The sequence below is a fragment of the Gibbsiella quercinecans genome (genome assembly GCF_002291425.1).
GTDB lineage: Bacteria > Pseudomonadota > Gammaproteobacteria > Enterobacterales > Enterobacteriaceae > Gibbsiella > Gibbsiella quercinecans.
This window is the reverse complement of sequence record NZ_CP014136.1, coordinates 5,349,978-5,465,320: the sequence shown is the minus strand read 5'-3', so window position 1 is coordinate 5,465,320 and position 115,343 is coordinate 5,349,978. Positions and strand designations below refer to the sequence as shown.

The window sequence follows — 115,343 nt, the reverse complement described above, 5'->3', positions numbered from 1 at the left end:
CTGTAGCGTTATTCACAATAACCACTTGCGCTTTCAGCGCGACAAAATTACCCCATGTGGTGATCCTTGCCACGGGTGGCACCATTGCCGGTTCTGCCGCCAGCAATACGCAGACCACTGGGTATAAAGCGGGGGCGATCGGCGTTGAGACGCTGATAAATGCAGTGCCTGAATTGAAAAATGTGGCGCAGGTTGATGGCGAGCAGATCGCCAATATTGGCAGTGAAAACATGACCAGCGACATCATCCTGAAACTGTCGCAGCGGGTCAATGAACTGCTGGCGCGTGACGATGTTGATGGCGTGGTGATTACCCACGGCACCGATACGTTAGATGAAACGCCGTATTTCCTTAACCTGACGGTAAAAAGCAATAAACCGGTGGTGTTCACGGCGGCAATGCGGCCGGCGACGGCCATCAGCGCTGACGGGCCGATGAACCTGTTGGAGGCGGTTACGGTAGCGGCGGATCCTGCGGCCAAAGGGCGTGGAGTCATGGTGGTGCTGAATGACCGCATTGCCGCGGCGCGCTTTGCGAGCAAAACCAATGCAACCACTCTCGATACCTTCAAGGCGCCGGAGCAAGGTTATTTAGGCGTGATTGTCGGTGGCAAACCACAGTTTGAAACCCGCGTTGATAAAATCCATACGCTGCGTTCGGTGTTTGATTCACGCAATATCAAAACATTGCCGAAGGTGGTGATTATCTATGGCTATCAGGACGATCCTGAATATATGTATGATGCCGCCATCGCGCATCATGCGGATGGCATCATCTATGTGGGCACCGGTGCCGGCTCGGTTTCTGTCAGAAGCAAGGCTGGGATTGAAAAGGCGCAAAAAGCCGGCATTATCGTGGTCAGGGCATCACGTACCGGCAGCGGTGTGGTGCCGCCGGATGACGGCCAGCCCGGCCTGGTTGCCGATTCCCTCAACCCCGCCAAAGCACGTATTCTGCTAATGACGGCGTTGACCCAAACCAAGGATCCCGCGCTGATCCAGCAGTATTTCCATACTTATTAAGTTAAGCCCGCTAATCACAAAAGGCCCGCAATGATGCGGGCCTTTTGCTATCGGCAACCCGGTGCGCGTTTGTTAATGCACGTTACGCGCTACGGCGGCGATCACCTCAAGCGCAACCTCAGTAACCGTGCCGTTAATATCCAGCGCGGGATCAAAAGAGGCGATCCCCAGCGCGGCCACTGCAGCGTGGGCAGAAAGCAACTCGGCGCACTGAATCAGCGTTTCTGGCCGCAGCCCGCCCGGCGGCGCGAATTCATTCCCCATGCCAAACGTCGGATCAAGAACATCGACATCAAGGTGGAAATAAATCTGGGTAATGCCTTGGCCGGTCAGGCGATGTATTGCCGCCATCAGCCTGTCGAGGATATCCGTATCGGGCGGGATCTGCTCAATGGCCGATTGGGAAAGAACGCGTTTGTCGCCCAGATCGGCTCCGTGGCCGCCCACCAGGACGACATTTTCATCGGGAAGCGGGCGGAAGCCGGCAACCGTGGTGACAAGCGCCTGCCAGCAACGGCCGGTGAGGGTGCTGATTCCCATCGCATCCAGAAAATCCCCGTTGAAGGTTGCCGGCGTATTACAATCGCCATGCCCATCAAACCAGATCACCCCCAGCAGTTTCTCTGGGCTGGCGCGTTGTATGCCGGCTACCGTGCCCAATGAACTGTTGCAGTTGCCGGATAATACGATAGGCCGTTTGCCTGCCATTAAGGCCGCTTCAACCGCCGATGCCCCCGCGCGATGCAGCGCAAAGGCGGTGCCAATTTCGGTCGGGAATCGGGGGGATATGTCGAGCGTTTGCAGCATAACCGAGCCGTACTGCTGCAGCCGCTCAACGGCCCCATATTTGGCAAGGTGCATGGGGCCCGCGCCCATCCGGGCATGAGGGTGCCCGGAGTCATAGGGAATACAAATTAACTGATGGATCATGGGTTGGCTCCTCGGTCGCAGAAATGAACGTATCCGGGTTTATGGCCGCAATGACGTGAACAAGTATATCTTTTCGGCTATGCCATTAATGCAAGCGAATGAACAGAATGTGAAGGCGGTCTGCAAGGCGGTAGCGACGGCAGGCAATAAGAAAAGGGCGCGCGGCGGCGCGCCCTTTGCGGTTTACTCGCTGGTGGATTTTTCCGCTTTTCCGGCCAGCATGCTGAGGAAATCGTATTTTTCCTGCAGCTCTTTTTCCGCGGCCTGGTACAGCGCGCTGGCGACGTCTGGCTGCTGCGCGTTGAGGCGGCGGAAACGCTGCTCCTTCAGCAACGTTTCGCTCAGGTTGCTGCTTGGTGGCCGTGAATCCAGCGCCAGCGCGACTTTTCCTTCCTGCGCACGGCGCGGATCAAAGCGGTACAGCGGCCAGAAGCCGGTGGCGGTCAGCTGTTTCATCTGATCGTGGCTGAGCGCCAGATCGTAGCCATGCTCTTCACACGGGCTGTAAGCGATGATCAGCGAAGGGCCTGGGTAGGCTTCGGCTTCCTGAATTGCTTTTACCGTTTGGTTAAGCTGCGCGCCTAGCGAGATCTGCGCCACGTACACGTGGCCATACATCATCATGCTGACGCCCAGATCCTTGCGCGCCTTGCGCTTGCCTTTCTCACCGAATTTGGTCACGGCCCCAAGCGGCGTGGCCTTCGACTGCTGCCCACCGGTGTTGGAATAGCACTGGGTATCCAGCACCAGCACATTGACGTTTTCCGTCAGGCTCAGCACGTGATCCAGGCCGCCGAAGCCAATGTCGTAGGCCCAGCCGTCGCCACCGATCAGCCAAATGGATTTATCCACCAGATAGTCGGCATCGGTCGCCAACTGACGCGCATCGTCGCTGTCGATGGCAATCAGTTGCGCTCGCAGCTCGGCAATTTGCTGGCGGCGCGGTTCCGGCGCGATATCCGGCATCTGCAGGCTGGCCACCAGTTGGGCCGGCAACTGCGGCGCCAGGGTTTCCAACAGCCGCAGCACGCGTTTGCGGTGCTGATCCACCGTCAGGCGGAAGCCCAGGCCAAATTCGGCGTTATCTTCAAACAGCGAGTTGGCCCACGCCGGGCCGCGGCCTTCGGCGTTGGTGGTGTAGGGCGTGGTCGGCAGGTTGCCGCCGTAAATCGACGAACAGCCGGTGGCGTTGGCAATCAGCAGGCGATCGCCATACAGCTGGGTCAGCAGCTTGATGTACGGGGTTTCGCCGCAGCCGGAGCAGGCGCCGGAGTATTCGAACAGCGGGGTGATCAACTGCGAAGTGCGGATATCGATACGCTCCAGTTGCGCAGGATCGATTTCCGGCAACTGCAGGAAGAAATCGTAATGCTGTTTTTCCTCCACCAGATTATCCAGGCGCGAAGCCATATTGATGGCTTTGATTTCCGGGTTCTGGCGGTCTTTCGCCGGGCAGACTTCAACGCACAGGTTACAGCCGGTGCAGTCTTCCGGAGCAACCTGCAGCACGTATTTCTGGCCGCGCATATCGCGGGCCTTCACGTCCAGCGATTGCAGCGAAGCCGGCGCGCCCTCCAGCGCGGCCGGTTGCACCACTTTCGCCCGGATCGCCGAGTGCGGGCAGGCGGCCACGCAGTGGTTGCACTGGGTGCATAAGTTCGGCTGCCAGATTGGGATCTCTTCGGCGATGTTGCGTTTTTCCCACTGGGTGGTGCCCACCGGCCAGGTGCCGTCCGGCGGGAAGGCAGAGACCGGCAGTGCGTCGCCCAATCCGGCCAGCATGGCGGCGGTCACGGTTTTGACGAAGTCCGGTGCGGCATCGGAAACTACCGGCGGGCGCATTGGGCTGCTATCGTCAACCGGCTGCAACGGAATTTCGATCAGCGCTTCGCGGGTGGCGCCCAGCGCTTGCCAGTTGCGCTCAACGATTTCCTGGCCTTTGCTGCTGTAGCTGCGGGCGATGGCGTCCTGCAACTGTTGCAGGGCGATGTCGCTGGGCAGAATTTGCGTCAGGTGGAAGAACGCCATCTGCATCACGGTGTTGATGCGCGCGCCCAGTTGGCATTCACGCGCCAGCTTGGCGGCGTTGATGATGTAAAAACGGGCCTGGCGTTGGTTCAGCACCGCCTGCACTTCGTTCGGCAAACGGCCCCATACCTCATCGGCGCTGTACGGCGTATTGAGCAGGAAAATCCCACCGGGTTTCAGCCGCTCCGCCATTTGATATTTATCGATAAACTGCAACTGGTGGCAGCCGACGAAATCGGCGTGGCTGACCAGATAGGCCGAGTTGATCGGCTGTTTGCTCACGCGCAGGTGCGAAACCGTCAGGCCGCCCGCCTTTTTGGAGTCGTAAACGAAGTAACCTTGGGCGAACAGCGGCGTGCTGTTGCCGATAATCTTGATGTTATTTTTGGTGGCGGAGACGGAACCGTCGCTGCCCAGCCCGTAAAACAGCGCTTCCAATGTGGCGCGCGAAGGCAGGGTTTCGTCACTGAGCGGCAGCGAAAGGCCGGTAACATCGTCAAAGATGCCGACGGTAAAGCGTGGGCGTGGCTTATCCTGCGCCAGCTCGTTGAACACCGCCAGCGCGCAGTCCGGGCCGAACTCTTTGGAAGAGAGGCCGTAACGGCCACCGATCACTAACGGCAGGGTATCGCGTTCGCCGCGGCTGAAGGCTTCCGCCAGCGCAGTGATCACGTCCAGATACAGCGGTTCAGCCTGGGCGCCCGGCTCTTTGGTGCGATCGAGCACGGCGATTTTCCTGACGCTTTGCGGCAGCACCGCCAGCAGGTGTTCGGCCGCAAAGGGGCGGAACAGGCGCACTTTCAGCACGCCGACCTTTTCGCCGCGGGTGAGCAGGGTATCGATGACCTCTTCGCAGGTGCCGATGGCGGAGCCCATCAGGATCACCACGCGTTCAGCCTGCGGGTGGCCATAATATTCGAAAGGTTGATAATGGCGACCGGTTAGCTGGCCGAATTGCGCCATGGCGTCTGCGACGTGCTGGTAGGTGTTGTTGTACCAGGGGTTAGTGGCTTCACGCGACTGGAAATAGGTGTCCGGGTTGGCGGACGTGCCGCGCACCACCGGATGATCCGGCGACAACGCGCGGCGGCGGTGTGCGGCGATGGCGTCTTGCGGCAGCATTTGCTGCAGCGTGTCATCGCTCAGCGGGACGATTTTATTGATTTCATGCGACGTGCGAAAACCGTCGAAAAAGTGAATAAACGGCAGGCGGCTGTTAAGGGTCGCCGTTTGTGAAATCAGGGCAAAATCTTGCGCTTCCTGGACGTTGCTGGCGCACAGCATCGCGCAGCCGGTTTGGCGCACGGCCATCACGTCGGAGTGATCGCCGAAAATTGACAGCGCGTGGGTCGCTACGGTGCGTGCTGCAACGTGCAGCACAAACGGCGTCAGTTCACCAGCCAGTTTGTACAGTGTGGGGATCATCAGCAGCAGGCCCTGCGATGAGGTAAACGAGGTTGATAATGCGCCCGTCTGCAACGCACCGTGCACCGTGGCGATAGCGCCGCCTTCGGATTGCATTTCCACCACTCGCGGTACGTCGCCCCAGATATTTTTACGGCCATCACCAGACCAGGCGTCCGCCTGTTCCGCCATGGTGGAACTGGGGGTAATCGGGTAAATGGCAATCACTTCATTGGTGCGATAGGCCACGGACGCTACTGCATTATTACCGTCTGTAGTAATCATTAATAGTACCTTTCATTGCTCGCAAAGCTGCAAAAGGATCTGTGCTTTTGCAGTAATGGGCGAAGTCTAGCAGAGTGGCGCATTGGCTCTCTATCGCATTTGTGTGGCCGAATGAATAGAATGGCGGGGGGAGTGGCACGGAATTTTTGCTGGCGCCACATTGCTTTAACGTCAGTTTAACTCGGCCCTAATATACTGGGCCAGTATTACGCTATTTCAGCCGGGTTTCGCCTAAAACGGTTGCGGTAGCGCAGAACCTTTTTTGTCAATATGACGACACATGGAAGAAGCCTATGTCTGGATTTATGTATTTAATCATGGCGATTATTGCGGAAGTTATTGCCACGACGATGCTTAAAGCATCGGAAGGTTTTACCCGGCTTTGGCCTTCGCTGCTGGTGGTTGCCGGTTACTCCGTGTCATTTTATGGGCTTTCCGTGGTGGTAAAAACCATGCCGCTTGGGATTGTGTATGCGCTCTGGTCGGGGCTGGGCATCGTATTGGTGACGATTGCCGCGATGTTTATTTATCAGCAAAAGCTCGACTGGCCGGCGGTGTTTGGCCTGGCGTTGATCATCGCCGGTGTTTTGGTGATTAATCTGTGGTCGAAGGCGTCTGTGCACTAGGCAGTTTTGTATATGTTGATACGAGCGGCATTATCTGCGTTTTAACCTATGCGGATTATTTTTTCTTTCGTGCCGAAATAAACGTGAAAGTCTATTTTCATTATTTATTTATCGGTCTAAATTAGACGCTGCACATCGTCAAACGCCAATGCCTGGCCAATTATCGGCTTGGTCAGTTTGTATCTGCACAAATTAGCTCCGTGGATTAGCGTGAAAAGTTAATTGGCGGGGATAGCGTAATATCGGTTCGGGAGTGGAAGAATGATCGTAGCGAGAGGGTTGTTTGCCAGTGCCGTGTTGCTGTTGGCTGCCTGTAGCAGCAACGGCAGTAATGATGAACCCGTTCAAAAGGCAACCAGCCTGAATATTAATACGTTACCGACCAGTGCGCTCTGTGCCCGCGCTGGCGGCGTCACCACCGTCGCCCATTCCTTGAATGGCGATGCGGTGAAAATGTGCCAGATGCCAAACGGCAAGCGTTGCGAAGAGTGGGCGCTGGGCCAGGGGGCATGCTCCGCGGCCGGCTGATTGCCGCGGCTAACGGGCAGGGCGTGAAGCGGGGTGCGGCAGGCACCCCGTCGGTTTTATTCGTTCAATAGATTGGGGCACGGTTCGCCGCGTGAAAGCTGCTCGATGTTTTTCAGCGTGGTCTGCCCGATGCTGGTTAACGCCTCTTCCGTCAGGAACGCCTGATGGCCGGTAAACAGCACGTTGTGGCAGGCGGAAAGGCGGCGGAATACATCGTCCTGAATCACATCGTTGGATTTGTCCTCAAAGAACAGATCCCGCTCATTTTCATAGACGTCCATGCCCAGCGCGCCGATTTTTTGCTGCTTAAGCGCCTCGATGGCGGCCGATGAATCAATCAGCCCGCCGCGGCTGGTGTTAACTATCATCACCCCTTTTTTCATCAGCGCAAAGGCTTCGGCATTCAGCAAGTGGTGGTTCTCCGGCGTCAGCGGGCAGTGCAGGGTAATCACGTCCGAACGTGCGTACAGCGTTTTCAGCGGCACGTATTCGGCACCCAGTTCCAGCGCCTGTTCGCTGGGATAGGGATCGTGAGCCAGCAGCGTCATACCGAAGCCCTTCAGGATACGCATCGCCGCCACGCCGATTTTACCGGTGCCGATAACGCCGGCGGTGCGGTTGTACATGTTGAAGCCAATCAGCCCTTCGAGCGAGAAGTTGGCATCGCGGGTGCGCTGATAGGCGCGGTGAATGCGGCGGTTAAGGCACATCATCATGCCGACGGCGTGTTCTGCCACCGCTTCTGGCGAATAGGCCGGCACGCGCACCACCTTAATCCCCAACTCGCTGGCGGCGGCCAGATCGACATTGTTAAAGCCGGCGCAGCGCAGCGCGAGGATCTTGATCCCCATCTGCGCCAACTCCTCCAACACCTTGCGGCTGCCATCGTCATTAACGAAAATACACACGGCATTACAGCCGGCGGCGGTTTTGGCGGTCCTTGGGCTGAGCATAAAATCGAAAAACTCCAGTTGATAGCCGAACTGCTGGTTTACCAACTCGAGGTATTTACGGTCATACTGTTTGGTGCTGTATATCGCCAATTTCATCGTGGTTTCTCCCACTGTGATCCTGCGGCCATCTTAATGAGTTTCACACCATCGGACAATGAATTTACAACCCTACAATTGATGTGTTAACTAATTGTTTTTATGCTTTTATTTCTACTTTTATGATTGTTAATCAATCAGGGTAAAAGATGTAAAACTCTCGCTGCGAATACCCCATCGAAGATTCAGGTTAACACGTTGACGATGGGCTAACTGCCTATATTAAGAAGAATGCTGAATTTGGCAGGTAACTTCATCCACCGGCTAATTCATGCCATCATAACGGCCAGAATAGGGACAGGCTCACTGCCGCCGTGGCCTACTATTATACTTTCGGCCATCGGGTACAGTGATGCCTTCAACAGGAATGAAGCAATTATTCAATGAATAAGCGCCTGAAAATTGTTATCGGGGTTGTTGCCGGGGGCACTATCCTGCTGGCCGCGCTGTGGCAAACCCTGCCGCGCTGGTTGCCCCGCCTGGCTGCGCAGTGGTTGCCGCCGGGCACGCAACTCACACTGGCCGGCCCATTGCGCTGGCACCAGGGGGCATTGCAGTTGCCGGGGCTTAGCCTACGCGCCCAGGGCTGCCCGCTGGCCACGGTGGGCGCGGCCAGCCTGGGCTATGTGGATGGGCGCTGGCAGTTGGCCAGTGAGCGCGTCAGTGTGGATACCGCCTGCCTGGCCAGGCTCCCGCCAGGGGATAGCGCTGGCGAACCGCTTTCTATCGACAAGCTTCAGCAACGGCTGCCGGCGCTGGATGTCACCGTGGCGCATTTCACTCTGCTGCCGTGGCAACAGTATGCCGGCAAGCTGCAGTTACATGCCGCCGGCGGCGGCCAGCAGTTGAGCTACCAGGGCGATAACCTCAGCCTGGCCGCATGGCTTGACGACAAACAGCAACTGACCCTGAACAACCTCACGATAATGCCGCCCGGCGGCACCCAGCCCTTGCACTTAAACGGCAAATTGACCGTGCCGCTCAGCCTGGATCGCCTGCCGGAACAGGGGGCGATCCAGGGGGAGATGCTGACGCCGTATCTGCAGCAACCGTTGCTGCTGAATCTACAGTGGCAGCAACAGCAAGGGGTGCTGGTGCTGCAGGAAAAAGGTGCCGGGCAGCAGCTGGCAACGCTGCCGTGGTCAGTCAGCGCACAGACGTTGAACATCAACCAGGGGCAGTGGCGCTGGCCGTACGCCGGCCAACCGCTGAGCGGCGGCATCAGCGCCGGGGTGGGCAACTGGGCCGAGGGGCTGGATGCGATGCAGATCAGCGCTCGCCTCAATGTGATCACCGCGGGGCATAACGGCAAAGGTAACGCCGTGTTGACGCTGGGGCCGGGCAAGCTGAGCCTGGTTGATAGCGATCTGGCCTTCCGCCTGACGGGCCAGGCCAACTTTGCGGATTTTTCCGCCACGGCGTCGATTCCCGGTGTGATCGGCGGCAGTGTTTTGAACCCCACGCTATCGCTGCAGCCGGGGTCGTTATTACGGGCCTGGGGCAATGTATCGCCAGAGATGAAGCTGGAAGAGATGCGTTTGCCGTTGGCCGGGGTTAACGTGACGCTGGCCGGGATCAGTGGGCGTTTACAGGCGATAATCCGGGCCAGCGACAGTTACTGGGGCAAGGTGCATGTGCATCTGGATGGCAAGGCGCAGAACTTCTGGCCGGACAGCGGCGATTGGCAGTGGCGCTATTGGGGCCGTGGCCGCCTTCCGCCGCTGCAGGCCAATTGGGATGTGGCGGGCAGCGGCCGTTGGCAGGGGCCGACGCTGGGGCTCGATCGTCTCTCCAGCGGTTTTGATCGCCTGCAGTATGGGTTGGTCACGGTAGCGGCGCCGCGCCTTAGCCTGCGTGAGCCGCTGGTGTGGCAGCGGGGTGATGAAGCCCCATCGCTCGGCGGCGCGTTGCAACTGGTGGCAGAGCAGATTGGTTTCGGCAACGGCGGGCGCCTGCCGGCACCGGTGCTGGATTTGCAACTTGCCGGGAGCGATCCTTTACACTTCCTACTGCGCGGGCAACTGCAGGCGCGGGATATCGGGCCGATTAAGCTGCGTGGCCGCTGGGACGGCGAACGTTTGCGCGGCGAGGGCTGGTGGCCGAAGCAGTCATTGACGGTATTCCAGCCATTGCTGGCTAAAGACGCCAACATCACGCTGAACAACGGCGAATTTTATGCCCAGGCGGCGTTTTCCGCTGCGCGTGAGCAAGGTTTTGAGGCCGGCGGGCACTGGGTGGTGAAAAACGGCGGTCTGTGGTTGCAAGACGGTGACGTGAGCGGGCTGGATTTTGTTTTGCCTTATCGGCTGAAGGATCACATCTGGCAACTGGGCACCAGGCAGCCGGTGGCGCTGCGGATAGCGGCGCTCAATAACCTGTTCCAGATGCAGAATATCACCGCCGATCTGCAAGGCAGCTACCCGTACAGTGAAGCGCGGCCGCTGACGCTCAGCAACGTGGGCGTCGATATGCTGAACGGGCATATCAGCCTGTCGGCGCTGCGGCTGCCGCAGCACGCCGCCGCGGTGCTGAAGCTGGAACGGATCGATCTCAGCGCGCTGTTTACCGCCCTCAAGCCCAAGCAGTTTGCCATGTCCGGCCGGGTGAACGGCGAACTGCCGCTGTATCTGAACGATCCGCAGTGGCTGGTGCGCAACGGCTGGATCGCCAATGCCGGTATGTTGACGCTGCGTTTGGATAAAGACATGGCCGATGCCATTGGCAGCAAAAATATGGTCAGCGGCATGGCCATCGACTGGCTGCGCTATATGGAAATTAACCGCACCCAGGCCCGGGTCGATCTCAATAACCTGGGCGAATTGGCGCTACGGGCGAAGATTGAGGGGCTAAACCCGCAGAAAAACGCCAAGCGCGAGGTTATTCTCAACTACAGCCATCAGGAAAACGTGTTCCAACTCTGGCGCAGTTTACGCTTTGGCGACAATTTACAAGAGTGGCTGGAGCAAGCCCTCTCAAAACCAGGGGATCAACAATGAAGACCGTGACCGGGCCGATGCTGGCTGCCGTACTCTCTGTTTGTGGCCTTGCGGGCTGTGTGCCGCGCATTGAAGTGGCCACGCCTAAAGACCCGATAACCATCAATATGAACGTCAAGATTGAGCATGAGATCCACATCAAAGTGGATAAAGACGTGGAAAATATGCTGAAAAACCGCAGCGATCTGTTCTAAGGGGCCGGGTATGAAAAAACGATATCTGTGGCTGTTGGCGGCCTGGTTGATGTGCGGCACGGCAATGGCGCTGACGCTGAACGAGGCCAAGCAGCAAGGGCGCGTGGGCGAAACGCTGAGCGGCTATGTGGCGCCGCTGAAGCAGGACGCGCAAACGCTGGCGCTGGTCGAGCGTATTAATGCCGGGCGCACCGAGCAATACCAGCAGGTGGCGGCCAGTAACAGCATCGCGCTTGATGAGGTGGCGCGGATGGCGGGGCAGAAATTGGTGGCGCGGGCGCCGGCCGGGGAGTATGTGCGCGGCATCAACGGCCAATGGTTGAAAAAGTAAAATAAAAAAAGCGCGCCTGATGGCGCGCAATAATGTAGACACTTTTGATTATTATGAGGATAGCGCAGGTGATAAACAGGCGGCGTTAGGCGCCGGCGATTTCTGCCAGTGCGGCCTTGGCTTCGGCCTGGGCTTTGGTCGCCATGTCCGGGCCATAGGCGATGCCTTCTTCGAAGACAAACTCTACGTCGGTGATGCCGATGAAGCTCAGGAACAGGCGCAGGTATGGTTCAACCAGATCGGTCGGGGTGCCTTTGTGGATGCCGCCGCGGCTGGTCAGGATGATAGCGCGTTTGCCTTTAACCAGGCCTTCCGGGCCATTTTCCGTGTAACGGAAGGTCACGCCGGCACGAGCGATCAGATCAAAATAGTTCTTCAACTGGGTGGAAATGTTGAAGTTGTACATCGGCGCTGCGATCACGATGATGTCGTTGGCCTGCAGTTCGGCGATAAGTTTGTCAGACAGCGCCAGGGCTTCTTGCTGGCGTGGGCTGAGCGGCGCATCGGAAGGGCGCAGAATGTTGACCAGTTCACCGTCCAGAACAGGAACCGGATCGGCAGCCAGATCGCGCACGGTGATGGTATCGCCGCTGTGCGTTGCAGACCACTGCTCAACAAAGAAATCAGCCAGTTGGTTAGACTGTGAATAGGTCGCCAGGATGCTTGACTTAAGAACCAGTACGTTGCTCATCAATAATTCCTTTCAGTTGTGACGGTGACATCAGGGCCAATGCCCGTTGCATGGGACACACTGTAAATAGGTTTCTTCAACAGAGATAGCGGAATATTTCGAGATCTTCGTTCGATTTTATTGAATGAGCATGGTTTGCGCTAACCAGATGGATTACGGGAAATTTTTGCGATGTGCTACCCTATGCGCCGCAGCTGAAAATTGCTAATCCCATTTTGAAAACGTTGCTCAATCCGCAATCCGGGCAGCGAAGAAACAAGGAATACCGACAGTGAAATCACCGCTCGCGGCATTATCAGGCCCGTTGAATGAACTGATGCTCCGTGATCAACAACGCCTGCGCCGCCGGCTGCACGGCAGTAAAAAAATAAAAGATCCTGCGGCGCAGCAGGCCGTCATCGGCGAAATAACCCAGGATATTGCCGCCGCACGCCTGAAAGTGCAGCAACGCCAGGCATCGTGCCCGAAAATCACCTATCCGGCCGGCCTGCCGGTCAGCCAGAAAAAAGACGATATTCTTAATGCGATCCGCGATCATCAGGTGGTGATCGTCGCCGGTGAAACCGGTTCGGGCAAAACCACGCAGTTGCCAAAAATCTGCCTGGAGCTGGGGCGCGGGGTGAAAGGCGTGATCGGCCATACCCAGCCACGGCGCCTGGCCGCGCGCACCGTCGCCAACCGCATCGCCGATGAGCTGGAAACCCCGCTGGGCGGCAGTGTGGGCTACAAGGTGCGCTTTAACGATCAGGTCGGCGACAACACGCTGGTCAAACTGATGACCGACGGTATCCTGCTGGCGGAAATCCAGCAGGATCGGCTGTTGATGCAATACGATACGCTGATCATCGATGAGGCCCACGAACGCAGCCTGAACATCGATTTTATCCTCGGCTACCTGCGCGAACTGTTGCCTAAACGCCCCGATCTGAAAGTGATTATTACCTCGGCGACCATTGATCCGCAGCGTTTCTCGCGCCACTTCAACAACGCGCCGATTATTGAGGTTTCCGGCCGGACTTACCCGGTTGAAGTGCGTTACCGCCCGGTGGTGGATGATGCCGACGACACCGAGCGCGATCAGCTACAGGCCATTTTTGACGCCGTGGACGAACTTGGCCGCGAAGGGCCGGGTGATATTCTGATCTTTATGAGCGGCGAGCGTGAAATCCGCGATACCGCCGATGCGTTGGCGCGGCTGAACCTGCCGCACACGGAAGTGTTGCCGCTGTATGCCCGCTTGTCGAACAGCGAACAGAACCGCGTTTTTCAATCGCACCACGGCCGCCGCATTGTGCTGGCGACTAACGTGGCGGAAACCTCGCTCACCGTGCCCGGCATCAAATACGTGATCGATCCGGGCACCGCACGCATTAGCCGTTACAGCTTCCGCACCAAGGTGCAACGTCTGCCGATCGAACCGGTTTCCCAGGCATCGGCCAACCAGCGTAAAGGGCGCTGCGGCCGCGTTTCGGAAGGCATCTGTATCCGGCTGTACTCCGAACAGGATTTTCTCTCCCGCCCGGAATTTACCGATCCGGAAATTCTGCGCACCAACCTGGCATCGGTTATTTTGCAGATGACGTCGCTGGGGCTGGGGGATATCGCCGCGTTCCCGTTTGTCGAAGCTCCGGATAAACGCAATATTCAGGACGGTGTGCACCTGCTTGAAGAGCTTGGCGCCATTAAAACCGCCGTCAGCGGGCATTACCAGCTCACGCCGCAGGGCCGGCAGTTGGCGCAGTTGCCGATCGATCCGCGCCTGGCGCGCATGGTGTTGGAAGCGCAAAAAACTGGCAGCGTGCGCGAAGTCATGATCATCACCGCAGCGCTCTCCATTCAGGATCCGCGTGAACGGCCGTTGGAAAAACAGCAGGCTTCGGATGAAAAACACCGCCGCTTTGCCGACAAAGACTCCGACTTCATGGCGTTCGTCAACCTGTGGGATTACCTGAAACAACAGCAGAAAGAACATTCATCGAACCAGTTCCGCCGGCTTTGCCGCAGTGAATTCCTGAACTACCTGCGGGTGCGCGAGTGGCAGGATATTTACACCCAACTGCGCCAGGTGGTGAAAGAGCTGGGGCTGCAGGTGAACAGCGTGCCTTCCGATTATCGCGCCGTTCACCTGGCGCTGCTCACCGGCCTGCTGTCGCACATCGGCCAGAAAGACGCGGATAAGCAGGAATACACCGGCGCGCGCAACGCCCGCTTTGCCGTTTTCCCTGGATCGGGGCTGTTCAAAAAGCCGCCGAAGTGGGTGATGGTAGCCGAGCTGGTGGAAACCAGCCGCCTGTGGGGGCGGATTGCCGCGCGTATTGAGCCGGAGTGGGTAGAACCGCTGGCGCAGCATCTGGTGAAGCACAGCTACAGTGAGCCGCATTGGTCAAAATCGCAGGGGGCGGTGATGGCCACGGAAAAGGTCACGCTGTTTGGCCTGCCGATTGTGGCGGCGCGCCTGGTGAATTACAGCAGTATCGATCCGCTGCTGTGCCGCGAGCTGTTTATCCGCCACGCGCTGGTGGAAGGGGATTGGCAGACGCGGCATGCGTTTTTTGGCGCCAACCTCAAGCTGCGGGCCGAAGTGGAAGAGCTGGAGCACAAGTCGCGCCGCCGCGATATTCTGGTAGACGATGAAACGTTGTTTAATTTTTACGATCGTCGTATCCCGAACGAGGTGGTTTCGGCACGCCACTTTGATCAATGGTGGAAAGCTACCGCCGCACAGCAGCCGGATTTGCTCAGTTTTGAAAAAGAGATGCTGATCAAAGACGGTGCCAATAAGGTGAGCGCGCTGGATTACCCGAACGCTTGGCACCAGGGCAACTTGAAACTGCGGTTGAGCTACCAGTTTGAGCCGGGCGCCGACGCTGATGGCGTCACGGTGCATATCCCGTTGCCGATCCTCAACCAGGTTGAAGAAGCCGGCTTCGAATGGCAGGTACCCGGCCTGCGGCGCGAACTGATTATCGCCCTGATTAAATCATTGCCGAAGCCGGTGCGCCGCAATTTCGTGCCGGCGCCCAACTATGCGGAAGCGTTTCTGGGGCGGGTGACCTCGCTGGACATGCCGCTGCTGGATGCGCTGGAGCGAGAACTGCGCCGCATGACGGGTGTTACGGTGTCACGTGATGACTGGCAATGGGATCAGGTGCCCGATCACCTGAAAGTGACCTTCCGCGTGGTGGGCGAAAAAAACAAACCGCTGCGTGAGGGCAAAGATTTGGCGGCGCTGAAACTTAGCCTGAAGGATAAGGTGCAGCAAACGCTTTCCGCCGTGGCTGATGACGGGCTGGAGCAGCGTGATCTGCACGTCTGGAGTTTTGGCAACCTGCCAGTGTTCTACGAACAAAAACGCGGCGGCTATGCAGTGAAGGCCTACCCGGCGCTGGTCGATGAAAAAGACAGCGTGGCGATCCGCCTGTTTGACAGCGAGCTGGAGCAGCAGCAAATGATGTGGCAAGGTACGCGCCGCCTGCTGCTGTTGAATATCCCATCGCCCATCAAATACCTGCATGAGAAATTGCCCAACAAAGCCAAACTGGGGCTGTATTTCAACCCGTACGGTAAAGTGTTGGATCTGATCGACGACTGCATCGCCTGCGGGGTGGATAAACTGGTTGCCGAACACGGTGGGCCGGTGTGGCAGGAAACACAGTTTGCCGCGTTGCAGGAGAAGGTGCGCGCCGAGCTAAATGAAACGGTGGTCGAGATCGCCAAGCAGGTGGAGCAAATCCTGACGACCGTATTCAACATCAATAAGCGTTTGAAAGGGCGCGTGGATATGTCGTTGGCGCTGGCGCTTTCCGACATCAAAACCCAGCTTGGCGGCCTGATCTATCGCGGTTTCGTCACCGCCAACGGCTGGAAGCGCCTGGTGGATACCCAGCGCTACCTGCACGGCATCGAGCGCCGTTTGGAGAAGCTCAGCATCGATCCGCACCGTGACCGCGCCCAGATGCTGCGGGTGGAGCAGGTGCAGCAGGCGTGGCAGCAGTGGCTCAACAAGCTGCCTGCCAAACGCCAGCAGGACGATGAGGTGAAAGAAGTGCGCTGGATGATTGAAGAGCTGCGCGTGAGCCTGTTTGCCCAGCAGTTGGGCACGCCGTACCCGATCTCCGACAAGCGTATCTTGCAAACCATCGATCAGCTATCGGCATAGGCGCAAGGCAGCCTGCAGCAAGCCGGCCGCGTTACTTTCTGGCCGCCAGCGCCTGCAGGGCATCGCTGATGGCGGTTACCGCCAGCGCCCGGTTATCGGCGCGGTAGCGGTCTTTTGCCGCCGGGGCGGAGCTTTGAATGGCGATCAGCCGCCAGCCTTCTGCGGTTTTCAGTAACAACGGGGAGCCGCTGTCGCCTGGCAAGGTATCGCACTGGTGTGACAGCACGCCCTGTTGCGCCCAGCCAGTAATTTTACAGTTTTGGTGGCTGTACAAATCGCCCAGGTGATCGGCCGGGTAACCGGCCTGGGTGATCAACCGCCCGGCCTCTTTCAGCGCCTGGGTCAGCGCTTTGCTGTCGCCTTGCCACAACGGCAGCGGGGTGATGGGCAACGGCTTGGGATCTTTCAAGCGGATCAGGGCAAAATCGTAGGCCGCCGCGGCCGGCGGCACAATCCAGCCCTCGCCATCCGGCTGCAGTTTTTTCCCCAGCTTTCTGTCCACCAGCGTTTCAATCTTCCCGGCCTGGTAACGCCAATGCTCGTTATTAACCACAAACCGCAGGGCAATCGCCTTATCCAGCTTGCCGGGCGGCGCCAACACGCAGTGCCCGGCGGTGAGCGCCAGGTGTGGGGAAATCAGCGTTGCGGTGCACAGATTACCGCTGGCCGTTTCAACCTGGCCGATGGCTTGCCAGGGCAAGGTGTTGGTTTCCGTTATTTTGACGCGGTCGTCCTTGCCGAAGAACAGCCGCGTTTGCTCAGTGAGCGATTCGTCAGCCTGGGCTGATAAGGATAATGAAAGCGGGAACGCACACAGCAACAGCAATAGGGGTTTATGCATAAGTCTCTTGCCTGACAACGACAGAACATCCATAAATTCATCGCGCTAACTTAACCCGCTCACGGGTGCCCGGCAATGGTTTTTCGACAATTCCGGCATTAAGCCAAACGGGGTTAAAGATAAAAAAAGAAGGCGATCAAGCCACAGGCGATCAAAATGACCAATATGATTTCGAACCGATAACGCTGCAGCATGGGTATGCCCCCCGATAATAAAACGCCCGGTGAACCGGGGGTTGATGCAATGGCCGCTGGCGGCAGCGGGTATTTCAGCCCGGCGCCAGAGTGGATATCATAAAGAACGGCCGCAATGCTTTCCGTAAACTATTGGTTTCGGTATGTAACCCAATGTACAACCTGGGTTTTACCGGCCGGGCCCGCTATGATGATTGTATTACTGGCCACCTTGGGCCGCCGATAACAGGAATGAACATGACTGATATAGCTATCCGCAGTGGGGTGACGGCCGGCGGCGCCGTACCGATAGCCTATGAGGATTGGGGCGATGAACATGCGCCGGCGTTATTGATGATCATGGGCATCGGCGCCCAGATGTTGCTGTGGCCGGATGATTTTTGCCGGGCGCTGGTTAAGCGTGGCCTGCGTGTTATTCGTTTTGATAACCGCGATGTGGGGCTGTCGGGCAAAACGCAGGGCCGGCGGCGCCTGCCGCTGTGGCGCTTGATCCTGCGTGCCCAGCTCGGCTGGCAGACGCCGGTACCGTATTCGCTGGCGGACATGGCGGCGGACGCTGTGCAGGTGCTGGATTATTTGCAGATTGCGCGCGCCCATGTGCTCGGTGGCTCTATGGGCGGCATGATCGCCCAAGTGTTGGCGGCCGAGTATCCGCAGCGCGTAAGCAGCCTGAGCATTCTATTCTCCAGCACCAATCAGCCACTATTGCCGCCGCCTGCGCCATCGTTGCTTTACCTGCTGTTGAAAAAGCCGGCGGTGGGCAGCGCGGAACAGCAACAGGCATACATCAAGGCGCACCTGCGCAAGATCGCCAGTAAAGCCTATCCCATGGATGAGCACGAGCTGGATGCCACGGTGGCACGCATCTGCGCGCGCGGCGTGGATAGCGAGGGGTTGCAACGCCAATTGTCGGCCCTGTTGGGCAGCGGCGATCTGCGCCGCTATAGCCGGCGTATTCAGGCGCCGACGCTGGTGATCCACGGCAGCGCCGATCGTCTGGTGCGCAAAGCCGGCGGGGTGGCAGTGGCGCGGGCGATACCTAACGCCAGGCTGCAAATTATCGCCGACATGGGGCATGATTTGCCGCAGCCGCTGCGGCCGCAGTTGGCCGAAATGATTGCTAAACACGCCCTAGCGGCGGGAGATTAAAGGGGGCATTGCCAACGGAAAGTGGCAATGCGGCAGTGATTTTAGTTACAACATACATATAGAAGCAGTACAACCAGCAGTCTGCAGCAGTAGTGCAAAGACGCAGCGATATAGCGCTATGTAACATCCATACGCCAACCGCCAGGGAGGTACGACGGCAGTTTCGGTGGGTGAACAACAAAGAGCGCCTTGGCCCGGGCATTAATCTGTGAGTCGGGTATTCTCCCGCTCGATGAACCCTTTTCCAGCCTCGATTATCCCGTCAGGATCCGACTGTGCTAGGCAATAAAAGAACATTCAGCGCATATTTTCCGTGATTATGCTTTTGCCTGGTGGCGAGGCCGGGATCACTCTTCATTATGTGGATGCGGTAAATCCGGGGTCACCCGGCACACAACGCCCAACAAAAGAAAATTTGTTGGGCGTTTCTGCGCGGTGCGCGTTTGTTTTACAGGTAACGGCTTTCCAGGTGTTGCCGGAAATAACGTGGATTTAATGGTTCGCCGGTGGCGTTGCCGATTAACTCGGCCGTCGGGTAGCGGCTGCCGTGTTGCCAGATATTTTGTTGCAGCCAATGGAACAGCGAAGTGAGGTTACCCTGGGCGATATCGCTATCCAGCGTTGGGATTGCCTGGCGTGCGGCATTGAACAACTGTGCCGCGTACATGGCGCCCAGCGTATAGGTCGGGAAGTAGCCGAAAGCGCCATCGGTCCAGTGAATATCCTGCATACAGCCGTTACGGTAGTTGCCAACGGTGTCCAGCCCCAGATAGCGCTGCATTTTCTCGTTCCACAACGCGGGGATATCCGCCACCTCGATATCGCCTTCAATCAGTGCCTTTTCTATTTCATAGCGCAGGATGATGTGCGCCGGGTAACTGACTTCGTCGGCGTTAACGCGAATTAAGCCCGGTTTTACCCGCTGGTTAAGGCGGATAAAGTTGTCTTCAGCCAACGCCGGCTGTTCGCCAAATTGTGCAACCACCAATGGGCGCAGGTGCTTGAGAAAACCTTCGGTGCGCGCCAACTGCATTTCAAACAGTAGGCTTTGTGATTCGTGAATGGCGGTGGAGCGGGCGGAGGAAATCGGTTGTCCCAGCCATTCGCGCGGCAGGTTCTGTTCATAACGGGCGTGGCCGGTTTCATGCACGATGCCCATCAAGGCCGTAAGAAATTCCGTTTCGTTATAGCGGGTGGTGATCCGAACGTCTTCCGGTACGCCGCCGCAGAATGGGTGTGCGCTAACGTCCACACGGCCGGCGTCAAAGTTGAAGCCGAGCAATTTCATCGCGCTAAGCCCTAATTGGCGCTGGCGCTCAATGTCGAATGGCCCCTGCGGCGTCAGAAGCGGTTCCTGCTGCTGCCTGGCGACCACCCGTTGCAGCAGATCCGGCAGCCAAGTGGTCAGATCGGCAAAAATACGATCCAGTTCACTGCTGCGCAGCCCGGGTTCAAACATAGCCAACAGGGCGTCATAGCGGCCGCAGCCTGCGGCCTGCGCACGGATCTGCGCTTCCTGGCGGCTGAGTTTCACCACCTCCTGCAGGTTTTCGGCAAAGCCTTGCCAGTCGTTGGCCGGGCGCTGTACACGCCAGGCATGTTCGCAGCGCGCGCCGGCCAGCCATTTGGCTTCCACCAGATCGGCCGGCACCACCACGGCATTGTCATACTGGCGCCGCATTTCCACCAGGTTGGCGCGCTCAATCTCGCTTAGCGTTTCCTGCCAGGCGCGATCGAGCAGGGCGCCGGTTGTCTGTGCCGACAAAAGCTGGTGCCGCAGCACGCTGAGTTCTGCTAAGGCCTCTGCCCGCGCTTTGCTGCCGCCGGGCGGCATCATGGTCTGCATATCCCAACCGGCGATGGCAGAAAGATGATCAAAGCGCGCCAGGCGCGTGAACAGAGTACAAAGTTCGCCATAGGCGGATGAAGATGTTGCAGCAGTCATAGTCAGCTCCCAAGTGCCTTCGGCCGGCCGGCGCTAAACCGGCTCGGTGGTTAAACCAAGAGGGTGTTTCACGGGCCAGCAGAAACGGAAACTGGCGCCGCCTAGCGGGCTACCCTCAACAAAAACCTGCCCCTGGTATGCCAGGGCAATGGAATGCACGATGGCCAGGCCCAGTCCGCAACCGCCGGTGGCGCGATCGCGGCTGGGATCAAGGCGAACAAAGGGTTCGAATACCCGTTCACGCTCTTCCAGCGGGATACCCGGCCCATCGTCCTCAACCTGCAGGCAGGCCAAATCGCCATCCAGCCACAGGCTAATGCGCAGCCGTTGCTGGCAGTAGCGCAGTGCATTGTTGACCAGATTATCCAGCACCCGTTCCATTAAGCGCACATCGGCGCCGCCGAAGTTGCCAGGATGCGGGATATCCAGCAGAATTTCGCGGTCAGGATGGATCAGGCGCACATCGGCGATTTTATCCTGAAGCCAAACGGGTAAATCAATCGGCCCGATATTCAGCGCCACCTGTGGGCGATCCAGGCGTGCGTAAGTCAGCAATTCATCGATCAGCGATTCCAACTGGCCGATATCGCGATTGAGCGCCTGCTGTTCGTCATCCGTCAGGTTATTACTCATCGCCAGGCGGTAGCGCAGGCGCACCAATGGTGTGCGCAACTCGTGCGCAATACCGTCAATCAACTGTTTCTTGCTGGCGATCAGGGTATTGATGTTATCGGCCATTTGGTTGAACGCCACGCCAAGCCGGCTGAGGCTGGAGGTGGGCTCGAAATGGGCACGCTCGTCCAGGTACCCGGCGCCCAGGCGCTGTGCGGCGTTTTCCAGCTTCATTAAATCGCGCCAGTGCGGGCGCATCCAGAGAAACACCGGCAGCGCCAGGGACATGCCGATTAACAGCAATACCGCCAGATCGAGCAAGCGCATCTGGTGCAGATAAAACAGATAAGGGATCGGGCCGACCACCAGAACGTAATGGCTGCGTGGTATGCGCTGCATAAAGGTATATTGATCGTCGAGCGCGACGATCTCGCCCTGCCGCAGGCGCTTTTTCAACTCGTCACTTAGCGCCTGTTTGCCCAGCGGCTCAATATGCAGTTTGAAAGACAGGTTCAGATCCAGCGTGGCGATGGTTTTATTCCAGTCTTTAAGTGGGATTTCCCGCAGCTCGCTGCGCATCAAATACAGCGAGCTTTTCATCAGATCGTCCATTGACTGCCGGCCGGCACGTTCGGCGGTAACCTTGTAGACTAAGCCAACCAGCATGGTCATCACCAGAAAACAGACAAAAAGCAGGAGAAAAAACTGGATGAAAAGTTTTTTCATTACTGCACCACATCCCAGGCATTCGGCGCGAACAGATAGCCTTTGTTGCGCACGGTTTTGATGCGAAAAGGTTCCAGCGCGTTATCGTAAAGCTTGCGGCGCAGCCGTGAGATCGCCACATCAATGCTGCGATCCTGCCCGTCATAGCTTACGCCACGCAGGTTTTGCAGCAGCGCTTCGCGATCCATGATTTGCCCAGCGTGGGTGGCAAGTTCCCACAGCAGATCAAAATCTGAGGTGGACAGGGTGATGTTCTCATCGCCGAGCGTCACCTGCCGGTTGGTCGGATCGATGCACAGCAGCCCAAAGTGCAGGGTGTTATGCGGGGTAATGGTTTGCGTCAGTGCTTCTTTCGGCTGGTTGCCGTGTTGGCGCAGATGCAGCCGCAGGCGGGCCAACAGCACGGCCGGCGGCGTGGTTTTCAAAATATAGTCATTGGCGCCCATCTCCAGCGACAAGATATGGTTCATATCGCTGTCGAGCGAAGTGAGCAGCACAATCGGGCCGGGGAATATCGGGCGCAGATCGCGGCACAGCGTCATACCGTCTTTGCCCGGCAGCATAATATCCAGCAACACCAAATCCGGCTGTTCTTGCTCAATACGCGCCTGGGCGGTATCACCGCGCGGTTCAATCAGCACATCGATATCATGTTTACCCAAATAGGCTGCGATCAGTTTGCCCACTTCCAGATCGTCTTCTACAAAAACAATTTTATGCATTATTTGTCGTTTCGTTAGGGACACCGTAAGCAGCATAACGCGCCGCTATGGCCTGCGCCATGCCTTTAGCGCAGCGGGCGGCCGCCGTCGACGCCATGGGTGCGCCCGGTAACGTAGCAACTGCCCAACAGATAATCGACCAGGTTGACCACCTCATTTTCGCCCGGCACGATTTTCATCAGCGATTTCTGCAGCGCCTGCTGGCGGTAGGCAGCATCATCGCCTGGGTTGAACAGGATCAGCGAAGGGGCGATGGCATTCACCTTCACCTCCGGCGCCAGCTTGCGGGCAAACGAGCGCGTCATGTTATCCAATGCGGCTTTGCTGGCGGCGTAGGCGATATGTTTATCGCTGCCTTTTTCCACCACGTAGTCGGTCAGGTGGATGATATCCGCGCCGGCCAGCCCCTGGCCGCGCAGGTTCTGCTCCAGTAACTGATTAAGCAGATAGGGCGTATAGACGTGGATTTGCAGCATCGCTGCCATAACCTGTTCCGGCGGCATATCGGGCGATTCCGCCAGCCAGGCGCTGGCATTATGGATAACCGCCCGCAGTTTGGGCGCGGCCTGCTGTACGCGCCCGGCAAAATGGTAGATGCCTTCGTGAGTGGAAAAATCACCCTGAATACAAATGGCGCCAAGCTGTTTTAATTCTGCCAGCGTGGGGTAATCGCTGCGGTAAGCGATGATCACCGGAATATCCCGTTGTAAAAATGACCTGGCAAGTGCAAGCCCAATCCTGCGGGCGCCGCCAGTAATCAGTATGGGGGCCGGGTGATGTGATTCCATTAATAAAGCTCCTGAGCAGGCTGGCAAACAGTAGGGGAATTATGCCATTATACGGCGGAAAATAGGTATACCTACATACTTCAAGTTACAGGTGTGTTGGCTGCGTTCTGTTACCCGAATCACTTACTTGCGTAAGGCCATCGGGTTTTGTTTGATTGCCGCCGGCCTGCAACGCTAATTATTTGGGGTAGGGTTTCGCGTTGAGTCCCCAATAGGGATGTATCCACTGGCCATGAGAGGAAGGAAGGGATGAGCAGCAGTCACCTTGCATCCGTCGAGCACAGTGAGAAAATCTGTTTTGATTACATGGATTTTCTGTCCGCATCGTGCAAAAAGCATTGGCGCTTTGTCGATGCCATTTATGGCGTGATGCCAATTTTTGGCATGGTTTTAAAATCGCGTGGCGCTGCGGCGGCGCAAACGCGTAACGAGCGCTTAAAAGAGCTGGCGTTGCAGGTAGTCTCGACGCAAGTCAGCGATGAAACCAATATTGTTCGCCTGATCGATCTGGCGGAGAAACAGGGGCTGTCGGCCTTTGATATTCAACTGCCTTACGCATTGGATGCCGGGCAATTAAAGGCCATTCAGCGCGAGTGCGCCGCGCATATCGTGATTGCTCAAGTGGGGGAACGTATCGTTATCACCCATTGCCAGGGTGGCTGACCGGGGCTTGCCCGGCCAGCTCCACTAATGCAGCAAGAACCAACCGGCGGGCACGGCAGCCAGCAGCAGCAGGCAAATTCCGCCTTTCTCCAATCGGTTTAGCAGTTCAGCGGCCTGATGGCTGCGGCGGGCAGCGGTAAAGACCAACAGCCCCGGCGCATACAACAGCACCGACATCAATAAGTGCATCATCCCCGAAGCGTACAACAACCATAAGCCATAGGCGCATGCTCCCACGGCCACCAGCAGCAGGCGGTTATCCCGGCGTTGCCGTGCGACTTTAAATAAGAACGCGCCCACCAGAAAATACGGCACCAAAATCATCTCGGAAGCGATGGTCAGCAAGGCGTTATAGTTGCTGCCGGTCAGCCAAATTAGCAAGAGTGCGGCCTGTACTGCGCCATTGGTCAGCCACAGCGAAGCGGCCGGGGCGTGGTGGCGGTTCTGCCAGCGGAAAATTTTGGGGAAAGCACCGTGTTGCGCCGCCAACAGCGGGACTTCCGCCGCCATAATGGTCCAGCTCAGGTAGGCGCCGCAGACCGATACCACCAACCCTGCGGCAATAATAATATCGCCCCATGGGCCGAGCAGCGTTACCATCAACCCGGCCATTGACGGGTTGCGCATTTGCGCCAGCTCATGCCGCGGCACCACGCCAAGCGAGAGCAGCGTGATCAGCAGATACACCGCCAGCGCCGCCAGCACGGCAAGCAGGGTGGCGCGGCCAACGTCTTTCTTCTGACGCGCCCTGGCGGAAACCACTACCGCGCCTTCCACGCCGATAAACACCCACAGCGTGATCAACATGGTGTTTTTGACCTGTTCCCAAACCGGTTTGCCCAGGGCCACGCCGTGGAAATCCAGGGTGAACACATCCAGCCTGAACGCGAAGATTGCCAGCACGGTAAACAGGCCAAGCGGCAACAGCTTCGCCAGCGTCGCCGCCAGGTTGATGCCGGCAGCGGTCTGTACGCCGCGCAGCACGAGCAAATGAACCATCCACAGCAGCAAGGATTCCCCCAGCAACGCCTGCCAGGTATTACCGTCGCCAAAAATCACCGCACCGTTGCGATCGGTAAACAGGCTCAGGGCAGCAAAGACAATCACCAGATAAGACACGTTGGCGATCACCGCGCACAGCCAGTAGCCCCAGGCAGAGAAAAAACCGACCAAATCGCCAAAACCTTCTTTGGCGTAGGTAAAAATGCCGCCGTCCAGATCGGGGCGCAGCCGGGTCAGCAACAGCATGGCGAACGCCAGGAACAGGATGCCCACGCCGGTGATCCCCCAGCCCAGCAGTAGTGCCGCCGGGCTGGCGATTGCGGCCATGTTCTGCGGCAGGCTGAACACCCCAGCGCCAAGCATGGAGCTGAGCACCAGTGCGGTTAATGCGGTAAGACCAAGTTTTTTTTCCAATGACAGACCTTGAATGCAGAATAATCAACTACGGGGCATTAAATGGTTGCAACAAAGTAATAACCATTCGTAATTAAAAAGAGGATTACCCTAATTTTTGCCGCAGATTTTACGGTGGGAGGCAACAGCATGCAATGATTGAATATGCGGAGTGGGTAAAAAGTTATTCATTATTCGGTTACGGAAAATAAATATCCTCCGGCATAGCCGGAGGTTTTTCTGATGCGCCTATAAGGCTCTGTTACCAGCCGCGCCCTAACAGGCGCATACGATCTGACATTTGCATCAGACCCCGTTACTTACGGCCCGTAAACGGGCTACCCGGGTAAGGGATCGATAACTGCTCGCCCATTTTATCCTCTTCAAGTTGGTGCTTTATGTATTCCTGTATCTTCGCGGTGTTCTTCCCCACCGTATCTACGTAGTACCCCCGGCACCAGAACTCCCTGTTTCTGTATTTGAATTTCAGATCTCCAAACTGCTCATAAAGCATCAGACTGCTTTTCCCTTTCAGATATCCCATAAAGCCAGATACGCTCATTTTGGGCGGGATTTCCACAAGCATATGGATATGATCTGCGCAGCATTCAGCTTCCAGGATCCGTACATTTTTCCACTCACATAGCTTTCTTAAGATACTGCCTATCGCCAGACGCTTCTCTCCGTAGAACGCTTGTCTTCGGTATTTTGGCGCAAAAACTATGTGATATTTACAGTTCCATCGGGTGTGCGCTAAGCTCTTTTCGTCCCCCATTGGGACCCCCTTTTGATTTCTTGTTGAACTTTTGCAGTTGCCAGACCGCAAGATGTTTTAACAAATCAAAAGGGGTTTTAATAACTGGCTTAAAGCTGAAAGCTTTCCGGAACCCCCAGCCTAGCTGGGGGTTTTCCATCGACAAAAAACGGGCAGGCCAACCGGCCTGCCCGCAGAAGAGGCTGACGACGCGGATTATTTGAAGAGATCGGCGTTGACGGTCAGGTTGCCGCCGCTCTTGTTTTGCCACTGGCGGGTAATGTGGTAGTACTTGGCGCCCTTGGCTGCGGCGCGTTTCGCCACCTCGGTGGAAACATCCGTCATGCTGTTGAAATGGCCGGTAAAGGTGACGGAATCAAACGGCTGCATTTGCGCCGCCGTGACGTTGTTCACTTCCTGAATTTTCGTGCCGTTCGGCAGGGTAACCGTATAGCGTTGACCGGTGGAAGACTGGGTCTCGAAGAAACGGCCTACGTTGCGGCTAGGAGAGCCGGAAGAGGCAACACCCGGGATCTCAACTTTGGCTGCGGCCGCGCCGCCGGCGGCCAGTGCTGCGCGGCCAGCGTCTGAATCGGCCGGGATGGCATCAGGGCTTTGCACAACGCGTTTTGGCGCATCGGCTTTGTAAATATAGGCGGTGATATATTGGTTGCCGCCCTGGTTGGCGTCAACCTGGCGCACGATAAAGAACGAATAAGCGCCTTTTTCTTTCGCTTTACGGGAGATGGCGTCATTGATGTCTGGCTGGCTGCGGTAAAAACCGCTCACGCTGACGGTATCGTAAGGCTCAAGCAGATAAGCTTCGTTTTTCGGCAGCTCTTTCACCCCATTAATTTCGCGATAGTTTTGTTCCTGGCCCACCGCAGGGGCATCTTTATGGTAGATGTCCGCAGTAACACGCCAGTTGCCGCCGTTGTTGCTGTTGTTGATGTCCTGAATGTAGAACGCGTCGGCACCCAGTTTATCTGCACGGCGGGATACGGCATCGGCGGCTTCATTGATGGCATTGAAGCGGCCGCTAATGGTGATGCGATCAAACGGCTTAATGGCCGCTGCTTTCTCTGGCGTTAATTCCTGTGCCGCATGAGCAGACAGAGCGGTAAGAGAGAGCAGGGCAGACGCGATGATCGTGGTCTTCAGCTTCATAAAAAATCCTTTCGCCTAGCGCATTAACATTGATAACGTGCTGAACTGTTGAGTGGTATTCAGCCGCCGATTATTACATGTACCTCTGTCACTGTCTCAGCATTTTGTTGCATATGCTGGACAAATCTGTTTGCGGTGTTTTCCTGCCATGATGCTTAAATTGTTATAAGTTTCAATAATAAACTGTTTGGCTCTATCAAGATTAGTTATCTACAGATTTCCAACTTTTACCTTTGACGTATACGTCTGCGGGGCCATAAGGTTATCGGTTTGATAGGGTTATCACGCAGAAAATTGGCGTGCGGCACAGGTTTTTTATCAGAAATTGCGATTCGTCATATCATTATGGGGTTTTTTATGTAAAAACTGACTTTAAGACGTAAGCAATTATGGATCATCAATCTTAATTTCAGTAGGTTATTGATGGCACGTGAATTCGCCGGCAAACAAGCATCGCCTGGGTGGTGCGTGCCGGTGTTATTGCTATGGGTAGGAAGATAATAAATATCATCAAATACAGGTGAGAAGGGAATATTATGCGAATTGGTGTACCAAAAGAGCGGTTGGCCAATGAAGCCCGCGTTGCAGCAACGCCGAAAACGGTGGAACAACTGCTGAAACTGGGCTTTACCGTCACGATAGAAAGTGGGGCGGGCAAGCTGGCAAGTTTTGAGGATAGCGCTTACGAAGCCGCGGGCGCGGCCATTGCCGATACCGCTGAGGTTTGGCAGGCGGATTTGATCCTGAAAGTGAATGCGCCGCAAGAAGATGAAATTGCATTAATGCGTGAGGGCGCAACCGTGGTCAGCTTTATCTGGCCAGCGCAAAACCCGGCATTGATGGAACAACTGGCCGCGCGCAAAGTCACTGCGCTGGCAATGGATGCGGTGCCGCGGATTTCCAGAGCGCAATCCATGGATGCCCTGAGCTCGATGGCCAATATCGCGGGCTATCGTGCGATCGTTGAAGCCGCCCATGAGTTTGGCCGCTTCTTTACCGGCCAGATTACCGCCGCAGGCAAAGTTCCGCCGGCTAAAGTCATGGTGATTGGTGCCGGTGTGGCCGGGCTGGCGGCGATTGGCGCGGCAGGTAGCCTGGGGGCTATCGTGCGTGCGTTCGATACCCGCCCAGAGGTTAAAGAACAGGTCAAAAGCATGGGGGCGGAATTCCTCGAGCTGGACTTTGAAGAAGAAGCCGGCAGTGGCGATGGCTACGCCAAGGTGATGTCCGAAGCCTTTATCAAGGCGGAAATGGCATTGTTCGCCGCGCAGGCGAAAGACGTGGACATCATTGTCACCACCGCGCTGATTCCAGGGAAACCGGCACCGACGTTGATCACCAAAGAGATGGTGGCTTCGATGAAGCCGGGCAGCGTGATTGTCGATCTGGCCGCGCAGACCGGCGGCAACTGTGAACTGACCGTGGCCGATAAAGTCACCGAGACGGAGCACGGGGTAAAAATCATCGGCTATACCGATTTGCCCAGCCGCCTGCCAACGCAATCTTCCCAACTGTATGGCACCAACCTGGTTAACCTGCTCAAACTGCTTTGCAAAGAGAAGAACGGTGAAGTTGACATCGATTTCGACGACACTGTGATCCGCGGCGTTACCGTGGTGCGTGCCGGCGAAGTCACCTGGCCGGCGCCGCCGATTCAGGTCTCTGCCCAGCCGAAACAACCACAGGCGGCAGCCGTTGATCCTGTGGCCAAAGAAGAGAAAAAACCGGTATCGCCGGCGCTGAAATATGGCCTGATCGCACTGGCGATCATCCTGTTTGGCTGGCTGGCCGATGCGGCGCCGAAAGAGTTCCTGTCGCACTTCACCGTCTTCGCGCTGGCCTGCGTGGTGGGTTACTACGTGGTGTGGAACGTCAGCCACGCGTTGCACACGCCGCTGATGTCGGTGACCAACGCCATCTCGGGGATCATCGTCGTCGGGGCGCTGTTGCAGATTGGCCATGGCGGCTGGGTGAGTTTCTTCTCCTTCATCGCCGTGCTGATCGCCAGTATCAATATTTTTGGTGGTTTCACCGTCACTCAGCGCATGCTGAAGATGTTTCGTAAGAACTAAGGGGTAACAAATGTCTGGAGGATTAGTTACAGCTGCATACATTGTTGCCGCTATTTTGTTTATTTTCAGCCTGGCTGGCCTGTCGCGCCATGAAACGTCCAAGCAGGGTAACCTGTTTGGCGTGGCCGGGATGGCGATCGCGCTGATTGCCACCATCCTTGGCCCGGATTCCGGCAATGTTGGTTGGATCATTCTGGCGATGATTATCGGCGGCTCCATCGGTATCTATCTGGCGAAGAAAGTCGAAATGACGGAAATGCCGGAGCTGGTTGCCGTGCTGCACAGCTTCGTCGGCCTGGCAGCGGTGCTGGTGGGCTTCAACAGCTACCTGGATCACGGCACCCTGGCCGATCCGGTGATGGAAAACATTCACCTGACCGAAGTGTTCCTCGGGATCTTCATCGGTGCCGTCACCTTCACCGGTTCCATCGTGGCATTCGGCAAACTGCGCGGCATTATTTCATCCAAACCGCTGATGCTGCCGGCTCGCCATAAGCTGAACCTGGCCGCACTGGTGGTTTCTTTCCTGCTGATGGTGATTTTTGTGCGCACCGACAGCGTGGGCCTGGAAGTGTTCGCTCTGTTGATCATGACCCTCATCGCGCTGGCATTTGGTTGGCACCTGGTGGCGTCAATCGGCGGTGCGGATATGCCGGTAGTGGTTTCAATGCTCAACTCTTATTCCGGTTGGGCCGCTGCTGCCGCGGGCTTTATGCTGAGCAACGATTTGCTGATCGTCACCGGCGCCTTGGTGGGTTCTTCCGGTGCGATCCTGTCTTACATCATGTGTAAGGCGATGAACCGATCGTTTTTCAGCGTGATCGCCGGGGGCTTCGGTACCGACGGTTCGTCAACCGGTGAAAGCGAAGAAATGGGCGAATACCGTGAAACCACGGCGGAAGAAGTGGCTGATCTGCTGAAAAACTCCAGCTCGGTGATCATCACCCCAGGCTACGGTATGGCGGTGGCGCAGGCACAGTATCCAGTGGCGGAAATCACCGAGAAGCTGCGTGCCCGTGGGATTAACGTGCGCTTCGGTATTCACCCGGTCGCTGGGCGTTTGCCGGGCCACATGAACGTGCTGCTGGCGGAAGCGAAAGTGCCTTACGACGTGGTGCTGGAAATGGACGAAATCAACGACGATTTCGCCGATACCGATACCGTGCTGGTGATTGGCGCCAACGATACGGTGAACCCGGCAGCGTTGGAAGATCCGCGCAGCCCGATCGCCGGGATGCCGGTGCTGGAAGTGTGGAAGGCGCAGAACGTGATCGTATTCAAACGTTCAATGAACACCGGCTATGCCGGCGTGCAGAACCCGCTGTTCTTTAAAGAGAACACCCAGATGCTGTTTGGCGATGCCAAACAGAGCGTGGAAGCCATCCTGCATGCTCTGAAGCAGTAATTTCACAGCCAGTGTTAACCGCAAATGCCAGCCTGGCTTCCCCGGCTGGCATTTTTCTTTGCGCCAAGCGGTATTTGCGCCGGTTTATCGCGCAAAATGGCGCAGAATTTGCGCAATCTAACACATCAGATCACAATAAAGGGGCGCAATGAGGTATCTTATGTCCCGATTTCATCCATTTAACGGATCCTAGACCCATTATGATTATCAAACCTAAGGTTCGCGGCTTTATCTGTACCACCACTCATCCGGTGGGTTGTGAAGCCAATGTTCGCCGCCAAATCGCCTACACCAAAGAGCATGGCGTTATCGCCAACGGCCCTAAGCGTGTGCTGGTGATAGGTGCATCTACCGGGTATGGTCTGGCCTCCCGCATTGCCACCGCATTTGGCAGCGGCGCCGCCACCATCGGTGTGTTCTTTGAAAAAGCCGGCACGGAAACCAAACCGGCCACTGCTGGCTGGTATAACTCAGCCGCCTTCGACAAGGCAGCGAAAGAGGCCGGCCTTTACGCCAAGAGCGTTAATGGCGATGCCTTCTCCAATGAATGTCGCGAAAAAGTGATTGAGCTGATTAAAGCCGACCTTGGCCAGATTGACCTGGTGGTTTATTCGCTGGCCTCACCGGTGCGCAAACTGCCGGATACCGGCGAAGTGGTGCGTTCTGCCTTGAAGCCGATCGGAGAGGTTTACACCACTACCGCGATTGATACCAACAAAGACCAGATCATCAGTGCAAGCGTTGAGCCGGCAACGGAAGAAGAGATCCAGAACACCATCACCGTGATGGGCGGGCAGGATTGGGAGCTGTGGATGAGCGCGCTGGAGCAAGCCGGTGTGCTGGCCGAAGGCGCTAAGTCCGTTGCTTATTCGTATATCGGCACCGATCTGACCTGGCCAATCTACTGGCACGGCACGCTGGGCCGCGCGAAAGAAGATCTCGATCGTGCTGCAACGGCCATCCGTGGCGATCTGTCGGCCAAAGGCGGCACGGCGCACGTTGCCGTGCTCAAGTCGGTGGTCACCCAGGCGTCTTCGGCGATCCCGGTCATGCCGCTCTATATCTCCATGGCTTTCAAGATCATGAAGGAAAAAGGTATCCACGAAGGCTGTATCGAACAGGTTGACCGCCTGATGCGCACCCGTTTGTACGGCAGCGATATGGCGCTGGACGACCATAACCGTATCCGCATGGACGACTGGGAGCTGCGTGATGATGTGCAGCTGGCGTGCCGCGATCTGTGGCCGTCCATCACCACTGAAAACCTCAGTGAACTGACGGATTACATCGGCTACAAGCAGGAGTTCCTGCGTCTGTTCGGCTTCGGCCTACCGGAAGTGGATTACGACGCGGACGTGAACCCAGACGTGCGTTTTGACGTGGTAGAACTGTAAGTTCCTGGCCACGGCGCTAATCCGACAGTAAAAAGCCAGTCAGTTAAACTGACTGGCTTTTTTTATCGCGCCGTTTGCTGGCGAAGAGCTTAGCGATTAATCCTCATCGTCATGTTCGTCGTCCTCGTCACTTTCAATCGGGCAGTTGAAATCATCCGGCTTGATCACTAACAGATCGCACTTGAGGTGGTCGATCACGTGTTCGGCGGTGTTGCCGATAAATGCGGCCGAAATACCGGTGCGGCCCAGCGTGCCAAGCACCACAATCCCGGCGCCCAGATGTTCAGCCAGATCGGGGATAACCTCTTCCGGCAGGCCTTTTTCCACGTGGGTGAACTCTTCCTTGATGTGGAATTTTTGCCGCAGCGCCTTCATGGCGATCAAATGCTGGCCGCGGATAGCGTCGTTATAGACGCTGGGATCAAAGTCAGGCAGTTCAATAGCGATGTTAATTGGGGTTACCGGGTAGGCGCCAACCAGATGCACTTCCGTTTGGTTGACGTTATTGGCCAGTTCAACGGTTTCCTGCACCAGCTTGATATTCAGCGGATCGTGATAAGGTTCTTCACTGGATAGGTTGACTGCCACCACGGCTTTACCGCCTTCCGGCCACGGCTGGTCTTTTACCATCCACACCGGTGAAGGGCATTTGCGCAGCAGGTGCCAGTCGGTTGGGGTAAAGATCACCGATTCCAGCCGATCGTGCTGGTGCGCCATTTTCAGCAGCAAATCGTGTTTGCCATTAATGACTTCCTGAATAATCGCTTCAAAGGGACGATTGTGCCAGACCACTTTGATTTCAATCGGAATGCCATCCTGCAGATAAAAGCGGCATTGCTCGTTGATCCAGGCGGCGCGCTGGCTGATGACGCCTTGCCGCATCGCGGTGCGTTCATCCGGGGAAAGCAGGGTGGTCATCTCATAAGAGAAATCATAGATGGGAAGAAAGGCCTTGATGCGCCCGCCATTCCGTTTCACCAGATATACCGCCCGGCGCAACGCCGGTTGGTCGTCCTGGTTGGGATCAATAGCCACCAGAAGGTTCTGATACTTCGCCATAGGGCCTCCTATACAGCTGAAATCAACAGTCTGTCAGTAACAGAGTAACCCAACATTGAAAAACAGAACAGCGGCAGTAACGTACCGGATCACTAATTGAGTGAAATTAGCGATCCGGCAGGCAATCAGGCGTTAACGCTCACGTTGATATGCTGTGAGCCGGCCAACAGGGAAAGGGCGTCGATATTTTCGATGGTGATGTATTTGCCTTTCACGCTAAGGATTTCGCTTTTCTGGAAGCGCCCCAGCAGGCGGCTGATGGTTTCAACCGTCAGGCCAAGATAGTTGCCGATATCGCCACGGGTCATCGTCAGGCGGAACTCACGCGGTGAAAAGCCACGCTGCGCGAAACGGCGCGACAGGTTATACACGAAAGCGGCCAGGCGCTCTTCGGCGTTTTTCTTCGACAACAGCAGGATCATATCCTGATCGCCTTTAATTTCACCGCTCATCAGGCGCATGATTTGCTGGCGCAGGTTCGGCATTTTGCCGGAAAGATCGTCCAGGGTTTCAAACGGTATTTCGCACACCATCGAGGTTTCCAGCGCTTGCGCGAAGCTGGGGTGCTTCAGGGCGCCGATGGCGTCAAAACCCACCAGATCGCCAGCCAGATGGAAACCGGTGATTTGCTCGTCGCCTTGTTCGGTAATGGTGTAGCTTTTGATGGTTCCGGAGCGGATAGCGTACAGCGATTTCAGCTCATCACCGGCTTTAAACAGGGTTTGGCCTTTTTGAATTGGCTTTTTCCTTTCGATAATGTTGTCGAGCTGATCCAGTTCGTGCGCATTAAGAGTGAAGGGAATGCACAGTTGGCTGATGCTGCAGTCCTGGCAGTGGATTGCACAACCACCCGACTGGATACGACGAATCACGCGTTTTTCCGGAATCATAGATTACGCTCATGCAATAATTGATATGCGTCAATTTTAACATCTTTTATTGCGGGTGATAAGGGTAGCAATAACAAGAACCGGGATATTATGTGCGTTTTTTGTACACGCTGGCAGTAGGGTTTTATTTAGCTTATTGATATCAAAGTGGTTGATTACATCACGCTGCTTGCACAATGCCCGGTTCAAGCGGGCAATAACAACACAATCATGCTGGGTGATGTAGCGTATTGAGGCACACTGAACAGCCAAACGGCCTGGTATTCAGGCCGTTTGGGCGACTACGGGTTGCTTTCCTTGGCGAGCGCCTTGTCGGGGATGGCATAGCCTGCGGCCGCCGTGCTGTGCCCCGGTTGTTCAACCTTGACGATCAACGTCAAGACCGCGGCAAACAGGTAGAGGCCGGTATATGCCCACACCACGCCGACGATATCAAAGAATGGCAAAATGATAGAAGCGATGGCCGGTGCGGCGAAGTTGCTCAGCCCGGCGGAGAGGTTGTAGATGGAAATAGCCGCCCCTTTATGGTTAGGTTCCAGCACTGGGAAAACGGCGGTCATCGGTACAAAGGCGGCAACGGTGATGCCGAGCATCACCGCAGGCACCAACGCCATCCAGAAGTTATGGCCGAAGTACACCGGCAGGTAGTAGAACGCCAGGCTGTAGATGGCGCAGCCAATGCAACCGAACCAGCGCACCTGGCGCATCCAGCCGATTTTCTCGCCCAAAATTCCCCACATAATGTTAGTAAAAATGGTGACGAAGAAGAACACCGCCCAGATCTGCAGCCATTCAGGCATGCTAAAACCCAGCCGGCCGACAAACAACATCGGCATGATCACCGCGAAGCCAAACAGCGACAGCGTATTGATAATACGGATCAGGCAGGACAGGAAAATATTGCGATTGGTAAACAGGATGGTCACCGCGCGCGAAAGCTCTTTCAGTTTATCTTTCGGCGGCAAATGGGCCTTGGTGCTGGCCTGGCCGACGTGGCGCAGCATCAGCATCGCCATCAGGCCGCCCACCAATACCCAGGCGATAGCGAACCACAGGGTGCCGGTTTCGCCGATCAGCGGGATGGTAAAGCTTGGCAAATAGCTGCCGATACAGCCGATACCGATCGAGTACATCGCCCAGAACCAGCCCATGGCGGACGAAAGCTGCTGCTTGGGAACATTCTGTACCACTAACATCACGAAAGAGTAGATAAACAGCGGGTAGGCTAAGCCGCGGATGCCGTAGAACAGAATGATCAACGGGTAGTTTTTCATCCCAAGCCCGAACAGCATAAACAGCGCGTGCATCACGACCCACAGGATAAAGCCGATGCGCATGGCTTTTTGCGGCGTAATAATCTCGGCCACCACGCCGGAGCTCCAGGCGGCCAGCGCGGCGGCCAGGCCATACACCGTGAACACCAGTGCGGACTGCGCCGGTGAAAACCCCATATCGGTGATATGTTTTGACAAGAAGGCCATCTCAAAGCCATCGCCGCTCATAAAAATGGCGATAGCGATATAGCCCCAGAACAGGTTCATCGGTAACCCGAACCAATGTTTGTGTTGTTGCATAGCAAACTCCTCCTCGGCCATAGCCGCTAGGGATGAAGGGCGGTTGTTATTGTTTTAAGCCGGGTGCCGCAGTGCGACCTGTTGTTGATATAACCGGCGATAGGTGGCCAGCCGCTCAGCCAGTAGCGGCTGGCGTGCGCGCTCAGGTGTAAACCGCCGGGCGAGCGGCGGCTTGCTACATACCTGTTGCAGATCGCCCCCTTGCGCCAGCCAGCCCAAACGGGCCGCGCCCAGAGCGCCGCCGGCATCGCCGCCCTGATGAGTGATGATGGGCAGATCAAGCACATCGGCCATCAGTTGCGCCCACGTCTCACTGCGGGCGCCGCCGCCGATCAGCGAGCATTGCGTCAGTTGGGTGCCCGCCTGGCGCAGAACCTCCAGCCCGTCGGCCATACCGAACGCCACGCCCTCCAGCACGGCGTAACCGAGCGCAGAGCGTGCATGGCTATGGGTCAGGCCATGGAAAGCCCCGCTGGCCTGCGGATCGTTATGTGGTGTCCGTTCACCGGAAAGATACGGCAGGAAGATCGGCGCCAGCCGTTGCTCGGCCTGGTTCATCTGGGCGATTTCCGCCAGCAGGGTGGTTTCATTACTGCCGACCAACTGGCAGAACCAGCGCAGCGCGCTGGCGGCAGTGAGCATCACGCTCATCTGGTGCCAGCGGTTTGGCAACGCATGGCAAAACGCATGCACTGCGGACAATGGGTTGGGGCGAAAACGGTCGTTCACGGCGAACAGCACTCCGGAAGTCCCCAGCGAAATAAACGCGTCACCGGCGTTGACGGCACCGATACCCACCGCACTGGCGGCATTATCACCGCCGCCACCGGCTATGGTGACGTTGTCACTTAGTCCCCAGGCGTTGGCGATATCCGTTTTCAACACCCCGGTGGGTTCACTGCCTTCAACCAGGCGCGGCATGTGATCGCGCGTCAGCCCACAGGCGGCCAACAGGCTGTCTGACCAGTCGCGTTTAGCCACATCCAGCCACAGCGTGCCTGCCGCGTCAGACATATCGGAGACTTTATCCCCGCTCATCATCCAACGCAGGTAGTCTTTAGGCAGCAGTACGCAGGCGGTTTGGGCAAAGATCTCCGGCTCATTGCGCGCCACCCACAGCAGTTTGGGGGCGGTAAAACCCGGCATGGCCAGGTTGCCGGCGATGCTGTGCAGCTCAGGCGCATTGGCCGTCAATGCCTCGCACTGAGCCGCGCTGCGTGTGTCGTTCCACAAAATGGCCGGGCGCAGCACATGATCCTCACGGTCCAACAGCACCGCGCCGTGCATCTGCCCGGAAAGGCCAATCGCCTGAATTTGCGCCCACTGCGCGGCCGGCATTTTGGCCCGCAGGCGCGCAACGGCTATCTGCGTGGCCTGCCACCAGGCGCTGGGGTGTTGCTCGGCCCAATGCGGATGCGGCCGCTGCACGTCCAGCGTTTCGCCGGCGCTGGCAACCAGGGCGCCGTTGTCGTTGATCACCACCGCCTTGATTTCAGAAGTGCCCAGATCGAGTCCCAAATACATGCGCAGCTCCTTTAGGCGGTCAGCCAATGGTTGATCCGGGCAATCGCCTGGCGCAGCAGTTGGGCGAAGCTTTCGCTGTGCGCCAACTCGCCAAACAGTTTTTCATCGGCGGCATAAATTGCTAGCGGATCTTCAGCCGCAAACATCCGGTGTACCGCTGGCGCATCGAGAATGCCATCCTGGTAGTCGTAAGGCAGGGTGCCTTCATGCCAACGTTGCATAAAGACGAAGAACAAGGCGGGTAGCAGCACGGTGGCGCGCGGTTGTTGCCCGCGTTGATAGCATTCAAGCAACGTCGGGGTAATGAAGCCGGGGATTTTCGAGAAGCCGTCGGCGGCGACGCGCTGGTTAGTATCGCGGATATAGGGGTTGGAAAACCGCTCCAGCACCACGTCGCGGTAGGCCGCCAGATCGAGCGGGTTGGGCGTCAGGGAAGGGATAACATCCTCGGTAACATAGTCATACGCCATTTGGCGAATGGCATCGGTATCGGTGCTTTCATGAATATAGCGCTGGCCAATCAGGGTGCCGGCCCAAGCGATACAGCTATGGCTGGCGTTCAGGATACGAATTTTGGCTTCTTCATACGGCAGCACCGAATTGACCATTTCGACACCGACATTCTCCAACGCCGGGCGGCCGGCAATGAAATCATCCTCGATGACCCATTGGATAAACGCTTCGCCCATTACCGCCGCACGATCGTGGAACCCAGTCGCCTGGGCGACGCGTTCGGCCACCTCGGGGGATGGGCGCGGCGTGATCCTGTCCACCATGGTGTTGGGGCAGCGGGTGTGGCTGTCAATCCAGGCGATGAGCGCATCCTGGCGGCGCAGGGTGAGAAACTGCTTCAGCCCGTGGCGGAAGCGGTCGCCATTGTGGCGCAGATTGTCGCAATTCAATAATGTGACAGGGTCACTATTTAGCCGCTGACGGTGCTGTAAAATCTGTGTGACAGCGCCGTAAATGGTGCTGCATCCGCCCTGCAAATCGGCTTGAACGTCAGCGTTAGACTGATCGAGGTTGAATTGATTATCCAGGTAATAGCCGCTTTCGGTTACGGTGAACGAGATGACCTTGGTTTCGGGTTTGGCGCCTTGCGCGGTCAGCGCCGCCAGTTCTTTATCCCACGGTATCACCTGTTGGATTGAGGTAATGGTTTCATACTGGCGCTCACCCTGCGGCGTGACGGTTTCCAGTACGTAACGGCCATCTTGCGCCGCCAGCGCATCTAACAAGGGGGCGGCATCGTCGCGAATGTTACCCAGGGCAATCGACCAGCGTTTATCACCGCTTACCATCAAGCGATGCAGATACCAGGCCTGATGGGCACGGTGGAAAGATCCTGCGCCGATATGCAGCCACACGGCCGGGGAAGCACTTGCTTTTTGATTCATATGCACTCCGTTAGTGATTTGGGCATTGGCCCCTTTGTTGGGCAATTGCTCTATTGCTGGCGTGTAGCTTAGATAAACTTTTGCCCATTTAGTGGGCTTTGGCTCACAAATGTGCAAATTGACCACATCGCATTGGCCGTTCGGCAGTAAAATGGCGCGCAGTGGCTTTACCTATGGGCTGGATAAATGACGAAACATGATAAGAAGCTGGATCAGGCTGCACGCGCCGCCTGGATGTATTACGTCGCCGGGCAAACGCAGCATGAGATTGCCGATGCGCTGGGCGTTTCACGGCAGGTGGCGCAGCGGCTGGTCGCCTGCGCAATAGACAACGGGTTGGTTAGCGTGACCATCTCGCATCCGGAGGGCCGCTGCATGGCGCTGGCCGCCCAATTGCGCGAGCGCTTCAGCCTGGGGTTATGTCAGGTGGTGCCGAGCCAGGGCATGGCGGCCGCGGGTATCAATCGCGCAGTGGCGGTAGCGGGCGCAGAGGTAATGGCGCAGTTTATCCGCAGTGAGCAACCGTTGATTATCGGCGTGGGATCGGGGCGGAGCCTTAAGGCGGCGATTGATGAACTGCCGGAATTCGAACGGCCGCAGCACAGCTGCGTGTCGCTGATCGGCGCGATAGCCTCCGACGGCTCTTGTACTCGTTACGATGTGCCGTTATGGATGGCGGAGAAAACCCAGGGGCGCTACTTTATTTTGCCGGCGCCGCTGTTTGCCGACGGTGAACAGGACCGGGCGCTATGGTGCAATCACCGGATTTACCGTACGGTCAGTGAAAAAGCCAATCAGGCGGATGTCACTTTCATCGGCATTGGTACTATTGGCCGCCAGTGCCCGCTGCACCAGGATGGTTTTATCTCCGCACAGCAGGTTGAGCGCCTGCAGGCGGACAATGCAGTGGCTGAAATGCTCGGCCACTTTATCGATCGCGAAGGCCGGCGGGTCGCCAGCGAACTGGATGGGCGTTTGACCAGCGTTAGCCTGCGCCAACGGCCGGAAAAACCCGTGATCGCTCTGGCCGGTGGCCGGGAAAAATACAGCGCCATCCGCGCGGCGTTGGCGGGCCAATGGATTAACGGCCTGGTAACTGATGAAGAAACCGCGGCCGGGCTATGGGCCGAAGGGGCTTAGCCTTAGCCCTGCGCCGGCAGAAAGCCTTCATGGCGCAGCAGCCAGGCTTTGCGATGTACGCCGCCGGCGTAACCCGTCAGCGCCCCCTGGGCACCAATCACCCGGTGGCAAGGCACGACGATACTGATCGGGTTGGCGCCGTTGGCCATGCCTACCGCGCGTGAAGCGGTAGGGCGGCCGATGCGCCGTGCCAATTCGCCATAGCTGATCACTTCTCCACATGGGATCAGGCGCAATTGCCGCCAGACGCTGTGCTGGAATTCCGTGCCGGCGGTGCATACCGCGACATCATTGATGGCCGCCAGATCGCCGGCAAAGTAACGCGTTAACGTCTCGGTCAGGCCCCCGGGGTTACTTTTTTCCTGCAGTTGGAAGGGGGCCGTGCGGTAATGCGTGTGCATCAGCGCCATCAGCCGTGCTTCATGGTCGCCCCAGTCCAGGCCTCGCAGTTGGCCCTGCGCATCGGCAATCAATAGCAACTCGCCCAGCGGGCTCGCCATTCGATCAATATAGAAGTTTTGCATCCTGGTCACTCCGTTATGTTGATGAACAGATTATCACATGCATTGGCATCCGGTGATGGCGGCTTCCGGACATGGATTTTTTGCGGTGCGGCGATGCCTGTGCGTGCGCACCGTCTGGCGCCGCCACTGCCACAGGCCATAGTCATGGCGAAATTTTGTAATATTTTGCTATACCTGAATGGAGGGATTTCATTTTTCTGTCATTAATATGACATGTTAAGGTCATGGCGCTAGCCTAAGTTTGCAAGCGACTAGGCCAGGAGATAACACCGATGTTTAACTTGGACACCTTGCTGCACGATGCCTTCCCAGACCGCAAGACTCCCCCTTGGCAGCGCCGCCTGCTAAAAGCGCTCCTCTTCGAAAAAGAATTCAAACAATTTGCTGCGGATTACCCGTATTTGCGCGGGTTGGATCTGATCGAGCAGGTGATGGACCATTTTAATATCCGCTGCGAGCTGGCCGAAGGTGACCTGGAGAATATCCCCGCCGAAGGGCCCGTGGTGTTGGTGGCGAATCATCCTATCGGTTCGCTTGACGGGCTGGCGCTGCTGCGTGCGGTTGCAGCCGTTCGGCCGGATGTCAAAGTGGTGGCCAACCAGATGCTGAATCATATTGAGCCGCTACGCAGCCTGTTCGTGCCGGTGGACAATATCGGCTACAAGACCAATCGCCAGCAGATCGAAGCGATGCAAGCGCAGTTGAATGCCCAGGGCGCGCTGATCCTGTTCCCCGCCGGGGAGGTTTCGCGCATGAGCATGAATGGCATCCGCGATGGGCATTGGCACACCGGTTTTCTGCGGCTGGCGGCCAAAGCCCGCGCGCCGATCGTGCCGGTGCATATCGCGGCGCGCAACAGCGGCCTGTTCTATTGCGTTTCCATGCTTTACCGGCCGCTTTCCACCCTGTTGCTGGTGCGAGAGATGTTTCAGCAGCAGGGAGGGGAAATCAAGTTCCGTATCGGCGGGCGCATTGCCTTTACCAACTGGTATGACGGCCACACCAGCGCCAAGGCGTTGGCTGAACGTTTCCGCCGCCACGTATACCGCCTGGGGCAAGGCAAACCAGGGCTGTTCGTGAGCGAAGCGCCCATCGCCTTGCAGGAAGACCGCATCGAGTTGAAAAAAGCGCTGGCCGCGTGTGAGCTATTGGGCACCACGCCGGACGGCAAAGTCATTTATCTGTATCGCCGCCGCGATGAAGCGCGCACGCCGATTCTGCGTGAGCTTGGCCGCCTGCGTGAAATCGCCTTCCGCGCCGTGGGGGAAGGTTCAGGCCGCCGGCGCGATCTGGACAATTTTGACGACGACTATTACCACCTGGTGCTGTGGGATGAAGACGAACTGGAGATCGTCGGCGCCTACCGCTTTATCCCCACGGCCGAGCAACTCAGGCTAAAAGGCCTGGTGGGTATTTACAGCAATAGCCTGTTCCATTACGGGGAAGATATGAATCCGATTCTGGAACAGGGGATTGAGCTTGGCCGCAGTTTTATTCAACCGGCCTATTGGGGCAAACGGGGGCTGGACTATCTGTGGCTGGGGATCGGCGCTTATCTGGCGAAGTACCCCCAATACCGCTATCTCTTTGGACCGGTGTCGATGTCCGGCACGATGCCGGTGGCGGCGCGCGATCTGCTGATCGCGTTTTACCGGCTCTATTTTGCGCCGGATCATTCACTGGCGCAGTCTCGCCAGCCTTATCCTGCCTCGTTGCCGCAGGTGTTGGCGCAGTTTGCCGGCGATAACTATCAGGAAGATCTGGTGCGGTTGAAAAGCCTGCTGAACAATATCGGCTGTTCGATCCCGACGCTGTATAAACAGTACACCGAGCTGTGCGAGCCGGGCGGGGTGCAGTTTATCGATTTCGGTACCGATCCGGCGTTTAATAACTGCATTGACGGGTTGGTTCTGGTTGATGTCTCGCGCCTGAAACCGGGGCGTTATCAGCGTTATATTGCGGTGCATCAGCAATAGGCGCATTGCTGCGCCACGGTGTGGATAGGCACAAGCTATGCCGCTTTGATCTAAACAAGGGCGTAGGCCCGGCGCGGGGGAAACGTTAAGATAACGTTTTTCTGCTGGAGTTATGATATGTCCACACCGTTCGTCCCGCCGCTGCTGTCGCCGGCGGATCTTGCCCCTGCCGTCATTGAAACGCCGCAGGGCGAGTCACCCTTTCTTTTGTTGTGCGATCACGCCGGGCAGGCCATCCCTGCTTGCCTGGGCGATCTTGGCCTGCCGCCGGGCGAAATTGACCGGCATATCGGCTGGGATATCGGGGCTTTGGCCGTTTCACGCCGCCTCAGCCAGGAGCTGGATGCCACCCTGATCCATCAGCACTATTCCCGCCTGGTGATTGATTGCAACCGCACTCCCGGTATTGCCAGCTCAATTCCCACGCTTTCTGAACTGACGCCGATCCCCGGCAACGTTGACATCGGTGCTGCCCAGGCGTTGGCGCGTGAGCAAGAGATCTTCCAGCCGTATCACCGCATGATCGACGAGGTGTTAACCACCCGGCAACTGCGGCAACGGCCAACGGTGATCATTGCCATGCATAGTTTTACGCCGGTGTTTAAGGGGGTATCGCGCCCATGGCAGGTGGGGCTGCTGTTCAACCGCCAGCCTGAATTCGCGTTATTGCTGGCCGAGTTGTTGCGTGAGGAAGGGGACCTGCAGGTTGGGCTTAATGAGCCTTATGCGATGACGGACGCCACGGATTATACGCTGCCGGTGCATGCCAGCGGCCGTCAGTTGCCGTATGTGGGGGTTGAGATCCGCCAGGATCTGCTGGCCAATAGCGCCGGCCAGCAGGCCTGGGCGGCACGTTTTGTGCGTTTGTTAACCCAAGCGTGGCAACGCTGGCAAAATTGATTTCCAAATTATTCCCAGTGATTATACTGTCAAGATATTGTAAGTCTGATAATGGATTCTCTGGGAGAAATGAATGGAGCATATCGATAACGGATTGTTTATCAAGGAAGATCGTTTTGAAGTGCTCGCAATTTTACGTGAAATCCATAAACAACGCATATCAATGCGTATAACAAACGAGCAACGAAGATTTCACGCCAGGCTCCTAAGCGTCGGGGCCGATAATATCGTATTTTGTTGTGATCAGGATCAGATGAACCGCCCCCCGGGGGAGCCGTTGAAATTCGAGATCGAAAGCCACGATGCCAAGATCGAATTTTCCGTCCAACAGGTGGAGCCGGTTCAGTTCTCGCAGCAATCTGCTTATATGGCTCAATTGCCGAAAGCACTGTTTTACATTCAACGCCGGCGCCAGTTCCGTATCATCACCCCGTCCTGGCGCGGTTTTTTATGCCATGCCGAGCATGGCGGCCGGCGCTACGTGTTCCCCATCCATAATCTGTCCGCCGGCGGCGTTGGCTTGCGTATTGATGGTGTGCTCCCCGCCTGTATAGCTAGCGGGCTGCAGTTAAAAAAAGCGAAGCTGGATCTGGAAGAGTACGGCAGTTTTACCGTCAACATGGAATTGGTCGGCGTCAGTGAAGATTGCGAACTTGACGACGACAACCGTGAGCATTGTTTCTGGCGTTTGTCCTGGCGTTTCGTTAATCAAAGCCTGGCGATGGAGCGCAAACTGCAAAGCGCGGTGTTTGCGCTGGAACTGGATTTTAATAAAAGGAAACGGCGCTGAACTGCGCCTCAGCCGAGGGCGCGCAGGCTGCCGATCTCTTCCCAGCCGTAACGTTCGGCTTCAGTTAAAACCTCGCAAACTTCACTGCTGGCCGCCAATATGGCTTCCCGCAGGCTGTTACCGTTCAGGAGATAGCTAATCAGCAACGCGGTGAACAGATCGCCGGTGCCTTTGACCGCCGATTGGCGTTTAGGATGGCAGAAACTTTGCACATCGTTATGGCTGACAAGCAGCAGGCCCACTTCATCAGCGCTTTTCGCGATGCCCGGCGCGCTGGTCACCAGCACCCATTCCGTTTTGCCGCTCAGCAATTCCTGCGCGGCCTGCAGGGTTTGTTCCTGGCTGTTTAGCTTGCGGCCGCACAGTTGCTCAAGTTCAAAGCCGTTCGGCGTCAGGCCGTTGGCGAGCTGCAGAAAAGGGGAGCGGTAGCAGTTTACGATACGTTCATCCACGTAGATCCCTTCACCGTAATCGCCCATTACCGGATCGATATAGATCTGAATTGCCGGGTTAACGCTGCGAACGCGCGGTAGCCAATTGGCCAGGATATGGCACTGCGAAACGTTCCCCAGATAACCGATAACGATGGCGCGCGCCCGTTGGACGACCCCACGGGTAAGTAAATCTTCCAGAAAACCGCTGAACCAATCGTCGGGGATCACACCGCCGCTGGGGGCGCCGTAGTAAGGTGGGCAACCAAACAACACGCTGGGCACCTGCAAGGCTTCCAGGCCTTTTTTGAGCAGGGCGCGATAGGCAATACCGTTACCAACGCTGCCATAAACCACCTGCGATTGGATGGTGATAACGTCAATCAGCGGCGGGCGCAGCGTGGGGTTCTGTTGCATGGTGTTTCCTCAGTTATGGCGGTCAGCCCCGACGGCCTGGGCGGAAAACATGATAAATGTTAGGCCGATCATCTTTTTATCTCGCCAGCTTTATTTGAGCGGCGAGAGGCTGCTATGCTTATTTGAACTAGTACAAAAATGGATATGTATGAATTCATTTTATGCAAAAGGCGGCAGCGCTGTCCAGATAGCCGAGCATATCAGCGCACAGATTAAAGCCGGTGAATTGAAGCCGGGCGAGGTGTTGGATCCGGTGCGGAAAATGGCGCAGGCGCTGGGCGTTAACCCCAATACGGTGGCCAGCGCGTACGGCAAGCTGCGTAATGCCGGGCTGGTGGCTACCCGCGGCCGCGCCGGGACGGTGGTGTTACAACCATTGGCGCCGGTAGCGCGCAGCCCTTTGCCGGTTCCACCGGGCATGCGGGATCTCGCCAGCGGCAAGCTGGATGCGGCGCTGCTGCCGCGCCTGGCGTTCACCGCCGCAGATATTTTCCCACAGCATAGCGGTTATGACGTTAGCGAAGATTTGCCGGCGCTGTGTACGCTGGGGAGTGAATGGCTGGCTGGGCAGGGCGTGGCGGCCGATGGCCTGGCGGTGTTTTCCGGCGCGCTGGACGCCATTGAAAAGGCGTTGCGCTGCCATGCGGTGCCCGGTTCCGCCATCTGGGTGGAAGATCCCTGCTGGCCACCGCTGCTCACCCTGCTGCGTCATCTGCGCCTGAAGGCGTTGCCGCTGCCGCTCGACGAACAGGGATGTTGCCTGCCGGAGAGCCATAGCGAGCGGGGCTGCGCGGTGATCCTTACCCCACGCGCGCAAAACCCGACCGGGTTGGCATTGAGCGCCGAACGGGCGCAGCGCTGGCGTGTGTTCTTGCGCCAAAATCCGGATTGCCTGGCGATCGCCGACGATTTCTGGGGCCCACTGTCCAGCCAGCCGCTGCACCTGCCGTTTGACGGTACACACGGCCTGTATGTGCTGTCGGTCAGTAAATTCCTGGGGCCGGATTTGCGCATTGCGCTGGCCTGCGGCAAGCCCGCAGTGTTGCAGGCGATGCGCGCCGATCAATCTATCCGCGAGCGCTGGGTCAGCCATATTTTGCAGCAGGCGACGGCAACCCTCTGGGCCGGAGCGGGCGAGGTGCTGGCGCAGGCGCGGCAGGTCTATCGCCAGCGGCGGCAGTTACTGGTAGAAAAACTGCAGCAGTTGGCCGGCATCTCTTTGCCGCCGGGGGAAGGGCTGTATCTTTGGCTGCCGGTGAGCTCGGAAACGGCCGCCTGCCAACTGATGGCGCAGCGTGGCTGGCTGGTGCAAAGCGGCGAACCGTTCCGGCTGAAAAGCGGCCCGGCGCTGCGCATTAGCCTGGCGAATGTGGCCGAGGAACAGTTAACCACGCTGGCGCAAGATCTTTGCGCCGCCATGCAGGCCAATGTGCAGGTGAATTAAGGCCGTGGCGCGCGCAGGATATATCCGCAAATATAGGCTGTGTCCCGTAATAGGTCGTGGTGCCGTCGTTGCGTCCAAAGCCCGTCATCAAGGCTTCGGGCGCAGGGCATAGTGGGCCTATGTTCAAGCCCGATAACGCAGAGGACGGGCTTTGGGGGCACGACCCTCCGGGCTGGGGCCATTGGGCCGCGCTCCTGCGTTGCTCGCCGTTTATTTGGGCCCGCCAAACCGCACGGCTTGCGCCTTGACGCGCAGCCCAATGACCACCAGCGGCACTCACGCACTATTGCGGGACACAGCCTAGTTTACAGTCGTGTTAAATTCAGTGCGCTATAGCTACATAGCGCCACGCGCTTTTGTGCGCTACTGCCTGATACGTGGCAATAGACGATGATAAACACCAGAAGGGGAACGCCATGCCAGAAACGAAAACCCTTGGCGCAGAACAACTCAGTGCGCCGCCTACCGCAACCCAGCTGTTTACCGGATTTCTAATGCTGGGGTTGATCGGTTTTGGCGGCGTGTTGCCGTTGGCGCGTAATATGTTGGTGGAAGAACGCCGTTGGTTGAGTGGCGAGCAATTCACCGAGCTGTTGGGCCTGTGCCAGTTTTTGCCCGGCGGCAATATCATCAACCTTTCCGTTGCCGTGGGGATGGAGTTTCGTGGGCTACGCGGGGCGCTGTGTGCTCTGCTGGGGTTGATCTGCGCGCCGACCGCCATCGTGATCGGGCTGGGGGTGGTGTACGCCCGCTATCAGAATGATCCTCATGTGCAGCACGTGTTTGCCGGCCTGGCTGCCGCCGCCGCAGGGTTACTGTTGTCTACCGCCTTAAAAATGCTGCTGCCGCTGCGCGGTAAATGGTTGTCGTTAACCCTTGTTGCCACATGCTTGATCGCTATCGCCTGGCTGCGTTTGCCCTTGTTGCCAACCATGTTGGTGTTGGCGCCGCTCAGTATTTTGCTGACATGGAAGATCCGCCAATGACGGGGGTATTGATCTCGCTGGCGCTGATCTTCACCGAGCTTTCGCTGATGGCCTTTGGCGGCGGTGTGTCGATCCTGCCGGAAATGCAGCGCCAGGTCGTCGAAGTGCATCACTGGATGAGCGCCCAGGAATTCAGCGCGCTGTTTGCCATGGCGCAGGCGGCACCGGGGCCGAATATGATGGTGGTGCCTTTGATCGGTTGGCATGTCGCAGGCTGGGCCGGGCTGTTGGTGTCATCCGTGGCCAAGTTCGGCCCTTCGTCGGTGGTGACGCTGCTGGTGATGAACGCCTGGAAGCGTTTCAAAGATAAACCGTGGCGGCGCATTGTGCAGGCTGGGCTGGTGCCGGTGACCGTTGGCCTGGTGGCGGCCAGCGGGCTTCTGATTGCTGAAGCCTCGGCTACCAATTGGCGGCTGGCGGTGTTGATCCTGTTCGCCACGGGGTTCGGCATGAGCAAACGCATTCACCCGCTGTGGGTGCTGGCCGGGGGCGCGCTGCTCGGTTTGTTGACGGCATGAAAAGTAGGGCCCGCGTGGGCCCCGGTGCGTTATACCCAGCCTTTGCCGCGGAATTGGTGCATGGTTTTCGCCACGAACGCCATCTCTTCCGGGGTGCCGAGTGAGACGCGGCACCAGTTATCGGCCGGCGGAAACGCCCTGCCAACCAGGATGCCGGCGCTTTTCATCTGCTGTTGGTAATCTTTCAGCGGCACGTTGAGCTGATGAAAAACAAAGTTTCCCTCTGAAGGCAGGTAAGGGATCGCCAACTGATCCAGCGCCTGCAGCAGGATTTGCCGCGCGGTGTCGTTGCTCTTTTTGCTGTAAGCGATAAAAGCGTGATCGTCCAGTGACGCCAGCGCCGCATCCACCCCGCAGAAGTTTATTTTCTCACCGGCGACATGGTTGCCAAGCCGCGCGATGAGCGCCGGTTGGGCAACCGCATAGCCAACCCGCATCCCCGCCATGGCAAAGATTTTCGAAAATGTTTTCAACAGAATGACATTATCGGCGCCGTTATGGATTAACGGGCCGACGGAGCGGAAGCGGCGATCGTTAACAAATTCGGCGTAGGCTTCGTCGACGATAAACAGTGTGTTGGCCGGTTTGCTGGCGATCCACGGCTCGATCAGATCCGCCGGCGTAATGGTTGACGTGGGGTTGTTGGGGTTCACCAAATACACCAGCGACGGGCCGGCGTAGCTTGCCACGGCATTTTTCAGGCCCTCGATATTGAACTGCCAGCCGTCGAGCATCGGCACCTTGGTAATTTTCATGCCGGCGATTTTGGCGAAGTGTTCGCCATCGCCATAGGTCAGTTCGGGGATCACCAACTGGGTATCCAGCGTGGCATAGGCCTCCACCGCGGCGCGAATGCCTTCGGAAGAGCCGGCGGTGAGCAGAATAGCGGTTTCCGGCACCTGATACTGGCTGGCCAACTTGCTGCGCAGGGCGATAATCTCTTCTTTGGCATAACGATTGGCTTTACTCACCGCCTCACGCGCAGCGGCCTGCGCCTTGGGTGACATACCCAGCGGGTTCTCATTGAAGTTTATGCGGATTGGGTGCTCTGCCGTCGGGGGTTGGAAATTGCTGACGCCGCTGGGGGCGGCGGCCAGCGCCTTGCGCTGCAATCCTGCCAGTGCGACACCGCCCATCAGTGCGCCTGAAAGTTTTAATAGTTGTCTGCGTTTGGCGTTTAATACGTTGTTTTCTGACATATCTACTTTCTCCTTGTAAAGATTCAAACTTCACTCAAGACAAAGCAGGATGCATGCCAATAGTTAATTAGCTGATTTATATGATTAATTAAATGAAGGTGCATTATAGTGCATCATGATGATGCATTATAATGCACCTTGTGATAGCCCGCTCTTTATAGCGTGATACAGCGTACCTCCAAATCGTTATTGAGAATGAGAATCGATTTCAATAATATCTGCGCTCCTTGTTATTTCTCTTTGTATCATTTTATGAAAATCAATCCTGTTATTTTGTCATCGACATTATTTTTCCCTTTGGGTTACGCACACGCAGAAAATAAATCCACGGTTAGTGAGGATACGGTCATTGTTTCAGCCGCGCGCGATGATGAACATATCATCACGGCGCAAGACATGGATAAATACAGAGGCAGTTCTAATTCGAATATTTTTTCATCAATAACGTCCGTGCAGGCAAATAATATGCGCAATGAGGCGGGCGCTATTGATATTGGCATCCGGGGCCTGCAGGGTGAAGGGCGGGTTCCGGTCTTTATTGATGGCAGCCTGCAATCTACGCATACTTCACGTGGTTATCAGGGGACCAGTGACAGAACCTATATCGACGCTGATTTGATCAGCCGCGTGGCGGTGCAAAAAGGGGCGGCGGTTAACGCTTCGCCATTTGCATCCGGGGCGATTGGTGGGGTGGTTAATATCAAAACCCTTACGGTGGATGATATTGTTAACCCCGGCGAACAAAGCGGTTTTTTGATCAAACTGCGCAGTTACAACAATAATCGCAAGCCCGATATTCCCGATGACTACGAACAACAAAATTATTATCAACTGACGCAAAAGCCGAGGTCTCGCCAGTTCAACAATGGCTCGGCGACGGCGGCTTTTGGTTTTCGTGATGATTTTTTCGATGCGGTAATCGCTTACAGCGAACGGGCTACGGGGAATTACTATGCCGGGAAGCACGGTTTTACCCGCTATCATGAACCGGTGGTAACTCCGAATCATGAGGTGGTCAACACCAGTTTCCAGAGCCAGTCTTTCCTGGCGAAAATGGGGCTGCATACCAATAATGGCCAGGATTTTGAATTCGCTTACCGTAACCATCGGCAACAAGCCGGTGAGGTTTTAGCGGCCTATTGGTATCAAAATAACAATGATATTGATTTCAACCCACTGCCGGAGGGCGTTGAATCCATGCCGCAATGGGCATTGGGCAGCGCTATCGTCAACAGCTACAGCGCCAGCTATGCCTATAAACCCTACGACAATGATTTAGTCAATTTGAACATTGGCCTATGGTTAACCGATGCCAATTTGCGGCAATACAACGGGTTGTGGGGCATCGGCGTCAATGCGCAACAGTATTTGCACGCCTACAGCAACGATCGAAAAGGGGTGAGCGTTTATAATGAAAGCGCTTTGCAACGGCTGCCGTTGGTTTTGCGCTATGGGGTGGCCTTGCAGGATGAACGGCTTAAACCCGAACAAGATGGCATCATTCGGTTTAGTGATATCGCGGTAACTTCGCGTAACGGTAAAAGAAGCGAGAAAAGTGCGTTTATTAACGGGGAGCTTGATCTCTCCCCCGTGACGGTGAATATCGGCTTTAACCTGCACGGTGCGAAAATAACCGATTTCCAGAGTAATGAATCGCTAAACTACCGCCCAAAACTGGATATGCTGTCTGAACTGAATTATCACCTGACGCCAGCAACGGCACTGTTTTTTAAAGCGTCAAGAACCTATCGTATGCCCAGCCTTTATGAAACCACGGTGTCAAATGAGGTGTTCAGCTACAATCCGTATAATCGTCTATCGCCAGAGATTTCATTGCAGCGTGAAATTGGGCTGAAAACTAAGCAGCAAGATCTTTTGTTGCCAGAGGACAAACTGGATCTTTCCCTGTCCTATTTCCGCAACAAGGTTAATGGTTTTATTTCCGGCGGTGTGTTGGATAAAACGCCAAACATAGCTGAATGGATGGATAATTATACCTTCATTAACTACGATAAGCTGGATCTTTCCGGGTTTGAGTTATCGGCTAATTATGATGCAGCACTGTTTTATACCCATGTTTCCGCGACTCTGTATACCGATACCCAGGTTTGCTCCCATTATCAGGCGCAGCGGGCCAACACCGATAACTGTAATAGCCTGGGATTTGCCTGGGGATTAACCCCCAGCCGCATTCCGGCCAAAAAGAATCTGGTGGTCAACGTGGGGAAAAAATTCATGGCGGGGGATCTGGATACCGGGGTGCGTTATAAATATCACTCAGCCAAAACAAACCCGTCGGATTGGCTGATCGGCACCGGAGCGTCGCCCATTATTGATATCCCCTCGGGTTATCAACTTGATTTATACGGGCAATACCGGGTTAATAAAAATGCGACGCTGTTCGCCGCGGTGAATAATCTCACTAACCGCTATGATATTCAGCCGGGATCGGTGATCAGCATGCCTGAACCGGGGCGCACCGTCACTCTGGGGATTGATGTCCGCTTTTAAGCTCGCTGTTACGTGCAATATGGGTTCGGCGGAGCACTTAGCTCCGCCGTTTTCTCTGGTGCCGCCGGTTCAGGCCAACTTGCGCCGCCACAGCCGGGTGAAATGTTCGGGTTTACTGAACATCACCAGATTGCCCAACAGGATCAGGCACAGACCGATCACGGCATTCAGGTGCCATTGATAGCCTTCATACAGGGTGGATATGGTCAATGCCACCAGCGGGAACAGCAGGGTGCTGTAGGCGGCGGCTCCGGCGCCAACACGGCCCAACAGGATAAAATAGGCGGCGAAGGCGATCACCGAGCCAAAGATGGCTAGATACAGCAGCGATCCGATATAGCGTGTACTGAAGGCGATCTGGAACGAAGCGCCTTGCGCCAGCGCGATGAGCGCCATCAGGATTGCGCCATAGCTCATGGCATAGGCATTGGTTGTTAACACGTCCAGCCCGTGGCGTTGGTGGCGGGCGCTGATCATGTTGCCCAGCGAGAATCCATAAGTCCCCAGCATACTCAGGCCAATGCCCTTCAACAGCTCCGGCGCCAACTGCGTGGCGCGCAGATCCTGCCAGAACAGGGCAACAATCCCGGTCAGCCCCAGGATCACCGCCGGCAATAGATTAGGCGTTGGGCGTTGGCGGAAGAAGATCATGCCGTTCAGCGCGTTGAACAGCACCGCCATGGAAAAGATCACCGATTCTAAGCCGCTGCTGATGTAGGCCGCGGCGTGATAGAAGCAGTAAAAGTTGAAGCCAAACACACAGCAGCCCTGGATCACACAAAACAGATGGTCACGCGGGCCGATCCGCCGCAGGCGGCGCAGTAGCAGCAACACCGCCAGCAGGGTGATTGCCGAGATCAGAAAGCGGTAGCTGATGGAAACCGGGATCGCCACCGTTCCCTGTTGTTGTAATGTTATCGCAATCCAGGTGGTGCCCCAAATCAGTACCACGGCAAGGTACAACAGCGCGTTCATTATTGACTCCGCAAACGAAAGAAAACAGAGCGCCAGTATCAACGCCTTGCCCGCGTGCCGCTTGCAGTTGGCTGCCTACAGTTGCATATTCTTGCGCTTTTTTTAGCACGGTGAACCGCAACGGCTGGTATCCGGGCGGGCGGCTCTTTACACTGAAGCGGTAGGGCAAGAAAAGGGGGAACCATGTCCAGCTATCAAGCATTCGAAACACTGAGTGAACACCGGGCCACGTTGCACAACAATGTGTTGCTGGCTTCCGGCGTGGAGCTGGCCGCCTGGTCCAATAGCCATGACCGCATTACGCAGGAAAGCGCCGATCACCACACCCTGAGCCTGTACATTGCCGACGGCTACGAGTGCTATCAAAAAACCGCCAACGGCTGGAAAAACGGTGGTGGGCCGGATCGCTTCTGTATTATGCCGCGCCAGTATGAGTCCACCTGGGACGTGCGCAGCGATCTTTCTTTTGTCCATCTGTACTGCACCGATCGCCACCTGCGCCAGTTGGTGGAGCAAACGTGGGATCGTAGCCCGGCCGCCATCCAGCTGGAACCGCGTTCGTTTGCCGAAGATCAGCAAATTACCTTGCTCTATCGCCAGTTCCTGCTCAACGTCGACTGGCAGGACCGCGCCAACCAGCTGGCGCTAAGTAGCGCATCGTCGATGCTGATGTCGCATCTGATACAGCATTATACCCATCTGCAATGGCGACTGCCGTCGGTGCGCGGCGGGCTGGCGCCGGTGGTATTAAAGCGGGTGTGCGATTATATCGTCGGCCATTTGGATCAGCCGTTGCTGCTGGCGGATCTGGCCGCACAGGCCGGGCTGAGCGAATTTCATTTCGCCCGGATGTTCAAACACAATACCGGGCTGGCGCCGCACCAGTATGTGATGCGCGCGCGGTTACAGCAGGCCAAACATCTGCTGTGCCATAGCTCACTGCCGTTGACGGAAATCGCGCTGGCCTGCGGTTTCAGTTCGGCCAGCCACTTCAGCAACCGTTTTAAAGCCGCGTATGGCCTGGCGCCGCTGCGTATGCGCCAGGCGCAGTAATTATCCGCAAAAATAGCAGGGGCCGTTGTAAACGGCCCCTGGCGCAAGATATTCATGGTTTTATGTGTCGGGCTACTTGTTATCCTGCTCTACCGCATCGTACAACTGCTCCAGAATATCCGGGAATGCCGACTGCACGCGGTTCCAACTGGGGACAAAGGGTTTATCCCCTGGGCTTTCGCTGAAGGCTTGCCCGGCATGAGAAATTACGTTGGAAAACAGCTCCACCGCGGATTCCTCGCTGTGGCGATCAAACTTCAGGCCGTTCATTTTGGCATCGTGCTCAAACGCATCAATCATATCCAGCGCCGTGCGGTAATAGGTGGCACGCAGCACGCGGAATGAATCACTGGTGATATTTACCCCCAGAATAGCCAGCTTGCGGTATAGCGCCTTGGTGATATCGACGGCCATACGTTGTAGCCCGGCCTGAGGATCGTTTTCCGACATCGGCTGGTGTTTGTGATCGTAGTTATCGGCAATATCCACCTGGCAGATGCGGCTGGTTGCGGTATTGCGGTGGATTTCCGACAGCACGCCAATCTCAAGCCCCCAGTCGCTGGGGATGCGCAGGTTATTGAGGATGTGGGTGCGCATGGCAAACTCACCGGAAAGCGGGTAGCGATAGCTGCGCAGGTAATCAAGAAAATCGGAATTACCGTACACTTTTTGCAGTGACTTCAGCAGCGGGAACACCAGCAGACGGCCCACGCGGCCATTCAGTTTGCCATCCGCCACGCGGGCGTAATAGCCTTTACAGAAGTCATAGTGGAAGTTGGGGTTCGCCACTGGGTACAGCAGGCGCGCCAACATGCGGCGATCGTAAGTGACAATGTCACAGTCGTGCAGCGCCACGCAGCTGCTACGGTGCGATGCCAGCGTATAGCCCACGCAGAACCACACGTTGCGGCCCTTGCCGGGTTCATCCGGCGCCAGCTTTTCCGCCTGTAGCCGATCGGCGATCGCTTTCAGGCGCGGGCCGTCGTTCCACAGAATGCGGTGGCGTTGCGGCAGGCGCGAGAAAAATTCTTTGGCGTGCTCAAACTGCTGCTGGTCGGCGCGATCCAACCCGATGATGATCTCTTCCAGATAGGGCACCTGCGCCAGAATTTCCACGATGCGATCCAGTGCCGGACCTTCAAGCTCGGAATACAACGAAGGCAGTATCAGCCCCATGGTATTGCGGCCGGAAAAGACCTGCAGTTCATACTCCAGCTCGGCCAAATCACGGTTGGCCAGGTTATGGAAATTGGTGATGATGCCGTCTTGGTAAAACTCGCTCATGGCTGCTTCTCCAGAAAATGGTCTAATCCTTCGCTCCAGCCCTGTGGCCCCGCTTGGTGCGTGCGGTACAGTTGGCCGGCAAAGTCGCTCGGAAAATCAATTGCAGTATCTTGCTGCCCCCGGATCGCGACGGCATAGTCCGCGGTGCTTAGCAGGGGGATATCGTTCGGGCCGTCGCCCAGGCAAAGCGTGATGACCGGCTGTTGCCGCCGGCGCTGGTAGTATTCGGTTAGCCAGCGGGCGGCATGGCCCTTGCTGACGTTTTCCCCCATGACGTGATAAAAACGGCCGCCCTGGGTCAAGGTTAGCCCGTGCTGCGCCAGTTGGCTGCTAAACACGGTTAACTGCGTATCATTCCCCAGCCAGCGGAGCGGCTCTGAGCCGGCACGTTGGCGCGCGCGCTGGGCATCCGCCAGCGGCAGGCCGGTCCAGGCGGCCACCGTAGCATCATCCACATCGGCGAAGCCTTCAAATGTGAATTGCCTACTGGCGCGTAGTTCGGCCAGGGTGGCGCGCAGGGTGGCGTAATCAGCGCTGAACACTTTATCGGTTTCCTGCCAATCGGCGGGGAATACGATTTGCGCGCCGTTCTCTGCAATAAATGGCAAATGCGTCAGCTTAAGCTGCTGTTGCAACAGGCCGACTTCCGCGGCCGTTTTACTGGTCGCGATAATCAAGGGAACCTGATGCTGTGCCAGGCGATCCAGCCACGGTTGCGCAGCATCCCAGCGATAGCTGTGATGATCCAGCAGCGAACCGTCAAGATCGCTAAACAGCAACAGATTGGGACTCAATTTCAGCATTTCCTCTCCATTCTCTCGTGAGTCATTCACCGGTCAATAAAGGGGATGTCTCGATGGTGGGCGGGCAGGAAGCCGTGTGACGAGCAGTGCGGTAAGGCGGGCGATTAGCGGTGGATAGGGCCTCCTGTAGCCAAAAAAGCGTGATTTAACTCACACTTAACCCTAGCGATAAATTGTCGATTGTGCAAGTTTGCGCCGATTGCCGAAAAACGCAGGCCGCAACGGTGGATTTAAAATCAGGGGGAGACAGACGGAGGGAGCGGGCAGGCAAAGGGGCGTTGCCTGCCGAAAGTATTTTAAGGCGTCGGCCACTGGGTTGGGGTTTGGCTCATCACATCGATAAACGCGTCTTTAACCACAGACCAGAAATACGTCATGCCTTCCTGGCTGTATTCCACACCCATCAGCCCCATCACGAACCAGATGCTGGTGAAGATCCCCAGGCTGCTGAACATGAATGCCATGCCGTGGCGGCTGGTTTTACGGCAAAGCACGTTTAACTGGCTGGCGAAAAACATCATCACTGCGCTCAGCAATTCCCAGCGCATCATGATAAAACCGGTAGCTATGGCACTCATCGAACCTTGGATCCTTTGTTGCTTGCAGCGCTCACCCGTCCAGCGTGCAGCGCTGAAGGAAACGGTGTGCATTGCGATAAAATAAAAAGGGTAGTAGGCATCAAAGTGTGATGCAGGTCACATTATAGCATTGGGATGATGGCGTGCTCAATACATGAGCACCTGCGGCCTGCAAGATAATTTACCGTTAAATCGCCTAACCGTTTGTCGCAGCCGGCAACACCAATCGCGTTTACTTTTACTTTTTTACAAACTGCAATCTTATAACCAAACCCGGCGGGGTAGACTGGCATTCTTAGATAAACCGAATAAAAACGTAGGGTTAAACGTGTTGCCGCCATCCCGCAAAAAGGTCAGTAATTATTCTTCCGCTCGCTTTGCCTGGCTTTGCGCCGGCATCCTGGTGTGCTTTTTCCTGCTGATGTTTCGGGTTGGCTATCTGCAACTGTTGGAAAACCAGCAGTTGGCCAGCCAGGCAGACCAGCGCTCGGTGCGTACCCAGGTGGTGCCCACCAACCGCGGCATGATTACCGATCGTAATAATGAAGCGCTGGCGGTCAGCGTCTCGTCCAAAGACATCGTGCTCGATCCCAAGCACATCCTGGATAGCGGTGTGGATTTGTACAATGAGCGTTGGCAAAGCCTGGCCAACGTGCTGAAGCTGCCGCTGCCGGTGATTCAGCAACTGATCCACAATAATGCGCGCAAGCGTTTCGTCTATCTGGCGCGCAAGGTAGAGGACGATAACGCCAACTACATCAATAAACTGCACCTGGTTGGGGTGAGCAGTGAACAGGATTTCAGCCGGTTCTATCCCATGGGGCAAGACACCGCCGGGCTTATCGGCATCGTTGGGCAGGATAACCAGGGGCTGGAGGGGATTGAACTGGGCTTTAATCACCTGTTGCAGGGCAAGAACGGCCTGCGGGTGTACCAGAAAGACGGCAATGGCGCGATCATCAACGTGCTGAAAAATGTGGATCCGGTACCGCCGCCTAACGTGACGCTGAGCATTGATAAATTTATCCAGTATGTGTTGTTTGCCCAAATCCGCGACGGCGTGATCGCAAACCAGGCGGATTCCGGCTGTGCGGTGTTGGTTAAGATCAGCACCGGTGAAATTCTGGGTATGGCAAGCTACCCGTCCTTCAACCCCAACAACTATGCCAATACGCCGGCAAAAGATATCCGCAACGTTTGCAGCAGCGACAGCTTCGAACCCGGTTCAACGGTGAAGCCGGTGGTGGTGATGGTTGGGCTGGATCGTAATCTGATCAGGCCAGATACGGTGTTGGATACCACGCCATACCGGGTTAACGGCCATCTGATCAAAGACGTGGGGCACTGGACCAAGCTGACGGTGACCGGCGTGCTGCAAAAATCCAGCGATATCGCGGTATCCCATATTGCCCTGGCGATGCCGGCAACGGTGCTGCCGGATGTCTACCAGCGTTTTGGCCTGGGCCGGCCGACCGAGCTTGGCATCGGCAACGAGAGCAGCGGCTACCTGCCATTGCACCGCAGCCGCTGGGCGGATATTGAACGCGCGACGTTTTCGTTCGGCTATGGTTTGCGCGTCACTCCGCTGCAAATGGTGCGTGAATATGCGGCTATCGGCGCGTTTGGCGTCTATCGCCCGCTGTCGATCACCAAAGTCACGCCACCGGTGATGGGGCAACGCATCATGCCGGAAAGCGTGGTCAGATCGGTGGTGCATATGATGGAAAGCGATGCCTTGCCGGGCGGGAGTGGGCTGAGCGCCGCAGTGCCTGGCTACCGGCTGGCGATCAAGACCGGTACCGCTGAAAAAATGGGCGCCAACGGCAAATACGACGGCGGCTATATCAACTATACCGCCGGCGTGGCTCCCGCCAGCGATCCGCAGGTTGCACTGGTGGTGATGGTCAACAACCCGAAAGCGGGCAAGCACTTCGGGGGTTCGGTTGCCGGGCCGGTATTTGGCAAAATCATGGGGCAGGTGCTGGAACACATGAACGTGTTGCCGGATGCGCAACCGTTGAATGTGATCAATACCGCCAGCCGTTATGCCGGTGGCACGGCAACGCAGCAGTAACGCAGCAGTAAAGACAACACAGGGCGTAACGCGAATATCAGTCGGTTAAAAAACTGACTGAACCCTCCGGCGGCGGAAGCCGCCTGGTTGGCAAATTGCCCACCGGTTCACACTTTACATCTGGCAATCCATGTTAGCTTGAATGCGGTGTTTTTTTACGCATTATCGGATTGTTATCGCTGGCTATCCCGCCAGTGAGCAAAACCTGAGTGGCTCATCTGCTATTGCAGCAGCATGAGGCGCTCAGGTTTTTTTTGTTTTTATTCCGCAAAACGTTAAACCAGGAAGGTGCAGAATGATGAAGAAAACCAGGCTTATCGCGAATGCTATTACGCTGTCGCTCTTTTCCCCGCTCGCGGCGCATGCGCTGGATCAACCGGTGTTAGGCGAACGGGGCGTGGCGGTTATTCAGCAAGACGGGCTCGCTTTCAAAGATTTGAATAAAGACGGCATGCTCACCCCTTACGAAGACTGGCGTTTATCGCCTCACCAGCGGGCCAGGGATCTGGTGGCCCGGATGACCCTGGAAGAAAAAGCCGGCGTGATGATGCACGGCTCGGCACCTGCGCCCGGCAGCAGCATTGGCCGCGGAGAGGTATACGACATTGCCGCGGCCGCCACGATGATCGTCGATGAAAAGGTGAATACGTTTATTACGCGCCTGACTACCACGCCCGCAGCAATGGCGGAGCAAAACAACCGCCTGCAGGCCATCGCCGAATCCACCCATTTAGGTATCCCCATCACGCTGAGCGCCGATCCCCGCAATGTCTATCAGTATTCAGCGCAGGTGCAAGCGAATGTCGATGGCTTTTCAAAATGGCCAGAAACGTTGGGTATCGCCGCGATTGGCGATGAAAATATTGCACAGCGCTATGCGGATATCACGCGTCAGGAATATCGGGTGTTGGGAATAACGCAGGCGCTCTCGCCAATGGCGGATATCGCCTCAGAGCCGCGTTGGTCACGAATTGCAGGGACCTTCGGCGACGATCCGCAGCTGACCAAGCGCATGGTGCGTGGGTATATCAAGGGGATGCAGCACGGTGGCGAGGGGCTGAATTCCGCCAGTGTCAGTGCGGTGGTCAAACACTGGGTGGGGTATGGCGCGGCCGAGCAGGGCTATGACAGCCATAACAGTTACGGAAAATACGCGGACTTTTCCGGCCGCAAACTTGATGCGCATATTCTGCCGTTTACCGGCGCCTTCGAGGCCCACGTTGCCGGAGTGATGCCGACCTACTCCGTGTTGAAAAACCTGCAGCATCAGGGGCGGAAGGTTGAACCGGTGGCGGCGGGCTTTAACCGTTATTTATTGCAGGATCTGTTGCGGCAGAAATACCATTTCAATGGCGTGATTATCAGCGACTGGCTGATTACCGATGACTGTAAAGAGAAGTGTATTCATGGGCACCCTGAGGGCGAAACGCCCGATCCAAGCAGTTTAGGGATGCCGTGGGGTGTGGAGACGCTTAGCAAAGTCGAACGTTTTGCGAAGGCCGTCAATGCCGGCATCGATCAGTTCGGCGGCGTCACGGACAGTGCGTTGCTGGTACAGGCGGTTAAAGAAAAGCGTATCAGCCAGAGCCGCCTCGATCAGTCGGTCACTCGTATCCTGGAACAGAAATTTGCCCTCGGTCTGTTTGAAAACCCCTATGTCGATCCCGTTACCGCCGGGAAAACTCTGCCGAATCGCGCCTGGCAGGCTGAAGCGGATAATGCACAGCGCGCTTCGCTGGTGTTGCTGGAGAATAAAACCAAGCTGCTGCCATTGCAAAAAGGGCAGAAAGTTTGGCTCTACGGTATTGATCCCGCGGTAGCGAAACAGGCCGGGCTGACGGTGGTGGATAAACCCGAAAACGCCGACCTTGCACTGGTGCGGGCCAGCGCGCCTTACGAACAACCGCATAAAAACTATTTCTTCGGGGCGCAGTACCATGAAGGTTCGCTGGCGTTCGCCGCCGACAACCCGGACTGGCAGGCGATTCAGGCGGCAAGCCAGGTGCCGACGATTGTCACGGTCTACCTGGACCGGCCGGCGATATTAACCCCGGTTAAAGAAAAGGCGTCGGTGCTGATCGGTAACTTTGGCGTGAGTGACACGGTGTTGTTGCGCGCGCTAACGGATGGCCACCCCTTCAGCGGTAAGCTGCCTTTTGAACTGCCATCGTCGATGGAAAGCGTGCGCAAGCAGCATTCTGCTGCGCCGCACGACAGTGACAAACCGCTTTATCCGACCGGGTTTGGGCTGCTTTAAGCCTGGGTTGGGTGATTGTCCGGTGGCGCGGGGCGCCACCGGGGTATAGCAGAAGGAGGGCATTGACAATATATAGCGGGCCACGGCGGAAAATAACGATTGTGGCCGCTGACATTCTCTGGTGCTTAACGGCTGGTCTGGTGGCCGATAATGCCGCCCAACGCCGCGCCGCCCAGCGTACCCAGTGCGCTGCCGTGGGTCAGAACGGCGCCACCGACGGCACCCACCCCGGCACCAATCGCCGTATTACGATCGCGGTTAGACATACTTCCACACGCAGTCACAGAAAGCGTTGCCAAAATCAAAACGGTTACGCCAGCAGCACGTTTAATGTTCATAAGTATTCCTTGGTAACAACTTTTGTTAATAAAAAAACCAAAGGTAACAATTTAAAGCATCGTTAAATGTTGGGATGAATGTATTCCGTCGCAGAGAGATAAAACAGGGAAATATTCTTAATTTAATGGCTTAAAATAAGAATGATAAAACGATGTGTCGGCTATCGGGATTTATGGCGTTATCTGAAGATAAATAAAAAACATGTGGCGTGGCTATTGCCCATAACCTGGCGATAGCCACGTGTTTTAGTAGCTTTCGCCAAAGCCGAAAGAGCCGTCCTGCAGGCAAATCTCTGCCGCGAACTGTGCGCCTTTTTGCAAACTTGCCGCAATGGCGTTGCTCTGGCAGAAAGCCAACAGGAAGGCGGTAATGAAGGCGTCGCCGGCGCCTAGCGTATCACGCGGCACCACTTGCAAGGCTGGTTGCTCAAATAACTTGGCGCCGTCAAACAGCCATGCGCCCTGTGCGCCGCGGGTGGCGATCGCATAGCGGCAGCCTGCGCCGACCGCGGCTTCCAGCAATTGCCGGCATGCTGCCGGTTCAAGATCGGCGCAGGAAAAGAAGGCGAAATCGAGCCACTGGCACAGCGGCAGCGCCGTCTCTGGGTTAAAGTCGTCCGAAAAATCATACGACAATAAGCCCGGCAGGGCGTGCAGCGCAGGTAACAGCGGGTCAATATAGCTGTAGCAACTGGTATGGATCAGGGAAAAACCGCGCAGATAGTCCGTATCGTCAAGCACGAAATCCATCGGGGTGGTTTTCCGGATGCCGCCCTGGTTGGAGCCGATGAAAATACGTTCCCCTTGTTCAACCGTCAGGCTTGCGCAGCCGTTTGGCCCGGCCACCTGGCGGCAACGCGAGATGTCCACATGATGTGCCGCCAACGCCCGTTGCACCTGCTGGCCTGCGGCGTCGTCGCCGAACACGCCGAGATAGGCCGCCTGCGTCTGCAGCAGCTTCGCGTAGACGCTGAAGTTAAGCGCATTGCCCCCGGGGTAGCGGATGCGCAGATGGGCGTATTGATCGACGACGTTATCGCCTATTCCTATCACTTTCATTACATAATCTCACGGGGTTATGCCACCGTGCAGACACGGCGGCAAGGCAGGTCAGTAAGGGACTTTGCCCATATAGCGGCGCGTTTCCAGCGGGTGTTGCCGAATCGCGGCCAGCGAGGCGCGGTATTCGCAGATAACGCGGTAAAACAGCACTGGGTTAAAGAATTCCTGCACGCTGGCAGGCAGTGCGTCCAGCCCCAGTTCTTGAGCATCAATGATCTCAACCTTTTCGGCATACTGCCCAAGAAAATCGCTAACCCGCTGATCCAACGCCCGGGTGCGGCCGGTGTTCATCAATAGAATATGCGGCGTTTGCACATCGGTCACTTCAAACGGGCCGTGGAAAAACTCACCGCTGTGAATGGCGGCGGCATGCAGGCGCTGCATTTCCATCAGCGAACAGATCGCCGCGCCATACGCCATGCCGAATGAGGCGCCGCTGGAGAGAATGTAAAACAGCGATTCACGTTGGTAACGCTCGGCAAAGGCCGCACAGCGCGGCTGCACCTGGCGGCAGGCGGCGGCAATCACCGGCTCCAACTGCGCAAGCGCCTGCTGGAAGTCTGCATAATGCGCATAGCCCTCCGTTTGCTGCAACAGCTCGACGCACAGCCCCAGCATCAGCGTCGCCGGGTTTTCCTGGGCGTCAGCGTGATCGCCCCACGTGTAGAGCATATTGTGATCGGCATGTTCGGCAAGCTGCGAATGCGGATTATGCGTCAGCGTGACGGTTTGCGCGCCGTGTTGTTGCGCCAGCGCGGCGGCGGCCACCGATTCCGGCGTATTGCCGCCGTGTGAGCACACGATCACCAGCGAATGGGCGCCCAGCGCTTTGGGTGGCACCTGCACGAATTCATTTGCCGTCATGATGCCGCTGTACAGCGTGGCCGATTCGCTGTCCAGGAAGTATTTGGCCGGGTACATGTCAACCAGCGAACCGCCGCAGGCAATCAGGTAAACGTGCTGTATTTTGCCCTGGCGTGCCTGTACCACGGATTCAATGATTTTTCTGGTGTTCATAACTTACCTTTGATTGTTCACAATAAAAAATGGCGGTATCAGTTGCCGTAAATATCAAAATTGAAATAGCGCTTGGCGATCTGGTCGTAGGTGCCGTCGCTGTGCAGCTTGGCGATCGCCTGGTTAAGGGCCGCCAGTAATTCCGGGTTGTCTTTGCGCAGGCCAATGCCGGTGCCGGGGCCAAAGATGTCCGGATCGTTCACACGCTGTTTCACCTGGATAAAGTCTTGGCCTTCGGGTTTGTCCAGCAATGAAAGCGCCTGCACCGTGGCGTCATCCAGTACGGCATCATTACGGCCGACGATCAGATCGGCATAGGCGGCGCTGGCGTCCGGGTAGGGAACAATATTCACCCCGTGCGCCTGCCAATATTTTTTCGCGTAGGTTTCAAACACCGAACCGCTTTGCACGCCGACGGTTTTACCGCGCAGGGCGTTAACATCCGGGGTCAGCCCGCTGTTTTTCTTCACGACGATATAAGCCGGCGTGTTGAACAGCTTGTCACTGAAAGCGATCGATTTTTTCCGCTCATCGGTAATCGACATCGAAGAAAGAATGGCGTCAAACTTGCGCGCCTGCAGCGCGGGAATTAGCCCGTCAAAACTGCTTTCCACCCAAACGCACTTCACCTTAAGCTCGGCGCAGATCGCGTTGCCGAGTTCGATATCAAAACCCGCCAGCTTGCCCTGCGGGGTTTTATATTCGAAAGGTGGGTAGGTTGCGTCGGTGCCGAAACGGATCTGCTGCAACGGCGGCGCGGCGAATGCGGCGTGGCTGGCGGCAAGCGCCAGTACCAGCGCCGCGGGTGACAGAAACCTCATCTTGCCCATACTTCCCCCTGGTGATGTTAAAAATACCAAAAAATAGACCACGAAATAAATCTAGCCTGATATTTGAACTTTTGGCAATGATTTTTGCGGATAATTAGACCAAAATGGTGATATAAGGATTGAACGTTTTCTTGTGGTCTGGTATTTGCAGCGCTTATGTTCGCCGGGTAAGACAACGAAGAGTAGATAAAAAGCCATGTTATGGTTTATTTTTGACAATATCACGATGGGTATTAACGGGTGAAATTAGACCATGAATGAATTAGCCGGCACGTCGCGCCGCCCGCGTAAATCCTACCTGGTGGCGAAAGAAGCCCTGAAGGGGATGTTACACTCGGCGGAATACAGCGCCGGCGATCAAATTCCGCCGGAGCGCGAGCTGGTGCAATTGTTGGGCGTCAGCCGTATGACGTTGCGGAAAATGATTGCCGAATTTGTTCAGGACGGTGTGTTGGAAAGGCGCGGTAACCAGGGCACTTACCTGGCGCACAGCGCGATCGAACGGCCGTTGACTCAGCCGATACAGCAGGGGATCAGCAAAATCGTCGAGCTGAATGCCGCCACGCCCAGCAGCCGCCTGATCCTGTTCCATGAGGCCAATGCCAGCCAGCGCATCGCCCAGCGTTTGCAGATCGCAGAGGGTGAACCGATCGTGATGATTAAGCGGTTGCGCCTGGCGGATGGCAAGCCGTTCTGCCTGGAAACCAGCTTTTTGCCTCGCAGCAAAGTGCCCACGCTGCAGGCTGGCGATCTTCAGCAGGGGGAATCGCTGTATCAGCTACTGCGCGAGCGCTATCAGCTCCACGGCGAGGCGGACGAAGGGCTGATCAGCGTGGCGGCGATGACGGAAGATGAGCAGCAACTGCTGGAAGCGCCGGCCGGTAGCGCGGCGCTGGTTTACCGCGGCGTGATTTTCGACGCAGGCCAGCGGCCGCTGGAATACCTGGTTTCGGTTAACCACCCGGATCGCGTTTCTTTCAAAATCGGCTATTCGATCAACCACGGTATGCGTTAGGCCGGCGGATGAAAACTCCTGTCGGTAGGTGGCAAAATGCCCTAAGATAATTGTGGATTGGGGCATTCCTCTGATAACAGATAAAAAGAGAGCCTAGCATTATGGAAATCAAGGACTACTACGCCATTCTGGGCGTTAAACCCGCGGATGACATCAAGGCGATCAAAACCGCTTACCGCAGGCTGGCAAGGAAATACCATCCCGATGTCAGCACCGAGCCCGATGCCGAGGCCCGGTTCAAGGAAATCGCTGAAGCCTATGAAGTGCTGAAAGACAGCGAACGCCGTGCCGAGTACGACGAAATCCTCAAACACCGCAACGATCCCAACTTTGGCCGCGCCGCCAACCATCAGCAGCAGGAACATGCCTACAGCGGCAACGCCGAAGACTTTTCCGACTTTTTCTCCTCCATGTTCGGCGGCCACGCCCGCAGTCAGCAGCATCGCCAGGCGCACGCGGTGCGTGGCCAAGATGTGGAGATGCCGGTGGCGATGTTCCTGGAGGAGACGCTCAGCGAACAACAGCGCACCATTCGCTATCAACTGCCGGTGTATAACGCCTTTGGCCTGGTCGAGCAGGAAACCACCAAAACCCTGAATGTGAAAATCCCGGCCGGCGTGGGCGACGGCGAACGTATCCGCCTTAAAGGGCAAGGCTCGCCCGGCATCGGCGGCGGGGCGAACGGCGATCTTTATCTGGTTATCCAAATCGCGCCGCACCCGCTGTTCGACGTGGTTGGGCATAATCTGGAAATCGTACTGCCGCTGGCGCCGTGGGAAGCGGCGCTGGGGAGCAAAGTCTCGGTGCCCACCCTGAAAGACAATATCCTGCTGACCATCCCTGCCGGTAGCCAGGCCGGGCAACGCCTGCGGGTGAAGGGCAAAGGGCTGGTCGGTAAAAATACCACCGGCGATTTGTTTGCGGTAATCAAAATTGTTATGCCGCCGAAGCCAGACGAGAAAAGCGCGGCGCTGTGGAAACAGCTGGCCGAAGAGCAGCAAGGCTTTGATCCGCGTAAAGAATGGAGTAAAGCATAATGACAACGCTACAAGTCACCTTTACCGTAAGTGAGTTTTGCCTGCATACCGGCGTGACGGAGGATGAGCTGACCGAAGTGGTCGGCCTGGGCGTGATTGAGCCCTGCAATAGTGAAGCGGATACGTGGTTGTTTGATGAACAGGCGCTGTTCTATTTCAACCGTGCCTCTCGCCTGCACCGGGAGCTGGCGATCGACTGGCCCGGCATTGCGGTTACGCTGGGGTTGTTGGACGATATCGCACAGTTGCGCAAAGAGAATGAACAGCTGCGCCGCCAGTTGGAAAGGTTCACCGGTGGTTTTTAAGCACCTTGTTCAGCATGTTGCCCTTGGCCCCATCAGGGGCCAAGGTGGCAAACCTCATGCATGGCCTTGTGCACGGTTCAAGGGCGGTGCGGCCGTTTTGGGCGTGATTTTGCAGTGGTAGTCGCAGTATTGCAGCAGTGTGTGCTGGTGGCTGATCACAATCACGATCGCCTCCGGCAAAGCACGTTTTATCATCTGCAACAGTTTCCCAGCGCTTTCTTCGTCCAGGTTGCTGGTGGCTTCATCCAGGCACAATAGCGCCGGTTGGTTCAGCAGCGCGCGGGCCAGCGACAGCCGCTGTTGTTCGCCGCCGGACAAAATATCCCCCCAGTTCTTTTTCTCCGCCAGCGCCGGGATCAAATAGGGCAACCCCACATCCTGCAGCGCCTGCTTAAGCTGCGCCTGGCTGAATGCGGCCACGCGCGGATAGCTTAGCACCAATGCCAGGGTGTCTTCCGGCAGGTAGGCCTTCTGCGGAATAAACAGCTGCCTGCCGCGTGGGAGTTGCCATGTGCCGGTGATCTCCTTTTGCAGGCCGGCCAGCCCCCGCTGCATTGACGATTTGCCAATGCCGCTGGCGCCGCTGATCATCAGCCAGTCGCCAGGGGAAAGGCATTGATTCACCGGGTTAAACAGCGGGGCGCCGATCTGGTTACAAGGGGAAAAGTGTTGGAAAAAAAACAGGCTGCCGTCGCGCGCATAGTTCACCGCCGTGGGCAGATTGCGCATACTCTGCTGGAAGCGCCACAGGCGATCCACGGTGGCGGACCAGGCGGCAAGCTGGCGGTAAGAATCGATAAACCAGCCAAACGCATCGAGCACATAGCTAAACGCGCCGCGCACCTGCATGATGGTCCCCAGCGTAATCTGCCGGCTGATATACAGCGGCAGCACGGCGAACAGCGGTAGCATCAGGCTCAGGCGAAAGTAGCTGGTGATGAAGCTTTCCAGTTTGAATTCGCGCAGCATCAGGTTCCGCCAGTTGCTGACGATCCCAGAGAAAAAACCATGCGCGCGCCGCAATTCGGCGCGTTCGCCGTGGTAAATCGCCACTTGTTCTGAATGTTCGCGAATGCGCAACAGGCTGGCGCGGTAGTCCGCTTCGGCTCGTTGTTTTTCACCGTTGAGATCGTGCAGCGGCCGGCCAATTCGGTGCGCCAGAAAACTGCTGATAAAGGCGTAAATCAGCGCGATCCACACCAGGTAGCCGTGAAGGACGATATCCATGCCCATGAAGGTAAAGCGCTGCTCGCCGGAGAGCTGCCACAGGATGAAGATAAAGGAAAATAGCCCGGTGACGTTTTTCAACAGTGAGAGGAACAGCTCCAGGCTTTGTTCGATCAGCAGACGAATATCTTCTGCAATACGCTGATCCGGGTTATCTGGCCCATTGGCGCGCCCAAGATGGTAGTGAGTATGCCGCCGCAGCCACTCGGTCTCATAGCGCAGCGTCATTTTTTGGCGCCAGTGGATAATCAGCGCCTTGCGGCACCAGTTGCTGCTGACCACCAGTAAAACAAACAGCAGCGTATAGCCGGCGTATTGATAGCCTAACTGCCAGGGGGAGGCATGTTGGAAATACTCCGCCAGTGCATCGTAAAACGCACGGCTCCAGTTGGTGTACTGAACGCTGACCCAGACAATCCCCAGCGTGGCGCTGACGGTGCCGGCCAGCAGTAGCCAGGAGTACCATTCGCGCGGGTGGTTCCAATAGGGCTTAATCAGAAGAAAAAAACGTTTGAGAATTAACATAATAAGTAGCCGCACCCACAGGGTGCGGCTTGAGTTCCTTTGCGCCCGATCAGTACGTCCACTTCACATTGAATACCACATTGCGTGGTTCGCCGTAGAAGTTGTAGCCATTGATGCTGCGGTTGTTCAACGTGAGGTAATAGGTCTTATCGGTCAAGTTATTGCCCGTCAGGCTCAAGCTGAGGTTTTTACTGTAGTGATACGTCACGTTGGCGTTGTACAACGTGTAGCCGCCCTGATGAATGTTATACACGGTGTCGGTATCGGTCTGCGCCGTCATCCCGGCGCCGATGGTCCACTGGTTCAGTTGGCCCGGCAGGGTGTAGCTGCTGTACAGCTTGAACATATGCTGCGGCGTGTAGGGGCTGTATTTTTCCCCCTTCGAACCGTTGGTATCGTCTTCCAGCCGTTTGGTATTGGTCAGCGTATAACCGGCGTAAAGTTGCCAGCCATCAGTCAGTTTGCCCGACATTTCCACTTCCACACCCTGGCTTTGTACTTTCCCTTGCGCACTGTAACAATCATCACTGGTCGGGCAGTCGGTGTCTGCAACCGGGCGGTTGGCCTGGATAATGCGGTACAGCGCCACCGAGGCATTCAGGTCGCCATCAAAAAAGGCGCCTTTGATCCCGGTTTCATAATTTTTCCCGGTAATCGCCGGCAATAAGGCGTTGTTGCGATCGAGGTAGTCCTGCGGTTTGTAGATATCGCTGTAGCTGAAATACCAGGTGTAATTATCGGCAAAGTCCCACAGCAGGCCGGCGTAAGGGATCAGCTTATCGCGCACTTTATAGCTGTTGGAATGGTTGGTGACGCCCGTAGCGCGATTGGTGTTGTACATGTCGTAGCTGTAGGCGCTGTAACGGCTGCCAAGGATCAGCTTCCAGTTATCGGCCAGCTCAAAACGGGTGGTGGCGAACAGCGCACGCTGATAGACACGGTACTGATAGCGGCTGGTGTAATCCGGCCAGTCAGGTTCGGCCAGCGCATTGGGCTGCCAGCCATAGATATCCACCGCGTCGCGGTTAGCCACGGTGCCAAACAGATTATCGAAGTTCTCTTTTTGGTAATCGCCGCCGAACACCAGCTCATGGCTGCGCCCCAGCCAGTCAAACGGGCCGCTCAAGGTCAGGTTATAGCCCCATTGGTCGGATTTGTTATCACGCTGGATAGCGTTGTTAAGCTTCGGCGTAGCGCTGCCATAAATCCCAATCGCCTTGCTAACCGCCGTGCCGCGCGTGTAGTTCAACGCGCTTTTTAGCGCCCAATCGTTGTCGAAGTTGTGTTCGAACTCAATGAAGGGATTAATCTTCTCAAACGTGATGCGGTTCCAACTGGCGCCCAGGAAGGTGGAGCGCGGCAGTTTGAGATCGCTATAGTCGCTGGCCATCGGCACGCCGTACAGATTGGGCACGGTGTGGGTTTTTTGCCAGTTCACGCCGGTGGTGACGGTGGTGTCCGGCGTAATGTCCCAGGCTAGCGTGCCGTACAGCACCTGGCGATCGCTGTCGACGTAGTCGACAAAACTCTGTTTATCCTGATAAACGCCAACGAAGCGGCCGCGCACTGTGGCATCGTCGTTCAATGGGCCGGAGACATCCACCGTGCTACGGTAGTTGTCCCAGCGGCCAGCGCTGACGTCGGCGGTGGCGCGGAAATCGTAGGTGGGTTTTTTGCGCACCAGGTTCACGGTGCCGCCGGGTTCGCCATTGCCCTGCGTCAGGCCAGAGGCGCCGCGCAGCACTTCCAGGTGATCGTAAATCGCCAGATCGGGCGATTCACTGGAGGATTCAGAGTAGCCCATGCCGGAGACGCTGTTCTGGAACGATGAGTTCACGCCATCTTCCTTGACGTTATCCATGCTGAACCCACGCGATTGGAACTTCACTTGATACGAGCTTTGGTTGACGACATTGATCCCGGTGGTTTGGCTCATGGCGTCATCAAGCGAAGTCATATTCTGATCGTTCATGCGTTGGCGGCTTACCACGCTGACCGACTGCGGCGTTTCACGCGGCGACAACGCCAGACCCGTCGCCGTAGACATCTGTTTAGAGGTGTAAGAGGCGGTGTCTTCGGTAGTGGCGCCGTAATCCGCCGCGGCCGTTACCAGCAAATTCTCTTCGCCGCCGGTGCGGGCCAAGAGATAACTACCATCGGGCTGGTGCAGGGCAGTAAGCCCTTTCCCGGCCAGCAGGGCCTGCAGGCCGGCTTCAACGCTGTATTGCCCCTCAAGCGCGGAACCATTAACGTCCTGGGCCTGGGTTGCGTCAGCCAGACGGATGCCGGCCTGGCGGGCAAACTGCACAAGCTGCACGGAAAGCGGCCCTGCCGGGATCTGATACTGTTTGGCCTGCGCCGTTTCGGCAGCATACACAGGCTGGATCCCTGACGTGACGGTACCGGTCAGCAGCAGTAAATGGATGGCGGTTGCCAGAGGCAGGCGGCGTAATGGGTGGGCATGCGGCGTTGTCGATTGTACTGACATAATTTTCCTGAGAACGAAGTATTGAAATCGCGTTGTTATTCACGCCTTACGCCGCACAACAGAGCACCGTCCGCGTGCAGTTACGGCAAAACCGGCCTTGGCGCCATCCCGGCGATCCAATATTGCGTGGGCATTCAGCAGGTGGCGGGCGAGGGCGACATCGTGGGTCAAATCCGCTGCATCAAACACGTAGCTGAACCGTTATAGCTAAATCGTTAGCTTCAGCCGTAATCGCTGATCTAAAACGATGTTAATATGCTGTTTAGCACTAAAAAATAATGGGGTTATGCCGCGCAAGCCTTTTTGGCGTGAGGTTTATCACAAAAAACTGTATGGAAGTGTATATTTACATGAGAATGGTTTTCATCTCAAACGAAATATTGTAGCGATATCCGCTGATACGTTCTTTTATCTCGAATGATTGACCCCTATTGCAGCGGTTAGGATGGAAAGCCGTTAATTATAACTTATTGTTTAATAATATATTTATAATTTCATTGGTTCAAGTAAAAAGCTAAACCGATACAGCTTATGTGCAGCACAAATTTTTTTATCAAAAAGTGCCAGAAGCAGAATTGAGAAGAAAAATGGTGGTGCAGCACGGACGCGATCAACAACGTCTTTACCGCCACGAAAATGCCCGTAATAACGCAGCGATAAACCACAGGTATTGTGTGGGCTGAATCCTTTCAGTAAAACGATTCAAAAAATCGCGCAAAGTTGCCGAAAACCGTGTAAAACTTGATGCAGATCATGATTCAATCGCGTGGGTTTTGCTTTGATAAACCTTGTTCGTTATGTGAGCAGAATCACATAAGGCGCTATCCAGTTTGAGTCTGGGAATTTCAATGTCGCGGTGCTGTTCGGCTACATCCTGTTGGGGGCGAGTTATGTCTATAGTGCGTACATGTTTAAGTCTTTTTGGCGGCGATACGGTGATCGTGCGCTGTTCTGATAGTTTCCGTATCTCGATGATTAATGAACCGCAAAACGACGGCATTAATAAACAGGCAAGCTCCGCGAACGTTATTAGCACCCGGGCGGACGGTGAGGTATATCTCAACGTGCCGTACACCGGCGTATGGAATTTTGTGATCGACGCAGAAAGCAGCGCGCCGGAGCACTCCATCCGTTACCTACCGGCCTAGGCCCTGTTTGCCGGCTTCCTACGAAGCCGGTTGCGCGGCGCCGCTTGCCATGCCCTGCATGGATCACTCCTCGCCTCAAGCGGTGCCGGCACAATCCCCGTTTTCCCCACGCACTGTTAAATCAAATTGTATCGTTTGTCATGCACCAGTTTCTCTGGCAGCGGGAAATCATCGTTCATCTCTTTCATATTGCGTTCAATGGTGTTGCAAATGGCATTGAGCGGCAAATCATTCGGCGCCGTGCCGAACGGATCTTCCAGCTCTTCGGCCAGTGCTTCCAGAGAAAGAAAGGTATAAGAGATAAATACCGAAACCAGCGGCGTCATGTAGTGCAAATCCTCGACCAGCGCAAAGGGCAGCAAGGTGCAAAACAGGTATACCGTGCGGTGCAGGATCAGGCTATAGGCAAACGGGATCGGCGTATTTGAGATGCGTTCACAGCCGCCCAATACCTTTGAAAGCGCGTTCAAATTGTGATCGATACCCGTGTACAGCATATCGGAGATGTTGCCCTGTTGGCGCTGCTCACCCAGCCAGATCCCCATGCACAGCAGCAGGCGGTTGGCGGGGAAAGGGCTGCGCAGCACCTCATCGGCAAAACGGGCGGGCACCAGCCGGGTTAAATCTGCCCGATCATCGGTATGGCGCAACTGATGGTTCAGGCTCCAACTGAATGCCGTCAGCAAAGCGGCGAAGGTTTCGGCCTCTTGCGGTTTGTGCAACAGCACGCTTTTGATCTGCCGCAACAGTGAACGTTGGGTGATCAGCAATCCCCCCCATAACTGGCGCGCTTCGATAAAGCGGGCGTAGCTGGCGCTATTGCGGAACCCCAGGAAGATGGCGATGGCCACCCCAAGCAGGCTGAATGGGGCGGTGGTCAGGCGGATGCCCAGTGTTTCATACCACTGGTAGCCGATAACGGCGAATACCGACATCAGCAGGTTAAGGCTAAGGCGAAAAAGGATTTTGGACAGCACGGAACCATACCAGTCGAACAAACGCAGAAACCAGTGCTGTGGGGGGCGAACAATCATGATGACCTGTACAAGCGATATGTTAAGAAAAGGTGTTTTTCAGGCGGGAGGTAAAGGGAATGTGTTGCCACGGGGTTACGTCTCGGTTGTTTTTATTATTGCAGGCGGCACAAGTATAACCCTAATGGCGCTGCGCGCAAGCCGTTGCACGGGGCATGCGGCAAGCCGCGAATGCCCCGTGGGTTGCCAGCGATCGTTTAGCGCAGGGCCATACAGGCGCGGGTGATGCGCTCGCACGCTTCCTGCAGGCGCGCGTCATCAATGGCGTAAGCGATACGCAGGTAGGGAGCGGCGCCAAACGCCGAGCCTTGTAACAGCGCCACATGCCCGGCGTGCAGCAAATAGTTGGCCACGTCCACATCGTTTTCAAGGATGGCGCCTTCCGGTGTGCGCTTGCCGAGCAAACCGGCGCAGTTGGCGAACAGATAAAATGCCCCGGGCGGCGGCGCCACGCTCAGGCCGGGAATGGCGTTAATGCAGGCCATGATTTTACTGCGGCGATCGGCCAGGATTTGCAGCCAGTCGGCGATGAACCCGCGTTCCTGGCGCAAGGCGGCCACGGCCGCCGCCTGTGAAACCGAACTGGGGTTGGAGGTGCTTTGTGATTGCAGCACCTGCATCGCTGAAATCAACCAGGCCGGGCCGCCGGCAAAGCCCAGCCGCCAGCCGGTCATCGAATAGCCTTTCGACATGCCGTTCACCGTCAGAATGCGTTCGCGCAAGCGCGGCTCAACCTGCGCCAGGGTGGTAAACGCCGCTGGCGCGTGGCAGATATGCTCATAAATATCGTCGGCGATGATCAGCACCTGTGGCGCATCAAGCAACACCGCCGCCAGCGCCTTCAGCTCTTGTGCGCTGTACACCGCGCCGGTGGGGTTGTTGGGCGAATTCAAAATCAGCCAGCGGGTTTGCGGGGTAATGGCTGCCGCCAGTGCGGCGGGTTGCAGCTTCCAACCGCTTTCTTCGCTGCAGGGGATGATATCGCTTTCGCCTTCCGCCAGCGCCACCATATCCGGGTAGGAAACCCAGTACGGGGCGGGGATCATCACCCGATCGCCGGCGGCCACCGTCGCCAACAGCGCATTATAAATAAGCTGTTTCGCACCGCTGCCGGCGATCACTTCCTGCGGTAGATAGCTAAGCTGGTTATCGCGTTTAAACTTATCGATGATCGCCTGCTTAAGCGCGGCCGTGCCGGAAACGGCGGTATATTTTGTTTCACCCTGTACGATAGCGGCGATGCCGGCCTGTTTGATATGCGCGGGCGTATCAAAATCCAGCTCGCCTTCGCCCAGGTTGATCACATCGACACCGGCGGCGCAGAGCTCGCGCACTTTGTCGGATATCGCGCCGGTTGGTGAAGGGCGCACGCGCCGTAGCCGCGGCGCAAGAAATTCAGCAGACATCTTTTCCCCTTTCTGATGCTTAATCTTGATTGTATTATATGATACATATAAACCAATTTTAAATTATCATAGCGATAATGCTTTTGCTCATGGTTTCTGCCATTGATGACGGCATCATTATCTGTCTACGCCGGCTATCGGCTGTTCTCATCCCCACGGGAGCGTTCCATGTCGTTGATTTTTGTTGCACATAACACGCCAGCGCCGGCGTTATACGGCGCCATGGCGGCGATCTTGTCCCACGCGCTGCGGTTACCGATGGCGCACCTGCCGGTAGCATGGAACCTGGCCCACTACGCGGACGCCTGCCAACATGTCACCGCCGGCGGCACGCTGGTCACCAGCGGGTTGGTATGGTACGAACGCCTGAGCGGGCAAACGCTGGCGGCGCCCACCACGTCGGCAACGTTGCTCGGCCAGCGGCAGGACGGGGTGGTGCCGCTCGGGCCCAGCCAGCTTGCGCATTTTCCTGCGTTGGCACAGCGGTTGCAGCGCGGCGGCGTGGATTATGAGCTGGTGCATATTGAGCAAGAAAATGGCCGCTTTGGTTTTAGCCGCCTGCTTGCGGGCCACTGGCGGCAAGACCGGTTCGGCCGTTGGCGGCAGGGCGACGATACCGGCGTGCCGGAGGCGGCGCTGCGGATCGCCCTGATCGGCCGGCGGCAGGATCAGCAGGATGCCTACCCGGCCACATTGGCCGCTTTGGGGGATGCGGCCGATGCCCTGGGTTTGGCGCTGGAGGTGGTTTGCCTCGCACCGCAGGAGATCGCCGATCAGGCCGGCGCGCAAGCGCGTTTGGCCGGGTTCAGCGGCGTGTTGTTGCCGGGCGGCGCCGCCATGGCCAACGTACCGGGGCAAATCCAGGCGGCACACTATACGCTGGCGCATGCCATCCCCACGCTGGGGCTGTGTCTGGGCATGCAAACCATGGCGACCGCGGTGGCGCAACAGATGTTGGGCAGCACCCAGGCCAATCTGGCGGAGGCCGATCCGGCGGCGGCCATCAAAACCTTCACGCCGCTGCATGACGCTGCCGGGCTACCGTTGCACCGCCTGGGCGCCCAACCCCTGTACTGCCGGCCCGGCAGCCTGATGCATGGGTTATTGGGCGAGTGTTACAGCGTGCGTTACAACCACCGTTATCAGTTGAACCCGCTCTTAAAGGCGGGCCTGGAACAACAGGGCCTGTGCATCAGCGCCACCGATGCCAGCGGCGCAGTGGCCGATGGCATTGAGTTTACCCGCCATCCGTTTTTCCTTGGCGTGCAGGGGCACCCGGAATTGTCGTCTCGCGTGGGGCAAGCACACCCACTGCTGATGGCGTTTTTACGGGCTGCCGCCCGCCAACGCTAAGCTGCTTGGGGTGCGCCGGATTAGCCACCGGCGCAAGAGGTTACCGTGACAATGTCACGCCGCTGCGTTGATCCGCGGCCAAACGTTGCAGTTCGGCCGCGGCTTGTTCAATCACCTCCGGCCCCAGATCCAGCAGTGGGGCACGCACGTGGTGGCCGTCAAAGCCGCGCAGATTCATCACCGCCTTCACCCACTGCGGCTGGCCGTGGCGGCGCGCCAACGCGCGGTACGGATACCACAGCGCATGCAGTTCACGGGCGGTGTTGGCATCGCCTTGTTCCAGCGCGCGGTAGCTGGCCAGAATCAACTCCGGCAGCGCACAGCTGTTGGTGGTGCTGATACCGTCAAAATTGCACATCATTGGCCCAAGGAAGGCCAGATCCGAAGCGCAGAACAGGCGCAGGCGCCCGGCCAGCCGGTTGGCGATTTGGTCGATGGCGGTAGGGTTCAAATCACCCTGTTTGATGCCCACCACGCCGCCGATATCCGCGAGCTGCTCCAGCACCACCGGCGGCAGCGTAATGCCGATGCCCGGCGCGTTATAGACCAGAATGCCGGTGCGGGACAGCGGCGCCATTTGTTTGAAAAAACTGACGATCTGCGCATCGGTCACTTCCGAGACGAACGGTGGCGTCACCATCGGCAGGCCGCCCAGTTCGCCGGCCAACTGCGTGAGATCGCGCACGGTGCGCGCGTCGGAACCGGCGCTGCACAGCATCACCGGCACCCGATCGCCGACCACATCCATCACCTTGCGGAACAGGATGGCGCGTTCATCGGCGGTCATCGCCGGGAACTCACCGTAGGTGCCGCCAATCAGAATACCGTCATAGCCCAATCCGATAACGCGTTCGATGTTGCGCGCCAGCCCGTCAAAATCAAACTCGCCGCTGGCGGTGAACGGCGTCACGGTGATGTTGAAAATACCGCGCAGGCGCGCTTTGCTTTCACTGATGTCTTTCATACAGCCATTTTCCTTAAAGAAAGATAAAAAGGGCGCGGGGGAGCCGGGTCACGTGGCCCGTACGCCTGGCTTCCCCCCGCTGCCGGGTTAACGCAGGTAAAGCGGGCGATCTACCGTCCCCAGAATGCGGTAGCCAGTTTCCGTCACCACAACGCTCTCGCTGACGCCCACGGTGAATTCGCCGTAGATCCGCAGCGCCGGCGGAATATGGAACGTCATACCTGGCTGCAGCTCGGTGGTGATGCCACTGTAGAGGCTAAGGATCGCGCCTTCGCCCCAGTCGGGCGCGAAAGACACGCCAATCGAGTAGCCCGTGCGCTTCTTGAAGTTATCGGTATAGCCGGCGCGGTCGATCACATGTTGGCAGGCAAGATGCGGATCTTCACAGGTGGCGCCGGGGCGAATGGCGTCAAGCGCCGCCTGTAGGGCTTCCTGGCAGACTTTTTCCATCTCCAGTGCGATGGCCGGCGGTTTGCCCAGCCAGGCGGAGCGCATCATCGCGGCGTGGTAGCGATCGTGAGCGGCGGCCATTTCCAGGAAAATCGGGTCGCCATCGAGCATCTTGCGGCGGCGCCAGGTGCCGTGTGGGACGCCGGTGCGCGGGCCGGAGGAAACCAGCGGCTCCATGCCCATGTATTCCGAACCGGCGGCGATCGCCGCACCCATCATGGCAGCCACCAGATCGTTTTCCGTGGCGCCAGCCCTGATGGCCTCACGCCCGGCCAGCATGCCGGCATCGACATAGCGCGCGGCATAGGCCAATTTTTCCAGCTCGGCGGGGGATTTCACCGCCCGCAGTTGTTCAACCACCCCGGCGCCATCGTGCAGCGTGCCCAGTTCAGCCTGCAAGGTTTCATAGACCGCAATCGGCAGGAACCAGCCGCGCTTGTCGATGCCGATGCGGCGATCGGCCCAGCCGCGCGCTTTGAGCACGTTGAGCAGAAAGCCCACCGGATTATCGCCATCGGTATAAATCGCCGCGTCGCGGATAAAGGTGTTGGCGCTGAAGTTGAAGTATTCCAACTGGCGGATCACAAACACCGGATCGCCCTCGACCGGCAGCACCAGCGCCTGGAACGTGTAATAGCCCGGCGTTTGCTGGCCGGTCAGGTAAAAAATGTTTTCCGGCCCGGTAATGATCATTACGTCCAGCTCGGCCTGGGTCAGCAACTGGCGCGCTTTCTGGACACGCGTTTGGTATTCGCCGGCGCTGAACGCAGATTCCGCCCCGCGGATAATGCGGCCCAAATCCGGTAGCGCGCTGTTTGGTACATCGGTGTGTGGGTTCATGAATTAAACTCCTGAATAAATTGTGCCTGAGCCGGGTCAAAGGCGATCCCCAGCCCGGCGCCGTTTGGGCTGCTGACCAGCCCCTGGGAATAGCGCAGGCCGCTGGCCGGATCGTCAGCGGCGCCGTCGGCGCCATACAGTTCTGCGTAGGCGGGCCGGCAGGCATGCGCCACGTGCAACGCGGCGGATGTGGCGGCGCCGCCCTCATTCATCTGGCCGATCATGAAAGGGATATTGGCCGCCTGCAGGCGCTGCGCAGCGCGCAACACCGGCGCGATGCCGCCCATTTTGACCAGTTTGAGGTGCGCCCAAACCTGCCCGCGCAGCGCGATAATCCGTTCCAGATCGTTTTCGTTGCTCATGCTTTCGTCGAGCATCAGCGGTATCGGGCTGGCGGCGGCCAGCGCGGCGTAGTGGTGCGCATCCTTGTCCGCCAGCGGTTGCTCCAGATAGCTAAGTGAAAAGGGTGCCAGCGCCTGCAGTTTCGCCAGCGCTTCATCCGGGCGCCATTGGCCATTGGCGTCTGCCGACAGGCTAATGTCATCGCCAAAGCGATCGCGCAGCGCGGCAATGCGCTTGAGATCGTGCGTGAAGCTGCCGACGGCGATACGCAGTTTCAACTGGGTAAAGCCGCGTTCCACATAGGCGCGGGCCTGCTGCAACATCTGTTCGTCCGGCGCCCAGAACAGCGTCTGGTTGGTGCTATAGCTGATGGGCAGCGGGTGTTGCGTGCCGATCAACTGCGCTACGCTCAGGCCCTGCTGGCGGGCGAACAGATCGTGCAGGGCGATATCAATCAGCATGCGCGTGGGCGCCAGACAGCCGGCCAACTGGGTTTCCAGCGTCAGCAGCAGGGTGCTGGCGCTTTGGCTGAGATCGAGCCGCCGCAGGGCGCGCATCACATCGCTCAGCACCTGCTCCGGGCTATAGCCATTGAGGTAGGCGATATTGACGCGCACTTCGCCCAGGCCGCAGACACCATCCGCCTCCAGCAGCAGGTAAAGTTCTTCGAGCGCCGTCACGCTGCCGGAGGCGGCGGTATACAGCTGCAGCGCCTGATAATGCACATTGGCGCGGTACAGAGTGGCTTTCACCGGCAACTCCTTAAGGGTTCAACATCGCCAGGGCGACATCGCGGTAGATTTTACTGGCGGCGATAAACTCGCTGACCGGAACGAATTCGTCCGGCTTATGGGCAACCGCCAGCGCGCCGGGGCCGATCACCACGCCCTTGGTTCCCAGGCTGCGGAAATGAACTAAATCGCAGCCGCCCTGGAAGCCGAATGGGCCGGGATCCGGCTGGCCGTGCTTGCGGCAGGCGGCCAGGCCAGCCTGCACGATAGCCTCGTCTGCCGGGGTTTCCGTGGCGCCGCCGGTGGTGGGTTTAAACGTGACTATGTCACTTTTAACGCCGAACTGTTCTTCAGCCAGCGCCAGCAGATCGCGCAGTTCCTGTTCCACCTGCTGTTGGTCTTCCCCCGGTACCAGGCGGCGATCGAGCAGCAGATCGCAACTGTCCGGCAGTACGTTGTCGGCATGGCCGCCGGCAATGCGGGTAACGGTCAGGCTGGCGGCGCCCACCAGCGGGTGGCAGCGGCAGCGCACCTGTTGGTTATGCGCCTGTTCGACCAGCCCCAGCAGTTGCGCAGCGCGAAAAATGGCGTTTTCCCCCAGTTCCGGCGTGCCGGAGTGGGCGGTAACGCCGTGCACCCGCACCAGTGGGCGCAGGCTGCCTTTATGCGCGGAGTAGGTGCTGTTCGAGGTCGGTTCGCCAATCACCGCGTAATCGATTTTCGCCGGCGCTTCGCGCACGTAGAACTTGGCGCCTTCGCTGGCGACTTCTTCATCGGCAACAAAAATGCCCATCAGCGTGCCGCGCCAGCTTTCCCTATTGGCAGCCAGCATCCGCATCGCTTCCAGCATGGCCACCAGCGGCCCTTTGGCGTCACAGGCGCCGCGACCATACAGCTTACCGTCGCGTTCGGTGAGGGTGAACGGATCCTGGCTCCAGCCGTTGCCGGCGGGCACCACGTCGATATGGGTGTTAAAGGCAAAGCACGGCCCGGCGCCGTTTTCCAACCGGGCGATCACATTGGTGCGGCCTGGCGCATATTCGCTGAGCGTCAAATCAAACCCGGCGGCTACCAGCCAGTTGTGAATACATTCTGCGGCTTCACGTTCGCGGCCGGGTGGGTTTTCGGTGTTGATCGCCACCAGGCTGGCGAGATCGCGTTTCATTCGGTCAATATCGGGCGATGGAAGACTCATCGTTAACTCCTGATTCCCTTGGTGTGGCTAAAAAAGATCAATGTAAAATCTGGCTGAGAAAGCGCTGCGCCCGCGGGCTGACATCGCCGCCAAAGAACCTGTCGCTGGGCGCGTTTTCTATAATTTCGCCGTTTTCCATAAACACGATTTGGTTGGCCGCGCGCTTGGCGAAGCCCATCTCGTGGGTGACGACGATGCTGGTCATCCCTTCGGCGCTCAGATCGGCCATCACATCGAGCACTTCGCGGATCATTTCCGGATCCAGCGCCGAAGTGGGTTCGTCAAACAGCATCAGCTTGGGTTTCATCGCCAGCGCGCGGGCGATAGCCACCCGCTGCTGCTGGCCGCCGGAAAGCTCATCCGGAAAGGCGTCGATCTTGTCGGGGATACGCACCTTGCCCAACAGTTCCTGGGCCTGGGCGCGGGCCTGTTCGCGGCTGACGCCCAGCACGGTCATCGGCGCCAACATGATGTTTTCGCCGGCGGTCAGGTGTGAGAACAGTTCGTAGTTCTGGAACACCATGCCGATCTCCTGGCGCAAACGGTGCGGTGAAACACCGGAGCGCACGATGTCCTGTTCGCGAAAGAAAATGCTGCCACCCTCAAAGGGTTCCAGCAGGTTGACGCAACGCAACAGCGTGGATTTGCCGGAGCCGGAAGGGCCGATCAGCACCACGGTTTCCCCCTGGGTAATGTCCAGCGAACAGTTCTTCAAGACGTGCTGGGCGCCAAAGTGCTTTTCGATGCCGATGATTTCGAGTAACGGTTTCTTGCGGGCCATGGGCATCTCCTCAATGTTGTGTGCTGCTGCGCAGCAGACGGTCGGTAAAAGACAACCGTGTTTTTTTGCGTTTTTTAGGATCTAACGCGCGCTCCAGCCAGGCCTGGCCCAGCATGAACAGCGAAGTCAGCGCCAGATAATAAATCCCGGCTGAACACAGGGCTTCGAAGTAACGGAAGTTGGCGCTGGCGGTTTGGTTGGCGATCAGCAGCAGTTCCTGCACCGCGATAACCGAGACCAGGGCACTGGATTTCAGCATGCTGATCATCTGGTTGCCCATCGGCGGCAGTACAATACGCGCCGCCTGCGGCAACACGATCTTGCGCATGATTTGCCCCTGGGTCATGCCCAGCGCCATACCCGCGGTGCGTTGGCCGCTGCGCACCGCCTGCAGGCCGGAGCGCAGGATTTCCGCCATATAGGCGCCTTCATTGAGCGACAGCGCCAGCACCGCGCAGGTGAAGGCCGAAAAACGCAGGCCGAAGGTGGGCAGCACGTTGTAAACGAAAATGATCTGGAACAGCACCGGCGTGCCGCGGAACACCCACAGGTAGAAAAAAGCCAGCAGCGGGCCCGCACGGAAGCGGGCTTCCTGCAACAGGGCCAGGATCAGCCCCATGATGATGCCGAAAAACAGTGAGCACACCGTGATCAACAAGGTCATTAATGCGCCCTGAAAGAACGCAGGCGAAATCAGGTATTGCCAAACAAGATCCAGAGACATGAGTTTTCCTCTCTTTTCAGGGCCGAGCGTTTAAACGGTGGGTCAGAAAATGGCGACGGAATCCGGGAATTGCCATTTCTCAATCAGCGTTTTGTAAGTGCCGTCGGCAACCAACGCCTGCAAGCCGTTTTCCAGCAAGGCTTTCATTTCGCCGTCGCCCTTGCGAATTGCAAAACCAATGTGGGTGCCGGCTTCAAACTCTTCGCCGACGGCTTCGAAGGTGTCGCCTTTCTCGTTAAGCAGGGCTACCGCGCCGGGGGTGGAAAGGTATTCCGCATCGGCCCGTTTTTGCGCCACCGCCACGGCGGAATCGGTGGCGGCCGGGAAGGTCATCACGTTGATCGCCGGCTTGCTGGCGGCCAGGCAGTTCTGGTTGTCTGCGCGTGCCTGGCTCTCTTCGATCCCGCCGAGGGTGACCGCGATGTTCTTACCGCACAGCGATAAATCGCGGCCGGTGATTTTTTCCGGGTTGCCTTTCACCACCACCACGCGGCTGCCGATTTTCAGATAGGGAACAAAATCCACCTGTTCCGCGCGGGTGGGGTTGATGTACATCGCCGAGTTGATGATATCCATGCGTTTGCCTTGCAGCGCTGGGATCAGGCCTTTGAACTCCATGGACAGCGGGGCTGGGGTGAGCGCCACTTTGGCCGCCAGGGCATTGATCAAATCAATATCAAACCCGTTCAGCTTGCCGTCTTTCATGTACTCAAACGGCATGAACGTGGCCGCCGTGCCGTAGGTCAGTTTGCCTTTGCTGACCAGCTGTGGTTCCGCCGCCTGTGCGTGGCCCAGGGCAAAGGCATTCAGGCAGAGCGCCGCCAACGAAGCGGTGGCATAACGGCGCAAAAACGCTTTTTTGGACATGTTGGGTTCCTCGTTCCGGTTATTAAAATTGCTCTTTATGCATCATTAAATACAATTAATGGCGTGCGTCAAGGCTCTTCTTTGGTGCATTAAATGCACGATATTGGGGCTTTATCTGGATTGTATTCACCCTGAAAATCACCTGTGCTATTGTACAATAATCACAATAAATACTTTTTCAGGCGCATTCTTCCATGACCCAGACAGCAACAGCCAGCGGACGGCGACTGGCGAACCAAATCCTTGACGTAATACGTGATGCAAAGTTTGAGCCAGGTCATCACCTGAGGGAGCAACAGCTTGCCGATTTGCTCGGCGTTTCACGCACGCCGGTGCGCTCGGCGCTGAAATTGCTGAGCGAGCTGGGCATTATCGAAGCCCGGCGCAATCAGGGGTTCTTCCTGGTTAAATCCTTTAATGAACTGCACCAGATCAATATTGATATTCCGGTCAGCAGCGATCAGGATTTGTATGAACAGCTGGTGCGCGATCGGATTGCCGGCAAGCTGCCGGATTCACTCACCCAGATTGAGATCGCCCAGCGCTATGATGTGGATCGCAGCGTGATGGCGCGCACGCTGCTGCGCCTGTCGGAAGATGGGCTGATCGCCCGTAACAAAGGGCAGGGTTGGTCATTTTTGCCGACGCTCAATACCGATGTGGCGCTGAGCAACGGCTACGGCTTTCGCCTGATGATTGAGCCGGCCGCGTTGCTTTCGCCGGCGTTTCGGGCGGAACGCAGTGCGCTCAAGCGCCTGCGTTTACAGCATATCTATTTGATTTCCCACCCGGACATTTTGGCCGTCGATGGCCGGCAGATCTTCGACACCGATGCCAGCTTCCATGAGATGCTGGCCGAGTTCAGCGGCAATATCTTTGTGTTGCAGGCGATCCAACAACAAAACCGCCTGCGGCGGTTGCTGGAGTTTGGCAGCTACACCAACAAGCAGCGGGTGCGCGAATGGTGCGAGGAGCATGTGGCCATCATCGACGCCGTGCTGGATAAACGGATGGATGCGGCGGCGGAAATGATGCGCAGCCATTTACAGTCTGCCTACCAGATGGTGTTGAATAAGGTGGGCAAGGCCAGTCAGTAAACGGCCCCGCCCAAATGCCGATCATTTGTCCGCCTGTTGCAGTGATTCTATCACCGCGCTGACTTTCTGAATCGCCAGCTGCGCGGCGCGCGATAGCTGCCGGCGCGGGGCGACGCACAGCGCCAGCGTTAACGGGCGAACCGGCGGCCCCTGTAGAGGGACAAACGCCAGTGCGCCGGTTTCCACTTCGGTGAACACGTCCAGCACGCTAAGCACCGCAATCCCCGCGCCGGCGCGGATCAGGGATTTCATCATGCGGATATCATTGCAGGTCATGCTGGCTGCCGGCGTCATATTGTGGCGTTTATACAGCAGCGCGGTGCGATCGTGCACGATCAGCGGCGCGGCCGGCATCAGGTGGCGGTATTCGCCCAGTTGGCCGATGGAAAGCCGCGGCTGGTCGACCAGCGGGTGCGCCGGCGGCATCACTACGCCGATCGGCATTTCAGAAAACGCGCGCACTTCCAGGCCGGTGCTTTCAATCGGATCGAGCAAAATACCGAAGTCAACGTCGGCATTGGCCACCTGCTCGCCGATCACCTGGCTGTCGTGGATGCCGATATCGAAGGTAAACCACGGGTATTCCCGGGCGATGGCCGCCAGGGCGTCAACCACCGGCCCCTCATTCAGCGCGGCGATCAGCCCAATGCTGACGTGGCCGCGCTTTAACCCTTGCAGTTCATCAAAGCGTTCCCGGGTGCGGCGGTACTCCTTGTTCCAGCGCAGAATATCATCGTAAAGCAGTTCGCCCGCGGTAGTCAGGCGCAGGCCGGAGGGCAGGCGTTCGAACAGCAGGGTTTCCATCATCTCTTCAGCCAGCAGGATCTGGCGGTTAATCGCCGAGGCGGAAACGTGCAGCACTTCCGCCGCTTTGCGCAAACTGCCGGTGCGAGCGACGGCCAAAAAATAGTGTGAAAAACGTGAAAATGGATCCATAGGTTAATGCCCTGTACTAATTTTTGCAGATGATAAGTAAAAAAACTGTTATGGACTGCAACACCTTCGATTATCCACAATGTAAGCACTGATAACAACAGCGCCGGGCATCGCCCAGGCCTGGATATGAAGACAGGTGAATGCAATGACGAAAATTACCCCTCCGCCGCAATGCAGCTTTGAACCCGATGACTGGTTGCGCCTGGCGCAATATTGGCACCCGATCGCCATTTCTTCTGAAGTGACCAACGCACCGCAAAAGGTGACGCTGCTGGATGAACAACTGGTGATCTACCGTGTGAAAGACAATGTGGTGGTCGCACGGGATATCTGCCCGCACCGGGGCGTGCCGCTTAGCCTGTCGACGCACGATAGCGAAGGGATTATCTGCCCGTATCACGGCCTGCGTTTTGGCGAAAACGGCCGCTGCAACCGTGTGCCTTCCAGCCCGGACCAGGCGATCCCCGCCAAGCTGCACTTGCTGACCTTCCCGGTGGCCGAGCGCTATGGGCTGGTGTGGACCTGCCTGGCGCCAGCGGAAGACGAAATGCCGGCGCTGCCGACCATGCCGCACTGGGAAGATGAAGGCTTCCAACAGATCGTATGCCCGACGTTTGATGTTGCCGGCTTTGCCGGGCGCCAGGTCGAAGGCTTCCTGGATGTGGCGCACTTTGCCTGGATCCACACCGAAACCTTTGCCGACCCGGAAAACCAAGTGGTGCCGCCTTACAACCCGGTGGAAACACCATACGGTTTCAGCGTCGACTACTGGAGTACGGTGGGTAACTACCCGGCCAGCTCGGATTACCGCGCGCCCGAAGATTTTAAATGGTTAAGGCATTTTGAAATGCATCTGCCGTTTACCGCCACGCTGACCATTCACTTCCCGGGCGATGCGCGGCTGGTGATCATGAACGCCGCTTGCCCGGTCTCCGCCAGAAAAACCCGGCTGTTCGCGCCGATCGCACGTAACTTTGACCAGCATATTCCGGTGGAAGATGTGCATGCTTTCAACCTGAAGGTGTTTGAAGAAGATCGGTTGATGGTGGAAACCCAGCGCCCGGAACGTTTGCCGCTGGATCTGACGCTGGAGGCCCACATCCCGGCGGACCGCAGTTCGATCGCTTATCGCCGCGGCTTGAAGAAACGGGGCTTTGGCGAGTTTTTCCTGGCATAGGAGGAAGGGGCAATGGATACGCTGAACGTGATTGTCGACGCCTTATCACGGCAAGGCCGCGGCAACATGGCGCTGCGGCTGGTGGCGGAAAACGGCGAGCCGTTGCCCGCCTGGCAGGCAGGGGCGCACATTGATGTGCACCTGCCGCAAGGGATCGTCCGTCAGTTTTCGCTGGCGGGCAATCCGGCACGCTGCGATCATTACCTGCTGTGCGTTAAAAAAGAGGCCGCTTCGCGCGGGGGCTCGCGCTACCTGCATGAAACGCTGCGGCTGGGGCAGCGGTTAACCATCTCGGCGCCGCGCAATGTGTTCCCGCTTGCGCCGGCCGGCCACTATCTGCTGCTGGCCGCCGGCATCGGCATCACGCCGCTGTTGGCGATGGCGGAAGCGCTGGATGCCGCCGGCACCCCGTTTGAGCTGCACTATTATGTGAAACAGCGCGGCGATGTGGCGTTCGCTGAACGGTTGGCGCAGGGGTTCCGGCATGGCCGCTGCACGGTATGGTCAGGCTGCGCCGGCCATAGCCCGCGCAAGGAACTGCCGCCCGGCTTGTATGCCCAGCCGGATGGTGCCCGGCTCTATCTGTGTGGGCCGGCCGATTTTATGGCGCACGTCGCCCGGCAGGCGAGTGACCACGGCTGGCAGCCTGGGCAGATCCACACCGAGGCATTCTGTGCGCCGCAGCCGGTTGCCCCGTCGGCGGATGAAGGGTTCAGCGTAACCTTGCGGTCAAGCGGTGAAAGCTACCGCGTTCCCGCCGAGAAAAGCATTGCCTGCGTGCTGATTGAGAACAACGTGGATGTGCCGCTTTCTTGTGAGATGGGGCTGTGCGGCGCCTGCCTGACGCCGGTGGTTGAAGGCGAGGTGGATCACCGCGACACGGTGCAATCCGACGAGGAAAAAACGGCGGCGCAGCAGCAAATTGCGCTGTGCTGTTCACGCAGCCGCAGCGCGCGGCTGGTGATCGATCTGTAAGGGGTCAGTTTGGATATTGATACCATCCGCAAGGATGGTGGTGAGGAGCAGGCGGGTATCGGGACGGGTAATGTCATTTTTTATATGCGAAAAATGTCGGGTAAACGTCGTCCAGCTGTTTACCTCATCGAGAATTTCCGTGATTTTAGGGCGCGGTAGCATGCTGTAAACCAGCTCTGCCAGCGGTGAAACCTGCGCCGGAACGCTGTTGTCCAGCGGAGAGACTTTTACGCCCCTGTCGGAAATCTCCACATCGGGCAGTTCACCAAGGGCAGCCATGGCATTGACCTCTTCAAGTCTGGACTGAAGCAGGGTCATGCGGCTGGTAATGTATTCATGAAAATCAGCAGATACGGGCAATGGCAGCGCCGATGTGAGTTTGTCAAAGTCCTTTTCGGGAATGAGGTAATCATCAAAATTTTTGTAGCGGCGTGAACCTTTAACCCAGATGTCCCCGGAGCGCAACGCCCCCTTAAGCTCGCTGAGCGCACAATTTTGCTGGTCGAGCAGATAGACCGCCTGACTCGCCTCAGCAACAGCGACTGGATGACGCTGAAAAAGCAGATAGAACAACACGAGCTACGAATTGTCAGCCTGGATGTCCCCACCTCATGGCAGGCGCTGTCAGATAAAGACCCTTCGCAGGCTGACCCGATCACCCGTGCCGTGATAACCGCCATCAACAATATGCTTATCGACCTGATGGCCGCAATGTCGCATAAGGACTGGCTGAGCCGCCGCCAACGGCAAAAACAAGGAATTGAACGTGCGCATACACTGGGAAAATACCGGGGAAAACAGGCCGATCAGGAACGGCATCAGAAAGTCCTGTACTACCGACAGGTCAAGAAACTGAGCATCCGTGAAACGGCAGACGCGACAGGGTACAGCCCCTCCCAGATATGCCGCATTCAGGCACTATACCGGCAATCAGAAACGGGTGATTTGGGTTAAGTTGTGATTGTTGTATGATGCCGGTGAGTATAACTGCTTATATATTGAGGGATTAATGATGGCAAGAGCACTGGCCTGTTTGGGTGATAAAACGAGTTACGGAGAAATTATTTCAGCGACAGCGTCCTGGTTTGAAGGAAGTAAAGCAATAGCCCGGACCGGCGACAAGGCATCATGCCGTAAATGCAACGGGTATTTTGAAATCCTTGCCTCCGCACAGGACTGGGCAGAAGAAGGCAAAGCATTTGCGGCCACAGGTGACAGAGTGCTGTGCCGTTGCCCCGATCACTATGTTTACGGTTCAGCCACGCAGTCTACCAGCACAGGTACTGGATCTCTGACCTCCCGCAATACCAGTCAGTCGCCTGTACCGGCGCAGCAGGCACAGGACTCCAGCGCCCGGAACTGCATCCGTTTCCAATGCGCCGGTGACGACGGCCAGCTAATGGCAGGCTGCCGCTACACCCTGATGTTCCCGGACGGGCGTTCTGAAGCTGGCGTTACTGATGAACACGGGGTTACCGGATGGCATTATGCTGAATCGGCAAACGATATCAGCCTGCATATTCTTACGGACTGAGGAAAACATGTATGTATGACAACAGGTGGAGCGGTGTACACGGTAAAAACTCCGGGCTTGATGGCGATAAAACGTCAACAGGAGCAGTCTGCTATGCCGGAAGTCAGGGCTGGTCAGTAAACGGAAGGCGAAAGCTTTACGTGGGTGATAAAACGTCACCCTGCCCGAAATGCGGACAGACAGGCGTGATTGCCTCAGGCGATCTCCGGCAGACAAACCCACAGGGACGAGCGGTCGCCGTCAATGGTTCACCAGTACGCTGTGGGTGTGCGACCGGAACGAACTTCGTCATTGCAGCAGGAAACCCATCAACGGCAAAAATTGTCAGCGCACAGAGCCAGTCAGTGCAGCAACCTTCTTCACGTAACACCCTTCGTTTTCAGTGTGCAGATGATGACGGCAGACTGATGGTGGATTGTCGGTATGTTCTGATGTTCCCGGACGGTCATACAGAAACGGGGAATACGGATAGCCAGGGGATGACAGAGTGGCATTATGCTGAATCTGCTGAAAATATTAACCTGCATATATTAATGGATTAATTATGGCTGTTTACCACCTCAGTACCCGTATTAACTCTAATGTCCCGGCTGATTCTTTGCTGTATGATCTTTGTATTTATCGTATGGATTCCGAAAGGAATAAATATTCCCTGGTGGATGTGAAACAACAGCCGTTTCTTGGCAATTATGAAACACAGAGTCACATGACCGGAAATATAAATGAGTCACTCTCGATAATTTATATTATGGAAATGAAGCTTTACAGAAAGACCATGTTGCATACGCACTGTGTAACGCCTGTTCCGTTCACTAAGATGTACACTCTTGAAGAATTTGCGTCAGGCAAAGCCTGGTCTCCGGTGAAGCGGGAGAACCCTTGTTATTTTGAGTCAAAAGGGACAATGAAACCTGAGAGTCAGGGGGGCGAAACAAAGCAGATTAAAATCACCATCCCGGAACGTCCATTTATAGCGAAAGAATATCCTATCGGAACGCCGCAGGATCCGTTTGAAAAAAACAAAATTGAATCTGAGATAAACGACAGGTTTTATCATTATTCTTACCCTTATCAGGATAGGGCAAGTGTATGTGGACCTGCTGCATTTTTTTACTGTGTTCAAATGGACCGTCCTGATGTATATGCACAAGCTGCCAGGGAACTATGGCGGTATGGAAAGACTAAAATAGGTGCACTGTCAATCTCCCCTGGCGAAGGGTGTAAACACCCTTCAGGCATGTTTTATACAAGTGGAGGCCAGCCAAGGATCTTAGGACTTGACTGGATGACACTGGCTGGGCTCAGGGATTCAGAGAATACCATGCTGAGCTTTGATGCTCTTGATTCGCCAGTGGCTGGTATCACAATGTGGCAAACACTAACGGAATGGTTTGAAAAGGCCGGTTATGAAAAGGTGTTCAGTAATGTAGGAATCACTCAGGCAGGCGTCCGGGGAATCAGAGATTTAAATAAGTATGTAGAGCAAGGCTATAAAGTCGTGACATTAATAAATGATGGACTGCTTGAAGGTAGTACAAACAACACGACATTACCTACGCACTGGGTTGTATGGGATGGTTCTGTAACACAGGATGATAATGGGTATGTTAATTTAAAGTTATTTTCCTGGGGAAAGTCTGCTAACTGGATTAAACAGAAAAAAGATTTACAATTTTTTATCAATAGATTTTTCGGGGGGATGGTTTTTAAACCATTAAAATAGCCATGAGGATATTTTCTGTTATTTTCATTTCATTTGCAGTATCAGCATGTACTTTACATGCTGATGTTACTCCTGATGGTAATTCACTTAACGATGCTATAGTAGGAACGCCGTATGCCAGTGAAATAAATATAAATGGTGGCGCTGTATCATCTTTAGATTCTAGTGGGAAAGAAAGATTCGTAGGTGAAATAATTCCATCCGATACAGGATTAACTTTAAGGTATTGTAATGATTCTCCTGCTCACAATTGCGTCAGGATTCAGGGAGTACCAGTAAAACCGGGGAGCGTCACCATACGAGTATCAGGCGGATTGTTTGGCACTAATGTAGCGACAGGCGGGGAATTTGATAAAACATATACTATTAAGATCAAAGATTCAGAAGGATCTTTTTAAGATCGTTTAAGTTGTGCGCCGTATCGAGCTTCCCCGGAAGATACAAGAAACCTTTCAGGTAGCGGTTCTCTCGTATCAAAACGGTCAAAAATTAGCCTTAACGTACAATAATTTTCGATATCCAAACTGACCCCTGTAATCAGGCCAGGTATTGCATGCCCGGCAGATTAACGGCCGGTACCTGGCTGTGTAAAAAGTGATACAGCCGGTCAATATTGCCCTTTTTCAGCGTATTTTCCGGCCATACCAGGTAGTAACCGTCGCCCGTGCCGGCCGCTTGCGCCAGGGGCGCAACCAATTGGCCTTGCTCCAGCGCCTGCGCGCATAAAACCAAATCGCCAATGGAGACGCCGTGGCCGCAAATAGCGGCCACGATGCCTTGCTCCAGGCTATCGAAAACTTTGCCCTTATGCATCTCCACCGCCATCTCCCCGCCGGCTTTCTGCAACCAACGGCGCCAATCACGGCGATCCGGCGAAGGATGGATCAGCTCGCAAAAGGGCAGATCCGCTTGCTTTGTTAGCGGGAAAGCGGGCGCACACACTGGAATCAGCCATTCGTCGAACAGCGGCGCGCAAGCGGTGCCGGCACCGAAATCCCCACGCCCAAGCAGGATCGCGCAATCGTACGGTTCACTGAGAAAATCAACCTGATCCACATCCATCCACACGCTGGCGATTTGCACGTTCATCTTTGAGTTAATCTCATTCATCGCCCGCATGCAGTCCAATAGCCAGCGCATGGTTAGCGTCGACGGCGCTTTGAGGCGCACATCGTGATTGTTGCTGCGGAAAGCCTCACAGGCGGTTTCCAGGGTGTGAAAGCCGGCGCGCAATTGCCCGGCCAGCAGTTTGCCGGCCGGGGTGGCCGCCACGTTTGGCCCGCGGCGAATAAACAACCGGCAGCCGAAATACTCTTCCAGCGTTTTGACGTGGCGGCTAACGGCACTGGGCGTGATGGCCAGCGCTTCCGCCGCCAGCGAAAAAGAAGCGTGCCCGGCGGCGCTTTCAAAGGCTCGCAGGGCATAAAGGGGAGGAAGTTTTGCCGGCATGCTGACACCAATTGTGAGTTTTAATCACAGTAGAGCGCACTTTTTTCCGTTTTTCAATCTGCGCGCGCTCCCCGATAATCCGCTTCGCCGGCAGGCTAATGGCCGCCACCCTGCAAACCTTACCGACCAGGAAACGTCATGAACGCCCCATTGTTACTGCTTTATATCGCCTCGATTTTTATGCTGATTATTACCCCCGGCCCGGTGGTGGCGGTGGTGGTGGATACCGCCGCCCGCCATGGGCGCAAACAGGCGTTTTATACCAGCCTGGGTTCGAATATGGCGTCGCTGTGCCTGATTGCCGTAGCAGCGCTGGCTATCGGCGGCACGCTGACCATTAACGCCACGTTGTTTACGCTCATCAGCCTAGCAGGTTGCCTCTATCTGGCCGCCATCGCGTTGCATGCGCTATGGGCTGGCCGGCAGACGATGTTGGATGAGGCACCCGCCGCGCGCTGTACGGATAGGGGCTTTTTGCGCGGTTTTATGGTGGGGATCGCCAACCCGAAAGACATTATTTTCTTCATGGCGTTTTTCCCGCAGTTTATCAACGTTACACGTGCATTCGGCAGCAGTATGGCCGTGCTGTCTGCGGTGTGGGTGACGATGGATTTGCTGATATTAACCGCCTATGTGTTTCTGGTGCGCGGGGCGTTTATGCGCCGCTACCGGCCGGCTATCGGCGTGGTGTCGTCAGCATTTTTACTTATTATCGCGGCTGTGGGGTTTGCCTATACGCTGTTTGCGTGGGTAAGGCTGTGAGGCGGATGTGTCCAGCCTGCATAAACGGCCGGGTTGCCGCCGTTTATGCAGGCTGGGGGCAGGGCTAACGGCGCCCGCGCAGGTTAGTGTTGGACGACCAGACGTAAGTGGCGGTGGCATCTGGCTTGAATTTATTCTTTTTCTTTTCCGCCCGGGCTTTTTTGGCCAGGGCTTCACGTTCACTCATTAACTTATCAATGTAATCGTCTTTGATACGGTTGTTCTCAGCGTTGGTCAGCGGGCGGCCGTGTTTTTTCCTTTCCTGATCGAGCAGTGTTTTAAGCTGACGCTGTTCGCTTTCAGTCATGTCTTTCTGTGTCAATCTGGGCATAGTTTTGGCCTGTTCGCGGAGTTGAGGCTCTTATTATAGAGGAAACGCTTGGTTTTGTTTCCTGCGACTTCGCTTAACCGTCAACTTTCGCCCAGCATCACCGCCACCTGATGGGGTTTGCCGTCATCCACGAGGCGGAATGCCAGCCCCGGTTGCGGCACGCCGTCCACGCTGATTTGGCCTTTGCCGCTGCCTTGCATCAACGTGATGTGGTATTCACTGCCGCCTTCGCGGTAGCTGACGGTGACCTGCGGCCAATGTGCCGGCAGCCGGGTGTTAATCGCCAGCATATCGCCCTGGCGTTTTAGCCCCAGCAGCGATTCCAGGATCAGACGGTACAGCCAGCCGGCGGAGCCGGTGTACCAGCTCCAGCCGCCGCGCCCGGTATGCGGCGGTTCGGAATAGACATCGGCACTGATGACATACGGCTCCACTTTGTAACGTGCAACCGCGCCCTTATCCTGGCTGTGCACGATCGGGTTAATCAGATCCAGCAGTTCCCAGGCCCGTTCGATGTTGCCCATTTCCGCAAAGGCCATCACGGCCCAGATGGCGCCGTGGGTATACTGGCCGCCGTTTTCACGCACGCCGGGCAAATAGCCGCGAATGTAGCCGGGATCTGGGCCTTCACCGTTGAACGGTGGGGTCAGCAGCTTGATCAGCCCTGCGTTGTCATCCACCAGATGTTCGTCCAGCGCTTGCATGGCTACGGCATTGCGCGCGGTGTCTCCGGCGCCGGACAGCACCGCCCAGCTTTGCGCGATCGCATCAATCCGGCACTCGGCCGAATGCTGTGAGCCCAGCGCCGTTCCGTTGTCAAAATAACCGCGCCGGTACCAGGCGCCATCCCAGGCATGGTCAGCAAGGTTTTGCCGCAGTTGATCGGCCTGCCGCCGGCACAGGGCGGCCAAATCGCCGTCGTTGCGCCGCGTAGCCAGGGCGCCGAAGCGTTGCAGAATGTGAAACAGGAAGAAGCCAAGCCACACGCTTTCCCCGCGCCCTTCAAGGCCAACCCGGTTCATGCCGTCATTCCAGTCGCCCGATCCCATCAGCGGCAGGCCGTGCTCACCGAAGCGTAACCCGTGTTTCAGCGCTCTGGCGGCATGTTGATACAGGGTCTCTTTCACCGCGCTTTGCTGTGGCTGTTCGTAGGTGGATTCCTCACCCGGCGGCACCTGCCGGGCCTCCAGGTAAGGGATGGACTCGGCGAGGATCCCGTCGTCGCCGGTGGCGTCCAGATAGTGGCAAACCGCCAGCGGCAGCCAGAGGTAATCATCGGAACAGCGGGTGCGCACGCCGTTGCCCTGCGGCGGGTGCCACCAGTGCAGGACATCGCCTTCGATGAACTGGTGTGAAGCACACAGCACAATCTGTTCGCGCATTCGCTGCGGCAGCACATGGCTCAGCGCCAGAATGTCCTGCAACTGATCGCGGAAGCCAAACGCGCCGCCGGACTGATAATAGCCGCTGCGCGCATAAATTCGGCAGGAGAGCGTTTGATACAGCAACCAGCCGTTGGCCAGCAGATCCACCTGCGGCTGCGGGGTATGAATTTGAACCTTGCCGAGGATATCGCGCCAGGAGGCCTTCACCTGTTCAAGCGCGCTCAGCAGCACATCTTCTTGCAGGTATTGCCGCAGTAACGCTTCTGCCTGCTCGGCGTTACTGCCGATCCCCAGGGCAAACACCACGCTGCGTTGGTCGCCGTCGATAAGCGCCATGGCGGATTGCGCGGCACCGCAAGGATCCAGGCCAGCGCCGGTATTGCCGGAAAGGCGCCGCCGCGTGAGAGCCTCGGGTTTTGCCAGCGTGCCGTTACGGCCGATAAACTCACGCCGATCGCCGGTAATGGAACAATGGGCGCCGCTGACGCCGAAAAACGCGGTGCGTTCGTTGCCATTGCCGCCGTAATGGTTTGTGGCCAGGATCCCGCAGCCGTTCTGCGCGTCGGCACCCCGTGTCGCGATGTGCATAGCTGAATTTTGCCGCAGATCGCCGAGGATGAACTCCATATAGCCCGTCGCGGAAAGCTTACGCGTGCGCCCCGACAGGTTGGTCAGGGTCAGCAAAAACAATTTCACCGGCGCCGCTTTGGCGACAAACACCGTGAGCTGCGAATCGATGCCGTTTTCCCGGTGCTCGAATACGCTGTAGCCAAAGCCGTGGCGGGTGAGATAGCCGCCGTTTCCCCGTGCCGGTAGGGCGGTGGGCGACCAGACATGCCCGTTTTCTTCATCGCGCAGATAGAAGGCTTCGCCGCTGCTGTCGCTGACCGGATCGTTGTTCCACGGGGTTAAGCGGTATTCGTGCGCGTTTTCAAACCAGGTGTAGCTTTGGCCGCTTTCCGATACTACGCTGCCGAAGCCTGGGTTGGCGATCACATTGGCCCACGGCATCGGGGTGGCGGTGTTGGCGCCCAGCGTGATGATGTATTCGCGCCCGTCCGGCGAAAACCCGCCGGTGCCGTTATAAAACTGCAGGTTGCCCACTGCAGGCAGCGGTGGGCGGGGCAACTCTTGCGGCAGAGGGGCCACGGTCGGTAACCGGGTCAAGGCTGAAACCAGCGCCAGCGAGCGCTGCTGCGCGGGCGAAACCTGCAGGCGCTGCTGGAGTTGCGCCGCCAGTTCACCCTGGCGATCGTCCAGGTAGATGCGTGCAACGCTCAGCAGCAGCGTGCGATCTTCCGCGGCCAAATGCTCGCTGGAACGCACAAAGATGCCGCCGGCGCGCTGCGCATGCGCGGTGGCGACACCCGCCGAGATCAGCGCCATGATTTCATTTTGCAAATCCTGCCGGTAACCGCCTGCTGTCTCGTTAATGATCACCAGATCCACTTGCAGGCCCTTCATCTGCCAATAGCTATGTGCCTGTATGAGCTGTTGAACCAGCGCAATGTTTTCGCTGTTGGTCACCGTTAATAACACGATCGGCAGATCGCCCGAGATCGCGTGCCCCCACAGGCCGGACTGCCCACGGCGGTTACGGCTGATATCGCTCTGCACCGCACGCATTTCCGGGCCAGGGAAAATGACCGCGCCGGCAAGGCGGTTGTACAGGTTGGCTTCATCCTCATTGATGTTCAATTGGCGCAGCACCACCTGGCTGTGTGACCAGGCCAGCTCAAAGACGCGATCGGCCAAGTGGCGATCGCGGTATTTCTCCAGCATGCCCAGGCCGCCAGCGCGGCTCTCACTGACGCCATAAAAAATATCCAGCGTAACCGGGATGTTCGGCTCAAGCAGAACGCGCTGGCGAATGGCGATGACGGGATCGAGCACAGCCCCGGCGCTGTTGGACAGCGGCCCATTTTGCTGGAGGGCCTGCGGATTGGCGGCGGTGCGCCCGCGGCCGATGAATTTGGCGCGATCGGTTTCGAACGAGACGCCGCCGCGCGGTTGTTGCACCGTCATCATGTGCAGCAACCACGGGGATTGTTCATGAGGTTCGCGTGGGCGGCGGTGGCACAAAATCGCATCCTGTTCGGCCAGCAACTCGGTTTGCACAAACAGATTGCTGAATGCCGGGTGGGCCAGATCGTTGTTAGCCGGCGCCAGCACCACTTCGGCATAGCTGGTCACTTCGATCAGCCGGGGCTGTTTGCCGTGATTGACCAGCGTTACGCGCCGCAGTTCAATATCGTCCTCCGGCGATACCACCACCTGAGTTTTCACCGCCAGGGTGCCCAGCGTGCGCTGGAATTTGGCGCCGGCATCGTTAAACACGGCGTAATCGCCTTGCGACACGCCGCCGAGCGGCTGCCAGGTGTTGCTCCAGGTTTCGCCGGTTTGCGGATCCTTGAGGTAACAAAATGCGCCCCAGTTATCGCAGGTGGCATCTTCCCGCCAACGCGTCAGCGCCAGGTTCTGCCAATAGCGGTAGCTGCCGCCGGTTTGGGTCAACATCAGGCGGTAATTGGCGTTGGCCAGCAGTTGCACTTCGGGGATGAGCGAATCCAGATGGGTGAATTCACGCGCTGACACGCTTGCCGGTTCCCGCAGCCCGTCGTTCGCCTCGAATTGGCGGCGGTTGCCGTACAGCTCTATCGCATCAGGCACGCGTTCTTGCAGCAACAGGCGCGCCGACTGGAATACCGGCGAGCTGGCAAAACGGTCCACCATCGGGGCGTTCAGCAACAGGTGTGAGAATGCAAGCAGGCTCATGCCCTGGTGGTGGGCCATATAGGAACGCACCACCACAAAGGATTGGCCGTGGCTAAGGCGGGAAGGGGTATAGTCCAGCGCCTCGTAAAAACCGTAGCGCCCGCGTGCGCCGTGGCTCTCCAGCGTAACCAGGTTGCGGTATGCGCGCCTGGCATCCACCATCAGCGCCATCACGGTGGCATAGGGCGCCACTACCATATCGTCGCTCAGCCCGCGCCTTAACCCCAGGCCCGGTACGCCAAACGCGTGGTATTGGTAATTTTGCTGTGCGTCGAAGCCAAAGTAACCTGATTCAGAAACGCCCCAGGGCACCCGGTTTTTTTTGCCCCAGTCAATGTGCCATTGCACGGCGGTGCGGCACATTTGCGCCAGCAGCGAGCCGGGATACGCCGGCATCACCAGTTGCGGCATCAGGTATTCAAACATTGAACCGCTCCACGACATCAGCGCGGGCTGGCGATCGAGCACGGTGAACAACCGCCCGAGCGCATACCAACTGCGCTGCGGGATCTGGTTGGTGGCGATGGCAACGTAGTTGGTTAAGCGGATTTCAGAGGCCAGCAAATCGTATTTGCCGCTGTCCGGCCGGTTTTGCTCGCAGTTAAAACCGATGGTCAGCAGGTGGGTGGCTTGGTTATAGAGGAAGCCGAAATCCATTTGCGCCATCTGCGCCAGCTTTTGCTCCAGCGCCGCCAGGCGTTGCAGACAGCTTTTGGCCAGCATGCCGGCCTGTATCAGATACGCCTGTTGCTCGACGGAAAGCACCAGCCCCTGCGGCGGGGCGGCTAACCAGGCCAGGCTGGGCAGCGGTTCCTGGTGTGTATCTTCGCCGTCGAGCCAGCTATACCATTGTGGCCATGCCTGGCAAAGCGCCTGTAATTCGTGATCCAGCGCATTGGCCCAGTGGTGGATGGCGGCAGGCTGTTCCTGGGCGGCCTTTTTGAGCTCTGCGCCGTCATGGCGCATGGCTTCCAGCAACGCCATCAGCGTGCCGGGAGGCGTTTGCAGGGCCACGGCCAAACGCTGGCGTAGCGCCGGCAAGGCCTTGGGCGCGCTGCTGCCCCAGTGTTGCTCCAGCAGGCCCAGCGTGTCTGACAGGCCGTTGAGCATCCGCTGCGGATCGATGGCTGGCTGCTCGCGCAGCGCGGGCAAGCCGGCGCGCAGCGTCAGCAGGTGGCCCGCTAGGTTACCGCTGTCGACGCTGGAAATGTAACGCGGCGACAGCGGCTCTAAGGTGCGGGTGTCATACCAGTTGTAAAGATGGCCGCGATAGTGCTCCAGCCCGCTGACGGTGGCCAACGTACGTTCAATACGCTGGATCGCCGCCGCCAGGGTGAGATAGCCGAAATCGTAGGCGGTCAGATCCGCTAATAGCGCCAGGCCGATATTGGTTGGCGAGGTTCGGTGGGCGATTTTGGTCGCCGGCATTTCCTGCACGTTATCCGGCGGTAGCCAATTCTCTTCTGCGGTGACAAAGGTGGCGAAAAAGTCCCAGGTTTCACGGCTGAGCCGGCGCAGGACGGTGCGCTGCGCCAGGCTCAGCGGGATAGCAGGACGCAGCGGCGGCCGGCTGAGAAGGCAAAACAGCAGGGGTGCTAGCGCCCATAGCAGCGCCAGCGGCAAGATCAGCGCCAGCAATGGCCCGTGATACAGGACGCCGGCCACCAGGAGCAGGGCCGCTGCCAGCGGGTTCGCCCACATGACGCGGTAGAAATTGGCGGCGGTGATGCGGTTAAGGTTGATGCTGTGCGCATAGCTGGCCCACTCTTGCAGATTGTGTTTACTCACCCCCATTCGCCACAGGGTAATGGCAATGGCCCGCAGGCTATACCAGGCCTGATGGGGCAATACGGCCAGCGTTAACACCAACTGGAGCAGATTGCTCCCGACACTCTTGACGGTCAGCCACAGGTGGCGGGCCAACGGGCGATAAGATGGTTTTCGCAGGCCATCCTGCAGCAAGCTGAGTAGCGCCGGCAGTAGCGGTGGGAGCAGGAATGCCATGAGCCAATAACCGTTGATCGGCAGCCAGACGGCGCTGAAAAACAGTAGCGTCATCAGGCTGGGCGCAACCATGCTGCGGCGCAGATTATCGAACAGCTTCCAGCGCGACAGCATGCTCAGCCGGTTTTTCACGTACACGCCGCTTGCCGTTTTTATCGATGGGCGCAGCCAGTGCAGCAGTTGCCAGTCCCCGCGGATCCAGCGGGTGCGGCGCACCACATCCACTAAATAACTGCTGGGATATTGCTCATACAGCAACACGTCGCTGATTAACCCCGCGCGGGCATAGCAGCCCTCCAGCAGATCGTGGCTCAAAATGACGTTGTCCGGGCACACATCGCGCAGCGCCCGCGCGTAAACGTCAACGTCATAGATGCCTTTGCCGATGAACGAACCTTCGCCGAACAGATCTTGATAAATATCGGAAGACGCCAGCGTATAAGGATCGTTCCCCGGGGTGGCGCTGCTCAGGGCGGCATAGCGGCTTTGGCCATAGCGCGGGATTTCCTCCGCCATGCGGGGCTGGAGGATGGCATAGCCATCAACCACACGCCGGCTGGCTTCGTCATAGCGCGGCTGATTGAGCGGGTGCGCCATAGCGGCGATCAGTTGGTGGGCCATATCGCGTGGCAACACGGTATCGCTGTCTAACGTAATGACATATTTGACGTTTTTCAGCACTTCCAGCCCAAAGCCGATCTGGGTTGAAAAGTCATTGCCACGGTTGCGCAGCCAGTCGTTAAGCGCATTCAGCTTGCCGCGCTTGCGCTCATACCCCATCCAGACCTGCTGCATGTCATTCCATTGGCGCGAGCGGTTGAATAAAAAGAAGTGGCTGGCGGCCTGGCCGGGATAACGGGCGTTAAGCGATTCAATATGATGAACCGCATAATTGAGCAATGCGTCATCGTCGGCACGCTGTTGCTGCGGGGCATCGGTAAAATCAGTCAACAGCGCAAAGTGCAGGTGGGCCATGTCATTGCCCAGATAGCACACTTCCAGAGTATTAATCAGTTGGTCGATGGCGCTTTTACTGCTAAGCAGCGTTGGCACAGCGATCAACGTACGGCATTCAGCAGGGATGCCGGCAGAGAAGTCCAGACGCGGGAGTGACTGCGGCGCACGACTATGCCCGGTGATATTGCCAAGCGCGTTGAGAAACAGCTGGCTGAACACGATAATCAACGGCACGGTCAGCAGCAGTAGCCACAGATAACTGATGCCGGCGGCATGGCCCTGGCTAAGCAGTTCGGCGCAGCTGGCGGTGGTGAGCAGGCTGAGACTGCCCAACCAGGCCAGCAGCGGCATTTGGCTAAAGGCGTGGCGGACACGGGTGACAACGCCAAGCGTCACCCCCAGCCGCTGTTCCAGCGCTTTGCGGCCTTGGGCGATCAGGTAGTAGCCAACGTGTTCGCTGCGTTGCGGGGCATCAGGCGTTTGCGCCGCCTGTTGCGCCATATCCAACGTTTGCCTAGCTATTTCTATTTCGCTATAGGGGCAGTGGCGCGCCAGTATTTCTATTACATGGCGGTAGCGATCCCGGGTATTAAAGTGCATCCGGCCATAAATCCCGGTGGGATCTTTTTGCAGGATGCGTTCCACCTGGCTTAGCGTTTCAACGAACTCCGGCCAGTCCATCTCGCTCAGTTGGCGCAGCCCAGTGATGCTGTTACTCACCGACAGTTGATTGGCCGCCAACTGCTGATTAAAACGGTGCACCAGTTCGCTGGAGGTCAGTTTGACTTCCGTAAGCCGTTGCTCAACCCAGGTGAGCGGCAGTGCCAGCATGGTGCCGTGCCCTTGCAGGCGGCGCACCAGTTCGGCAACGAAGGCGCTGGTGCGCGGCGGGTTGGAACGGGCCATATCGGCGATCACCACGATCAGGTTGGCGGGATCGTTGGCGGCGGCTTCCTGCATTTTGGTCACCCAGCTATCCGCCAGGTTACGCTCCTGCTGTATCTGCGCCACTTCCACTGCCACCCGGCGAAGATTTTCCAGCAGCGCCAACCGCAGCATGCCGGGGAGCGCCCATAGCTCGCCCAGCTTCAGGCTGGTTTCTTTCTGGTATGCGGCGATATAGCGCGCCAGGTTCTCGGCGTCCCAACGGCCATCGCCGTGCGCTATCGCTTCGGTGGCGATATCGTATATCCGTGGGCAGCCATGCGGTGGGGCGAGCTGCGGCAAACCACGGCCAAAGTTTTTCGGCAAATGTTGCCTGACCGCCCTGATCTGCTCTTCGATAATGTAAAAGTTATCCAGCAGCCAGTTGCCGGCCGGCGTCATATTGGCTTTGTTGCACTGGCTGAGGGTTTGGCAACTGTCAACCAGCACCCGCTCGTTATCGTTCAGACGCTGGAGCAGATAGTAAGGGGTTTTATGCGTGGTCAGCTTATGCGAACGGGCCAACCGCTGGCCGTGGCGCTCCATTTGGTCGACGGAAAATAGCTCGGCCTGAATGGCATCGGCGCTCGTTTCCCGTGTAGCTTGATGGGCCTTTGCCAGCGCTTTTTTCTGGCGAAATATGTTCAGCCAGTTGATGCGTTTTTCTTTCACGAATTAACACCTGTATCTGACCCAAAGGACAGCCGGTTATCACCGTTGGGAGATCGTGAACATCTTGATATCACAGCCAATTCATTTTGGCGGGAGAGGGCCGTCGGATACGTGGTTTTTTATATTTTTATTTTTAGGTTGAACGCAATAATTTGCGGCTCAACCATCATGCTGCTTTTAAAGACCGGCGGCTCATTATGGCAATTTGGCATATTCTTCCGCCAGGGCGTCGTAAATAGGGCGAAAGCGTTTTTGAATCAGCAACGGTTGCCCTTCACGCGCGGCCATTACGCCAGAAAGCAAGATACACGTCTGTTTAAAAAGGAAAATTTTAAATTCTTCGTCCGTCATTGCCGGCTTTGCGGTCAGCGTGGGTTCTTTTGATAAGGCTTTTAACGGCGTGAAGAGTTTATGAATAGTGTCTTTATTCTTCACCCGGCAGGAAAAAATGACCGCATTTGGGGCAAATAAGCGTGATATTTTTACGCATTTTGCGGCTGCTTTGCTCGGTAATAAAAGCGCAATGCGGGCAGGTGACTTTAACTGATGTGTCACTAAACATCTTAAGGGCATCAAAGATAGACATATCTTGTACCTGATAGATGTGTGGGCAATTAGTATACACCTAAGGCAGCGCTAAAACCGATTTATCTTCCTCTGCTGGGAAAGTTGGATATAGGAGCACGGCATCATTGCCGCGCTATTTCTCAGGCTGCGCAAACAGGGCGGTAAATAATTGGCGATACAGCCGTTGCAGCTCATCACCGCTGTCGCCGCGCGCCTGGCGAATGCGCCGGCGCAACAGGGTGCCGTCGCACAACACCGCCATCAGTTCCCCGCGCGCGGCGATCTGATCGTCCGGCAGCCAGGGATAGTGGGTCTTCATCAGCGTGCGACCTTCCTGCATCATGCGTTCATCGGCGCGCAGCAGTATCTCGGCGATACGTGGGTTGCGGACCGCTTCAGCACTGATTTCCAACAGTAAGGCTTCGTCGTCTTCCAGCAACTGCGAATCTTCCTGTGGGGATGAGAACATTGAGCCGGCTGTGGACAGCGCCTGCGCCAAGCGCTCCAGATCGTGGTTGATGTCCAGCATCAGGTTGACGCGCCGAAACACGATGCGTTGGACGATCTCCGCGACAATATCTTCTTTATTATGAAAACAGCGGTAGATTTGGCCGGCGCCTAACTTCGAAAGGCGCGCAATATCGGCAATGGAGGCGCCGCGCAGCCCCTGATGCTGAAAGCAGATACGTGCTGATTCGATGATCAGATTGCGGCGTGCTTCCAGGCGGGATTCTCGGGTGTTTTTATCGCTCATGAGGGAAAATGCCAGTGGTGATTGTTGGAAAGCGTGAATGGCGCCTGCGGTTGCCGGCACCATTCACCGATGTGTTGCGCTACGGTTTCCAGCCGCCGCCCAATACTTTATACAGCGTGATCTTCTGGGTCAATGAACTCAACTGGGTAGCGATCTCAGTCTGCTGCGCCTGATACAACGAACGTTGAGCCACCAACAGGTTCAGGTAGTTGTCCACGCCCTGGCGGTAACGCAACTGCGCAATATCATAATAGCGCTGGTTGGCCGCAGTATCTTGTTCACGCGCACTCAGCTCATCCTGATAGGTGGCCTGGCCCGCCAACGCATCGGAGACTTCCCTGAATGCCTGCTGAATCGCTTTCTCGTAGTTGGCGATCTCGATGCGTTTGGACACCTCGGCCACCTCCAGATTAGCGCGGTTTTTACCGCCATCGAAAATGGGCACGCTGATGCTGGGAACAAACGACCAGGCGGCGGTGCCCCCTTCAAGCAGATGGCCCAGGCTATCGGAGGCGGAGCCGCCAGACGCCGTCAGGCTGATGCTGGGGAAGAAGGCGGCGCGCGCCGCGCCGATATTGGCATTGGCCGCCTTGAGCGTATGCTCGGCCGCCACGATGTCTGGCCGCCGGGCCAGCAGATCGGAGGGCAGGCCGGCCGGCAGCGCCGGCAAGCGCCAGTCTCGGTTCAGGCCGGCGTTGTTCACCAGCACGTTTGGCACATCGGTGCCCAGTAACAGGCGCAGCGCGTTGATATCCTGGCGTACCTGACGGCTGTATTTGGCCACATCGGCCACCGCGCTTTTCAGTGCGGTTTCCGCCTGCGCCAGATCCTGTTCAGTGCTGGCACCGTGATCGTAACTCAGCTTGGTCAAGTTATAGGAGTTTTGCTGGCTTTCGGCGGTCTGGCGCGCCAAGTGGAGCAGATCGTTATCGGCGCTCAGCGTCAGGTAGCTGGTGGCGACATCCGCCACCAAGCTGATCTGCGTGGCGCGCGAGGTTGCTTCGGTCGCCAGGTAGGTTTCCAGTGCCTGATCGCGCAGGCTCCTTACCCGGCCAAAGAAGTCCAGCTCCCAGGATGTTACCCCTAGATTGGCCTCGTATTGCTGATAGGTGGCAGGGCCGGTGGACTTGGTGGAGTACAGATTGCCCGGCAGGTGCGTGGACGTGAGGCTGGCGCCGGCATCTATCGTCGGCAGCAGCGCGGCCCGCTGGATGCCGTATTGGGCGCGGGCGCTCTCAACGTTAAGCGCGGCGACTTTCAGATCGCGGTTGTTGGCTAACGCGAGCTGAATCAGCTGGTGGAGAGCCGGATCGGCAAAGAACTGTTGCCAACCGATAGCTTCCGCCGTGGCGGCCGCGCCGCCGGCTTCTTGCCACTGGTTAGGCACCGGCATCGCCGGCTGGTCATAGTGGGGCTGCAGGTTGCAGCCCGCCAGAGCCAGAACCAACAGCGCCGGCGCTAATCTGTGCAGTTTATGATTCATCATGCAGGTGGGGTTATTTATCTTCATGCTGCTTTCCGTTATCGGGTGCTGCGAGGGTTTTCACCTGGCGACGGTTGAACAACCGAACCACCACCACGTAAAACATCGGGACGAAAAAGATTGCCAGGAAGGTGGCGGTCAACATACCGCCGACCACGGCGGTGCCGATGGAGTGCTGGCTGCCGGCGCCGGCGCCGCTGGCAATCGCTAACGGCAGCACGCCCAGAACGAACGCCATCGATGTCATGATGATCGGGCGAATACGCAGCCGCGCTGCCTCAATCGCGGCCTGCACGATATCTTTGCCTTCCCGCTCATGCAGCTCTTTGGCGAATTCAACGATCAGAATGGCGTTCTTGGCCGCCAGCCCCACGGTGGTCAGCAGCCCCACCTGGAAGAAGACATCGTTGGAAAGCCCGCGCATCAATACGGCGGCGATGGTGCCCAATACCCCCAAGGGGATGACCAAGAGCACCGAGAACGGAATCGACCAGCTTTCATACAGTGCGGCCAGGCACAGGAACACCACCAGGATCGACAGCGTATAGAGTGCCACGGTTTGTGAACCGGCGGTTTGTTCTTCATAAGACAGGCCGTGCCATTGGATCTGGAAGCCGTCGGGCAGTTTGGCGGTGATCTCGTTAATCGCTTTTACCGCATCGCCAGAACTGTAACCCTCCGCCGGCGCCCCCATGATATTCACCGATTCCACACCGTTGAAACGTTCATAGCGTGGGGAGCCGTAGGTCCATTCGCCGCTGCCGAAGGAGGCGAATGGCACCATCTGGCCGCTGCTGTTGCGGAAATACCACTGGTTTAAATCTTCCGGCGTAACCCGCGATGCGGCCCGGCCTTGCAGATAGACTTTTTTAACACGGTCCTGATAGATGAACTGGTTGACGTAGCTGGAGCCCCAGGCGGTAGACAGGGTGTCATTGATGTCTTCCAGGCTTAGCCCCAACGCGCGGGCGCGTTCATCGTCGATGTTCAATTTATACTGCGGTTCATCGCTCATCCCGTTGTGGCGCACCATGCTCAGGCGAGGATCCTGATTTGCCAGTGACAGGAACTGGTTCATCGCTGCCACCAGGGCGGTATGGCCCTTCGCGGAGGTGTCCTGCAGGTAGAAATCGAAACCGGTGGCGTTACCCAGTTCCATCACCGCCGGCGGCACCAGAGCAAACGCGACGCCGTCTTTCAACGTGGCGAACCGCTGCATGGCGCGCCCGGCCAGGGCCTGCACGCTCTGTTGCGCGCTGCTGCGCTCACTCCAGTCTTTCAGGCGCACGAAGGCCATTGCGCTGTTTTGCCCACGGCCAGAGAAGCTGAAACCATTGGCGGCGAATACCGAACTGACGGTATCTTTTTCTTCGGTCAGCAGGTAGTGGGTCATCTCGCTCAACACCTGCTGGGTGCGCGCCGCTGACGAATTCGCCGGCAAGGTGACCTGCATCATCATCGTGCCCTGATCCTCATCAGGCAGGAAGGTGGTCGGCACGCGGGTAAATAGGTAGCCGGTTGCCGCGACGATAAGCACATAGATCAACAGAAACAGCCGGCGTTTGCTGATCATCGCGTTTACGCCGCGCGTATAGTGCAGCGTGCCGTTGTCGAACTTGCGGTTAAACCAGCCGGCGAAACCGGTGGTGGCATGTTCGCCCGCGCTGGGCTTGAGCAGGGTGGCGCACAGCGCCGGGGTGAATATCAACGCCATCAGTACCGAAAGCACCATCGCCGAGACAATGGTGATGGAGAACTGCCGGTAGATGATCCCGGTCGAGCCGCCGAAGAACGCCATTGGCACCAATACTGCCGATAGCACCATGGCGATACCGAACAGCGCGCCCTGGATTTGCTCCATCGACTTGATGGTGGCTTCTTTCGGCGGCAGCTTCTCCTCGTGCATCACACGCTCAACGTTTTCCACCACGACGATGGCGTCATCCACCAACAGGCCGATCGCCAGCACCATACCGAACATGGTTAAGGTGTTGATCGAATAGCCGAAGGCATACAGCAGGCCAAAGGTGCCGAGCAGTACGACGGGCACCACCAGGGTGGTCACCAGCGTGGCGCGCAGGTTCTGCAGGAACAGCAGCATGACGCAGAATACCAGCACAATGGCTTCAAACAGGGTCTTGACCACTTCGTGGATAGACGCGCTGACCACCGGCGAAGTGTCGTAGGGGAATTCTACGCTCACGCCGGCAGGCAGCGACGATTTCAGGTTGTCGACGGTGGCACGCACGGCATTGACGGTATCCAGCACGTTGGCGCCGCTGGCCAGGCGCAAAGCCATACCGGAAGACGGCTTGCCGTTAAAGGTGGAAGATATGCTGTAATCTTCTGGCCCCAGATCAATATTGGCCACGTCTTTGAGCCGCACTTGCGAACCGTCGCTGTTGACCTTCAGCAGAATGTTTTGGAACTGCTCAGCGTTTTCCAGGCGGGTTTTGCCGATGATGGTGGCGCTGAGTTTGGCGCCCTCGACCGTTGGCAGGCCACCCAGCTTACCGGAGGATATCTGCACGTTCTGTTGCGAAATGGCCGTGCTGACATCGCTTGGGATCAGCGAATATTTATACAGTTTGGCCGGATCCAGCCAAATGCGCATCGCGTATTCCGAGCCCATCACCATAAAATCGCCAACCCCTTTGGTACGGGCGATGGGATCTTCCAGGCGAGAAACCAGCAGGTTGCTGAGATCGGAATCACTGAGCTTGCCGTCTTCGGAAATCAGGCTGACGACCAGCATAAAGTTGGCCTGATACTTCGCCACCCGGATACCCTGTTGGGTAACTTCCGAAGGCAACTGCGATTCCGCCAGCGAGACTTTATTCTGCACCTGTACCTGGGCGATATCCGGATCGGTGCCTTGCTCGAAGGTGGCGATAATGGTGGCGCTGCCGTCGCTGTTGCTCTGCGACTCGATGTAACGCAGGTTATCGATACCGTTCAACTGCTGTTCAATCACCTGCACCACGGTTTTTTGCGTGGTTTCGGCGCTGGCGCCGGGGTAGGTCACCGAAACCGAAATGGCCGGCGGCGCGATATTGGGGTATTGGTTGATCGACAGGTTAACAATAGACAACCCGCCGGCCAACATGATCACCAGCGCGATAACCCAAGCGAAAATGGGGCGCTCGATAAAAAACTTCGACATGACAGGCTCCCTATTGTGCCGATGGATCGGTCATGGACAGTGACACTGTCGATGCGGCCACCGTATTCGCGCTGCGTTCATTCGGCGTGACTTTTACGCCGGCGCGCACTTTAAGCAGCCCGGAAACCGCCACTTTTTCCCCAGCGTTCAGGCCGCTGATAATTTGCCATTGGCCATCGTGCATTTCGCCGGTGGTGACGCTGCGTTGCTCGATGGTGTTATCGGCCTTGACGACGTACACGTAAGGATGGCCTTTGGTGTCGTGGCTGACGGCCTCCTGCGGCACCAGGATGCCTTGTTTCTGCACCCCTTGTTTCAGCAACGCATGGACGAACATCCCCGGCAACAGCTCACGATCTGGGTTAGGGAAGGTTGCGCGCATGGTGACCGAGCCTGTGCCCTGATCGACCGTGACTTCAGCGAACTCCAAGCGGCCTTCATGCGGATAGCTGCTGCCGTCTTCCAGCGTGAGCTGCACGGCGGCTTCATGATTGTTGAGCGCGCTCAACTGGCCCTGCGCCAGCGCTCTGCGCAGGCGCAGCATGTTTTGCGAAGACTCTGTGATATCCACATAGATGGGATCCAGTTGAGAGATACTGGTGAGGTTGCTGGTCTGGCCGCTGGTAACCAGCGCCCCTTCGGTAAACTGCGAACGGCCAATGCGGCCGCTTATCGGAGCGCGCACCTTGGTGTATTCCAGATTGATGCGTGCCGATTCCACATCCGCTTTGGCCTGCGCGGCGGTTGATACGGCATCGTCGTAGGTTTGTTCACTCACCGCATGGGCAGCGGCCAGCGGTTTGTAGCGCTTAACCACCGCCTGCGCGTTGGTCAGGGTAGCTAAGGCTTTGTTGTAGGCGGCCTGATAGGTGGCAGGATCGATCTGATAAAGCTGTTGGCCTTCTTTAACTTCCGACCCTTCCGTGAACAGCCGCTTTTGGATCACACCGTTGACCTGTGGCCGAACTTCCGCGCTACGTACGGCCACGGTGCGGCCGGGCAGTTGGCTGGTGATGGTGATGGGTTGGGCATGTAATGTGACGACATCAATCTGTGGTGCGGATGCACTCTGGCTGGCGCTCGTTGCCGAGCGATCGCAGGCGGTGAGCATGAGACTGATACAAATTACCGATAAAGTGTGGCGCATAGCATTAATTTTTCCCGATGCAATTAATGAGAATTGGTATTCTCAAAAATTATGCGGGAACGAGAATTTCTTTGTTATAAGAAGGGAGTAAGTAATTCGTTGGCTAATGTTACATATCTTTTCAAGGGAAGTGTGACGGAGTTAACTTGCTTGGCGCGGGGCGGGGCGGAGAATACGAGATAGCGGGTTACTCGCAGTATCCGTCATAATGATGCGATTGTGCATCAGCCCGTGGGGGGCAGTTTGGTTATCGAAAATTATTGTACGCTAAGACAGTTTTTTGTACTTTCGACGATGCCGGGATTAGGCTTGTAGAGCCGTTATTTGAACGCGCTGATGATTTTGAAGCGTAACGGGCATCCGACGAAGGGATGTAGATATCATAACCAGGATGATTAGGTAGTCATGATGACAATTATTAAACGAATATTTGTGTGGTTATGCCGTCAATTATTTTCGCTGTATGGTCCTCCGCTTTGTATCATCATATTCGCATTGCTACAGAGATATTTTTTCCCTGACAGCCCTATTTGGCCTGTCGGTTTGTTCGTTATATTCATAGTATTTATATTTGCTCGTTACGTGAAAGGCTAAATACTTGGCAATCACTGATCGATAAAACCTGTATGATTACGCCAAAGACTCACAAGGATATTCGTGAGATCGTTTGTGTAACGATGGGTTCTGTGTAAATATGTAAGTTTATAAAATGGATAATTAACTAAGGGATTTTGTTATGTACTATAGTGAAGCAATTATCAGTAAAATGGCGAGTGATAAAATCCTTGCCGGAAAGCTGGCGGATGCTCTTTCAGGTGTCAAAGAACAGGTTATCGAGCAAGCGAGCAGAATTCAGGATGGTGCCACTCGAATGCTATATTATATGTCATGCTTCACTGATAATTATCAGGATGTTTGCTCCAGGTTAAAAAGTGAGGATACGCGTTTTTTTGAAGCATTTTATCAATTAGTTAAAGATCGTAGGGTAATTTCAGAACTTATCCATATTTACGTTGAGTTACTTTTAAAAAACAGAACTCAGCAACAATTAGAATACATCAACCGCTTGTTAATGAAAATGAGTGTAAATATATCAACTAGTTCTTTAACTACTCAGTCATTCTCCCTGGGGGTTACTATGGCAATATGCCTTGGTTCTAATGTTAGTACTGGAATTGTCAGAAAGGTTGGTAAGGTCTCAGGCCTTTCAGTCGCAGCTATAGCCCTTTACGGTTACATTCCGGAAGCAGTTGAAAGTGCTGAACGATTACGGCTTATGTGTCCTGCATATTACCAAGCGTTGTATATGCGAAAGTTAGAAATGATGTATTTTCTGGTTGAACCTACGTTCATGAAAGCGCGTTCTTTCAAGGTAACTCCTTCATCAGACGAAGATATTGTTAATGCAATAGCACGTATGGTGAGGTAGAAGATATGGTTAAGTGTCTAAGAAAGTGGCTCAAAGAGCAGTTGTCTTTTTTTGTTTGGACGTATATTCCAATAATACTGACTGTAATCTTTGGTGTTTTTATGGCTCATTATTTTCCTGATATAGCAATGCAGACTATAGCGATATTTTTTATATTAATGCTAATTGCTGTTTTTTGTTTTTATCGATAATCTTAAAAGGATATTGAAAATGTCGACTCCAGATCATATTTGGTTAACAGATGAAAATGGATCACCTGTAGTTGGTGAGTACTTAATGCCGACACAGTTAGGTCCAATTGAATTAAAATCGATTATAGCCTTGACGAGTTAACTGATTATATCAGGGGGAAGTGCGGTGTTTAAAAGTCTGATAGCGCTTCTATTAGAAAGTGTATTACTTCCATTGCTCATATTCGCTTTAGCCTCATTATGGCTCTACTTATTCCCTGAGTATTGGTGGGGGCTAATGTTTGTCACCGTTATTGCTTTAATTTGGTTTTTTCCTCGCATTACGGAAAAGTTTGAAAAGTTCAAATGAAAAAGGAGATTAAATGTCAAATCCAGCATATCTTTGGTTAACCGATACTAATGGTTCCCCCGTTGTTGGTGGTTCGTTAGTGGCCGATCGTATTGGAGCAATAGAACTGAAGTCATTTACACATAACGTCTGTATACCTACAGATAGTAGTACTGGTCGTCTTACTGGAACCAGAGTGCATGCACCAATAATGTTTCAAAAAGAATTTGATCGCGTGACGCCGATCTTATATAAGACATTGAGTGAAGGTGCAACATTAAAATCCGCCACGATCAAGATGTATTCTGTTTCAGAAGCAGGTCTGGAAACTGAATACTTTAATATTATTCTTGATAATGTGAAAATAACATCAATCACCCCCGACTTATATCCTGGAGCAGCATCAGGCACTCACTTGGAAACTATTCTTCTGCGTTATGAAAGCATTACCTGGAAGCATTGCGATGGTAATATCATTTATAAAGATAGCTGGAATCACAGAATTACGGCATAAGTAATAAAAAAGGCTTTCTGGCAGCCCTTGCATAAAACCGTTCGGCTGAATGGAGTGCAAGCTCACCTGCAAAATCCCTGTTCCATTGAGCGTCAGCACCTAATCCCGGTGAGCGCATGGCGCGCCCACCGGGGTGGCTATTAGTTAAGGTCGAAACGGTCCAGATCCATGACTTTGCTCCAGGCTGCAACGAAGTCATTGATAAACTTCTGCTTGCCGTCGTTGCTGGCGTAAACTTCCGCCAGGGCGCGTAGTACGGCGTTGGAGCCAAAGACCAGGTCCGCCCGGGTAGCAGTGTATTTTATCTCGCCGCTTTTACGATCGCGCCCTTCGAACAGTTCCGCAGTGCTATCCACAGGCTTCCATTCGGTGCGTATGTCCAGCAGATGGCTAAAGAAATCATTGCTGAGCACGCCCACGCGGTCGGTAAATACGCCATGTTGGCTGCCATCGAAGTTGGTACCGAGTACACGCAGGCCACCGATCAGAGCGGTCAGTTCCGGTGCGGTCAGCGTCAGCTGCTGCGCCTTATCAATCAGCAGCGTTTCAGTTGACGATCCGTCCTGAACGCGCCGGTAGTTACGGAAACCATCGGCGAGCGGTTCCAGCAGCGCGAACGATTCAACATCGGTCTGATCCTGGCGCGCATCGACCCGGCCAGGGGAGAAGGGCACATGCACCTGAACGCCTGCCGCTGCGGCCGCCTGCTCAATACCCACTACGCCAGCCAGCACGATAACGTCGGCCAGCGACGCTTTGCCGGATGCCTGCTGGATCGCTTGCAGCTTCGGCAATGCACTGGTGGCGATAGCGTTGACTTCCCATTGTTTCTGCGGCGCCAGCGCCAACCGCGCGCCATTCGCCCCGCCGCGCTTGTCGCCGCCGCGGAAGGTGGAGGCCGAAGCCCAGGCGGCGGAAACCAGTTCGCTGACGGACAACCCCGATTCGGCAATGGCCATTTTCAGGCTGGCGATATCAGTTGGCGTTGGATTATGTACTGGCGTTGGCAGCGGATCCTGCCACAGCAGATCTTCTTTCGGCACTTCCGGGCCCAGGTAGCGCGCTTTCGGCCCCATATCGCGGTGGGTCAATTTGAACCAGGCGCGGGCAAAGGCTTCATTGAACGACTGTGGGTCATTGAGGAAGCGGCGTGAAATCCGTTCGAATTCAGGATCAAAAAGCAGCGTCAGATCGGTAACCAGCATCGTCGGTTTGCGCTTTTTCGCCGGATTGAACGGATCGGGGATGATTTCCGGCGCATCGGCTGCCTCATACTGAATCGCACCGGCCGGGCTGCGCGTTTGCACCCACTGATATTTGAACAGGTTTTCGAAGAAGTAGTTGCTCCACTGGGTGGGCGTTTGCGACCAGACCACTTCCAGGCCCGATGTGATCGCATCGGCGCCAGCGCCGCTGCCGTAGCTGTTGGCCCAACCCAGGCCTTGCGCTTCCAGCGGTGCCGCTTCCGGTTCAGGGCCAACGTGCTCGTCGGTGGCCGCGCCGTGGGTTTTCCCCAGAGTGTGGCCGCCGGCGATCAGCGCGACGATTTCTTCATCGTTCATGCCCATGTTGCCGAAGGTCGCGCGAATCGCCGGCGCGGCCGAGGCCGGATCGCCACTGGCGTTAGGGCCTTCCGGGTTAACATAGATCAGCCCCATTTCGGTGGCGCCCATCGGGCGGTTGGCCAGGCTTTCTGGGTGGCGATGCGCCAGCCAGGCTTTTTCGCCGCCCCAGTCGACGTCCAGATCGGGTTCCCATACGTCTTCCCGGCCGGCAGCAAAGCCAAAAGTGCGGAAACCGGAGTTTTCCAACGCAACGTTACCGGCCAGAATGAACAGATCCGCCCAGGATATTTTCTGGCCGTATTTCTGTTTGATTGGCCACAGCAGGCGGCGGGCTTTATCCAGGCTAACGTTGTCGGGCCATGAGTTGAGCGGGGCGAAGCGTTGCTGACCGCGGCCAGAACCACCGCGGCCGTCTACCGTGCGGTAGGTGCCGGCGCTGTGCCAGGCCATCCGGATAAACAGGCCGATATAGCTGCCCCAGTCGGCCGGCCACCAGTCTTGTGAATCGGTCAGCAGGGTTTTGATATCGCCTTTCAGCGCGAAGTAGTCGAGCTTGCTAAATTCGTCGCGATAGTTGAAGTTTTCGCCTAAAGGATTGGAACGGTTGGAATGTTGGTTTAGCAGATCTACGCGTAACTGGTTCGGCCACCAGTCGCGGTTGGTGGTGCCGCTGCCAGCGCTCTGTTGGGAGGCGCTTTGGTGGAAGGGGCATTTTGCAACAGATGAGTCTGTTTGCGTATCGGTTGGATTGCTCATTGCGGGCTCCGTGTGCTTCCTATGAATGCCACTACAGTATCTGTTGTTTATGATAAGAGAAACTTGAATCAACCTACGGATTCGATAGTTATTACCTTTTTTAATTGGCGGGAAGCACAGGGGAGATATTGCAGGAATGCACCGCTGCGAATTCAGCATGCATTCCCGCTACAGGATAAAGTTTACGGTTAGCTGCCCCAGCGGCTTCTAAGGTAGCTGACGGCTTCCTGGGTCTGCGGCTGGTTGAGATAATTCTCTCTGAATAAAATCGTGCCTTTAATTTGCGGCATGGATTCGTTCAGATCGAGCTGTTTTTTCAGCTCCGGCACACCGCCATTGATCGTCCAGTCCGGCTCATTCTTCGAAGGCTCACCCACTTTGTACAGGGCGATACCAATATAAAGGCGGGTGTTGGTGGTTTTCACCACATCCGCCCACCAGTTTGCCAGCACATCATAACGCGCCGCGCTGCGTGAGAACGGCCAATACAACTGCGGGGCAACGTAATCCAGCAGCCCCTGTTGCACCCAGCGGCGCGTATCAGCATAAGATTCATCATAGGCGGCTGCGCCGCGCGTTTCAGAACCTGCCGGATCGTGCGAACGGTTGCGCCATACGCCGGCAGGGCTGACGCCGAATTCCACGTTGGGCTTCAACTGTTTGATGGTATGCGAAACCTGTTCAATCAGCTGTTGCGTGTTGTGCCGCCGCCAGTCGGCTTTTGAGCTGAAGCCCTGACCATATTTATTGAAGGTTTGGCTGTCGTTGAGGGCCGAACCCGGTGATTCGGTATAGAAGTAGTCATCAAACTGCACGCCATCAATAGGATAATGGGTAACTACCTCGGCCACGATACTGGTGATCCAATCGCGCACCTCAGGAATGCCGGGATCAAGCACAAAGCGCTCACCCGCCGTGCGCACCCAGTCGCGATGCAGAACAAACACGCTGGCCGGGTTCTGCACCAAAGTGCGGTTCAGTTCGGCAACGGTTTTCGGTTTGGTATTGACCGATACGCGATAAGGATTAAACCAGGCATGGACCTTCATGCCGCGTTTGTGTGCCTCATCCAACATAAACTGCAGCGGATCGTAACCCGGATCCTGGCCGATATTGCCGGTTAGCATATCTGACCACGGCAAAATTTTAGAGGGCCAGAGCGCGGTAGCGTCGGGTTTGACCTGGAAGAACACGGTATTGATGCCGACGCTTTTCAGTTTATCCAGCTTGTTGATCAGCGCTTGCTGCTGCTGGCTGATGCGAACGGCGCTGCTGCTGGCGTTAACGGATGCCACCGGCGGCCAATCGAGGCGGGAAACGGTGGTCAGCCAAATACCGCGCACTGGCTGTTGGCTTTGCGGCTGTTGCGGCAGCGACGGCTTGGCCACCGGCGGCGGGGTGACAAGAGATGCTGGCGGTTTAGAGGAACAGCCCGCAAGCAAAAGTAGCGCCGTGACGACCAGTGCGCCTGGCGTGATAATGGCCGTTAAACGGGGAGAACGGGCGATGATAAACTCCGGTGCTTTCTGCTGGTCATTCGCGAAGAAACATTCTCTTACTATCTGGGATAAAGTCAATAAGTTACCGCGTGTGGGGTTGGGGGGGAGGGAAGCTGCACCGGAGCAACACAAGGCGCTCCCGGTGTATAGGAGTAACCGAGACACTCCGCTCAACGGTTTATAGTAGTTTGAATGAAAAAACTAAATTAGATTCGTGATCTAATTTGTTAGTATGCTTCGATAAAGTCACGAAAGAAAACCCAAGGAAGAGTATTCATATGCGACATTTTCGTCTGTCCTTTATTCCCTTACTCGCTACATTTTGCCTACCCGCTTTTGCACACCAGGCGACACTCGATAAAGTAAAAGAAGCTGAAGGCCTGCTTAATGCGCGAGTGGGCTATGCGGAACTGGATCTCACCAGCGGTAATCTGCTGGAAAGCTATCGCCCGCAAGAACATTTTCCCATGATGAGTACATTTAAAGTGCTGCTATGCGGCGCGGTATTATCACGCGTTGACTCCGGGCATGAGCAACTCGATCGTCGCATACAGTATCATCAACGTGATCTGGTCGAGCATTCACCCGTAACTGAACAACATCTTTCCGACGGTATGACCGTGGCCGAATTATGCCGTGCCGCCATAACTATGAGCGATAACACTGCGGCCAATTTACTGCTATCTACGATTGGCGGGCCACGGGAATTAACCGCGTTTTTGCGCAAAACGGGTGACAAGGTTACGCGTCTTGATCGCTGGGAACCGGAATTGAACGAAGCCTTGCCGGGCGATGAACGCGATACGACAACCCCTAAAGTTATGGCGCAGACGCTGCGCCAGCTGTTAACCGGCAAGACACTGACAGCAACCTCACAAAAGCAATTAATGGACTGGATGGAGGCGGATAAAGTCGCCGGGCCACTTTTGCGTTCGGTACTTCCGGCTGGCTGGTTTATTGCCGATAAAACGGGTGCAGGTGAGCGAGGTTCGCGCGGTATCGTCGCGGCACTGGGGCCTGATGGTAAACCTTCCCGTATCGTAGTGATCTACTTAACAGGGACGCAGGCAACTATGGATGAGAGAAACAAGCAGATCGCAGAGATAGGGGAATTACTGATTAAATATTGGTAAATGAATTAATGCAAATAACATTATTTAAAAGCTTATCTAGAAGAGCATCGACAATTTTTG

At 56.6% G+C, this 115,343-nt stretch carries 91 protein-coding genes and 2 pseudogenes (1 of these 93 only partly in view); 40 read left to right on the top strand and 53 right to left on the bottom strand.

Translation table 11 applies throughout. The features are described 5' to 3' along the window. On the top strand, nucleotides 1–1,022 hold the 3' portion of the coding sequence (fraE, locus tag ACN28Q_RS24790) for a fructose-asparagine asparaginase (RefSeq protein WP_095848777.1). Its footprint begins 22 nt before the window's first position; 1,022 of the gene's 1,044 nt are visible here — the last part of the coding sequence; its start codon lies beyond the left edge, outside the window; it ends in the stop codon at nucleotides 1,020–1,022. A 72-nt stretch (nucleotides 1,023–1,094) separates the two neighbouring features. On the opposite strand, the gene ACN28Q_RS24785 is transcribed toward fraE, so the two are convergent. Together ACN28Q_RS24785 and nifJ are read right to left on the bottom strand one after the other, a co-directional pair. After that, on the bottom strand, nucleotides 1,095–1,952 hold the full coding sequence (locus ACN28Q_RS24785) for an arginase family protein (RefSeq protein WP_095848776.1): 858 nt from the start codon (nucleotides 1,950–1,952) through the stop codon (nucleotides 1,095–1,097). A 183-nt stretch (nucleotides 1,953–2,135) separates the two neighbouring features. Then, nucleotides 2,136–5,669, bottom strand: coding sequence for a pyruvate:ferredoxin (flavodoxin) oxidoreductase (nifJ, locus tag ACN28Q_RS24780; protein WP_095848775.1), 3,534 nt, complete (start codon nucleotides 5,667–5,669; stop codon nucleotides 2,136–2,138). 293 nt (nucleotides 5,670–5,962) lie between these two features. Between nifJ and ACN28Q_RS24775 the strand changes: the two genes are divergently transcribed. Both ACN28Q_RS24775 and ACN28Q_RS24770 read left to right on the top strand, forming a co-directional pair. Then, complete coding sequence (locus ACN28Q_RS24775; protein WP_095848774.1) at nucleotides 5,963–6,295, top strand: DMT family transporter; 333 nt, start codon at nucleotides 5,963–5,965, stop codon at nucleotides 6,293–6,295. Nucleotides 6,296–6,556: 261 nt separating this feature from the next. Next, nucleotides 6,557–6,823: a putative hemolysin gene (locus ACN28Q_RS24770; protein WP_095848773.1), complete on the top strand. Its 267-nt coding sequence runs from the start codon at nucleotides 6,557–6,559 to the stop codon at nucleotides 6,821–6,823. A 56-nt stretch (nucleotides 6,824–6,879) separates the two neighbouring features. Here the strand turns inward: ACN28Q_RS24770 and ACN28Q_RS24765 are convergent, their stop codons facing one another. Continuing rightward, complete coding sequence (locus tag ACN28Q_RS24765) at nucleotides 6,880–7,872, bottom strand: 2-hydroxyacid dehydrogenase (protein WP_095848772.1); 993 nt, start codon at nucleotides 7,870–7,872, stop codon at nucleotides 6,880–6,882. A 383-nt stretch (nucleotides 7,873–8,255) separates the two neighbouring features. On the opposite strand from ACN28Q_RS24765, the gene ACN28Q_RS24760 reads away from it, so the two are divergent. Genes ACN28Q_RS24760 through ACN28Q_RS24750 form a run of 3 tightly spaced genes read left to right on the top strand, consistent with a single transcriptional unit; the run spans nucleotide 8,256 to nucleotide 11,393 of the window. After that, the gene (locus ACN28Q_RS24760) at nucleotides 8,256–10,868 is read left to right on the top strand and encodes a YdbH family protein (RefSeq protein WP_095848771.1); all 2,613 of its coding nucleotides are present in this window, start codon (nucleotides 8,256–8,258) and stop codon (nucleotides 10,866–10,868) included. Nucleotides 10,869–10,885: 17 nt separating this feature from the next. Then, nucleotides 10,886–11,062 (top strand): YnbE family lipoprotein, encoded by a 177-nt coding sequence (locus tag ACN28Q_RS24755; protein WP_413541211.1) that lies wholly within the window; start codon nucleotides 10,886–10,888, stop codon nucleotides 11,060–11,062. A gap of 10 nt (nucleotides 11,063–11,072) precedes the next feature. After that, the gene (locus ACN28Q_RS24750; RefSeq protein WP_095848769.1) at nucleotides 11,073–11,393 is read left to right on the top strand and encodes a YdbL family probable chaperone protein; all 321 of its coding nucleotides are present in this window, start codon (nucleotides 11,073–11,075) and stop codon (nucleotides 11,391–11,393) included. An 85-nt stretch (nucleotides 11,394–11,478) separates the two neighbouring features. On the opposite strand, the gene ACN28Q_RS24745 is transcribed toward ACN28Q_RS24750, so the two are convergent. After that, the gene (locus tag ACN28Q_RS24745; RefSeq protein ID WP_095848768.1) at nucleotides 11,479–12,084 is read right to left on the bottom strand and encodes an FMN-dependent NADH-azoreductase; all 606 of its coding nucleotides are present in this window, start codon (nucleotides 12,082–12,084) and stop codon (nucleotides 11,479–11,481) included. Nucleotides 12,085–12,355: 271 nt separating this feature from the next. Here ACN28Q_RS24745 and hrpA point away from each other — a divergent pair, with 271 nt between their 5' ends. Next, nucleotides 12,356–16,243, top strand: coding sequence for an ATP-dependent RNA helicase HrpA (hrpA, locus tag ACN28Q_RS24740; RefSeq protein WP_095848767.1), 3,888 nt, complete (start codon nucleotides 12,356–12,358; stop codon nucleotides 16,241–16,243). A 31-nt stretch (nucleotides 16,244–16,274) separates the two neighbouring features. Here hrpA and ACN28Q_RS24735 read toward each other — a convergent pair whose 3' ends face one another. Together ACN28Q_RS24735 and ydgU are read right to left on the bottom strand one after the other, a co-directional pair. Further along, complete coding sequence (locus ACN28Q_RS24735) at nucleotides 16,275–17,084, bottom strand: trypsin-like serine peptidase (protein ID WP_095848766.1); 810 nt, start codon at nucleotides 17,082–17,084, stop codon at nucleotides 16,275–16,277. A 113-nt stretch (nucleotides 17,085–17,197) separates the two neighbouring features. Next, entirely contained in the window at nucleotides 17,198–17,278 is an 81-nt protein-coding gene (ydgU, locus tag ACN28Q_RS25210) for a small membrane protein YdgU (protein ID WP_095848765.1), read from the bottom strand. Between the two features lie 237 nt (nucleotides 17,279–17,515). Between ydgU and ACN28Q_RS24730 the strand changes: the two genes are divergently transcribed. Continuing rightward, the gene (locus tag ACN28Q_RS24730; protein ID WP_095848764.1) at nucleotides 17,516–18,427 is read left to right on the top strand and encodes an alpha/beta fold hydrolase; all 912 of its coding nucleotides are present in this window, start codon (nucleotides 17,516–17,518) and stop codon (nucleotides 18,425–18,427) included. 448 nt (nucleotides 18,428–18,875) lie between these two features. Here ACN28Q_RS24730 and ACN28Q_RS24725 read toward each other — a convergent pair whose 3' ends face one another. The 4 genes from ACN28Q_RS24725 to folM form a co-directional block, all read right to left on the bottom strand. Beyond that, nucleotides 18,876–20,372: a carboxypeptidase M32 gene (locus ACN28Q_RS24725; protein ID WP_095848763.1), complete on the bottom strand. Its 1,497-nt coding sequence runs from the start codon at nucleotides 20,370–20,372 to the stop codon at nucleotides 18,876–18,878. Between the two features lie 33 nt (nucleotides 20,373–20,405). Further along, complete coding sequence (gene rstB, locus ACN28Q_RS24720; RefSeq protein WP_095848762.1) at nucleotides 20,406–21,710, bottom strand: two-component system sensor histidine kinase RstB; 1,305 nt, start codon at nucleotides 21,708–21,710, stop codon at nucleotides 20,406–20,408. Next, the gene (gene rstA, locus ACN28Q_RS24715; protein WP_095848761.1) at nucleotides 21,710–22,432 is read right to left on the bottom strand and encodes a two-component system response regulator RstA; all 723 of its coding nucleotides are present in this window, start codon (nucleotides 22,430–22,432) and stop codon (nucleotides 21,710–21,712) included. Before rstA ends, rstB begins: the two co-directional genes overlap by 1 nt. Nucleotides 22,433–22,497: 65 nt before the next feature. Then, on the bottom strand, nucleotides 22,498–23,220 hold the full coding sequence (gene folM, locus ACN28Q_RS24710; protein WP_095848760.1) for a dihydromonapterin reductase: 723 nt from the start codon (nucleotides 23,218–23,220) through the stop codon (nucleotides 22,498–22,500). A gap of 249 nt (nucleotides 23,221–23,469) precedes the next feature. Here folM and ACN28Q_RS24705 point away from each other — a divergent pair, with 249 nt between their 5' ends. Then, entirely contained in the window at nucleotides 23,470–23,883 is a 414-nt protein-coding gene (locus ACN28Q_RS24705; RefSeq protein ID WP_095848759.1) for a hypothetical protein, read from the top strand. A gap of 24 nt (nucleotides 23,884–23,907) precedes the next feature. Here the strand turns inward: ACN28Q_RS24705 and ACN28Q_RS24700 are convergent, their stop codons facing one another. The 3 genes from ACN28Q_RS24700 to ydgH form a co-directional block, all read right to left on the bottom strand. Next, the gene (locus tag ACN28Q_RS24700; RefSeq protein WP_095848758.1) at nucleotides 23,908–25,299 is read right to left on the bottom strand and encodes an amino acid permease; all 1,392 of its coding nucleotides are present in this window, start codon (nucleotides 25,297–25,299) and stop codon (nucleotides 23,908–23,910) included. 295 nt (nucleotides 25,300–25,594) lie between these two features. Next, nucleotides 25,595–26,053, bottom strand: coding sequence for an IS200/IS605 family transposase (gene tnpA / locus ACN28Q_RS24695; protein WP_038918153.1), 459 nt, complete (start codon nucleotides 26,051–26,053; stop codon nucleotides 25,595–25,597). Nucleotides 26,054–26,248: 195 nt separating this feature from the next. Next, the gene (ydgH, locus tag ACN28Q_RS24690) at nucleotides 26,249–27,199 is read right to left on the bottom strand and encodes a DUF1471 family protein YdgH (protein ID WP_095848757.1); all 951 of its coding nucleotides are present in this window, start codon (nucleotides 27,197–27,199) and stop codon (nucleotides 26,249–26,251) included. Between the two features lie 536 nt (nucleotides 27,200–27,735). Here ydgH and pntA point away from each other — a divergent pair. The 3 genes from pntA (at nucleotide 27,736) to fabV (ending at nucleotide 32,070) form a co-directional block, all read left to right on the top strand. Beyond that, nucleotides 27,736–29,271, top strand: coding sequence for a Re/Si-specific NAD(P)(+) transhydrogenase subunit alpha (gene pntA, locus ACN28Q_RS24685; protein ID WP_095848756.1), 1,536 nt, complete (start codon nucleotides 27,736–27,738; stop codon nucleotides 29,269–29,271). A gap of 10 nt (nucleotides 29,272–29,281) precedes the next feature. After that, nucleotides 29,282–30,676 carry a Re/Si-specific NAD(P)(+) transhydrogenase subunit beta gene (gene pntB / locus ACN28Q_RS24680; RefSeq protein WP_095848755.1) on the top strand — a complete coding sequence of 465 codons (1,395 nt, stop codon included), beginning with the start codon at nucleotides 29,282–29,284 and terminating at the stop codon, nucleotides 30,674–30,676. A gap of 200 nt (nucleotides 30,677–30,876) precedes the next feature. After that, a complete protein-coding gene (gene fabV / locus ACN28Q_RS24675) occupies nucleotides 30,877–32,070 on the top strand; it encodes an enoyl-ACP reductase FabV (RefSeq protein WP_095848754.1) in 1,194 nt (397 codons plus the stop codon). A gap of 96 nt (nucleotides 32,071–32,166) precedes the next feature. On the opposite strand, the gene uspE is transcribed toward fabV, so the two are convergent. The 5 genes from uspE to dalD all read right to left on the bottom strand — a co-directional run bounded on the left by uspE (nucleotide 32,167) and on the right by dalD (nucleotide 38,514). Further along, nucleotides 32,167–33,129 (bottom strand): universal stress protein UspE, encoded by a 963-nt coding sequence (gene uspE, locus ACN28Q_RS24670; protein ID WP_095848753.1) that lies wholly within the window; start codon nucleotides 33,127–33,129, stop codon nucleotides 32,167–32,169. 125 nt (nucleotides 33,130–33,254) lie between these two features. Then, nucleotides 33,255–34,019 carry a fumarate/nitrate reduction transcriptional regulator Fnr gene (gene fnr / locus ACN28Q_RS24665; RefSeq protein WP_095848752.1) on the bottom strand — a complete coding sequence of 255 codons (765 nt, stop codon included), beginning with the start codon at nucleotides 34,017–34,019 and terminating at the stop codon, nucleotides 33,255–33,257. A 281-nt stretch (nucleotides 34,020–34,300) separates the two neighbouring features. After that, nucleotides 34,301–35,593, bottom strand: coding sequence for an MFS transporter (locus ACN28Q_RS24660; protein ID WP_095848751.1), 1,293 nt, complete (start codon nucleotides 35,591–35,593; stop codon nucleotides 34,301–34,303). 54 nt (nucleotides 35,594–35,647) lie between these two features. Continuing rightward, nucleotides 35,648–37,117, bottom strand: a complete 1,470-nt coding sequence (xylB, locus tag ACN28Q_RS24655; protein ID WP_095848750.1) for a xylulokinase — start codon at nucleotides 37,115–37,117, stop codon at nucleotides 35,648–35,650. 11 nt (nucleotides 37,118–37,128) lie between these two features. Beyond that, on the bottom strand, nucleotides 37,129–38,514 hold the full coding sequence (dalD, locus tag ACN28Q_RS24650) for a D-arabinitol 4-dehydrogenase (protein WP_095848749.1): 1,386 nt from the start codon (nucleotides 38,512–38,514) through the stop codon (nucleotides 37,129–37,131). A gap of 186 nt (nucleotides 38,515–38,700) precedes the next feature. Here dalD and ACN28Q_RS24645 point away from each other — a divergent pair, with 186 nt between their 5' ends. Further along, complete coding sequence (locus ACN28Q_RS24645) at nucleotides 38,701–39,654, top strand: sugar-binding transcriptional regulator (protein WP_095848748.1); 954 nt, start codon at nucleotides 38,701–38,703, stop codon at nucleotides 39,652–39,654. A 2-nt stretch (nucleotides 39,655–39,656) separates the two neighbouring features. On the opposite strand, the gene ogt is transcribed toward ACN28Q_RS24645, so the two are convergent. After that, a complete protein-coding gene (gene ogt / locus ACN28Q_RS24640; RefSeq protein WP_095848747.1) occupies nucleotides 39,657–40,178 on the bottom strand; it encodes a methylated-DNA--[protein]-cysteine S-methyltransferase in 522 nt (173 codons plus the stop codon). A 272-nt stretch (nucleotides 40,179–40,450) separates the two neighbouring features. On the opposite strand from ogt, the gene olsF reads away from it, so the two are divergent. From olsF to ACN28Q_RS24625, 3 genes are all read left to right on the top strand, one after another. Continuing rightward, nucleotides 40,451–42,154 carry a bifunctional ornithine lipid synthase OlsF gene (gene olsF / locus ACN28Q_RS24635; protein ID WP_095848746.1) on the top strand — a complete coding sequence of 568 codons (1,704 nt, stop codon included), beginning with the start codon at nucleotides 40,451–40,453 and terminating at the stop codon, nucleotides 42,152–42,154. Nucleotides 42,155–42,271: 117 nt separating this feature from the next. After that, nucleotides 42,272–43,054: an N-formylglutamate amidohydrolase gene (locus tag ACN28Q_RS24630; RefSeq protein ID WP_095848745.1), complete on the top strand. Its 783-nt coding sequence runs from the start codon at nucleotides 42,272–42,274 to the stop codon at nucleotides 43,052–43,054. A 73-nt stretch (nucleotides 43,055–43,127) separates the two neighbouring features. Next, nucleotides 43,128–43,844 carry a flagellar brake protein gene (locus ACN28Q_RS24625; protein WP_095848744.1) on the top strand — a complete coding sequence of 239 codons (717 nt, stop codon included), beginning with the start codon at nucleotides 43,128–43,130 and terminating at the stop codon, nucleotides 43,842–43,844. An 8-nt stretch (nucleotides 43,845–43,852) separates the two neighbouring features. Here ACN28Q_RS24625 and pdxY read toward each other — a convergent pair whose 3' ends face one another. After that, complete coding sequence (gene pdxY, locus ACN28Q_RS24620) at nucleotides 43,853–44,692, bottom strand: pyridoxal kinase (RefSeq protein WP_095848743.1); 840 nt, start codon at nucleotides 44,690–44,692, stop codon at nucleotides 43,853–43,855. Between the two features lie 148 nt (nucleotides 44,693–44,840). Here pdxY and ACN28Q_RS24615 point away from each other — a divergent pair, with 148 nt between their 5' ends. The 3 genes from ACN28Q_RS24615 to ACN28Q_RS24605 all read left to right on the top strand — a co-directional run bounded on the left by ACN28Q_RS24615 (nucleotide 44,841) and on the right by ACN28Q_RS24605 (nucleotide 47,640). Next, a complete protein-coding gene (locus tag ACN28Q_RS24615) occupies nucleotides 44,841–46,136 on the top strand; it encodes an aminotransferase class I/II-fold pyridoxal phosphate-dependent enzyme (protein WP_095848742.1) in 1,296 nt (431 codons plus the stop codon). 416 nt (nucleotides 46,137–46,552) lie between these two features. Next, nucleotides 46,553–47,122 carry a chromate transporter gene (locus tag ACN28Q_RS24610; protein WP_095848741.1) on the top strand — a complete coding sequence of 190 codons (570 nt, stop codon included), beginning with the start codon at nucleotides 46,553–46,555 and terminating at the stop codon, nucleotides 47,120–47,122. Further along, the gene (locus ACN28Q_RS24605; protein ID WP_095848740.1) at nucleotides 47,119–47,640 is read left to right on the top strand and encodes a chromate transporter; all 522 of its coding nucleotides are present in this window, start codon (nucleotides 47,119–47,121) and stop codon (nucleotides 47,638–47,640) included. The genes ACN28Q_RS24610 and ACN28Q_RS24605 overlap by 4 nt, the downstream gene beginning before the upstream one ends. A gap of 29 nt (nucleotides 47,641–47,669) precedes the next feature. Here the strand turns inward: ACN28Q_RS24605 and ACN28Q_RS24600 are convergent, their stop codons facing one another. Continuing rightward, nucleotides 47,670–48,839, bottom strand: coding sequence for a pyridoxal phosphate-dependent aminotransferase (locus ACN28Q_RS24600; RefSeq protein WP_095848739.1), 1,170 nt, complete (start codon nucleotides 48,837–48,839; stop codon nucleotides 47,670–47,672). 195 nt (nucleotides 48,840–49,034) lie between these two features. Here ACN28Q_RS24600 and ACN28Q_RS24595 point away from each other — a divergent pair, with 195 nt between their 5' ends. Next, nucleotides 49,035–51,350, top strand: a complete 2,316-nt coding sequence (locus tag ACN28Q_RS24595; RefSeq protein WP_095848738.1) for a TonB-dependent receptor domain-containing protein — start codon at nucleotides 49,035–49,037, stop codon at nucleotides 51,348–51,350. Nucleotides 51,351–51,419: 69 nt separating this feature from the next. Here ACN28Q_RS24595 and ACN28Q_RS24590 read toward each other — a convergent pair whose 3' ends face one another. Next, complete coding sequence (locus tag ACN28Q_RS24590) at nucleotides 51,420–52,325, bottom strand: DMT family transporter (protein WP_095848737.1); 906 nt, start codon at nucleotides 52,323–52,325, stop codon at nucleotides 51,420–51,422. 183 nt (nucleotides 52,326–52,508) lie between these two features. Here ACN28Q_RS24590 and ACN28Q_RS24585 point away from each other — a divergent pair, with 183 nt between their 5' ends. After that, nucleotides 52,509–53,378, top strand: a complete 870-nt coding sequence (locus tag ACN28Q_RS24585; RefSeq protein ID WP_095848736.1) for a helix-turn-helix domain-containing protein — start codon at nucleotides 52,509–52,511, stop codon at nucleotides 53,376–53,378. Nucleotides 53,379–53,450: 72 nt separating this feature from the next. Here ACN28Q_RS24585 and ACN28Q_RS24580 read toward each other — a convergent pair whose 3' ends face one another. The 3 genes from ACN28Q_RS24580 to ACN28Q_RS24570 form a co-directional block, all read right to left on the bottom strand. Continuing rightward, complete coding sequence (locus ACN28Q_RS24580) at nucleotides 53,451–54,662, bottom strand: glycosyltransferase family protein (RefSeq protein WP_095848735.1); 1,212 nt, start codon at nucleotides 54,660–54,662, stop codon at nucleotides 53,451–53,453. Further along, on the bottom strand, nucleotides 54,659–55,465 hold the full coding sequence (locus ACN28Q_RS24575) for a mannosyl-3-phosphoglycerate phosphatase-related protein (RefSeq protein WP_095848734.1): 807 nt from the start codon (nucleotides 55,463–55,465) through the stop codon (nucleotides 54,659–54,661). The genes ACN28Q_RS24580 and ACN28Q_RS24575 overlap by 4 nt, the downstream gene beginning before the upstream one ends. A gap of 296 nt (nucleotides 55,466–55,761) precedes the next feature. Then, nucleotides 55,762–56,043, bottom strand: coding sequence for a YjcB family protein (locus ACN28Q_RS24570; protein ID WP_095848733.1), 282 nt, complete (start codon nucleotides 56,041–56,043; stop codon nucleotides 55,762–55,764). Between the two features lie 331 nt (nucleotides 56,044–56,374). Here ACN28Q_RS24570 and ACN28Q_RS24565 point away from each other — a divergent pair, with 331 nt between their 5' ends. Further along, nucleotides 56,375–58,117, top strand: a complete 1,743-nt coding sequence (locus ACN28Q_RS24565; RefSeq protein WP_095849193.1) for a penicillin-binding transpeptidase domain-containing protein — start codon at nucleotides 56,375–56,377, stop codon at nucleotides 58,115–58,117. Nucleotides 58,118–58,415: 298 nt separating this feature from the next. Then, on the top strand, nucleotides 58,416–60,374 hold the full coding sequence (locus ACN28Q_RS24560; RefSeq protein ID WP_095849192.1) for a glycoside hydrolase family 3 protein: 1,959 nt from the start codon (nucleotides 58,416–58,418) through the stop codon (nucleotides 60,372–60,374). Nucleotides 60,375–60,499: 125 nt separating this feature from the next. Here the strand turns inward: ACN28Q_RS24560 and ACN28Q_RS24555 are convergent, their stop codons facing one another. The 4 genes from ACN28Q_RS24555 to ACN28Q_RS24540 form a co-directional block, all read right to left on the bottom strand. Next, the gene (locus tag ACN28Q_RS24555; protein ID WP_095848732.1) at nucleotides 60,500–60,712 is read right to left on the bottom strand and encodes a YMGG-like glycine zipper-containing protein; all 213 of its coding nucleotides are present in this window, start codon (nucleotides 60,710–60,712) and stop codon (nucleotides 60,500–60,502) included. A 246-nt stretch (nucleotides 60,713–60,958) separates the two neighbouring features. Further along, nucleotides 60,959–61,771, bottom strand: coding sequence for a PfkB family carbohydrate kinase (locus ACN28Q_RS24550; RefSeq protein ID WP_095848731.1), 813 nt, complete (start codon nucleotides 61,769–61,771; stop codon nucleotides 60,959–60,961). Between the two features lie 51 nt (nucleotides 61,772–61,822). Continuing rightward, the gene (locus ACN28Q_RS24545) at nucleotides 61,823–62,791 is read right to left on the bottom strand and encodes an SIS domain-containing protein (protein ID WP_095848730.1); all 969 of its coding nucleotides are present in this window, start codon (nucleotides 62,789–62,791) and stop codon (nucleotides 61,823–61,825) included. Nucleotides 62,792–62,829: 38 nt separating this feature from the next. After that, nucleotides 62,830–63,621, bottom strand: coding sequence for an ABC transporter substrate-binding protein (locus ACN28Q_RS24540; protein WP_095848729.1), 792 nt, complete (start codon nucleotides 63,619–63,621; stop codon nucleotides 62,830–62,832). 253 nt (nucleotides 63,622–63,874) lie between these two features. Here ACN28Q_RS24540 and ACN28Q_RS24535 point away from each other — a divergent pair, with 253 nt between their 5' ends. The 3 genes from ACN28Q_RS24535 (at nucleotide 63,875) to cbpM (ending at nucleotide 65,978) form a co-directional block, all read left to right on the top strand. After that, complete coding sequence (locus ACN28Q_RS24535) at nucleotides 63,875–64,636, top strand: GntR family transcriptional regulator (RefSeq protein WP_095848728.1); 762 nt, start codon at nucleotides 63,875–63,877, stop codon at nucleotides 64,634–64,636. A gap of 101 nt (nucleotides 64,637–64,737) precedes the next feature. Further along, nucleotides 64,738–65,673: a curved DNA-binding protein gene (cbpA, locus tag ACN28Q_RS24530; RefSeq protein ID WP_095848727.1), complete on the top strand. Its 936-nt coding sequence runs from the start codon at nucleotides 64,738–64,740 to the stop codon at nucleotides 65,671–65,673. Further along, entirely contained in the window at nucleotides 65,673–65,978 is a 306-nt protein-coding gene (gene cbpM, locus ACN28Q_RS24525) for a chaperone modulator CbpM (protein WP_095848726.1), read from the top strand. The genes cbpA and cbpM overlap by 1 nt, the downstream gene beginning before the upstream one ends. Nucleotides 65,979–66,032: 54 nt before the next feature. Here the strand turns inward: cbpM and ACN28Q_RS24520 are convergent, their stop codons facing one another. Both ACN28Q_RS24520 and ACN28Q_RS24515 read right to left on the bottom strand, forming a co-directional pair. Beyond that, nucleotides 66,033–67,730, bottom strand: a complete 1,698-nt coding sequence (locus ACN28Q_RS24520; protein WP_095848725.1) for an ABC transporter ATP-binding protein/permease — start codon at nucleotides 67,728–67,730, stop codon at nucleotides 66,033–66,035. A gap of 49 nt (nucleotides 67,731–67,779) precedes the next feature. Continuing rightward, nucleotides 67,780–70,218 carry a TonB-dependent siderophore receptor gene (locus ACN28Q_RS24515; RefSeq protein WP_095848724.1) on the bottom strand — a complete coding sequence of 813 codons (2,439 nt, stop codon included), beginning with the start codon at nucleotides 70,216–70,218 and terminating at the stop codon, nucleotides 67,780–67,782. Nucleotides 70,219–71,108: 890 nt separating this feature from the next. On the opposite strand from ACN28Q_RS24515, the gene ACN28Q_RS24510 reads away from it, so the two are divergent. Next, nucleotides 71,109–71,366: a hypothetical protein gene (locus ACN28Q_RS24510; protein WP_095848722.1), complete on the top strand. Its 258-nt coding sequence runs from the start codon at nucleotides 71,109–71,111 to the stop codon at nucleotides 71,364–71,366. A gap of 116 nt (nucleotides 71,367–71,482) precedes the next feature. On the opposite strand, the gene ACN28Q_RS24505 is transcribed toward ACN28Q_RS24510, so the two are convergent. Together ACN28Q_RS24505 and ACN28Q_RS24500 are read right to left on the bottom strand one after the other, a co-directional pair. After that, nucleotides 71,483–72,400, bottom strand: a complete 918-nt coding sequence (locus ACN28Q_RS24505) for a bestrophin family protein (protein ID WP_095848721.1) — start codon at nucleotides 72,398–72,400, stop codon at nucleotides 71,483–71,485. 197 nt (nucleotides 72,401–72,597) lie between these two features. Next, nucleotides 72,598–73,806 carry an aminotransferase class I/II-fold pyridoxal phosphate-dependent enzyme gene (locus ACN28Q_RS24500; protein WP_095848720.1) on the bottom strand — a complete coding sequence of 403 codons (1,209 nt, stop codon included), beginning with the start codon at nucleotides 73,804–73,806 and terminating at the stop codon, nucleotides 72,598–72,600. Nucleotides 73,807–73,974: 168 nt separating this feature from the next. On the opposite strand from ACN28Q_RS24500, the gene ACN28Q_RS24495 reads away from it, so the two are divergent. Beyond that, on the top strand, nucleotides 73,975–75,159 hold the full coding sequence (locus tag ACN28Q_RS24495; RefSeq protein ID WP_095848719.1) for a glutamine amidotransferase-related protein: 1,185 nt from the start codon (nucleotides 73,975–73,977) through the stop codon (nucleotides 75,157–75,159). A gap of 40 nt (nucleotides 75,160–75,199) precedes the next feature. Here ACN28Q_RS24495 and ACN28Q_RS24490 read toward each other — a convergent pair whose 3' ends face one another. The 7 genes from ACN28Q_RS24490 to ACN28Q_RS24460 all read right to left on the bottom strand — a co-directional run bounded on the left by ACN28Q_RS24490 (nucleotide 75,200) and on the right by ACN28Q_RS24460 (nucleotide 82,053). After that, nucleotides 75,200–76,123 carry a dihydrodipicolinate synthase family protein gene (locus ACN28Q_RS24490; protein ID WP_095848718.1) on the bottom strand — a complete coding sequence of 308 codons (924 nt, stop codon included), beginning with the start codon at nucleotides 76,121–76,123 and terminating at the stop codon, nucleotides 75,200–75,202. Nucleotides 76,124–76,210: 87 nt separating this feature from the next. Further along, nucleotides 76,211–77,413 carry a M24 family metallopeptidase gene (locus tag ACN28Q_RS24485; RefSeq protein ID WP_095848717.1) on the bottom strand — a complete coding sequence of 401 codons (1,203 nt, stop codon included), beginning with the start codon at nucleotides 77,411–77,413 and terminating at the stop codon, nucleotides 76,211–76,213. Further along, a complete protein-coding gene (locus tag ACN28Q_RS24480; protein ID WP_095848716.1) occupies nucleotides 77,410–78,507 on the bottom strand; it encodes a mandelate racemase/muconate lactonizing enzyme family protein in 1,098 nt (365 codons plus the stop codon). The genes ACN28Q_RS24485 and ACN28Q_RS24480 overlap by 4 nt, the downstream gene beginning before the upstream one ends. Nucleotides 78,508–78,517: 10 nt before the next feature. Then, entirely contained in the window at nucleotides 78,518–79,681 is a 1,164-nt protein-coding gene (locus ACN28Q_RS24475) for a M20 family metallopeptidase (protein ID WP_183096713.1), read from the bottom strand. A 37-nt stretch (nucleotides 79,682–79,718) separates the two neighbouring features. Further along, nucleotides 79,719–80,462, bottom strand: a complete 744-nt coding sequence (locus ACN28Q_RS24470; protein ID WP_095848714.1) for an amino acid ABC transporter ATP-binding protein — start codon at nucleotides 80,460–80,462, stop codon at nucleotides 79,719–79,721. Between the two features lie 10 nt (nucleotides 80,463–80,472). Next, complete coding sequence (locus ACN28Q_RS24465; protein ID WP_095848713.1) at nucleotides 80,473–81,186, bottom strand: amino acid ABC transporter permease; 714 nt, start codon at nucleotides 81,184–81,186, stop codon at nucleotides 80,473–80,475. A 42-nt stretch (nucleotides 81,187–81,228) separates the two neighbouring features. Continuing rightward, nucleotides 81,229–82,053: an ABC transporter substrate-binding protein gene (locus ACN28Q_RS24460; RefSeq protein ID WP_095848712.1), complete on the bottom strand. Its 825-nt coding sequence runs from the start codon at nucleotides 82,051–82,053 to the stop codon at nucleotides 81,229–81,231. A 194-nt stretch (nucleotides 82,054–82,247) separates the two neighbouring features. Here ACN28Q_RS24460 and ACN28Q_RS24455 point away from each other — a divergent pair, with 194 nt between their 5' ends. Then, complete coding sequence (locus ACN28Q_RS24455; RefSeq protein WP_095848711.1) at nucleotides 82,248–83,150, top strand: GntR family transcriptional regulator; 903 nt, start codon at nucleotides 82,248–82,250, stop codon at nucleotides 83,148–83,150. A 21-nt stretch (nucleotides 83,151–83,171) separates the two neighbouring features. Here the strand turns inward: ACN28Q_RS24455 and ACN28Q_RS24450 are convergent, their stop codons facing one another. Next, a complete protein-coding gene (locus ACN28Q_RS24450; protein ID WP_095848710.1) occupies nucleotides 83,172–84,086 on the bottom strand; it encodes a LysR family transcriptional regulator in 915 nt (304 codons plus the stop codon). Between the two features lie 145 nt (nucleotides 84,087–84,231). Here ACN28Q_RS24450 and ACN28Q_RS24445 point away from each other — a divergent pair, with 145 nt between their 5' ends. Together ACN28Q_RS24445 and ACN28Q_RS24440 are read left to right on the top strand one after the other, a co-directional pair. Then, entirely contained in the window at nucleotides 84,232–85,263 is a 1,032-nt protein-coding gene (locus ACN28Q_RS24445; RefSeq protein WP_095848709.1) for an aromatic ring-hydroxylating oxygenase subunit alpha, read from the top strand. 12 nt (nucleotides 85,264–85,275) lie between these two features. After that, on the top strand, nucleotides 85,276–86,238 hold the full coding sequence (locus tag ACN28Q_RS24440; protein WP_095848708.1) for a PDR/VanB family oxidoreductase: 963 nt from the start codon (nucleotides 85,276–85,278) through the stop codon (nucleotides 86,236–86,238). Between the two features lie 12 nt (nucleotides 86,239–86,250). Here ACN28Q_RS24440 and ACN28Q_RS24435 read toward each other — a convergent pair. Next, a pseudogene (locus tag ACN28Q_RS24435) lies at nucleotides 86,251–86,730 on the bottom strand (Tn3 family transposase); the annotation flags it as partial. Between ACN28Q_RS24435 and ACN28Q_RS24430 the strand changes: the two are divergent. The 5 genes and pseudogenes from ACN28Q_RS24430 to ACN28Q_RS24410 all read left to right on the top strand — a co-directional run. Beyond that, nucleotides 86,731–87,192 (top strand): annotated as a pseudogene (locus tag ACN28Q_RS24430) (recombinase family protein); the annotation flags it as partial. 55 nt (nucleotides 87,193–87,247) lie between these two features. Beyond that, nucleotides 87,248–87,772, top strand: a complete 525-nt coding sequence (locus tag ACN28Q_RS24425; protein WP_230469552.1) for a PAAR domain-containing protein — start codon at nucleotides 87,248–87,250, stop codon at nucleotides 87,770–87,772. A gap of 11 nt (nucleotides 87,773–87,783) precedes the next feature. Continuing rightward, nucleotides 87,784–88,314, top strand: a complete 531-nt coding sequence (locus ACN28Q_RS24420) for a PAAR domain-containing protein (protein WP_095848707.1) — start codon at nucleotides 87,784–87,786, stop codon at nucleotides 88,312–88,314. Between the two features lie 2 nt (nucleotides 88,315–88,316). Beyond that, a complete protein-coding gene (locus tag ACN28Q_RS24415; RefSeq protein WP_095848706.1) occupies nucleotides 88,317–89,495 on the top strand; it encodes a hypothetical protein in 1,179 nt (392 codons plus the stop codon). A 2-nt stretch (nucleotides 89,496–89,497) separates the two neighbouring features. Beyond that, nucleotides 89,498–89,893, top strand: coding sequence for a hypothetical protein (locus tag ACN28Q_RS24410; protein WP_095848705.1), 396 nt, complete (start codon nucleotides 89,498–89,500; stop codon nucleotides 89,891–89,893). A 139-nt stretch (nucleotides 89,894–90,032) separates the two neighbouring features. Here ACN28Q_RS24410 and ACN28Q_RS24405 read toward each other — a convergent pair whose 3' ends face one another. Continuing rightward, nucleotides 90,033–90,944, bottom strand: a complete 912-nt coding sequence (locus ACN28Q_RS24405) for a LysR substrate-binding domain-containing protein (RefSeq protein ID WP_095848704.1) — start codon at nucleotides 90,942–90,944, stop codon at nucleotides 90,033–90,035. A 138-nt stretch (nucleotides 90,945–91,082) separates the two neighbouring features. Between ACN28Q_RS24405 and ACN28Q_RS24400 the strand changes: the two genes are divergently transcribed. Beyond that, nucleotides 91,083–91,706: a LysE family translocator gene (locus ACN28Q_RS24400; RefSeq protein ID WP_095848703.1), complete on the top strand. Its 624-nt coding sequence runs from the start codon at nucleotides 91,083–91,085 to the stop codon at nucleotides 91,704–91,706. A 64-nt stretch (nucleotides 91,707–91,770) separates the two neighbouring features. Here ACN28Q_RS24400 and ACN28Q_RS24395 read toward each other — a convergent pair whose 3' ends face one another. From ACN28Q_RS24395 to ACN28Q_RS24360, 8 genes are all read right to left on the bottom strand, one after another. Next, the gene (locus ACN28Q_RS24395; RefSeq protein WP_095848702.1) at nucleotides 91,771–92,037 is read right to left on the bottom strand and encodes a YjbD family protein; all 267 of its coding nucleotides are present in this window, start codon (nucleotides 92,035–92,037) and stop codon (nucleotides 91,771–91,773) included. Nucleotides 92,038–92,117: 80 nt separating this feature from the next. Continuing rightward, nucleotides 92,118–100,754 (bottom strand): GH36-type glycosyl hydrolase domain-containing protein, encoded by an 8,637-nt coding sequence (locus ACN28Q_RS24390; protein ID WP_095848701.1) that lies wholly within the window; start codon nucleotides 100,752–100,754, stop codon nucleotides 92,118–92,120. Between the two features lie 195 nt (nucleotides 100,755–100,949). Continuing rightward, complete coding sequence (locus tag ACN28Q_RS24385) at nucleotides 100,950–101,189, bottom strand: hypothetical protein (RefSeq protein ID WP_121525511.1); 240 nt, start codon at nucleotides 101,187–101,189, stop codon at nucleotides 100,950–100,952. Next, entirely contained in the window at nucleotides 101,179–101,316 is a 138-nt protein-coding gene (locus tag ACN28Q_RS24380) for a YnfU family zinc-binding protein (RefSeq protein ID WP_230469554.1), read from the bottom strand. The genes ACN28Q_RS24385 and ACN28Q_RS24380 overlap by 11 nt, the downstream gene beginning before the upstream one ends. Before the next feature lie 138 nt (nucleotides 101,317–101,454). After that, nucleotides 101,455–102,075, bottom strand: coding sequence for a TetR/AcrR family transcriptional regulator (locus ACN28Q_RS24375; protein WP_165907068.1), 621 nt, complete (start codon nucleotides 102,073–102,075; stop codon nucleotides 101,455–101,457). A 79-nt stretch (nucleotides 102,076–102,154) separates the two neighbouring features. Further along, nucleotides 102,155–103,558, bottom strand: coding sequence for an efflux transporter outer membrane subunit (locus tag ACN28Q_RS24370; protein ID WP_095849190.1), 1,404 nt, complete (start codon nucleotides 103,556–103,558; stop codon nucleotides 102,155–102,157). Between the two features lie 13 nt (nucleotides 103,559–103,571). Continuing rightward, entirely contained in the window at nucleotides 103,572–106,721 is a 3,150-nt protein-coding gene (locus ACN28Q_RS24365) for an efflux RND transporter permease subunit (protein ID WP_095848699.1), read from the bottom strand. Between the two features lie 10 nt (nucleotides 106,722–106,731). Next, nucleotides 106,732–107,868 (bottom strand): efflux RND transporter periplasmic adaptor subunit, encoded by a 1,137-nt coding sequence (locus ACN28Q_RS24360; protein ID WP_095848698.1) that lies wholly within the window; start codon nucleotides 107,866–107,868, stop codon nucleotides 106,732–106,734. Between the two features lie 736 nt (nucleotides 107,869–108,604). Between ACN28Q_RS24360 and ACN28Q_RS24355 the strand changes: the two genes are divergently transcribed. Together ACN28Q_RS24355 and ACN28Q_RS24350 are read left to right on the top strand one after the other, a co-directional pair. Then, nucleotides 108,605–109,297 (top strand): hypothetical protein, encoded by a 693-nt coding sequence (locus tag ACN28Q_RS24355; protein WP_095848696.1) that lies wholly within the window; start codon nucleotides 108,605–108,607, stop codon nucleotides 109,295–109,297. 553 nt (nucleotides 109,298–109,850) lie between these two features. Next, complete coding sequence (locus tag ACN28Q_RS24350) at nucleotides 109,851–110,330, top strand: Hcp family type VI secretion system effector (protein ID WP_095848694.1); 480 nt, start codon at nucleotides 109,851–109,853, stop codon at nucleotides 110,328–110,330. A gap of 140 nt (nucleotides 110,331–110,470) precedes the next feature. On the opposite strand, the gene katG is transcribed toward ACN28Q_RS24350, so the two are convergent. Together katG and ACN28Q_RS24340 are read right to left on the bottom strand one after the other, a co-directional pair. Next, entirely contained in the window at nucleotides 110,471–112,651 is a 2,181-nt protein-coding gene (gene katG, locus ACN28Q_RS24345) for a catalase/peroxidase HPI (RefSeq protein WP_095848693.1), read from the bottom strand. A 188-nt stretch (nucleotides 112,652–112,839) separates the two neighbouring features. After that, a complete protein-coding gene (locus ACN28Q_RS24340) occupies nucleotides 112,840–114,162 on the bottom strand; it encodes a glycoside hydrolase family 10-like protein (RefSeq protein ID WP_230469555.1) in 1,323 nt (440 codons plus the stop codon). Between the two features lie 266 nt (nucleotides 114,163–114,428). Here ACN28Q_RS24340 and bla point away from each other — a divergent pair, with 266 nt between their 5' ends. After that, nucleotides 114,429–115,283 (top strand): class A beta-lactamase, encoded by an 855-nt coding sequence (bla, locus tag ACN28Q_RS24335; RefSeq protein ID WP_413541216.1) that lies wholly within the window; start codon nucleotides 114,429–114,431, stop codon nucleotides 115,281–115,283. The last annotated feature ends 60 nt before the right edge of the window (nucleotides 115,284–115,343 follow it).

Excerpts from the sequence above, each read along its gene's own strand:
- ACN28Q_RS24785 (WP_095848776.1), bottom strand. The coding sequence starts at position 1,952 with ATGATCCATCAGTTAATTTGTATTCCCTATGACTCCGGGCACCCTCAT.
- nifJ (WP_095848775.1), bottom strand. The coding sequence starts at position 5,669 with ATGATTACTACAGACGGTAATAATGCAGTAGCGTCCGTGGCCTATCGC.
- ACN28Q_RS24775 (WP_095848774.1), top strand. The coding sequence starts at position 5,963 with ATGTCTGGATTTATGTATTTAATCATGGCGATTATTGCGGAAGTTATT.
- ACN28Q_RS24770 (WP_095848773.1), top strand. The coding sequence starts at position 6,557 with ATGATCGTAGCGAGAGGGTTGTTTGCCAGTGCCGTGTTGCTGTTGGCT.
- ACN28Q_RS24765 (WP_095848772.1), bottom strand. The coding sequence starts at position 7,872 with ATGAAATTGGCGATATACAGCACCAAACAGTATGACCGTAAATACCTC.
- ACN28Q_RS24760 (WP_095848771.1), top strand. The coding sequence starts at position 8,256 with ATGAATAAGCGCCTGAAAATTGTTATCGGGGTTGTTGCCGGGGGCACT.
- ACN28Q_RS24755 (WP_413541211.1), top strand. The coding sequence starts at position 10,886 with ATGCTGGCTGCCGTACTCTCTGTTTGTGGCCTTGCGGGCTGTGTGCCG.
- ACN28Q_RS24750 (WP_095848769.1), top strand. The coding sequence starts at position 11,073 with ATGAAAAAACGATATCTGTGGCTGTTGGCGGCCTGGTTGATGTGCGGC.
- ACN28Q_RS24745 (WP_095848768.1), bottom strand. The coding sequence starts at position 12,084 with ATGAGCAACGTACTGGTTCTTAAGTCAAGCATCCTGGCGACCTATTCA.
- ACN28Q_RS24735 (WP_095848766.1), bottom strand. The coding sequence starts at position 17,084 with ATGCATAAACCCCTATTGCTGTTGCTGTGTGCGTTCCCGCTTTCATTA.
- ydgU (WP_095848765.1), bottom strand. The coding sequence starts at position 17,278 with ATGCTGCAGCGTTATCGGTTCGAAATCATATTGGTCATTTTGATCGCC.
- ACN28Q_RS24730 (WP_095848764.1), top strand. The coding sequence starts at position 17,516 with ATGACTGATATAGCTATCCGCAGTGGGGTGACGGCCGGCGGCGCCGTA.
- ACN28Q_RS24725 (WP_095848763.1), bottom strand. The coding sequence starts at position 20,372 with ATGACTGCTGCAACATCTTCATCCGCCTATGGCGAACTTTGTACTCTG.
- rstB (WP_095848762.1), bottom strand. The coding sequence starts at position 21,710 with ATGAAAAAACTTTTCATCCAGTTTTTTCTCCTGCTTTTTGTCTGTTTT.
- rstA (WP_095848761.1), bottom strand. The coding sequence starts at position 22,432 with ATGCATAAAATTGTTTTTGTAGAAGACGATCTGGAAGTGGGCAAACTG.
- folM (WP_095848760.1), bottom strand. The coding sequence starts at position 23,220 with ATGGAATCACATCACCCGGCCCCCATACTGATTACTGGCGGCGCCCGC.
- ACN28Q_RS24705 (WP_095848759.1), top strand. The coding sequence starts at position 23,470 with ATGAGCAGCAGTCACCTTGCATCCGTCGAGCACAGTGAGAAAATCTGT.
- tnpA (WP_038918153.1), bottom strand. The coding sequence starts at position 26,053 with ATGGGGGACGAAAAGAGCTTAGCGCACACCCGATGGAACTGTAAATAT.
- ydgH (WP_095848757.1), bottom strand. The coding sequence starts at position 27,199 with ATGAAGCTGAAGACCACGATCATCGCGTCTGCCCTGCTCTCTCTTACC.
- pntA (WP_095848756.1), top strand. The coding sequence starts at position 27,736 with ATGCGAATTGGTGTACCAAAAGAGCGGTTGGCCAATGAAGCCCGCGTT.
- pntB (WP_095848755.1), top strand. The coding sequence starts at position 29,282 with ATGTCTGGAGGATTAGTTACAGCTGCATACATTGTTGCCGCTATTTTG.
- fabV (WP_095848754.1), top strand. The coding sequence starts at position 30,877 with ATGATTATCAAACCTAAGGTTCGCGGCTTTATCTGTACCACCACTCAT.
- uspE (WP_095848753.1), bottom strand. The coding sequence starts at position 33,129 with ATGGCGAAGTATCAGAACCTTCTGGTGGCTATTGATCCCAACCAGGAC.
- fnr (WP_095848752.1), bottom strand. The coding sequence starts at position 34,019 with ATGATTCCGGAAAAACGCGTGATTCGTCGTATCCAGTCGGGTGGTTGT.
- ACN28Q_RS24660 (WP_095848751.1), bottom strand. The coding sequence starts at position 35,593 with ATGCAACAACACAAACATTGGTTCGGGTTACCGATGAACCTGTTCTGG.
- xylB (WP_095848750.1), bottom strand. The coding sequence starts at position 37,117 with ATGTATTTGGGACTCGATCTGGGCACTTCTGAAATCAAGGCGGTGGTG.
- dalD (WP_095848749.1), bottom strand. The coding sequence starts at position 38,514 with ATGAATCAAAAAGCAAGTGCTTCCCCGGCCGTGTGGCTGCATATCGGC.
- ACN28Q_RS24645 (WP_095848748.1), top strand. The coding sequence starts at position 38,701 with ATGACGAAACATGATAAGAAGCTGGATCAGGCTGCACGCGCCGCCTGG.
- ogt (WP_095848747.1), bottom strand. The coding sequence starts at position 40,178 with ATGCAAAACTTCTATATTGATCGAATGGCGAGCCCGCTGGGCGAGTTG.
- olsF (WP_095848746.1), top strand. The coding sequence starts at position 40,451 with ATGTTTAACTTGGACACCTTGCTGCACGATGCCTTCCCAGACCGCAAG.
- ACN28Q_RS24630 (WP_095848745.1), top strand. The coding sequence starts at position 42,272 with ATGTCCACACCGTTCGTCCCGCCGCTGCTGTCGCCGGCGGATCTTGCC.
- ACN28Q_RS24625 (WP_095848744.1), top strand. The coding sequence starts at position 43,128 with ATGGAGCATATCGATAACGGATTGTTTATCAAGGAAGATCGTTTTGAA.
- pdxY (WP_095848743.1), bottom strand. The coding sequence starts at position 44,692 with ATGCAACAGAACCCCACGCTGCGCCCGCCGCTGATTGACGTTATCACC.
- ACN28Q_RS24615 (WP_095848742.1), top strand. The coding sequence starts at position 44,841 with ATGAATTCATTTTATGCAAAAGGCGGCAGCGCTGTCCAGATAGCCGAG.
- ACN28Q_RS24610 (WP_095848741.1), top strand. The coding sequence starts at position 46,553 with ATGCCAGAAACGAAAACCCTTGGCGCAGAACAACTCAGTGCGCCGCCT.
- ACN28Q_RS24605 (WP_095848740.1), top strand. The coding sequence starts at position 47,119 with ATGACGGGGGTATTGATCTCGCTGGCGCTGATCTTCACCGAGCTTTCG.
- ACN28Q_RS24600 (WP_095848739.1), bottom strand. The coding sequence starts at position 48,839 with ATGTCAGAAAACAACGTATTAAACGCCAAACGCAGACAACTATTAAAA.
- ACN28Q_RS24595 (WP_095848738.1), top strand. The coding sequence starts at position 49,035 with ATGAGAATCGATTTCAATAATATCTGCGCTCCTTGTTATTTCTCTTTG.
- ACN28Q_RS24590 (WP_095848737.1), bottom strand. The coding sequence starts at position 52,325 with ATGAACGCGCTGTTGTACCTTGCCGTGGTACTGATTTGGGGCACCACC.
- ACN28Q_RS24585 (WP_095848736.1), top strand. The coding sequence starts at position 52,509 with ATGTCCAGCTATCAAGCATTCGAAACACTGAGTGAACACCGGGCCACG.
- ACN28Q_RS24580 (WP_095848735.1), bottom strand. The coding sequence starts at position 54,662 with ATGAGCGAGTTTTACCAAGACGGCATCATCACCAATTTCCATAACCTG.
- ACN28Q_RS24575 (WP_095848734.1), bottom strand. The coding sequence starts at position 55,465 with ATGCTGAAATTGAGTCCCAATCTGTTGCTGTTTAGCGATCTTGACGGT.
- ACN28Q_RS24570 (WP_095848733.1), bottom strand. The coding sequence starts at position 56,043 with ATGAGTGCCATAGCTACCGGTTTTATCATGATGCGCTGGGAATTGCTG.
- ACN28Q_RS24560 (WP_095849192.1), top strand. The coding sequence starts at position 58,416 with ATGAAGAAAACCAGGCTTATCGCGAATGCTATTACGCTGTCGCTCTTT.
- ACN28Q_RS24555 (WP_095848732.1), bottom strand. The coding sequence starts at position 60,712 with ATGAACATTAAACGTGCTGCTGGCGTAACCGTTTTGATTTTGGCAACG.
- ACN28Q_RS24550 (WP_095848731.1), bottom strand. The coding sequence starts at position 61,771 with ATGAAAGTGATAGGAATAGGCGATAACGTCGTCGATCAATACGCCCAT.
- ACN28Q_RS24545 (WP_095848730.1), bottom strand. The coding sequence starts at position 62,791 with ATGAACACCAGAAAAATCATTGAATCCGTGGTACAGGCACGCCAGGGC.
- ACN28Q_RS24540 (WP_095848729.1), bottom strand. The coding sequence starts at position 63,621 with ATGGGCAAGATGAGGTTTCTGTCACCCGCGGCGCTGGTACTGGCGCTT.
- ACN28Q_RS24535 (WP_095848728.1), top strand. The coding sequence starts at position 63,875 with ATGAATGAATTAGCCGGCACGTCGCGCCGCCCGCGTAAATCCTACCTG.
- cbpA (WP_095848727.1), top strand. The coding sequence starts at position 64,738 with ATGGAAATCAAGGACTACTACGCCATTCTGGGCGTTAAACCCGCGGAT.
- cbpM (WP_095848726.1), top strand. The coding sequence starts at position 65,673 with ATGACAACGCTACAAGTCACCTTTACCGTAAGTGAGTTTTGCCTGCAT.
- ACN28Q_RS24520 (WP_095848725.1), bottom strand. The coding sequence starts at position 67,730 with ATGTTAATTCTCAAACGTTTTTTTCTTCTGATTAAGCCCTATTGGAAC.
- ACN28Q_RS24515 (WP_095848724.1), bottom strand. The coding sequence starts at position 70,218 with ATGTCAGTACAATCGACAACGCCGCATGCCCACCCATTACGCCGCCTG.
- ACN28Q_RS24510 (WP_095848722.1), top strand. The coding sequence starts at position 71,109 with ATGTCTATAGTGCGTACATGTTTAAGTCTTTTTGGCGGCGATACGGTG.
- ACN28Q_RS24505 (WP_095848721.1), bottom strand. The coding sequence starts at position 72,400 with ATGATTGTTCGCCCCCCACAGCACTGGTTTCTGCGTTTGTTCGACTGG.
- ACN28Q_RS24500 (WP_095848720.1), bottom strand. The coding sequence starts at position 73,806 with ATGTCTGCTGAATTTCTTGCGCCGCGGCTACGGCGCGTGCGCCCTTCA.
- ACN28Q_RS24495 (WP_095848719.1), top strand. The coding sequence starts at position 73,975 with ATGTCGTTGATTTTTGTTGCACATAACACGCCAGCGCCGGCGTTATAC.
- ACN28Q_RS24490 (WP_095848718.1), bottom strand. The coding sequence starts at position 76,123 with ATGAAAGACATCAGTGAAAGCAAAGCGCGCCTGCGCGGTATTTTCAAC.
- ACN28Q_RS24485 (WP_095848717.1), bottom strand. The coding sequence starts at position 77,413 with ATGAACCCACACACCGATGTACCAAACAGCGCGCTACCGGATTTGGGC.
- ACN28Q_RS24475 (WP_183096713.1), bottom strand. The coding sequence starts at position 79,681 with ATGAGTCTTCCATCGCCCGATATTGACCGAATGAAACGCGATCTCGCC.
- ACN28Q_RS24470 (WP_095848714.1), bottom strand. The coding sequence starts at position 80,462 with ATGGCCCGCAAGAAACCGTTACTCGAAATCATCGGCATCGAAAAGCAC.
- ACN28Q_RS24465 (WP_095848713.1), bottom strand. The coding sequence starts at position 81,186 with ATGTCTCTGGATCTTGTTTGGCAATACCTGATTTCGCCTGCGTTCTTT.
- ACN28Q_RS24460 (WP_095848712.1), bottom strand. The coding sequence starts at position 82,053 with ATGTCCAAAAAAGCGTTTTTGCGCCGTTATGCCACCGCTTCGTTGGCG.
- ACN28Q_RS24455 (WP_095848711.1), top strand. The coding sequence starts at position 82,248 with ATGACCCAGACAGCAACAGCCAGCGGACGGCGACTGGCGAACCAAATC.
- ACN28Q_RS24450 (WP_095848710.1), bottom strand. The coding sequence starts at position 84,086 with ATGGATCCATTTTCACGTTTTTCACACTATTTTTTGGCCGTCGCTCGC.
- ACN28Q_RS24445 (WP_095848709.1), top strand. The coding sequence starts at position 84,232 with ATGACGAAAATTACCCCTCCGCCGCAATGCAGCTTTGAACCCGATGAC.
- ACN28Q_RS24440 (WP_095848708.1), top strand. The coding sequence starts at position 85,276 with ATGGATACGCTGAACGTGATTGTCGACGCCTTATCACGGCAAGGCCGC.
- ACN28Q_RS24425 (WP_230469552.1), top strand. The coding sequence starts at position 87,248 with ATGATGGCAAGAGCACTGGCCTGTTTGGGTGATAAAACGAGTTACGGA.
- ACN28Q_RS24420 (WP_095848707.1), top strand. The coding sequence starts at position 87,784 with ATGTATGACAACAGGTGGAGCGGTGTACACGGTAAAAACTCCGGGCTT.
- ACN28Q_RS24415 (WP_095848706.1), top strand. The coding sequence starts at position 88,317 with ATGGCTGTTTACCACCTCAGTACCCGTATTAACTCTAATGTCCCGGCT.
- ACN28Q_RS24410 (WP_095848705.1), top strand. The coding sequence starts at position 89,498 with ATGAGGATATTTTCTGTTATTTTCATTTCATTTGCAGTATCAGCATGT.
- ACN28Q_RS24405 (WP_095848704.1), bottom strand. The coding sequence starts at position 90,944 with ATGCCGGCAAAACTTCCTCCCCTTTATGCCCTGCGAGCCTTTGAAAGC.
- ACN28Q_RS24400 (WP_095848703.1), top strand. The coding sequence starts at position 91,083 with ATGAACGCCCCATTGTTACTGCTTTATATCGCCTCGATTTTTATGCTG.
- ACN28Q_RS24395 (WP_095848702.1), bottom strand. The coding sequence starts at position 92,037 with ATGCCCAGATTGACACAGAAAGACATGACTGAAAGCGAACAGCGTCAG.
- ACN28Q_RS24380 (WP_230469554.1), bottom strand. The coding sequence starts at position 101,316 with ATGTTTAGTGACACATCAGTTAAAGTCACCTGCCCGCATTGCGCTTTT.
- ACN28Q_RS24375 (WP_165907068.1), bottom strand. The coding sequence starts at position 102,075 with ATGAGCGATAAAAACACCCGAGAATCCCGCCTGGAAGCACGCCGCAAT.
- ACN28Q_RS24370 (WP_095849190.1), bottom strand. The coding sequence starts at position 103,558 with ATGAATCATAAACTGCACAGATTAGCGCCGGCGCTGTTGGTTCTGGCT.
- ACN28Q_RS24365 (WP_095848699.1), bottom strand. The coding sequence starts at position 106,721 with ATGTCGAAGTTTTTTATCGAGCGCCCCATTTTCGCTTGGGTTATCGCG.
- ACN28Q_RS24360 (WP_095848698.1), bottom strand. The coding sequence starts at position 107,868 with ATGCGCCACACTTTATCGGTAATTTGTATCAGTCTCATGCTCACCGCC.
- ACN28Q_RS24355 (WP_095848696.1), top strand. The coding sequence starts at position 108,605 with ATGTACTATAGTGAAGCAATTATCAGTAAAATGGCGAGTGATAAAATC.
- ACN28Q_RS24350 (WP_095848694.1), top strand. The coding sequence starts at position 109,851 with ATGTCAAATCCAGCATATCTTTGGTTAACCGATACTAATGGTTCCCCC.
- katG (WP_095848693.1), bottom strand. The coding sequence starts at position 112,651 with ATGAGCAATCCAACCGATACGCAAACAGACTCATCTGTTGCAAAATGC.
- bla (WP_413541216.1), top strand. The coding sequence starts at position 114,429 with ATGCGACATTTTCGTCTGTCCTTTATTCCCTTACTCGCTACATTTTGC.